The 110,895-nt window shown below is 64.7% G+C and carries 110 protein-coding genes and 1 riboswitch (2 of these 111 only partly in view); of the genes, 71 read left to right on the forward strand and 39 right to left on the reverse strand.

Annotated elements, in window-relative coordinates:
- The 4 genes from ACVWWJ_RS04725 to ACVWWJ_RS04740 form a co-directional block, all read left to right on the forward strand.
- Window positions 1-857, forward strand: partial view of a M1 family metallopeptidase gene (locus ACVWWJ_RS04725; protein WP_456966950.1) — the final stretch only. 1,831 nt of this gene lie to the left of the window's left edge; the window shows 857 of its 2,688 coding nt (coding positions 1,832-2,688); its start codon lies beyond the left edge, outside the window; the stop codon is at window positions 855-857.
- Window positions 858-1,023: 166 nt separating this feature from the next.
- Window positions 1,024-1,617: a hypothetical protein gene (locus ACVWWJ_RS04730; protein ID WP_456966951.1), complete on the forward strand. Its 594-nt coding sequence runs from the start codon at window positions 1,024-1,026 to the stop codon at window positions 1,615-1,617.
- Window positions 1,618-1,752: 135 nt separating this feature from the next.
- On the forward strand, window positions 1,753-2,160 hold the full coding sequence (locus ACVWWJ_RS04735) for a hypothetical protein (protein WP_456966952.1): 408 nt from the start codon (window positions 1,753-1,755) through the stop codon (window positions 2,158-2,160).
- A gap of 17 nt (window positions 2,161-2,177) precedes the next feature.
- Window positions 2,178-3,200 carry a LacI family DNA-binding transcriptional regulator gene (locus ACVWWJ_RS04740; protein ID WP_456966953.1) on the forward strand — a complete coding sequence of 341 codons (1,023 nt, stop codon included), beginning with the start codon at window positions 2,178-2,180 and terminating at the stop codon, window positions 3,198-3,200.
- Window positions 3,201-3,263: 63 nt separating this feature from the next.
- On the opposite strand, the gene ACVWWJ_RS04745 is transcribed toward ACVWWJ_RS04740, so the two are convergent.
- Window positions 3,264-4,382 carry a Gfo/Idh/MocA family protein gene (locus ACVWWJ_RS04745; protein WP_456966954.1) on the reverse strand — a complete coding sequence of 373 codons (1,119 nt, stop codon included), beginning with the start codon at window positions 4,380-4,382 and terminating at the stop codon, window positions 3,264-3,266.
- A gap of 154 nt (window positions 4,383-4,536) precedes the next feature.
- On the opposite strand from ACVWWJ_RS04745, the gene ACVWWJ_RS04750 reads away from it, so the two are divergent.
- Window positions 4,537-5,439, forward strand: coding sequence for a phytanoyl-CoA dioxygenase family protein (locus ACVWWJ_RS04750; RefSeq protein ID WP_456966955.1), 903 nt, complete (start codon window positions 4,537-4,539; stop codon window positions 5,437-5,439).
- 102 nt (window positions 5,440-5,541) lie between these two features.
- Here the strand turns inward: ACVWWJ_RS04750 and ACVWWJ_RS04755 are convergent, their stop codons facing one another.
- Both ACVWWJ_RS04755 and ACVWWJ_RS04760 read right to left on the reverse strand, forming a co-directional pair.
- Entirely contained in the window at window positions 5,542-6,399 is an 858-nt protein-coding gene (locus ACVWWJ_RS04755; protein WP_456966956.1) for an alpha/beta hydrolase, read from the reverse strand.
- 50 nt (window positions 6,400-6,449) lie between these two features.
- Window positions 6,450-7,313 carry an alpha/beta hydrolase gene (locus ACVWWJ_RS04760; RefSeq protein WP_456966957.1) on the reverse strand — a complete coding sequence of 288 codons (864 nt, stop codon included), beginning with the start codon at window positions 7,311-7,313 and terminating at the stop codon, window positions 6,450-6,452.
- Between the two features lie 49 nt (window positions 7,314-7,362).
- On the opposite strand from ACVWWJ_RS04760, the gene prmC reads away from it, so the two are divergent.
- Window positions 7,363-8,184 carry a peptide chain release factor N(5)-glutamine methyltransferase gene (gene prmC / locus ACVWWJ_RS04765; protein WP_456966958.1) on the forward strand — a complete coding sequence of 274 codons (822 nt, stop codon included), beginning with the start codon at window positions 7,363-7,365 and terminating at the stop codon, window positions 8,182-8,184.
- 25 nt (window positions 8,185-8,209) lie between these two features.
- On the opposite strand, the gene dxs is transcribed toward prmC, so the two are convergent.
- Both dxs and ACVWWJ_RS04775 read right to left on the reverse strand, forming a co-directional pair.
- Complete coding sequence (dxs, locus tag ACVWWJ_RS04770) at window positions 8,210-10,105, reverse strand: 1-deoxy-D-xylulose-5-phosphate synthase (protein ID WP_456966959.1); 1,896 nt, start codon at window positions 10,103-10,105, stop codon at window positions 8,210-8,212.
- A 76-nt stretch (window positions 10,106-10,181) separates the two neighbouring features.
- A complete protein-coding gene (locus tag ACVWWJ_RS04775) occupies window positions 10,182-10,784 on the reverse strand; it encodes an HNH endonuclease (protein ID WP_125903167.1) in 603 nt (200 codons plus the stop codon).
- A 270-nt stretch (window positions 10,785-11,054) separates the two neighbouring features.
- Here ACVWWJ_RS04775 and ACVWWJ_RS04780 point away from each other — a divergent pair, with 270 nt between their 5' ends.
- The gene (locus ACVWWJ_RS04780) at window positions 11,055-11,810 is read left to right on the forward strand and encodes a SapC family protein (protein WP_159893591.1); all 756 of its coding nucleotides are present in this window, start codon (window positions 11,055-11,057) and stop codon (window positions 11,808-11,810) included.
- A gap of 119 nt (window positions 11,811-11,929) precedes the next feature.
- Here ACVWWJ_RS04780 and ACVWWJ_RS04785 read toward each other — a convergent pair whose 3' ends face one another.
- From ACVWWJ_RS04785 to ACVWWJ_RS04795, 3 genes are all read right to left on the reverse strand, one after another.
- Complete coding sequence (locus ACVWWJ_RS04785; protein WP_159893589.1) at window positions 11,930-12,406, reverse strand: GNAT family N-acetyltransferase; 477 nt, start codon at window positions 12,404-12,406, stop codon at window positions 11,930-11,932.
- 228 nt (window positions 12,407-12,634) lie between these two features.
- A complete protein-coding gene (locus ACVWWJ_RS04790; protein WP_456966960.1) occupies window positions 12,635-14,410 on the reverse strand; it encodes an acyl-CoA dehydrogenase C-terminal domain-containing protein in 1,776 nt (591 codons plus the stop codon).
- A gap of 41 nt (window positions 14,411-14,451) precedes the next feature.
- Window positions 14,452-14,952 (reverse strand): hypothetical protein, encoded by a 501-nt coding sequence (locus tag ACVWWJ_RS04795; RefSeq protein ID WP_159893585.1) that lies wholly within the window; start codon window positions 14,950-14,952, stop codon window positions 14,452-14,454.
- Window positions 14,953-15,098: 146 nt separating this feature from the next.
- Between ACVWWJ_RS04795 and ACVWWJ_RS04800 the strand changes: the two genes are divergently transcribed.
- Window positions 15,099-15,578: an SET domain-containing protein-lysine N-methyltransferase gene (locus ACVWWJ_RS04800; RefSeq protein WP_159893583.1), complete on the forward strand. Its 480-nt coding sequence runs from the start codon at window positions 15,099-15,101 to the stop codon at window positions 15,576-15,578.
- Window positions 15,579-15,735: 157 nt separating this feature from the next.
- A complete protein-coding gene (locus ACVWWJ_RS04805) occupies window positions 15,736-16,281 on the forward strand; it encodes a type 1 glutamine amidotransferase domain-containing protein (protein WP_456966961.1) in 546 nt (181 codons plus the stop codon).
- Window positions 16,282-16,321: 40 nt separating this feature from the next.
- Here ACVWWJ_RS04805 and fusA read toward each other — a convergent pair whose 3' ends face one another.
- Window positions 16,322-18,361: an elongation factor G gene (gene fusA / locus ACVWWJ_RS04810; RefSeq protein ID WP_456969658.1), complete on the reverse strand. Its 2,040-nt coding sequence runs from the start codon at window positions 18,359-18,361 to the stop codon at window positions 16,322-16,324.
- A 204-nt stretch (window positions 18,362-18,565) separates the two neighbouring features.
- Here fusA and ACVWWJ_RS04815 point away from each other — a divergent pair, with 204 nt between their 5' ends.
- Together ACVWWJ_RS04815 and ACVWWJ_RS04820 are read left to right on the forward strand one after the other, a co-directional pair.
- Entirely contained in the window at window positions 18,566-19,588 is a 1,023-nt protein-coding gene (locus tag ACVWWJ_RS04815) for a hypothetical protein (protein ID WP_456966962.1), read from the forward strand.
- Window positions 19,589-19,646: 58 nt separating this feature from the next.
- Window positions 19,647-21,665: a hypothetical protein gene (locus ACVWWJ_RS04820; protein WP_456966963.1), complete on the forward strand. Its 2,019-nt coding sequence runs from the start codon at window positions 19,647-19,649 to the stop codon at window positions 21,663-21,665.
- On the opposite strand, the gene ACVWWJ_RS04825 is transcribed toward ACVWWJ_RS04820, so the two are convergent.
- On the reverse strand, window positions 21,658-22,146 hold the full coding sequence (locus tag ACVWWJ_RS04825; protein WP_456966964.1) for an RDD family protein: 489 nt from the start codon (window positions 22,144-22,146) through the stop codon (window positions 21,658-21,660). The genes ACVWWJ_RS04820 and ACVWWJ_RS04825 overlap by 8 nt on opposite strands.
- A gap of 82 nt (window positions 22,147-22,228) precedes the next feature.
- On the opposite strand from ACVWWJ_RS04825, the gene xerD reads away from it, so the two are divergent.
- The 5 genes from xerD (at window position 22,229) to ACVWWJ_RS04850 (ending at window position 29,835) form a co-directional block, all read left to right on the forward strand.
- Window positions 22,229-23,158, forward strand: coding sequence for a site-specific tyrosine recombinase XerD (gene xerD / locus ACVWWJ_RS04830; RefSeq protein WP_456966965.1), 930 nt, complete (start codon window positions 22,229-22,231; stop codon window positions 23,156-23,158).
- A gap of 89 nt (window positions 23,159-23,247) precedes the next feature.
- Complete coding sequence (locus ACVWWJ_RS04835) at window positions 23,248-23,997, forward strand: DsbC family protein (protein ID WP_159895050.1); 750 nt, start codon at window positions 23,248-23,250, stop codon at window positions 23,995-23,997.
- A 224-nt stretch (window positions 23,998-24,221) separates the two neighbouring features.
- Window positions 24,222-28,085: a phosphoribosylformylglycinamidine synthase gene (gene purL / locus ACVWWJ_RS04840; protein WP_456966966.1), complete on the forward strand. Its 3,864-nt coding sequence runs from the start codon at window positions 24,222-24,224 to the stop codon at window positions 28,083-28,085.
- Window positions 28,082-28,933: a glycosyltransferase family 2 protein gene (locus tag ACVWWJ_RS04845; protein ID WP_456966967.1), complete on the forward strand. Its 852-nt coding sequence runs from the start codon at window positions 28,082-28,084 to the stop codon at window positions 28,931-28,933. Before purL ends, ACVWWJ_RS04845 begins: the two co-directional genes overlap by 4 nt.
- Complete coding sequence (locus ACVWWJ_RS04850; protein ID WP_456966968.1) at window positions 28,930-29,835, forward strand: DMT family transporter; 906 nt, start codon at window positions 28,930-28,932, stop codon at window positions 29,833-29,835. The genes ACVWWJ_RS04845 and ACVWWJ_RS04850 overlap by 4 nt, the downstream gene beginning before the upstream one ends.
- 10 nt (window positions 29,836-29,845) lie before the next feature.
- On the opposite strand, the gene ACVWWJ_RS04855 is transcribed toward ACVWWJ_RS04850, so the two are convergent.
- Window positions 29,846-30,988 (reverse strand): aldose epimerase family protein, encoded by a 1,143-nt coding sequence (locus tag ACVWWJ_RS04855; RefSeq protein WP_456966969.1) that lies wholly within the window; start codon window positions 30,986-30,988, stop codon window positions 29,846-29,848.
- A gap of 134 nt (window positions 30,989-31,122) precedes the next feature.
- Between ACVWWJ_RS04855 and ACVWWJ_RS04860 the strand changes: the two genes are divergently transcribed.
- Window positions 31,123-31,833 (forward strand): FadR/GntR family transcriptional regulator, encoded by a 711-nt coding sequence (locus tag ACVWWJ_RS04860; RefSeq protein ID WP_159895029.1) that lies wholly within the window; start codon window positions 31,123-31,125, stop codon window positions 31,831-31,833.
- Window positions 31,834-31,852: 19 nt separating this feature from the next.
- Here ACVWWJ_RS04860 and ACVWWJ_RS04865 read toward each other — a convergent pair whose 3' ends face one another.
- Both ACVWWJ_RS04865 and ACVWWJ_RS04870 read right to left on the reverse strand, forming a co-directional pair.
- A complete protein-coding gene (locus ACVWWJ_RS04865; RefSeq protein WP_159895031.1) occupies window positions 31,853-32,041 on the reverse strand; it encodes a YbdD/YjiX family protein in 189 nt (62 codons plus the stop codon).
- Entirely contained in the window at window positions 32,038-34,113 is a 2,076-nt protein-coding gene (locus ACVWWJ_RS04870; protein WP_159895033.1) for a carbon starvation CstA family protein, read from the reverse strand. Before ACVWWJ_RS04870 ends, ACVWWJ_RS04865 begins: the two co-directional genes overlap by 4 nt.
- Window positions 34,114-34,252: 139 nt before the next feature.
- Here ACVWWJ_RS04870 and def point away from each other — a divergent pair, with 139 nt between their 5' ends.
- Complete coding sequence (def, locus tag ACVWWJ_RS04875; RefSeq protein ID WP_159895035.1) at window positions 34,253-34,789, forward strand: peptide deformylase; 537 nt, start codon at window positions 34,253-34,255, stop codon at window positions 34,787-34,789.
- Window positions 34,790-34,834: 45 nt separating this feature from the next.
- Here def and ACVWWJ_RS04880 read toward each other — a convergent pair whose 3' ends face one another.
- The 3 genes from ACVWWJ_RS04880 to ettA form a co-directional block, all read right to left on the reverse strand.
- A complete protein-coding gene (locus ACVWWJ_RS04880; RefSeq protein WP_159895037.1) occupies window positions 34,835-35,218 on the reverse strand; it encodes a DNA-binding protein in 384 nt (127 codons plus the stop codon).
- A gap of 126 nt (window positions 35,219-35,344) precedes the next feature.
- Window positions 35,345-36,154 carry an orotidine-5'-phosphate decarboxylase gene (gene pyrF / locus ACVWWJ_RS04885; RefSeq protein ID WP_456966970.1) on the reverse strand — a complete coding sequence of 270 codons (810 nt, stop codon included), beginning with the start codon at window positions 36,152-36,154 and terminating at the stop codon, window positions 35,345-35,347.
- Between the two features lie 73 nt (window positions 36,155-36,227).
- On the reverse strand, window positions 36,228-37,886 hold the full coding sequence (gene ettA / locus ACVWWJ_RS04890; RefSeq protein WP_107915994.1) for an energy-dependent translational throttle protein EttA: 1,659 nt from the start codon (window positions 37,884-37,886) through the stop codon (window positions 36,228-36,230).
- A gap of 204 nt (window positions 37,887-38,090) precedes the next feature.
- Between ettA and ACVWWJ_RS04895 the strand changes: the two genes are divergently transcribed.
- Entirely contained in the window at window positions 38,091-39,131 is a 1,041-nt protein-coding gene (locus tag ACVWWJ_RS04895) for a reprolysin-like metallopeptidase (RefSeq protein WP_456966971.1), read from the forward strand.
- A 57-nt stretch (window positions 39,132-39,188) separates the two neighbouring features.
- Here ACVWWJ_RS04895 and ACVWWJ_RS04900 read toward each other — a convergent pair whose 3' ends face one another.
- The 3 genes from ACVWWJ_RS04900 to ACVWWJ_RS04910 all read right to left on the reverse strand — a co-directional run bounded on the left by ACVWWJ_RS04900 (window position 39,189) and on the right by ACVWWJ_RS04910 (window position 42,752).
- Window positions 39,189-40,262 carry a hypothetical protein gene (locus tag ACVWWJ_RS04900; protein ID WP_456966972.1) on the reverse strand — a complete coding sequence of 358 codons (1,074 nt, stop codon included), beginning with the start codon at window positions 40,260-40,262 and terminating at the stop codon, window positions 39,189-39,191.
- A gap of 8 nt (window positions 40,263-40,270) precedes the next feature.
- Window positions 40,271-41,605 (reverse strand): hypothetical protein, encoded by a 1,335-nt coding sequence (locus ACVWWJ_RS04905; protein ID WP_456966973.1) that lies wholly within the window; start codon window positions 41,603-41,605, stop codon window positions 40,271-40,273.
- A gap of 127 nt (window positions 41,606-41,732) precedes the next feature.
- On the reverse strand, window positions 41,733-42,752 hold the full coding sequence (locus ACVWWJ_RS04910; protein ID WP_456966975.1) for a hypothetical protein: 1,020 nt from the start codon (window positions 42,750-42,752) through the stop codon (window positions 41,733-41,735).
- A gap of 281 nt (window positions 42,753-43,033) precedes the next feature.
- Here ACVWWJ_RS04910 and ACVWWJ_RS04915 point away from each other — a divergent pair, with 281 nt between their 5' ends.
- The 13 genes from ACVWWJ_RS04915 to ACVWWJ_RS04975 all read left to right on the forward strand — a co-directional run bounded on the left by ACVWWJ_RS04915 (window position 43,034) and on the right by ACVWWJ_RS04975 (window position 54,495).
- Complete coding sequence (locus ACVWWJ_RS04915; RefSeq protein WP_456966977.1) at window positions 43,034-43,927, forward strand: DUF817 domain-containing protein; 894 nt, start codon at window positions 43,034-43,036, stop codon at window positions 43,925-43,927.
- A 77-nt stretch (window positions 43,928-44,004) separates the two neighbouring features.
- Entirely contained in the window at window positions 44,005-45,261 is a 1,257-nt protein-coding gene (gene glyA, locus ACVWWJ_RS04920; RefSeq protein WP_159889328.1) for a serine hydroxymethyltransferase, read from the forward strand.
- 3 nt (window positions 45,262-45,264) lie between these two features.
- Window positions 45,265-45,780 (forward strand): transcriptional regulator NrdR, encoded by a 516-nt coding sequence (nrdR, locus tag ACVWWJ_RS04925; protein ID WP_063571237.1) that lies wholly within the window; start codon window positions 45,265-45,267, stop codon window positions 45,778-45,780.
- A gap of 41 nt (window positions 45,781-45,821) precedes the next feature.
- Complete coding sequence (gene ribD, locus ACVWWJ_RS04930; RefSeq protein ID WP_456969659.1) at window positions 45,822-46,886, forward strand: bifunctional diaminohydroxyphosphoribosylaminopyrimidine deaminase/5-amino-6-(5-phosphoribosylamino)uracil reductase RibD; 1,065 nt, start codon at window positions 45,822-45,824, stop codon at window positions 46,884-46,886.
- The gene (locus tag ACVWWJ_RS04935; protein WP_456966978.1) at window positions 46,883-47,899 is read left to right on the forward strand and encodes a Gfo/Idh/MocA family protein; all 1,017 of its coding nucleotides are present in this window, start codon (window positions 46,883-46,885) and stop codon (window positions 47,897-47,899) included. Before ribD ends, ACVWWJ_RS04935 begins: the two co-directional genes overlap by 4 nt.
- Before the next feature lie 210 nt (window positions 47,900-48,109).
- Window positions 48,110-48,260, forward strand: a riboswitch (FMN riboswitch).
- A 125-nt stretch (window positions 48,261-48,385) separates the two neighbouring features.
- Entirely contained in the window at window positions 48,386-49,027 is a 642-nt protein-coding gene (locus ACVWWJ_RS04940) for a riboflavin synthase (RefSeq protein ID WP_159889324.1), read from the forward strand.
- Between the two features lie 12 nt (window positions 49,028-49,039).
- Window positions 49,040-50,131 (forward strand): 3,4-dihydroxy-2-butanone-4-phosphate synthase, encoded by a 1,092-nt coding sequence (gene ribB / locus ACVWWJ_RS04945; protein ID WP_456966979.1) that lies wholly within the window; start codon window positions 49,040-49,042, stop codon window positions 50,129-50,131.
- Entirely contained in the window at window positions 50,131-51,063 is a 933-nt protein-coding gene (gene ldcA / locus ACVWWJ_RS04950) for a muramoyltetrapeptide carboxypeptidase (protein WP_159889320.1), read from the forward strand. The genes ribB and ldcA overlap by 1 nt, the downstream gene beginning before the upstream one ends.
- A 42-nt stretch (window positions 51,064-51,105) precedes the next feature.
- Window positions 51,106-51,573 carry a 6,7-dimethyl-8-ribityllumazine synthase gene (ribH, locus tag ACVWWJ_RS04955; protein ID WP_159889318.1) on the forward strand — a complete coding sequence of 156 codons (468 nt, stop codon included), beginning with the start codon at window positions 51,106-51,108 and terminating at the stop codon, window positions 51,571-51,573.
- Window positions 51,570-52,019 carry a transcription antitermination factor NusB gene (gene nusB, locus ACVWWJ_RS04960; protein WP_159889316.1) on the forward strand — a complete coding sequence of 150 codons (450 nt, stop codon included), beginning with the start codon at window positions 51,570-51,572 and terminating at the stop codon, window positions 52,017-52,019. Before ribH ends, nusB begins: the two co-directional genes overlap by 4 nt.
- Window positions 52,020-52,054: 35 nt before the next feature.
- Entirely contained in the window at window positions 52,055-53,008 is a 954-nt protein-coding gene (gene thiL, locus ACVWWJ_RS04965; protein WP_456966980.1) for a thiamine-phosphate kinase, read from the forward strand.
- Window positions 53,005-53,505, forward strand: coding sequence for a phosphatidylglycerophosphatase A family protein (locus ACVWWJ_RS04970; protein ID WP_456966981.1), 501 nt, complete (start codon window positions 53,005-53,007; stop codon window positions 53,503-53,505). The genes thiL and ACVWWJ_RS04970 overlap by 4 nt, the downstream gene beginning before the upstream one ends.
- A gap of 9 nt (window positions 53,506-53,514) precedes the next feature.
- Window positions 53,515-54,495 carry a potassium channel beta subunit family protein gene (locus ACVWWJ_RS04975; RefSeq protein ID WP_456966982.1) on the forward strand — a complete coding sequence of 327 codons (981 nt, stop codon included), beginning with the start codon at window positions 53,515-53,517 and terminating at the stop codon, window positions 54,493-54,495.
- 116 nt (window positions 54,496-54,611) lie between these two features.
- On the opposite strand, the gene ACVWWJ_RS04980 is transcribed toward ACVWWJ_RS04975, so the two are convergent.
- Entirely contained in the window at window positions 54,612-55,346 is a 735-nt protein-coding gene (locus ACVWWJ_RS04980) for a 16S rRNA (uracil(1498)-N(3))-methyltransferase (RefSeq protein WP_456966983.1), read from the reverse strand.
- Window positions 55,347-55,429: 83 nt separating this feature from the next.
- Here ACVWWJ_RS04980 and ACVWWJ_RS04985 point away from each other — a divergent pair, with 83 nt between their 5' ends.
- Window positions 55,430-56,056 carry a DsbA family protein gene (locus ACVWWJ_RS04985; RefSeq protein WP_456966984.1) on the forward strand — a complete coding sequence of 209 codons (627 nt, stop codon included), beginning with the start codon at window positions 55,430-55,432 and terminating at the stop codon, window positions 56,054-56,056.
- Here ACVWWJ_RS04985 and ACVWWJ_RS04990 read toward each other — a convergent pair.
- Complete coding sequence (locus tag ACVWWJ_RS04990) at window positions 56,053-57,423, reverse strand: adenosylmethionine--8-amino-7-oxononanoate transaminase (RefSeq protein WP_456966985.1); 1,371 nt, start codon at window positions 57,421-57,423, stop codon at window positions 56,053-56,055. The two genes, ACVWWJ_RS04985 and ACVWWJ_RS04990, sit on opposite strands and share 4 nt — an antisense overlap.
- Before the next feature lie 55 nt (window positions 57,424-57,478).
- Between ACVWWJ_RS04990 and gspN the strand changes: the two genes are divergently transcribed.
- From gspN to mazG, 5 genes are read left to right on the forward strand one after another with little or no spacing between them, the layout of a single operon-like run.
- Window positions 57,479-58,255, forward strand: a complete 777-nt coding sequence (gspN, locus tag ACVWWJ_RS04995; RefSeq protein ID WP_456966986.1) for a type II secretion system protein N — start codon at window positions 57,479-57,481, stop codon at window positions 58,253-58,255.
- Entirely contained in the window at window positions 58,252-59,040 is a 789-nt protein-coding gene (locus ACVWWJ_RS05000; RefSeq protein WP_456966987.1) for an inositol monophosphatase family protein, read from the forward strand. The genes gspN and ACVWWJ_RS05000 overlap by 4 nt, the downstream gene beginning before the upstream one ends.
- On the forward strand, window positions 59,037-59,594 hold the full coding sequence (nudE, locus tag ACVWWJ_RS05005; RefSeq protein ID WP_159889298.1) for an ADP compounds hydrolase NudE: 558 nt from the start codon (window positions 59,037-59,039) through the stop codon (window positions 59,592-59,594). The genes ACVWWJ_RS05000 and nudE overlap by 4 nt, the downstream gene beginning before the upstream one ends.
- Window positions 59,591-60,412 carry a 3'(2'),5'-bisphosphate nucleotidase CysQ gene (cysQ, locus tag ACVWWJ_RS05010; RefSeq protein WP_456966988.1) on the forward strand — a complete coding sequence of 274 codons (822 nt, stop codon included), beginning with the start codon at window positions 59,591-59,593 and terminating at the stop codon, window positions 60,410-60,412. The genes nudE and cysQ overlap by 4 nt, the downstream gene beginning before the upstream one ends.
- Window positions 60,409-61,200, forward strand: coding sequence for a nucleoside triphosphate pyrophosphohydrolase (gene mazG / locus ACVWWJ_RS05015; RefSeq protein WP_159889294.1), 792 nt, complete (start codon window positions 60,409-60,411; stop codon window positions 61,198-61,200). The genes cysQ and mazG overlap by 4 nt, the downstream gene beginning before the upstream one ends.
- A 191-nt stretch (window positions 61,201-61,391) precedes the next feature.
- On the opposite strand, the gene ACVWWJ_RS05020 is transcribed toward mazG, so the two are convergent.
- Window positions 61,392-61,931, reverse strand: a complete 540-nt coding sequence (locus ACVWWJ_RS05020) for a hypothetical protein (protein WP_456966989.1) — start codon at window positions 61,929-61,931, stop codon at window positions 61,392-61,394.
- A gap of 170 nt (window positions 61,932-62,101) precedes the next feature.
- On the opposite strand from ACVWWJ_RS05020, the gene ACVWWJ_RS05025 reads away from it, so the two are divergent.
- Window positions 62,102-62,872 carry a GIN domain-containing protein gene (locus ACVWWJ_RS05025; RefSeq protein ID WP_456966990.1) on the forward strand — a complete coding sequence of 257 codons (771 nt, stop codon included), beginning with the start codon at window positions 62,102-62,104 and terminating at the stop codon, window positions 62,870-62,872.
- A gap of 83 nt (window positions 62,873-62,955) precedes the next feature.
- Window positions 62,956-64,059 carry an SLC13 family permease gene (locus ACVWWJ_RS05030; RefSeq protein WP_456966991.1) on the forward strand — a complete coding sequence of 368 codons (1,104 nt, stop codon included), beginning with the start codon at window positions 62,956-62,958 and terminating at the stop codon, window positions 64,057-64,059.
- Between the two features lie 37 nt (window positions 64,060-64,096).
- Here ACVWWJ_RS05030 and ACVWWJ_RS05035 read toward each other — a convergent pair whose 3' ends face one another.
- From ACVWWJ_RS05035 to ACVWWJ_RS05055, 5 genes are all read right to left on the reverse strand, one after another.
- Window positions 64,097-65,380 carry a polyhydroxyalkanoate depolymerase gene (locus ACVWWJ_RS05035; protein ID WP_159889288.1) on the reverse strand — a complete coding sequence of 428 codons (1,284 nt, stop codon included), beginning with the start codon at window positions 65,378-65,380 and terminating at the stop codon, window positions 64,097-64,099.
- 80 nt (window positions 65,381-65,460) lie between these two features.
- Window positions 65,461-66,225: a class I SAM-dependent methyltransferase gene (locus ACVWWJ_RS05040; protein WP_159889286.1), complete on the reverse strand. Its 765-nt coding sequence runs from the start codon at window positions 66,223-66,225 to the stop codon at window positions 65,461-65,463.
- Window positions 66,226-66,255: 30 nt separating this feature from the next.
- A complete protein-coding gene (locus tag ACVWWJ_RS05045) occupies window positions 66,256-68,532 on the reverse strand; it encodes a molybdopterin cofactor-binding domain-containing protein (protein ID WP_159889284.1) in 2,277 nt (758 codons plus the stop codon).
- Entirely contained in the window at window positions 68,529-69,020 is a 492-nt protein-coding gene (locus ACVWWJ_RS05050; protein ID WP_456966992.1) for a (2Fe-2S)-binding protein, read from the reverse strand. The genes ACVWWJ_RS05045 and ACVWWJ_RS05050 overlap by 4 nt, the downstream gene beginning before the upstream one ends.
- A gap of 104 nt (window positions 69,021-69,124) precedes the next feature.
- The gene (locus ACVWWJ_RS05055) at window positions 69,125-70,438 is read right to left on the reverse strand and encodes an APC family permease (RefSeq protein ID WP_456966993.1); all 1,314 of its coding nucleotides are present in this window, start codon (window positions 70,436-70,438) and stop codon (window positions 69,125-69,127) included.
- 278 nt (window positions 70,439-70,716) lie between these two features.
- Between ACVWWJ_RS05055 and ACVWWJ_RS05060 the strand changes: the two genes are divergently transcribed.
- From ACVWWJ_RS05060 to ACVWWJ_RS05075, 4 genes are all read left to right on the forward strand, one after another.
- Window positions 70,717-73,329, forward strand: a complete 2,613-nt coding sequence (locus ACVWWJ_RS05060) for a bifunctional aspartate kinase/diaminopimelate decarboxylase (RefSeq protein ID WP_456966994.1) — start codon at window positions 70,717-70,719, stop codon at window positions 73,327-73,329.
- A 12-nt stretch (window positions 73,330-73,341) separates the two neighbouring features.
- Window positions 73,342-74,691: a UDP-N-acetyl-alpha-D-muramoyl-L-alanyl-L-glutamate epimerase gene (murL, locus tag ACVWWJ_RS05065; protein WP_456969660.1), complete on the forward strand. Its 1,350-nt coding sequence runs from the start codon at window positions 73,342-73,344 to the stop codon at window positions 74,689-74,691.
- Window positions 74,678-76,030 (forward strand): UDP-N-acetylmuramoyl-L-alanine--D-glutamate ligase, encoded by a 1,353-nt coding sequence (murD, locus tag ACVWWJ_RS05070; RefSeq protein WP_159889278.1) that lies wholly within the window; start codon window positions 74,678-74,680, stop codon window positions 76,028-76,030. Before murL ends, murD begins: the two co-directional genes overlap by 14 nt.
- Before the next feature lie 77 nt (window positions 76,031-76,107).
- On the forward strand, window positions 76,108-76,527 hold the full coding sequence (locus ACVWWJ_RS05075; protein WP_456966995.1) for a hypothetical protein: 420 nt from the start codon (window positions 76,108-76,110) through the stop codon (window positions 76,525-76,527).
- 77 nt (window positions 76,528-76,604) lie between these two features.
- Here the strand turns inward: ACVWWJ_RS05075 and ACVWWJ_RS05080 are convergent, their stop codons facing one another.
- Both ACVWWJ_RS05080 and fliK read right to left on the reverse strand, forming a co-directional pair.
- Window positions 76,605-76,868 (reverse strand): flagellar type III secretion system protein FlhB, encoded by a 264-nt coding sequence (locus ACVWWJ_RS05080; RefSeq protein WP_159889274.1) that lies wholly within the window; start codon window positions 76,866-76,868, stop codon window positions 76,605-76,607.
- A complete protein-coding gene (fliK, locus tag ACVWWJ_RS05085) occupies window positions 76,865-78,046 on the reverse strand; it encodes a flagellar hook-length control protein FliK (protein WP_159889272.1) in 1,182 nt (393 codons plus the stop codon). Before fliK ends, ACVWWJ_RS05080 begins: the two co-directional genes overlap by 4 nt.
- Window positions 78,047-78,239: 193 nt before the next feature.
- Between fliK and tgt the strand changes: the two genes are divergently transcribed.
- From tgt to secF, 4 genes are all read left to right on the forward strand, one after another.
- Complete coding sequence (gene tgt / locus ACVWWJ_RS05090; RefSeq protein ID WP_456966996.1) at window positions 78,240-79,370, forward strand: tRNA guanosine(34) transglycosylase Tgt; 1,131 nt, start codon at window positions 78,240-78,242, stop codon at window positions 79,368-79,370.
- A 146-nt stretch (window positions 79,371-79,516) separates the two neighbouring features.
- On the forward strand, window positions 79,517-79,861 hold the full coding sequence (yajC, locus tag ACVWWJ_RS05095; RefSeq protein WP_159889268.1) for a preprotein translocase subunit YajC: 345 nt from the start codon (window positions 79,517-79,519) through the stop codon (window positions 79,859-79,861).
- 61 nt (window positions 79,862-79,922) lie between these two features.
- Window positions 79,923-81,797, forward strand: coding sequence for a protein translocase subunit SecD (gene secD, locus ACVWWJ_RS05100; protein ID WP_159889266.1), 1,875 nt, complete (start codon window positions 79,923-79,925; stop codon window positions 81,795-81,797).
- Between the two features lie 10 nt (window positions 81,798-81,807).
- Window positions 81,808-82,770, forward strand: a complete 963-nt coding sequence (secF, locus tag ACVWWJ_RS05105; RefSeq protein WP_159889264.1) for a protein translocase subunit SecF — start codon at window positions 81,808-81,810, stop codon at window positions 82,768-82,770.
- Window positions 82,771-82,870: 100 nt separating this feature from the next.
- Here secF and ACVWWJ_RS05110 read toward each other — a convergent pair whose 3' ends face one another.
- Window positions 82,871-83,110, reverse strand: a complete 240-nt coding sequence (locus ACVWWJ_RS05110) for a hypothetical protein (protein WP_159889262.1) — start codon at window positions 83,108-83,110, stop codon at window positions 82,871-82,873.
- Between the two features lie 202 nt (window positions 83,111-83,312).
- Here ACVWWJ_RS05110 and ACVWWJ_RS05115 point away from each other — a divergent pair, with 202 nt between their 5' ends.
- A complete protein-coding gene (locus ACVWWJ_RS05115) occupies window positions 83,313-83,654 on the forward strand; it encodes a hypothetical protein (RefSeq protein WP_456966998.1) in 342 nt (113 codons plus the stop codon).
- 21 nt (window positions 83,655-83,675) lie between these two features.
- On the opposite strand, the gene ACVWWJ_RS05120 is transcribed toward ACVWWJ_RS05115, so the two are convergent.
- On the reverse strand, window positions 83,676-84,041 hold the full coding sequence (locus ACVWWJ_RS05120) for a response regulator (protein WP_456966999.1): 366 nt from the start codon (window positions 84,039-84,041) through the stop codon (window positions 83,676-83,678).
- A 134-nt stretch (window positions 84,042-84,175) separates the two neighbouring features.
- Here ACVWWJ_RS05120 and ACVWWJ_RS05125 point away from each other — a divergent pair, with 134 nt between their 5' ends.
- The 4 genes from ACVWWJ_RS05125 (at window position 84,176) to ACVWWJ_RS05140 (ending at window position 87,749) form a co-directional block, all read left to right on the forward strand.
- Window positions 84,176-85,489, forward strand: a complete 1,314-nt coding sequence (locus ACVWWJ_RS05125; protein WP_456967000.1) for a two-component system sensor histidine kinase NtrB — start codon at window positions 84,176-84,178, stop codon at window positions 85,487-85,489.
- Window positions 85,490-85,569: 80 nt separating this feature from the next.
- Window positions 85,570-86,424, forward strand: a complete 855-nt coding sequence (gene motA, locus ACVWWJ_RS05130) for a flagellar motor stator protein MotA (protein WP_159889254.1) — start codon at window positions 85,570-85,572, stop codon at window positions 86,422-86,424.
- 6 nt (window positions 86,425-86,430) lie between these two features.
- A complete protein-coding gene (gene motB, locus ACVWWJ_RS05135) occupies window positions 86,431-87,456 on the forward strand; it encodes a flagellar motor protein MotB (protein ID WP_159889252.1) in 1,026 nt (341 codons plus the stop codon).
- Window positions 87,457-87,521: 65 nt separating this feature from the next.
- Complete coding sequence (locus ACVWWJ_RS05140; protein ID WP_159889250.1) at window positions 87,522-87,749, forward strand: hypothetical protein; 228 nt, start codon at window positions 87,522-87,524, stop codon at window positions 87,747-87,749.
- 5 nt (window positions 87,750-87,754) lie between these two features.
- Here the strand turns inward: ACVWWJ_RS05140 and murU are convergent, their stop codons facing one another.
- A complete protein-coding gene (gene murU, locus ACVWWJ_RS05145) occupies window positions 87,755-88,441 on the reverse strand; it encodes an N-acetylmuramate alpha-1-phosphate uridylyltransferase MurU (protein WP_456967001.1) in 687 nt (228 codons plus the stop codon).
- Window positions 88,438-89,451 carry an aminoglycoside phosphotransferase family protein gene (locus ACVWWJ_RS05150; RefSeq protein WP_456967002.1) on the reverse strand — a complete coding sequence of 338 codons (1,014 nt, stop codon included), beginning with the start codon at window positions 89,449-89,451 and terminating at the stop codon, window positions 88,438-88,440. The genes murU and ACVWWJ_RS05150 overlap by 4 nt, the downstream gene beginning before the upstream one ends.
- A gap of 178 nt (window positions 89,452-89,629) precedes the next feature.
- On the opposite strand from ACVWWJ_RS05150, the gene ACVWWJ_RS05155 reads away from it, so the two are divergent.
- The 5 genes from ACVWWJ_RS05155 (at window position 89,630) to ACVWWJ_RS05175 (ending at window position 93,921) form a co-directional block, all read left to right on the forward strand.
- Window positions 89,630-91,204, forward strand: coding sequence for a flavin monoamine oxidase family protein (locus tag ACVWWJ_RS05155; RefSeq protein WP_159889356.1), 1,575 nt, complete (start codon window positions 89,630-89,632; stop codon window positions 91,202-91,204).
- Window positions 91,201-91,611 (forward strand): c-type cytochrome, encoded by a 411-nt coding sequence (locus ACVWWJ_RS05160; RefSeq protein WP_159889244.1) that lies wholly within the window; start codon window positions 91,201-91,203, stop codon window positions 91,609-91,611. Before ACVWWJ_RS05155 ends, ACVWWJ_RS05160 begins: the two co-directional genes overlap by 4 nt.
- A 1-nt stretch (window position 91,612) precedes the next feature.
- Window positions 91,613-92,104 (forward strand): RidA family protein, encoded by a 492-nt coding sequence (locus tag ACVWWJ_RS05165; protein WP_200851465.1) that lies wholly within the window; start codon window positions 91,613-91,615, stop codon window positions 92,102-92,104.
- Window positions 92,105-92,181: 77 nt separating this feature from the next.
- The gene (locus tag ACVWWJ_RS05170; RefSeq protein ID WP_159889242.1) at window positions 92,182-93,459 is read left to right on the forward strand and encodes a nucleotide sugar dehydrogenase; all 1,278 of its coding nucleotides are present in this window, start codon (window positions 92,182-92,184) and stop codon (window positions 93,457-93,459) included.
- 249 nt (window positions 93,460-93,708) lie between these two features.
- The gene (locus ACVWWJ_RS05175) at window positions 93,709-93,921 is read left to right on the forward strand and encodes a hypothetical protein (protein ID WP_063572993.1); all 213 of its coding nucleotides are present in this window, start codon (window positions 93,709-93,711) and stop codon (window positions 93,919-93,921) included.
- A 124-nt stretch (window positions 93,922-94,045) separates the two neighbouring features.
- On the opposite strand, the gene ACVWWJ_RS05180 is transcribed toward ACVWWJ_RS05175, so the two are convergent.
- From ACVWWJ_RS05180 to ACVWWJ_RS05195, 4 genes are all read right to left on the reverse strand, one after another.
- A complete protein-coding gene (locus ACVWWJ_RS05180; protein ID WP_456967003.1) occupies window positions 94,046-95,380 on the reverse strand; it encodes an ammonium transporter in 1,335 nt (444 codons plus the stop codon).
- Entirely contained in the window at window positions 95,370-95,708 is a 339-nt protein-coding gene (locus ACVWWJ_RS05185) for a P-II family nitrogen regulator (protein WP_046965993.1), read from the reverse strand. The genes ACVWWJ_RS05180 and ACVWWJ_RS05185 overlap by 11 nt, the downstream gene beginning before the upstream one ends.
- A gap of 285 nt (window positions 95,709-95,993) precedes the next feature.
- Window positions 95,994-97,337, reverse strand: coding sequence for a HAMP domain-containing sensor histidine kinase (locus ACVWWJ_RS05190; protein ID WP_456967004.1), 1,344 nt, complete (start codon window positions 97,335-97,337; stop codon window positions 95,994-95,996).
- Window positions 97,334-98,047, reverse strand: a complete 714-nt coding sequence (locus ACVWWJ_RS05195; protein ID WP_159889236.1) for a response regulator — start codon at window positions 98,045-98,047, stop codon at window positions 97,334-97,336. Before ACVWWJ_RS05195 ends, ACVWWJ_RS05190 begins: the two co-directional genes overlap by 4 nt.
- 168 nt (window positions 98,048-98,215) lie before the next feature.
- On the opposite strand from ACVWWJ_RS05195, the gene ACVWWJ_RS05200 reads away from it, so the two are divergent.
- The 11 genes from ACVWWJ_RS05200 to ACVWWJ_RS05250 all read left to right on the forward strand — a co-directional run bounded on the left by ACVWWJ_RS05200 (window position 98,216) and on the right by ACVWWJ_RS05250 (window position 106,971).
- Window positions 98,216-98,992 carry an MlaA family lipoprotein gene (locus ACVWWJ_RS05200; protein ID WP_456967005.1) on the forward strand — a complete coding sequence of 259 codons (777 nt, stop codon included), beginning with the start codon at window positions 98,216-98,218 and terminating at the stop codon, window positions 98,990-98,992.
- A gap of 10 nt (window positions 98,993-99,002) precedes the next feature.
- Window positions 99,003-99,212, forward strand: coding sequence for a hypothetical protein (locus tag ACVWWJ_RS05205; RefSeq protein ID WP_456967006.1), 210 nt, complete (start codon window positions 99,003-99,005; stop codon window positions 99,210-99,212).
- Between the two features lie 95 nt (window positions 99,213-99,307).
- Window positions 99,308-99,760 (forward strand): SUF system Fe-S cluster assembly regulator, encoded by a 453-nt coding sequence (locus ACVWWJ_RS05210; RefSeq protein ID WP_046965989.1) that lies wholly within the window; start codon window positions 99,308-99,310, stop codon window positions 99,758-99,760.
- 14 nt (window positions 99,761-99,774) lie between these two features.
- Complete coding sequence (sufB, locus tag ACVWWJ_RS05215; RefSeq protein WP_456967007.1) at window positions 99,775-101,235, forward strand: Fe-S cluster assembly protein SufB; 1,461 nt, start codon at window positions 99,775-99,777, stop codon at window positions 101,233-101,235.
- Window positions 101,236-101,237: 2 nt separating this feature from the next.
- Window positions 101,238-101,645 carry an ACT domain-containing protein gene (locus ACVWWJ_RS05220; protein WP_456967008.1) on the forward strand — a complete coding sequence of 136 codons (408 nt, stop codon included), beginning with the start codon at window positions 101,238-101,240 and terminating at the stop codon, window positions 101,643-101,645.
- Window positions 101,646-101,662: 17 nt separating this feature from the next.
- The gene (sufC, locus tag ACVWWJ_RS05225; RefSeq protein ID WP_159889350.1) at window positions 101,663-102,448 is read left to right on the forward strand and encodes a Fe-S cluster assembly ATPase SufC; all 786 of its coding nucleotides are present in this window, start codon (window positions 101,663-101,665) and stop codon (window positions 102,446-102,448) included.
- Window positions 102,445-103,770 carry a Fe-S cluster assembly protein SufD gene (gene sufD, locus ACVWWJ_RS05230; RefSeq protein ID WP_456967009.1) on the forward strand — a complete coding sequence of 442 codons (1,326 nt, stop codon included), beginning with the start codon at window positions 102,445-102,447 and terminating at the stop codon, window positions 103,768-103,770. The genes sufC and sufD overlap by 4 nt, the downstream gene beginning before the upstream one ends.
- A 32-nt stretch (window positions 103,771-103,802) precedes the next feature.
- A complete protein-coding gene (locus ACVWWJ_RS05235) occupies window positions 103,803-105,050 on the forward strand; it encodes an aminotransferase class V-fold PLP-dependent enzyme (RefSeq protein ID WP_456967010.1) in 1,248 nt (415 codons plus the stop codon).
- Window positions 105,051-105,242: 192 nt separating this feature from the next.
- Window positions 105,243-105,791 carry a GNAT family N-acetyltransferase gene (locus tag ACVWWJ_RS05240; RefSeq protein ID WP_456967011.1) on the forward strand — a complete coding sequence of 183 codons (549 nt, stop codon included), beginning with the start codon at window positions 105,243-105,245 and terminating at the stop codon, window positions 105,789-105,791.
- Complete coding sequence (locus ACVWWJ_RS05245; protein WP_456967012.1) at window positions 105,788-106,102, forward strand: non-heme iron oxygenase ferredoxin subunit; 315 nt, start codon at window positions 105,788-105,790, stop codon at window positions 106,100-106,102. The genes ACVWWJ_RS05240 and ACVWWJ_RS05245 overlap by 4 nt, the downstream gene beginning before the upstream one ends.
- An 89-nt stretch (window positions 106,103-106,191) precedes the next feature.
- The gene (locus ACVWWJ_RS05250) at window positions 106,192-106,971 is read left to right on the forward strand and encodes a CPBP family intramembrane glutamic endopeptidase (RefSeq protein WP_159889222.1); all 780 of its coding nucleotides are present in this window, start codon (window positions 106,192-106,194) and stop codon (window positions 106,969-106,971) included.
- A gap of 9 nt (window positions 106,972-106,980) precedes the next feature.
- Here ACVWWJ_RS05250 and ACVWWJ_RS05255 read toward each other — a convergent pair whose 3' ends face one another.
- Window positions 106,981-107,745, reverse strand: coding sequence for a MipA/OmpV family protein (locus ACVWWJ_RS05255; protein ID WP_456967013.1), 765 nt, complete (start codon window positions 107,743-107,745; stop codon window positions 106,981-106,983).
- 134 nt (window positions 107,746-107,879) lie between these two features.
- Here ACVWWJ_RS05255 and ACVWWJ_RS05260 point away from each other — a divergent pair, with 134 nt between their 5' ends.
- Complete coding sequence (locus tag ACVWWJ_RS05260; protein WP_456969661.1) at window positions 107,880-108,593, forward strand: HAD-IB family phosphatase; 714 nt, start codon at window positions 107,880-107,882, stop codon at window positions 108,591-108,593.
- On the forward strand, window positions 108,590-109,993 hold the full coding sequence (locus tag ACVWWJ_RS05265) for an aspartate aminotransferase family protein (protein WP_456967014.1): 1,404 nt from the start codon (window positions 108,590-108,592) through the stop codon (window positions 109,991-109,993). The genes ACVWWJ_RS05260 and ACVWWJ_RS05265 overlap by 4 nt, the downstream gene beginning before the upstream one ends.
- 174 nt (window positions 109,994-110,167) lie before the next feature.
- Here ACVWWJ_RS05265 and ACVWWJ_RS05270 read toward each other — a convergent pair whose 3' ends face one another.
- Window positions 110,168-110,895: the 3' portion of a YeiH family protein gene (locus ACVWWJ_RS05270; RefSeq protein ID WP_159889215.1), read on the reverse strand. 286 nt of this gene lie beyond the right edge of the window; only the last 728 of its 1,014 coding nucleotides appear in the window; the start codon falls outside the window, past its right edge; the stop codon is at window positions 110,168-110,170.

Here is a 110,895-nt window from a genome sequence, read left to right on the forward strand (position 1 = left end):
CCGGCAACGTGCTCGCCGCGCTCAAGCCGATCACGGCGTCGAAGACCCGCGAAGTCTTCACCGCACCGATGGCGACGTTCAACTGGATCTTCAACAACGAAGCGGTCACCGACGCGCAGCGTGATCACCTCCGCCAGTGGGCAGTTGACGCCTACCTGCCGAAGCTGAAGGAGCTGGGTTATCGCAAGAAGGCCGGCGAAGCCGACAACGACACCATCACGCGTACCACTCTCGCCGGCTTCCTCGGCGACGACGACATCGCTTCGAAGGAAGTTCGCGCCGAGCTGCTGAAGCAGGGCGATGCCGCATTGCAGGTGAAGGACGGTCATCTCGATCTCGATGCGGCCGATCCCGATCTGCTCGCCGACTCGCTTGGCGTGGCGGTGCAGGAGCGTGGTGCTCCGGCTGTCGATGCCTTGATCGCAGAGATCCCGAAAACCTCCGACCCGGCCAAGCGCAATGCGATGCTCTCGGCGCTTGCAAGCACCAAGGACGTGACGCAGTCGAACAAGGTGCGCGACTTCTCGTTGAGCAAGGACGTGAAGGTGGGCGAGATGGCTGCGCTGCTGCGCGGCGATCGCGACTCCGAAGCTGGCCGCAACGAGCTGTGGAAGTGGTACACCACGAACTACGACAAGATCGTCGCGCGTACCGGCAGCTTCGCGGGCGGCAAGCTCGTCACGATGGCCGCCGGCGGTAGCTGCTCCAAGTCCGAAACCGATCGCATGAACGAGTACTTCAAGCCGAAGCTCGCACAGGTGAGCGGCGCGGAACGTGATCTGGCCCAGACCAGCGAGTCGACGCTGCTGTGCGCGGCGCTGAAGGCGAAGCAGGACCCGAAGGCGATCACGCGCTGATCTTCTTCGTGGTGTGAAAGCGAAGGCCGGGCGAGTGATCGCCCGGCCTTTTTGTTTCCGATCAGCGAATCTGCAGCGTTGCGCGCTTCGCGCCGCCGGAGCCGCTAGGAAGAACCACTACCTCGAAGTTGCCGCCCTCGCGACCACTTGCATCCCAGGTGCTGCGATGGCCGATGATCGTTGCGCCATTCGGGCATGGCCCAAGTCGGCCACGAACGTTGCCGCGATCGTAGGTGTAGGCGTGCGCCGCTGCATCGTGACGTCCTTTGTCGTGAGCGAACATATGCGCCTTTCGCGGGCCGCCGTTCTCTGTTCTCTTGATCTGCACCGATCAGGAGTCATTCCTATGCAAGTTGCCACCTCAGGAGCAGCGGCCGGTCCGCGCCTCGTATCCATCGCGAGGGCACAAATGTGTAGTGCCGAGCCTGCCGCCGCACAAGCGTTCGGTATTGGTTCAAAGGACATCAACTTCGCGAGCATCACGCCCAAGGCACTTCATGCGTATATCGACGAGAAGGTCATGAGTGGAGACATAGGTGAGACGGAGATGCTCCAATGCTCGTCGCTCTTCTGCTCGATACCCGACGAATGGTATAGCGACTCTCCTGACGTTGCCGTCGACGTCGCCTCTCGCGTCGAAAGTATGGCTGACTTCGCTCGTGCTCACGAATCCACCTCGCAGACGAAGTTCTACGAAGAGATGCTTGACTGGATGAGAATGTCGGAAGCGAAGTCCGTACATATTTCAGCGGTCGCCTGATAAAGGGACTTCTGGTCGATTTTGTAGGAGCGCGTCGCTCGGTGGCGTCAGATCTGACTGCGATCGCGCTAAAACGCCTACCGCACCGACATGTTCTCTGGTCTCTTTGACACAACTCATCAAGAGGACTGTCTCATGCAGAACATTCGTCCGGTACTTGGGCCAGGTGTGTACACGGTAAGCAAGACAACGATGCAGCGGCCCGCCGACGTACATCCCTCCGTTCGCACACCAGGATCCATGCCGGTGGGCGCCATCGACTTCTCGCGTGTGACGCCCAGGCAGCTCCAGGCCTACATCAATGCCATGATCAAGAACAACCACATGACGGCAAGAGAAGGCTCCGCGCTGAATACATCGATTCCGCGCGAGTGGTACACACACCGGCCCGATGTTCCGGTGGACATAACATCGAACATCAAGGGAATCATGAGGGCCGCTCACGGCGATGGCTCTAAGCCACTCGCCGCGTTTTACGCGAGCCTGATGGGTCGCATGAAGCTCATGGAAGCCCAGAGCCTTCCCATCTCGGTCGTCGCCTGATGCGCTAATCTTGACGCATGCCGCCACGATCACCCTTGCCGACGCGACCCTCTCCCGCCACCGCACGCGATGTGGCGGAGGCTGCAGGGGTATCCATATCAGCGGTCTCGCGCACGTTCACTCCGGGTGCCAGCGTGTCTGCGAAGACCCGAGAGCTTGTCACCGAGACGGCGGAACGGCTCGGTTACAAGCCGAACCGGCTTGCGCGCAGTCTGATGACGGGGCGTACCGAGTTGATCGGCCTGGTCTCCAACCATTTCGCCAACCCGACCTTCATGGAGGTCTTCGATCTCTTCACCCGTGAACTCCAGGCGCGTGGCTTGCGTCCATTGCTGGCGAATCTGGGCGAGGACGAAGACGGCAAAGCCGCACTGGACATGCTGCAGCAGTACAACGTCGATGCCGTGCTGATCGCTACCTCGGCGCCGCCGGCGGGATTCGCGGCTTCGTGCCGTGCGGCGGGGCTTCCGGTACTGCATGTGTTCGGTCGGGCAGGGCGGTCGTCGCCCGCGCCCGTAGCTACGGTGGACAACGTCGAAGGCGGCCGGATGGTGGCCGAAGCGATGCGATCGCATGGGTTGCGTCGTCTCGCTTTTCTCGGCGGTTCCCAGCACGACGCCTCGACGATCGATCGCTGCAAAGGCTTCGCTGAAGCAGCGGGATCGTCGCTACGACAGACCCTGCATGCGGGAAACTACACACACGAGCACGGCCGTGTGGCGATGCATGCGCTGCTTGATCGTGGTGACCGACTCGACGGCGTCTTCTGTGGGGACGATGTGCTGGCGCTCGGGGCTATCGATGCCTGTCGGGAGCGCGGTGTCGATGTGCCGGGCGAGGTGAGCATCGTGGGCTTCGACGACATGCCGCTGGCGGCGTGGGCGTCGTATTCGTTGACCACCGTGAAGCAGCCGATTCGCGAGATGGTTTTGCATGCCATCGAACGCATTGTTGCGTGGATGGAGAATCCGGAGGCGGTGCCGCGGAGCAAGCTGTTTGCTTGTGAGCTGGTGGTTCGGGGGAGTTTGCGGCGGAGGTGAGTGGCTTCGGCGCCCCGAATCGCCGACATGGTCGGCTCCCACAAAGAGCGGTGGGGCTATGGGTTAGTCGATGGTGACCCAGCGACGTTCGCGATTCGACAGAAGCGCTGCCTCGATGATGCGGTCGACTTCGTAGCCGTCGCGGAAGGTGGGCCAGACGGATTCGCCGGTTGCTATAGCCTGCAGGAAATCCCTCGCCTCGATCACGATCTGGTCGTTGTAGCCGGTGCCATGACCGACGCCCTGGTTGAAGGCGAGGTAGTCCGGATGGGCCGGGCCCATCAAAAGTTTCTGGAAGCCGCGCCGGGATGCATCGCGTGCGGCGTCGTAAAGCCACAAAGCATTCTGGTCTTCCTGGTCGAAGGCGATGGCGCCGCGGGTCCCGGTAATACGATAGGTGTAGCCCATCTTTCTCCCGGCGGCCATGCGGCTGAAGCTGATGCTACCCGTGGCGCCATTGGCGAAACGCACCAGCATCTGGCCCTGGTCGTCGTTCTCCACAGCTTCCCACCCATCCGGCCCGTCGCGGCGGGCGTGCACGATGTTCGTGTCGGCGACCAGACTGGCGATCGGGCCGACCAGGCGCAGGCAAGCGTTCACTATGTGCGGTGCGACGTCGCCCAGGGCACCGGCTTCCGTGCCGGTGGCGATACGCGTGCGCCAGGACGCGGGAAGGGCGGGATCGTGAAGGTAATCCTCCACGTGTTCCGCGGTGACCTGGATGACGTCGCCGATTTCTCCCGAGGCGATGATCTGCCGTGCGAGCCGGCTTGCCGGCGTCCGGATGTAGTTGAACCCGATCATGTTCGGCAGTCCGGCACGTTCAATCGCCTCAGTCATGCGCAGGGATTCGGCAGCGCTGGCACCGAGTGGCTTCTCGCAGAACACCGGTTTCCCGGCGGCGATGCAGGCCATGACCATGTCCAGATGGGTGCGAGGCGGCGTGGCGATCACCACGGCGTCGACGTGAGGATCGGCGACCAGGTCGCGCCAGTCGCCCGTGGATCGGTGCCAGCCCCAGCGCAGCGCGTGCTCGGCGGCCCCGTCGGCGGTCGACGTGGCGATCATCTCGCAGACCGGGCGCAGCGATGTCTCGAAAACGGCGCCGACGCCCTTGAAGCCCACTGTATGCGCCTTGCCCATGTAGCCGGCGCCGATCAGGCCGATTCTTAGCTCGCTCATGGTCTGGCTTTTCCTGGCGGTTGATGAGGCCGACTCTAGGGATGTTGCAGTGCAGTTTGCAAGCGCTTGCAAAACGGCCTAGCGTAGTCACCGAACCGGCAATCAGCCCGTCCTGACCACGCAACCGTCGCCGCCTTCGCGGCAGGAGCCAGCCATGCATGCCTCCGCGCATTCCTTCCCTCGCTCGCCCACCCGTATCCGCGTGTTCACCGAGGATGCGCTCGACACCGACGCGATCGTTAACGAGCTGCTGGATGGTGTCGGTGCCATCACGCTGCGGGGGCTGTTCACGGCAGCGGAGATTGCCGAAGCCCGTCACATCGTCATGCGCGAATCCGACGCGGACGAGCGCGGCCGCAAGGTCACGCATTTTCAGGGAGACGCCGAAAAGGTGGGACGAATCAACCTCCAGCGTCGCGTCTGGAACCTCCTGGCCAAGGGCGAGATTTTCTCTCGCATGGCAGCGCATCCGGCGATCATGAAAGTGATGCGCGCCTTCATCGGCAGCGAGTTCATCATGGGCTCGATTGCGGCCAACCGCATTCTTCCCGGCGGACCGGGGCAGGAGCCACATATCGATTACCCGTACTGGGATTTCCACTCGCCGGAAACGCATCCGGCGCGTATCAACGCCACGTTCCCGCTGAATGCCCAGGCGACGATCATGCTCGATCCCTTTACCGAAGAAACGGGGGCGACCGCTTTCGTGCCCGGTACGCAACGCGAATTGCACTACCCCGATGAAAGCGATCGCTTCTTCGAGCGGTGTGAACGCATGCTTGGCGAACCGGGCGATACGGTGATTTTCTTCGGTGCCGTCTGGCACTGTGCCATGCCTAATCGCAGCCAGATCGATCGTTCGGCGATCATCACGCAATACCTGCCCAAATTCGTCAAGCCGATGGAGGACATGCCTGCGGCGTTGCCGGTGGAGTTCGTGAAGAACGCCAGCCCGGATATCCGCCAGCTGCTGGGGCTTAACTATCCGTATCCGGAAGTGCTCGACTCGGCGCGTGGCGGCAATGCCGAAGGGCGTGATGCGATGAAGACGCGCTAGGAAGTGGGTGGCCAGCGTTCTGTGGGAGCCGATTTATCGGCGATGGGTGCTCGCGGTGACTTGGTTATCGCCGATGAATCGGCTCCCACAACGGCAGCAGGGTCATCTCGTTTCGGATTGCTTCCGTACGAAGGTCACCACGTCCCGCAGCACAGGCGCCTTGTGCTTTCCCGTACCTAGACCAAACAACACGCCCATGTGCCCCGTATCCGGATAGAGCTTCACCTCGACGTGTTCACCTCGCGCCTCGTAGTGCCGCTGCAACGAAAGCGCATTGGAGGGTTTGACGGTGTTATCCGTCTCGCCCTGCAGCAATAAGGCCGGTGGTTCATCTCCCTCGACGAAGTTGACCGGTTGCGACCGGGCCTGTTGTTCCGCTGTTTGACCGAACATGTCGATGAAATCGTCGTTGGTCAGTGGCAGGAAGTCGTAAGGACCCGCTAGCCCGATAAAGCCGGCGAGATCGCGGGGCTTCATTCCCACGGCGCCGAGCCAGCGGGCGTCGGTAGCCAGCAGCGCGGCGATGTGTCCGCCCGCCGAATGCCCCATCACGAAGAGGTGGGTGGTGTCGCCGCCGAAGTCGCCGGCATGATCGTGCGCCCAGCGAACGGGTTCGGCGCCGTCGTGCATGAAGCCGTCGAGCCGTACCTTCGGCCATTGGCGATAGTCGGGCACGACCGTGACGACGCCCTGCGCGGCCAGCGCCTCGCCCACCCAGCGGTACCATTGGCGCTTGCCGCTCTTCCAGCTGCCTCCGTAGAAGAACACCACGACAGGGGCGTTGCGTGCGTTCGGGGGCGCATACACGTCCAGCGAGAGGCCGTCGGTCACGTCGAAGACGATGTTCTGGTGAGCCATGGTGCCGGCCGACGGCTGGCGCGCGTTGACGACGCTGAACAGGGCGGACTGGCAGCCACTGAGAAGCAGGGTGCCGAGGGTAACGAGAAAGAGTCGGGTCATGCCGATAACTTACGGAACCGACGTGAAGGCGGATGCACGCCAGGTCGAACTCAGTGTGAAGCGGCACCGGAATAGCGGCGGATGAAGGCCATCGTGTCGGCCAGCACCGGGGCCCTGTCCTTCAGCGGGCCAAAAGCCAGCAGCAGCTTCTCGTGGCCCAGCGTCGGATAGAGCTTCAGTTCCACTGGCTCGCCTTGAGCCACGTAGCGACCCTCCAGGGAGATCGCTTCCGACGGGTAGACGATCGTGTCTTTCTCGCCCTGCAGGAGGAGGGCGGGCGGCTCGTCGCCATCGACGAAGTTGATGGGTTGGGATCGTCCCTGCTCGTCGGGTGTGCGCCCGAACATGTCGTAGAACTCGGGTTCGTCGAAGGGAATGAAATCGTAGGTGCCCGCAACACCGATGAAGCCGGCCAGGTCCCTCGGCTTCATCCCGACGGCTGCCAGCCACTGTTTGTCCATGGCCAGCATGGCGGCAATCTGCCCGCCCGAGGAATGTCCCATCACGAACAAGTGCGACGGATCGCCGCCGAACTCGCTCGCATGGTCCCGTGCCCAGCGAACCGCCTCCGCGCCATCGTGAAGGAAGCCATCCCCTCGCGTTCGAGGCCACAGGCGAACGTCGGCCACGATCGTTACCACGCCTTGCGCCGCCAATGCCTCGCCCATCCAGCGGAACCACTGCCGTTTGCCGCTCTTCCAGCTGCCGCCGTAGAAGTAGACGACGACGGGCGCGTTTTCGGCGCGAGCTCGCGCGTAGACATCGAGCGCCAAGGTGGACGACGTGTCGTAGGTGATGTTCCGGTGCGAGACGACATCGTTCGCAGGCTGGCGAAGGTTCACCGTCCCGAAGAAGGCGGCCTGGCACCCGGCGAGAAGCGCGAGAAGGAAGATAAGGGTGGCACGAACGATCATCCGCCTAGTCTAGGCGAGGAGGCCATGCCATCGACGTTAGAATGCGCGCATGACCGACATTCGCACGATCCTGCGCCAGGCGACGGAAGCCCTTGGCGACCGCCTCGAAGCCGAGCTGCTGCTGGCACACGCGTTGGGCGTCAATCGCGCGTGGTTTTTCGCTCACGCGGACGACCCGTCGGACGACGTCACATGGGAAGGGTTCCAGTCGCTCGTGCGTCGCCGTGTCGCCGGTGAACCCATCGCGTACATCACCGGCACGCGTGACTTCTGGTCGCTGACGCTCGAAGTGTCACCGGCCACGCTGATCCCGCGGGCAGATACCGAGCTGCTGGTCGAGCTTGCGCTCGAGAGGCTGCCCCAGGCGGGACGCGTTGTGGATCTCGGCACCGGCAGCGGGGCGATCGCACTGGCGATCGCGAAGGAACGTCCGGACGCCACCGTTTTCGCCGTCGATGCCAGTGCCGACGCACTCGCTGTCGCTCGTCGGAATGCGCAACGCCTGGGGCTGGAGCGCGTTACGTTCGCACACGGTGACTGGCTGGCACCCCTCGGCAACGAGTGCTTCGACCTGATCGTGAGCAACCCGCCGTATATCGAATCAGACGACCATCACCTTGGCGAAGGCGACCTTCGTTTCGAGCCGCTCGGCGCGTTAGCCTCGGGGCCGGACGGCCTTGATGACATTCGCCGCATCGCCGCAGCGTCGGTGCCCCGGCTCGCGCCGGGAGGCTGGCTGTTGCTTGAGCATGGATGGAACCAGGGAAAAGCCGCGCGCACGATACTGGCGGGGGCGGGCTTCCTGGATACGTTCACCGCCCAGGATCTCGAACAGCGTGACCGCGTGAGCGGCGGCCGCAAAAAACCCTGAGCGAATCGAGCCCTGGAGCGCGAGATCAGCCCGCGCTGGCCACGGCGCTCGCAATGAACTGCGGGAACCGCGTCACGATGGCATGGCGGATCTGCGGCAGATCAAGCCCGGCCATGGTCAGCACTTCCTCGCGGCTGCCGTGTTCCAGATAAACATCCGGCAGGCCGAGATGGAAGATCGGCAGGGTCACGCCATTGGCGGCCAGCAACTCGGCAACGCCGGCACCGGCACCGCCTGCGATGGCGTTGTCCTCGATGGTGACAAAGGCCTTATGCGTACGCGCCATCTCGAGGATCAGTTCCTCGTCCAGCGGCTTGACGAAGCGCATGTTGACCAGCGTGGCATCCACTTCGGCGGCGATCACCGCAGCGGGCGCGAGCATGGTGCCGAAGGAAAGGATCGCGAGCCCGTGATGACCACGGCGACGAACTTCAGCCTTGCCGATCGGGAAGGTTTCCAGCGCTTCGACCATCTTCGCGCCCGGGCCGGTACCTCGCGGGTAACGAATCGCGGCAGGCCCGTTGTAGTGGAAGCCGGTGCTGAGCATGCTCCGGCACTCGTGCTCGTCCGCCGGCGCCATGATCACCATGTTCGGCAGGCAACGCATGAAGGAGAGATCGAAGCTGCCCGAGTGCGTGGCGCCATCCGGTCCGACCACGCCCGCGCGATCGATCGCGAAGGTCACGTCGAGGTTCTGCAGGGCGACGTCGTGGATGGCCTGGTCGTAGGCGCGCTGGAGGAAGGTGGAGTAGATGGCCACCACCGGCTTCGCACCTTCCACGGCCATGCCCGCTGCCAGCGTCACCGCATGCTGCTCGGCGATCGCGACGTCGAAATAGCGTTGCGGATATTCCTTAGAAAAACGGACCAGGCCGGAGCCTTCGCGCATGGCCGGCGTGATGCCGAGCAGGCGCTCGTCCGACGCGGCCATGTCGCACAGCCAGTCGCTGAAGATGTCGGTATAGGTCGGCTTGGCCGGGGCGCCCTTCTTCACGAGACCGGCGATGGGGTCGAACGGGCCGACGGCGTGGTATTCGATCGGGCCTTTTTCGGCTGGCTCGTAGCCCTTGCCCTTGGTTGTCATCACGTGGATGAGTTGGGGGCCGGGGAGGTCCTTGACCGTTTCCAGTGCCTGGACCAGCTGGATCATGTTGTGCCCGTCGATCGGGCCGGTGTAATGGAAGCCGAGCTCCTCGAAAAGGGTCGACGGTACGAACATGCCCTTGGCGTGTTCTTCCCAGCGCTTGAAGAAGCGGCCGAAGAAAGATTCGCGCGGCATGGCTTTCTTGGCGCGTTCACGCCACGCATTGAGCGTGCGGCTGGACATGGCGCGGGCCATCATCTTGGTCATCGCGCCGACGTTTTCGCTGATCGACATGCCGTTGTCGTTGAGGATCACCAGCATGTTCGGCTCGACGTCACCGCCGTGGTTCAGCGCCTCGAATGCCATGCCGGCGGTCATCGCGCCGTCGCCGATCACGGCGACGACCTTGCGGTTGTCACCGCGCCGCTGCAGCGCGATGGCCATGCCCAGCGCGGCCGAGATCGAGGTCGAGGAGTGGCCGACACCGAAGGTGTCGTACTCGCTCTCTTCGCGGCGTGGAAAAGGGGCGAGGCCGTCCTTTTTCTTGATCGTCGTGATCCGGTCGCGGCGACCGGTGAGGATCTTGTGCGGATAGCACTGGTGACCGACGTCCCAGACCAGGCGGTCGCGTGGGGTGTCGAACACGTGGTGCAGGGCGACCGTCAGCTCGACCACACCCAGGCCCGCGCCGAAATGGCCGCCCGACGAGGCGACGGCCTCGATCAGGTAGCGGCGCAGTTCGTCGGCGATTGCCGGCAACTCGTCATCCGGAAAGCGTCGGAGGTCCTCCGGCGATTCGATCTGCGCCAGATAAGGGTAGCGGGAGAGGTCGTTCATGCCCCTATTGTTCGCTTACGGACGGGCCGGGGCAAGGGACGGGGTGTGAATCTTTGCGGGCAAACTGCGGCCGGGCTCAGGCCGGGCGGCGGTCGCGCGGCAGGTGACCGACCAGAAATTCCATCTGGTCCGCCAGGATATTGCGGTTGGAGAGGATCAGGTGCTCGACCCAGCTTGGGCGGTAGGGCACGGCCAGCAGCGGCATATTCGCTTGCTGCGGCGTGCGGTTGCTCTTGCGCAGGTTGCAGGCCAGGCAGGCGCTCACCACGTTCTCCCATTCGTCCGCACCCTTCTTTGAGAGGGGCAGGACATGGTCGCGGGTGAGCTCGTGGCGGGTGTAGTGGTGGCCGCAATACAGGCAGATATGGCGGTCTCGGGCGAAGAGGGCGGTGTTGGTGAGGGCCGGCGCCGGGTCGATGGCGTGTTCGCGGCAGTGGCCTGTGCTGGCAACGATAGGATGGAGCTCGAGACTGCTCTGGAGTCCACTGGCACGGCTGAGGCCGCCGTGGACGGTCAGACAGGGGTCGCCGAGTGTCCAGGCGACCACGCCACGGACATACAGGCAGACGGCGTCCTGCCAGCTGATCCAGTCCAGGATACGGCCTGCCGCATCAAGGGAGAGCACGCGCGTGGTATTCAGCGCGGTCACCCTGGGCAGGTCATCCTGAAGCACTTCCATCGTCATCGTGTCTCGTCCTTCACGTAAGCGAAAGAGCGTTCCAGCCAGTCGAACTCCGTGCGGATCGAGGATCCGATCCGACCCCACAAGGGGCGTTGACCCGAGCATAGCCCATTATTGCTACAGAAAAGCACCGCCGCGGCCCGCTTCTTGCGGGGCTGTCCGGGCCGCGAAGCGCTGATATAGTGGGGGTTCGATAGAGTCCCGACGGGTTTGGAAGGGGGGCCGGGGTGGCTTCCCAGGTCCGGCGGGTATTGAGAGGGTTTCACTGTGGCAGAAGTGCTTTTCTACGAGCGTCCGGTTCCGCTGAACCGCACCGCACACCGCGACCTCCGCATCAAGGCGGTCAACAACATCCGTTTCGCCGCCACCGCGCACTCCGTCCCGTTGACGGGCGTCGAGTTCGCGCCCGCCGCGCGTGACTTCCCGATCCTCTTCGCCGGCAACACGATCGAGGAAGCGGGCCCGATGGCCCTCCTCGGCCTCCGTCAGGGTGAAAACCTGCTGGTCGGCGAGAACGGCTTCTGGGAATCGGGCCTGTACATCCCGGCCTTCGTCCGCCGCTACCCGTTCGTGCTGGCTGAAAAGCCGGTCGGCGCCGAGGGTGACGACTTCACCGTGTTCCTCGACGAAGCCTACGAAGGCTTCAACGAGACCGAAGGCGAGCGCCTCTTCAATGAAGACGGCACCGACGCACCGGCCCTGACCAACGCCGTGAAGTTCCTCGGCGAGTTCCAGGACCACGTCGCCCGCACGCAGTGGTTCATGGGCAAGCTTCGCGAGCACAACCTGCTTGAAGAGCGCACCATCACCCTGCAGAAGGAAGGCAAGGGCATCAACCTCAACGGCCTCTTCGTGATCAACGAAGAAAAGCTGCGCACGCTCGACGAGAAGGTGGCCCACGAGTTCCTTCGCGAAGGCGCGTTCGGCTGGATCTACTCGCACCTCGTCTCGCTGGCCAACATCGACCGCATGGCCGCGCGTCTGGATGCACGTGAATCCAAGGACGAGCCGGCCAAGGTCTGATCGACCCCGGTTCGTGCGAACGAAAAGGCCACCCTCGGGTGGCCTTTTTTGTGGTTCATCGCTGATGACCGGGGGAGGCTCGCACGAATGTGGGAGCCGCTTCAGCGGCGATGCTCTCCTCAGCGCACCGGCTTCGCCAACCGCATCAGGTCGGTATCGAAGCCATGTGAAACATAGAGGTCCCGCGCCTTCTCATTGCCCGGCAGCACGGCCAGCGTCACGAACTGGCAGTGATGTTCCTTCGCCCAGCTATCGGCGTACTCGAGCATGAATTTGCCCGCGCCCACGCCTTCGTATTTCTCCGCCACCGCAATATTGGCGACGTGGCAGTTATCGCGATGGGTGAAGAAATCCTTGGTCTTCTGCAGCTGCAGGAAGCCTACCTTCTCGCCGTCCTCGTTCTCGACGACGAAGATGTAGCTGTTCGGCGGCTGGTCGTCGAGGTGATGGACCAGATCGGCCTCGATGCCCTTCAGGCAATCGGTGCGCGTTCGGCCATTGGGCAGCGGGAAGCTGATAAAACGGGGCACCAGGTCCAGGATGAAATCGTCGTCGTCGCTTTCGGCGAGACGGATCAGGAACGGGGAGTCGCTCATCGTATCGGGCACCGTCGCAGCTGAAGGATTCCGGAAAGAGTCTGTTTTCTACACCTTCGCGCTGGCCGACGGAAGCCCCGGTGGCCCGGACGGCGGCGAACAAGGGAATGTGGGAGCCGCTTCAGCGGCGAAAAGCCAACGCAGCGGTTTAGCCGCGAGGCCTATCGCCGATGAATCGGCTCCCACATGGGGCATCGCCGCGAAAGCGGCTCCCACAACAGCCGGGGCTTAGAGCAGTTCGGGCAGGGTCGCCACGCCGGCTTCGATCGCGGCCTTGTGCACGTGGATACGCGGCAGGATGCGGGTGAAATAGAACGTCGCGGTGTCGCGCTTGGCCTGCTTGTCGTTCGCGGAGAGCGAGGAGGTGCTGGCCGCGAGCACGCTGCGCGCCCAGAAATAAGCCAAGGTCACGTAGCCGGAGAAGTAGAGGTAATCGACGGCGGCGGCACCGAGCTCTTCGGGATTTGCCTGGACCCGCTGCGCGATGGCTTGGGTCACGTCGCCCCAGGTCTTCGTCGCCACGGCGAGTGGTCCGATGAAGGCCTTCACCGCGTCGGTTTCCGCGTTGGCCTGGCAGAAGGCGGATATCTCGCCGAGGAAGTGCTTCAGACCGGCGCCCTGCAGCTGCATGATCTTGCGACCGAGCAGGTCGAGCGCCTGGATGCCGGTGGTGCCTTCGTACAGGGTAATGATGCGGGCATCGCGGACAAACTGTTCCATGCCGTGCTCGGCGATAAAACCGTGGCCGCCGAAGATCTGCAGGGCTTCCTTGGTGCACTCCTGCGCCGCTTCGGTGAGCAGGCCCTTCGCGATCGGAATGAGGAAGGAGAGTAGTTCGCCGGCGGTCTTCCGTGCCTGCGGATCGGCGTCGCGGGATTCGATATCGCTCTGCAGGGCGGCGTATGCAGCCAGTACGCGGCCGCCTTCGACGAAGGCCCGCTGGGTCAGCAGCATGCGGCGGACGTCAGGGTGTACGGTGAGCGGGTCGGCTGCCTTATCGGGGAATGCCGGGCCTGACAAAGCGCGCATCTGCAGGCGCTCGCGGGCGTAATTGAGGCTGTTCTGCAGCGCGCGTTCGGAGACGGCCAGGCCCTGGATGCCGACGGCAAGACGCGCCGCATTCATCATGGTGAACATGGCCATCAGGCCCTTGTGCGCCGGCCCGATCAGCCAGCCCTCGGCACCGTCGAAGTTCATGACGCAGGTGGCGGAGCCCTTGATACCCATCTTGTGTTCGATGGCGCCGGCGGCGACGGCGTTACGTTCGCCAAGCGAGCCGTCCGCCTTCATTTTGAACTTGGGCACGACGATCATCGAGATCCCGCGGCTGCCGGCCGGGGCATCCGGCAGTCGAGCCAGAACGAGATGGATGATGTTCTCGGAGAAATCGTGCTCGCCGGCGCTGATGAAGATCTTCGTGCCGGTGACACGGTAGCTGCCGTCAGCCTGCGGCTCGGCGCGGGTCTTGAGCAGGCCAAGGTCCGAGCCGGCCTGGGGCTCGGTCAGGCACATCGTGCCCGTCCAGCGACCCTCGACCAGCGGCTTGAGAAAGGTTTCCTGCTGCCACTCGGTACCGTGATGCTCCAGGGCGTCGGTAGCGCCGTGCGAGAGCAGGGGATAGATGCCCCAGGCCAGGTTGGCCGAATCGATCATTTCCTTGGTCATGGCGCCGAGCACGGCGGGCAGGCCCTGGCCGCCGAACTTCTCGCGCGCCGTGAGGCCGGCCCAACCGCCTTCGGCGTACTGGCGATAGGCTTCCTTGAAGCCCTTCGGTGTGGTTACCGACGCGGTGGCCTTGTCGTAATGGCAGCCTTCCTGGTCACCCGAGGCGTTCAGCGGTGCAAGTACCTGCTCGTTGAAACGCGCGGCCTCTTCGAGCACGGCGTCGAGCAGGTCGCGCGAATGGGCCTCACCGCCCTCGAGCTTGCCGAGCACGGTATCGGCACTGAGCACGTCGTAGAGGGCGAAGCGCATGTCGTTGAGGGGGGCTTTGTAGATCGTCATCGTGAATCCTGGCAGGCGCGGCAAGCGCGGCTATGGAGTAATCAGGGAGAGCGGTAGGTATCGGGAATGCCGGGTACCGGCGAGAGCCAGTTCTTGCCGTGCACGTCGAACGTGCGCGACTTGTCCTCTTTTTCCGGGGTGGCCGAGATGCGGCCGTCGATGGCATAAGGCAGGGAGCCGTTGCTGCCCTTGGCGGCGAGTTCGGCCAGCGCCTTGGACATCTCGGCCGTGGGCAGGATGTCGATGACGGTCACGTCTGCAGCGAAGGAGGGGATGTCCTGGTCGATTTTCGCGTCCATCAGCACGCCGCCCAGATCGCCGACGCGCAGCGTTCCCTGGAAGCGGTCGAAGGACATGCCGCCGTAGCTGTTGTTACGCAGGCGCAGCGTCACATGCCAGGTATCGCCCGGTTTGGCGCGTACGTCCTGCAAGGTAACCGCTGGTGGATAGACGCTTTTTTTCTCGGGGCCACAGGCCGCCAGTAGCGCTGTCACGGCCAGCAGCGCCGCGCGGAAAAGCGTGATGCGAGCGATCGGGGTCATTCCCTGGATTTCCGGCAGTGGGTGTCGAACAGTCGTTCGATGGTAGCGCCGGCCGGGCCCCGCGCGCGAGACGTGCGTTTCAAACGCGGTTCCCAAGGGCCGGTCGAGCAGGCATCATCCGTACTGACCTTTCTGCGTGCTCTCCCATGACCCGACGTATCGCTGCCCGACGCTCTCCCATCCACGGAAATGGCGTTTTCGCCACCGCCCCGATCAAGTCCGGTGACGAAGTCGTCGAGTACAAGGGCGATCGCATCACCCACGCCCAGGCGGACAAGAAGTACGGCGACGGGGGCGAAACCGGCCATACCTTCCTGTTCACCCTCAACGAGCGCTTCATCGTCGACGGCAACAGCAACGGCAACACGGCGCGCTGGATCAACCACAGCTGCGATCCGAACTGCCAGGCCGTGATCGAGGAAGCGGTCGAGGGGAAGCCGTCGAAGAACGACCGCGTGCTCATCGAAGCCATCCGCGATATCGCACCGGGTGAGGAGCTGACGTACGACTACGGCATCACGCTGGACATGCCGCACACGGCGCGGCTGAAGAAGGTCTGGGCCTGCCTGTGCGGCTCGCCCGACTGCATCGGCACGATGCTCAAGCCGAAGCGCAAAGCCGCCTGAGCCCTCCTCCGGCACGGATGCTCCCGCAACGTGCCTGGTAGGAACCGTTCATCGGTTAGAAGCTCCTTCACGTTTGCCCACGAAGCGCCAACACGGGCGCGACGCCGCCCTCATGCCACGGTTTCCATCCTCGGCTTACTTTCCGAGGAGAACCCGCATGACAGACAAACAGCTCAACGGCCGCCGCATCGCGGTCGTGGCCACCGATGGCTTCGAACAGTCCGAATTGACCGAACCCAAGCGCCTGCTCGAGGCGGCCGGCGCGACCGTTGACGTGATCTCGCCCGGCGACGCCAACGAGATCAAGGGCTGGGACAAAAAGGACTGGGGCAAGTCCGTAAAGGTCGATGTGCACCTGGACAAGGCCGATGCCGGGAAGTACGACGCGGTCGTCCTGCCGGGCGGCGTCATCAATCCCGACAAGCTGCGCACCGACGAAAAGGTCCTCGATCTCGTCAAGGCGATTTCTGCCGCGGGCAAACCGGTCGCGGCCATATGCCATGGCCCCTGGACCCTGATCAACGCTGGCCTGGTAAAGGGCAAGAGAATCACCTCCTGGCCCTCGCTCAAACAGGACCTGGGCAATGCCGGCGCGACGTGGGAAGACAGCCAGGTCGTCCAGGACGGCAACCTCATTACCAGCCGTAAGCCTGATGATATCCCTGCGTTCACGGATGCCTTGATCAAGCTGCTGGCTGCCTGACAGCTCCGGGTGGGAGCCGCTTCAGCGGCGACGCCCTGCGTCAATCGTCCTCGATATGCGGCTTCCACTGCTCCGCCAGCTTCCGTTGCACCCCGGCAGGCACCGCGTCGTAATGGCTGAACGCCATCGCATAACGCCCCTGTCCGCCGGTCATGGCCTTCAGCTGCGTCGAGTAGTCCGTGAGTTCCGCGAGCGGCACGCGAGCCTTGATCAGCGTCTCGCCGCCACGTAACGAATCGGTGCCCATGATGTGCGCGCGCTTCGATGCCAGTCCGCCCGTCACGTCGCCGACGTAGCGTTCGGGAATCGATACCTCGAGGTCCACGACAGGTTCCAGCACCTGAGGATGCGCACGCGATACAGCGTCGAGGAACGCCTTGCGACCCGCGCTGATGAAGGCGACTTCCTTCGAGTCGACGGGATGATGCTTTCCGTCGTACACGATGACGCGAACATCCTGGATCGGATAGCCCGCGATCGCGCCGCCATCCAATGCCTGGCGCACGCCTTTCTCGATAGCCGGCATGAACTGGCCGGGAATCACGCCGCCCTTGGTCTCGTCGTCGAACACGAAGCCCCTGCCACGTTCGAGTGGCTCGACGCGCAGGAAGACTTCGCCGAACTGCCCGGCGCCGCCCGTCTGCTTCTTGTGCCGGTGGTGGCCTTCGGCACCGGCGGCAATCGTTTCCCGGTAGGCGATGCGCGGTGGATGGGTGATCACATCGACGTCGTAGCGCGCCTTCATCCGTTCCAGCATGAGTTTCAGATGCAGGTCGGACAGCCCGCGAATCACGGTCTCGTTGAGTTCCTTGTGATGTTCGACCCGAAAACAAGGGTCTTCCTCGGCGAGTTTCGAGAGTGCCTGGGAGAGTTTCTGTTCCTGCCCTTTGTGCGCTGGCTCGACCGCGAGGCCGAACATCGGTGCCGGAAATGCGGAAGGTTCGAGGTGGATTCGCGACTCGTCGGCAGCGTCGTGAAGCACGGCATCGAAATGGATGTCTTCGATCTTGGCAACCGCGGCAAGGTCGCCGGGCAATGCTTCGTCCACCTCGATATGCTCGCGCCCCTGCAGACGGAACAGATGGGCGACCTTGAACGGCTTGCGACCGTCGTCGACGAAAAGCTGGGCATCCTTGCGCACCGTGCCCTGCCAGACGCGAAACACGCCCAGCTTGCCGACGAAGGGATCGTTGACGATCTTGAACACGTCGGCGACCACATGGCGCGAGGCGTCGGCAGCGACGTCGAACGGCGCGCCGGCATCGTCGCGGAACGGCGGCGGGTTGGTCTCGGTCGGGCAGGGCAGGATACGTTCAACCAGCTCCAGTAACTCGGTGACGCCGATTCCATCGCGAGCACTCGTGAAGACGATCGGTACGAGATGTCCGTCTCGCAGGCAGTGTTCGAGGGCGCCGCGTATTTCGGTGGCGGACAGCGCGGACTCGCCGGCTTCGAGGTAATGCTCCATCACCTCGTCGTCGATCTCGACGACCTGGTCGATGATGCGCTGGTGGGCCTCCCCGGGTGATGAGAAGTCGGTGTCGCCCGCGGTCTGGAAAAAAGCGTCGCGTACCGAATGTCCTTTCGACGCGGGCAGGTTGAGGGGCAGGCATTCGTTGCCGAATTCCTCGCGGATCGTATCGACCAGCCCGGCCAGATCGAGACCTTCTGCGTCGATCCGGTTGATCACGACGATGCGCGCCATGCCGCGTTCCTTTGCGTGGGCCATCATCGTGCGTGTGCCGTGCTCGATGCCGTTCGCACCGTTGACCACGATCGCCACGGTGTCGACGGCAGCCAGGGCGGCGAGCGCGGGTCCGCGGAAGTCGGCGTATCCGGGGGTGTCGACGAGGTGGATGCGGTAACCGTTGCGTTCGATCGAGACGATCGAGGTATCGATGGAGTGGCCCCGTGCCTTTTCCATGGGATCGGTGTCTGAGACCGTACTGCCGCGTTCGACGTTGCCCGGGGTGGTCAGTGCGCCGCCGGCGTGGAGCAGGGCTTCGAACAAGGTGGTCTTGCCTGCGCCGGCGTGGCCGGCAAGGGCGAGGCTGCGGATGCGTTCCGTGGATGGCGACACGATGCGACCCTCCTTCTCAAGGTCGTCCGGGCAATCCGGACGCTCATGGCGGTGGTGGTTCAGGCGCGCCAACGCCACTTCCAAGGGTTCTCCGAACCCGGGCCGGACGCAAGGGGAATCTTCGCCCATCCACGCGGTCTCTAAGCCGGGGCTTACGCTGTGCTCAGCGGCGCGCCACTATCCTGTCCCACTTCCGAAGGCCCCATGGGGACTCCCGCTCGCGTGCAATATCCCGGTAAGGCGCCACCGCCCTTCGTCGAACCCCACCGGCTCGCGCCGGAGGCGTCGTCGCGCGGGTTGGTTCCGATCGACGCGGCGACCCTCGTGGCGCTCCACGCCATCGGCCGCCGTCCGCCGCCTCGTGACCGGGTTCGCTTCACGCTGGCGCTTGCCGCCGCCCTGATCCTGCATATCGTGCTGATTTTCCTCGTGCGCTACGAGATGCAGCCGCGGGTACTGGTCAGCTTCGCCAAGCCTGACGACCGTCCCGACGTGCTGGAAGTGCGCTTCATCGAACCGACGCGCCCCGCGCCACCGGTCGCCGACGTACCTCCTCCGCCTCCCGTTTCGGAGCCTCCCCCGAAGGTGCGCTCGCCCGAGGCGACGCGGCCCGAGCCGCCGCGTCCGAAAAAAAAGCCGGAGGACGAGGTGCCGGTCGACACGAATACGCCGGCGCCGGCAGCCGCCCCGGCCTCGCAACCCAACCTGTTCGGTGCCGACGGGTCCGTGGCCATGCCGACCTCGGGCGCGGGATCGAAGCCGGACTTCGTGCCGCGCAAGCCCACCGACGACACCGGGATCATGTCGCACAAGACCACGGTGACCTACACGCAGACTCGCTTCGAGAAGGACTGGGCGCCGCGTGACGAAAACGCCCTGAGCAAAGGCGTTCGCCAGGTGATCGAGAAGACCACGGTGAAGCAGACCGTCGACCTCGGCCACGGCACCCGCATCAATTGCGCGACGGTTTTGTTCGTCCTCCCTGCCGGATGCAGCGGGGAAGACCCCTCCAAGGCCTCGAAGAAGGACGGCGACGTCCGCCTCAACATGGCACCGGCGAACCTGTTGGCGAAAGACCTTCCCGACCAGCCGACGCCGCCGACCGAAGCACAGTGCATCGCCGCGTTCCGCGCCGACAAGCCACTTCCGCAAGGCTGCGCCTCGGACATTCCGTTGAAGGCGATGGATCAGGAGAACGCCGAGCGGGAACGTCGCGCCGGGAAGTAGCGTCGCGGGTCGACGTGGCGATTGTCTGCGGCGCCCGCAGCATGGACACTAGTCGTCCATGCATACCCCTGGCCCGCCGGACAGCGATCGATCGATCGCCGCGAATTCGCTGCCCGTCTCGCCCCGCGAGGCGGCGATGCGCGCGCTCGTCTACCGGCGCCTGCTTCGCGAGAAGCCGCGGGAAAGCCTGCGGCGTATCACCGGCTGGGTGGGCACGATCCTTATCCACCTGGTGTTCCTGTTCGGGATGATTCTCGGCCCGGCATACGACATGTTGCCGCCACCACCCGAGCCTGAAAATCCCGATGCACTGCAGGTGCGCCTGCTCGACAAACCGCCGCCGCCCGTGCCGCCCGTGCGCGGCACGCCGTCGACAGCGCCCGTTGCGAAGGTGAAGCACACGACGACCTGGGACACCAAGGCCAGTCGCGCCGCGCGCGGGTCCCACGCGGCGGCGGTGGCCTCGGCAAAAACGCAGACGCCTCCCGCAGTCGCCGTACCCGCGGCACAGCCGCCGAAGGTCAAGGCAGCCCCGAAACCCGTCGCACCGCCGCCGAGTGTCGCGGCCGTGGTTGATCATCCTGTCGTCCAGCCGAAGGCCCCGCCGCCGCAGCGCGACCTCGAGAAAGTCCCGCTGCCGACGCCCGCGCCGCCCGATCTCGCGGTCGACACGCCGAAGCCCCAGGTTGTGCCGCCGGCTTTCCAGCCTGAGCCGGTGCGTCCGCCAAGGGACGAAGGCTCCCAGGCCATGCCGCCGCCGGCCTCGCTGTCGATTCCGCCGACACCGGCGGCGCAGATGACCGTGACGCCGACGCCGCCCACGATCACGGCGGAGCGCACGACGCCCGTGCCGACCCAGGCGATGACCCTGGCCACCGTGCCGCGCCCGGAAGTCGAGGAGAGTTCTGCGCCGCCGACGCCGCAGGAAGCACCGTTGCCCCAGGTTGCACCGGAGCCGGCTACGCCAACGCCGGACCTGACGGTCGACACGCGTCCCGTGCCGCCGAAGGTAGCGGTGCAGCCTATACAGGCGCCGCCAGTCGAGGCGCAGGCAGAACTCGAGGCCGTTCCCCTGCCTGACGCGACGACGAAGCCTTCGGTATCGGCGCCGGTCGCCACGGTGGACCGTCCCACTGTCCAGGCGCCCGCCGTATCTCCCGGTGAAATGCAACGCCCGGTAGTGGGCGTCGACACGGCGCCCTCCGCGCCAGGTCAGGCGCCGGGTGACACGGCGGCCGGCGAATCCACGGCCCAGGCCGCGGCGACCCAGGGCAAGCAGGGAGAGAATCAGGCGGCCGAGCCGGTCAAGGGTCAGCCCGCCGGAAAGGTCTCGCCCGGCAATGCCGATGTCGCTGGCTCGAATACACCGGGTGCCGCACAGGAATCCGGTAAGCCAGGCGCCGCCAAGGGTGCGGACCAGGGCGAACGGCTGACCGGCGCGAACGGTACGTCCAACCGCGACGACGGCGTCGTTGGTGGGCAGGGTGACAAAACCGGCCAGGTCGGCGCCTACACGGAGCTCAAGCCGCGCGGGAACCTCACCGTGCAGAACGGCCCCCATTTCCACGTCGACTACAAGCCGACACGGTTCGACGGTGCGTGGACACCCAAGGGCGAATCCAGCGTGGACACCGCGCTTCGTCACGGCGTTGAAGCGTCGACGGCGCACTTTGCCGTGCCACTCCCGCGCGGCATTCGCCTCAACTGCACGGTCGGTCCCGGCACGGCCGGTTCACAGGGTGCGGGCGGCGCGAAGGCCGGCGCGGCGATGAACGCGATTTCGATCTTCACCCTGGGCTGCGGCGGCGACGGTCCGCCGAAGGCGATGAACGCGGACGCCACGGCAAAGAACCAGACCATGGCACCGGCAAAGCCGCTGGCCGAGAACCTGCCGCCGGCGAATTCGGCCACGGTCGCTGCCGCGCCGGTGGCCCTCGACAACACGGCGTACTGCACGGCGGCGCGCGTTGCCGGCGGTCCGCTACCGCCAGGCTGCGAGGCTTCAATCAAGATCAACGTGCCCGCGCCGAATGCGGCGAGCGGCTCGTGGGTTCCCGCCAGCGATCAGTTCAAGTAGGCAGGCGCCGGATCTCGGTGCCGGCGATCATGTCGTGGATGGCACGGCGGCGCCGGTCGAACCATGCGGGTGCCAGCAGCACGAGCCAGCCGATGATCGGAGCCCAGAGGGCGGCCTTCAGGGAGGTCACCGGTGCAATCAGGACCAGTGCGAGGGGCAGGGCGGCGACGATCAGCCGGACGAGGGCCTTTTGCCAAGGAACCGGACGCCCCTCGGCGTCGGTCACCCGGATCCGCCACGGTCGCATGCCCAGTGTCTGCCCTCCGCGCACCCACGACATCAGATAGTAGGCGCCCACGACGAGACCCTGTAACGGCTGGTACCACCAGGTGAGCATCCGCCCGTGCTCGTCGAAGAGCCTGCCACCGGTGGCCATCTGCGCAAGCAAGCCGACGACCATCACGATCGCTATCACCGCGAGCACGTCGTAGACGATGGCCGCGAAGCGGCGCCAGGCAGGAGCGGACGAGGTCGGGGTCATGCGATTCCGTGGCGGTGGCGACGCGGCATTGTAGACGGGCAACGACGCGCAGGTTCCGACCCACTCATGCGACCATCCCTGCATGCCAGTCGAACCCGAATCATCGTCCGTCGCCGAACTCGCCGCCGAAGACGCGCGTCTCATCGAACGCTTCATCGAGCGCATCTGGGCAGAGGACGGCCTTGCCGACCGCACGCTCGAAGCTTACCGGCAGGACCTGCAGGGCCTGGCGCGTTGGCTCGGTACGCGCGGACGCTCCCTGGCTGCGGCCGGACGTGAGGATATTTCCGCCTATCACGGCAGCCAGCCCGTGGCTGTGCGCAGCATGGCGCGGCGTCAGTCGGCATTCCGTCGCTTCTTCGCGCAGCTCGCCCGGGACGATGGTGCCCGTGAGGATCCGACGCTGCTCATGCAGCGACCACGTATGCCGCGCAGCCTGCCCAAGGCGCTCGCCGAGCGCGAGATCGAAGCCCTGATCGTCGCGCCTGACCTTGGCAACCCGCTGGGTCAGCGTGACCGCGCCATGCTCGAACTGATGTACTCATCCGGTTTGCGGGTATCCGAACTGGTGGAGTTGCCGCTGGCGGGCCTGAATACGCGACAGGGGGTGCTTCGGGTCACCGGTAAGGGCGGCAAGGACCGCCTTGTCCCCGTCGGTGAGGAAGCCCTGAATCACGTGGAGACGTATCTGCGTGAGGCGCGTCCGCAACTGGCCAAGGGCCACGGCCAGCCTGCGGCATTGTTTCTCTCCCGTCGCGGCGACGGAATGACCCGGCAGATGTTCTGGACTCTCGTGAAGCGCTACGCCATGCAGGTAGGCATCCCGGGCAAGCGCGTCTCACCGCACGTGCTCCGTCATTCGTTCGCTACCCATCTGTTGAACCACGGCGCCGACCTGCGTGCGCTGCAGATGCTGCTCGGCCACAGCTCGCTGAGCACCACCCAGATCTACACGCTGGTGGCCAAGGAAGGGCTGAAGCGACTGCACGCCCAGCATCACCCGCGCGGCTGAGCGACCGTGGCACAATCGGGGGAACCGATGGCGTGGCGTGTGTTCCAACACCTGCCCGCTTTCCCCCCGGTAGCAGATTGGAGTCCGCTATGTTGAAGAAGATCCTCCCGGCGCTACTGGCTGGCGCTTTCGCCATGACGGCCAGCGCCGCCGACGACCAGGCCGCCGTGCGCGCCGCCGTCGAAGGTATTGGCCCTGGCATCGAAGTGCAGAGCATCGCGCCCGCCCCGATGCCCGGTTACTACCAGGTGATCGCCTCCGGCCGCATGGTCTACGTCAGCGCAGACGGGCATTACCTGCTTACCGGCAATCTCGTCGATCTCAAGACCAAGAACGATCTCAGCGCGGCGGCCTGGTCCGGCCTGCGCAAGACCGAGCTGGCGAAGGTGCCCGAGTCCCAGCGGCTCGTGTACTCGCCGGCCAACCCGAAGCACACGATCACCGTGTTTACCGACGTGGACTGCGGTTTCTGCCGGCAGTTGCACTCGCAGATCAAGGAGTTCAACAAGCAGGGCATCGCCGTCGAGTACGTGTTCTGGCCGCGCGAAGGCGTGAAGACCACCGCTGGCAACGACACCCCGTCGTATACCAAGGCCGTTTCGGTCTGGTGCGCCGCGGACCGCAAGAGCGCTTTCGACGCCGCGATGTCCGGCGGCGCCGTCAAGGCCGCCAGCTGTGCCAATCCGGTCAAGGACGAGTTCGAGCTGGGCGAGCGCCTGGGCGTCAACGGCACCCCGACCATCGTCAACGAGAACGGTGACGTGATCGGGGGCTACCTGACCCCTGAGCAGATGCTGAAGGCGCTGACTGCCCCGGCGGGGTCTGCCCGTAACGGCTGAGGCGGGGCATCGCCGCTGAAGCGGCTCCCACATGAGGCGGCTTGACTGGCAGGGCTGGCAGCTTTGACTGGCAGGGCTGGCGGCTTTGACTGGGTGGGCTGGCGGCTGTGACTGGATAGGCGGGCCCTGTGTGGGAGCCGCTTCAGCGGCGATTCCTTACGCCCGATGCTGCCGCGCAACATCATGTAGAATAGGCGTTTTCCTGCAGCGCCTTTTCCCCCCGCATGATCGCACTCGACGGGCAGAGCGCCCTTTCTCCGTTTCGCCTCGAACGACTGAATGCCCACCTGGATGCCCTGCATCACGGGACGCGCGTCCAGGCCGCCTGGTTCACTTATTTCGTCGACGTCGCCGTCGCACCGGAAGGCGAGGCGCGTGCGCGCCTGCTGTCCGTGCTCGAAGCGAAGCCGGGTACCCCGGACGAGGCCACCTTCTGGGTCGTGCCGCGTCTGGGCACGATCTCGCCCTGGTCCAGCAAGGCCACCGACATCCTCCATGGCGCCGGATTCGACGTGCGCCGGGTGGAACGCGGTACCGCGTGGCGGGTCACCGGCATGCCGGATCCCACCGACACCAGCTACGCCGCCATCATGGGTGCGTTCTGCGATCCGATGGTGCAGTCGCCGCTGGCCTCGCTGGCGGATGCTTCCGGCCTGTTCCTGGCCGGTGAAGCGGGCCCGCTTGGCCACATCGACCTCGGTCTGGATCCGCGTGCTGCGCTTTCCGCTGCAAACCAGCAGCTGGGCCTGGCCCTGGCCGACGACGAAATCGACTATCTCGCCGAGCGCTACGCCGAAATGGGCCGTGCGCCCACCGATGCCGAGCTGATGATGTTCGCGCAGGCGAACTCCGAGCACTGCCGCCACAAGGTGTTCAATGCGACCTGGACGCTTGATGGCCAGACGCAGGAAAACTCCCTGTTCGGCATGATCAAGAACACGCATCAGAAGTCGCCTGCGCACACCTTGTCCGCGTATCACGACAACGCCGCAGTCATTGAAGGTTACGAAGGCAATCGCCTCTTCGTCGATCCGAAAGATGGCGTCTTCCGCACCGTCGCCGAATCCGCGCCGTTCGCGATCAAGGTCGAGACGCACAACCACCCGACGGCCATCGCGCCGTGGCCGGGCGCCGCGACCGGCGCCGGTGGCGAGATCCGTGACGAAGGTGCGACCGGTCGCGGCGGCAAGCCGAAGGCTGGCCTCACCGGTTTCTCCGTGTCGCACCTGCGCATCCCGGGCCTGCCGCGCCCGTGGGAGAAAGATCGCCCGCTGCCGCCGCGCATGGCGTCGGCGTTTGAAATCATGCGTGACGGCCCGCTGGGCGCCGCTGCTTTCAACAACGAATTCGGTCGTCCCGCACTGGGCGGTTACTTCCGCACGTTCGAACAGGAAACTGGCGACAAGGGCGTCCGCCGTGGTTACGACAAGCCGATCATGATCGCCGGCGGTCTCGCCGCGATCCGTCCGGACCACGTACAGAAGCGGAAGGTTCGTCCGGGTGACAAGGTCATCGTGCTTGGTGGTCCGGCCATGTTGATCGGCCTGGGTGGCGGTGCCGCTTCATCGGTCTCGTCCGGCACGTCCAGTGCCGAACTCGACTTCGCTTCGGTGCAGCGCGATAACGCCGAGATGGAGCGCCGCTGTCAGCAGGTCATCGACAGCTGCTGGGCGCGCGGCGACGAAAATCCCATCGTCAGCATCCACGATGTCGGCGCGGGCGGCGTCTCCAACGCGATTCCCGAGATCCTCAACGACGCCGGCGTCGGCGGCATCATCGACCTGTCGGCGCTGCCATGCGATGACCCGACCCTCTCGCCGATGCAGGTCTGGAGTAATGAATCGCAGGAGCGTTATGTCCTGGCGATCGGTGCGGAAGACCTCCCGCTGTTCGAAGGCTTCTGTGCCCGCGAGCGCTGCCCGTATGCAGTGGTAGGCGATGCGACGGCGGAAGCACGTCTGATCGTCAAGGACCCGCGCCGCGACCTCACCGTGATCGATCTCGGCATGGACGTCTTGTTCGGCAAACCGCCGCGCATGCATCGTGACGCCGTGCGCGTTAAGCCGCGCGTCGATCTCGTCGCCGACCTCACCGGTATCGGCATGGACGAAGCGCTCATGCGCGTCCTGCGTCTGCCGGCCGTCGGCAGCAAGAACTTCCTGATCACCATCGGTGACCGCACCGTCGGCGGCCTCAACGCACGTGACCCGATGGTCGGTCCGTGGCAGGTGCCGGTTGCCGATGTCGCCGTGACCATGACCGATTTCGACGGTTATACCGGCGAAGCCATGGCCATGGCCGAGCGCGCGCCGATCGCCCTGCTCAACAGTGCCGATGCCGCGCGCATGGCCGTGGGTGAAGCGATCACCAACATGGCAGCCGCGTCGCTGAAGCTCGACGAGGTGCGCCTGTCCGCCAACTGGATGGCCGCCGTGAACCATCCGGGCGAAGACGCCGCTTTGTTCGACGCGGTGAAGGCCGTCGGCATGGAGCTGTGCCCCACGCTCGATATCTCGATCCCGGTCGGCAAGGACTCCCTGTCCATGCAAACCGTGTGGACGGATGAGACCGGCAAGGCGCAGAAGACCGTCTCCCCGGTCTCGCTGGTCATCACCGGTTTTGCGCGCGTGGACGACGTCCGTCGCACGCTCACGCCGCAGATCAAGCTCGATCGCGGCGACAGCGAACTGTGGCTGATCGATCTCGGTGCGGGTCGCGATCGCCTTGGCGGTTCCTCACTCACCCAGGTGTTCAATCGTGCTGGTGGCGTGCCGCCGGACCTCGATGACCCGAAGCGCCTGCGCGCGATGTTCGAGCTGATCCAGGAAGCCAATGCGGCTGGCCTGCTGCTCGCCTATCACGACCGCTCCGACGGCGGCGCCATCGTCACCTTGCTGGAAATGGCCTTCGCCGGTCGTTGCGGACTCGAGCTGCGCCTTGATGGCTGGGCCGAGGCGACACTGCGCGCCCTCTTCAACGAAGAGCTCGGCGCCGTGGTGCAGATCGCGGCCGCCAACCGGGAAGCCTTCGAGCAGTTGCTGGTCAAGTACAACCTCGCCGGCATGAGCCACCACGTGGGCCGCCCGAAGGAGAAGCTCGGCATCAAGCTTCACCTCAACGGCGAGACGGCGTTCAAGTGGAACTTCACCGAGCTGTTCCGCGCCTGGAACGAAACCAGCTACGCAATGCAGGGTTTGCGTGACAACCCGCAGAGTGCGGACCAGGAAAACCACTGGCGCCTCGACGATGCCGACCCGGGTATTTCGCCGAAGCTCACCTTCGATCCCGCGGAAGACATCGCTGCGCCGTACATCAACACCGGCGTGCGCCCGCGTGTGGCGATCCTGCGCGAGCAGGGCGTCAATGGCCAGGTCGAGATGGCGGCGGCTTTCAGCCGTGCCGGTTTCGACGCTGTCGATGTCCACATGTCCGACCTCGCCAGTGGCCGCCACCACCTGAAGGATTTCCGCGGCTTCGCAGCCTGCGGTGGTTTCTCCTACGGTGACGTCCTCGGTGCAGGGCGTGGCTGGGCCACGTCCATCCTCTACAACGACGCGTTGCGAGAGCAGTTCGCACGCTTCTTCGAAGACGGTACCAAGTTCGCCCTCGGCGTGTGCAACGGCTGCCAGATGATGTCGCAGCTGAAGGACATCATCCCCGACGCAAAGCATTGGCCGCAGTTCCTGCGCAACCAGTCCGAACAGTACGAAGCGCGGGTTGCCACGCTGGAGATTCTCGATTCCTCCAGCGTGTTCTTCCGTGGCATGACCGGTTCGCGTATTCCGGTGGCCGTTGCGCATGGCGAGGGCAGGGTCTACTTCCCGAACGTGTGCAGCCCGTCGAAGAGCCATGGCTCGGCACGCTTCGTCGACAACCGCGGCAAGCCGACGGAGAGCTACCCGCTCAATCCGAACGGTTCGCCGGGCGGCCTCGCTGCCTTCACGGCGGCCGACGGTCGCGTCACGATCATGATGCCGCACCCGGAGCGTGTGTTCCGTACGGCCCAGCTGAGCTGGCACCCGGAGAACTGGGGCGAGGACTCCCCGTGGATGCGTATGTTCCGCAACGCGCGCGTCTGGGTGGGATGAACGCTCTCACCAGCATCGTCATCGTGCTTGCCGATAGCGGGCCGTTTACGCGCGAGTGCGTGGATCACGCGCTCGCCAGTGAGGTTCCCGTCGAGATCATCGTCGTCGACAACGGTTCAACCGACGGTATCCCCGAAGCACTCGATCGTGCCTACGCGGACGACGATCGGGTTCGCCTGGTCTACAACCGGGCGAACCTCGGTTTCGGGCCAGCGGTGAATCGTGGCGCCGCGCAAGCGCGTGGCGATCGGCTCCTCGTACTCAATCCGGATTGCCTCGTCGAGCCGGACACCATCGCTCGCATGGCGGCGCACATCGACGTCCACACGGGCATCGTCGGTGCCGTGGTCTGCGACAGTGCCGGTCATCCCGACGCAGCGTCGCGGCGGCGCGATCCCTTGTTTCGTCGTTCGTTGACTACCCTGCTCGGCAGGAAGGGTGACGACGGCATCGACATCACGGGGCCCATTCCGGACGGCGCCGAAGACGTCGAAATCGTTTCCGGTGCGATCCTGCTGGTGCCGCGCGCCGTGTTCGATCGGCTCGGCGGCTTCGACGAAACCTTCTTCCTGCACTGCGAAGACATGGACCTCTGCCGGCGCACTCGCGACGCCGGCTATCGCGTGGTGCTGGCGGGCGACGTTCGCGTGCTGCACGGCAAGGGCGGCTCGAGCCGGCACCGGCCGGTCTTCGTCAGCCGGCACAAGCATCGCAGCATGTTCCTCTGGTTCCGTCGCCACGACCCCGCCGCACGAAATCCGCTGTTGCGTGCGGTCGTATGGGCGGGCATCTGGGCGCACTTCGTGCTGAAGATTCCGGGCCAGCTTGCGCGGCGTCGCCGTCGGTGAGCCACGCGTCATCGCGTGACAGCGGACTCGCCACGCTCGGTCTTCTCGCAGTCACGGCTATCTGGGGATCCACCTTCGTCCTGATCAAGGACGTCGTCGGGCGCATGTCGGTGACCGACTTCCTCGCTGTTCGCTTCCTGATCGCCGCCGTGACGATGCTGATGCTGTTCGCACGGCCGGTCTGGCGCCTCAGTCGTGCGCAGATGCTGCGCGGACTGGCTCTGGGCGTGCTCTACGGTTTCGCGCAGTGGCTGCAGACCGAGGGGCTGGCGCTTACCTCGCCCAGTGTCAGTGGTTTCGTCACCGGCATGTACGTCGTGATCACACCCATCCTCGCGCTGCTGATCTTCCGCCAACGCATGCCAGCCACGACTTGGGTTGCCGTCGGGCTGGCGATGGTGGGGTTGGGGGTGCTCGCGTTGAACGGCTTCGAGGTGGATCTCGGCGTCCTGCTGACTCTCGCCTCGGCCGCGCTCTATGCCCTGCACATCGTGGGGCTGGGCCACTGGTCGAAGTCCGGCGAAGCCTTCGGCATGTCGGCGGTGCAGATGGTCGGCATCGCCTTCGTCTGCGTCATGGCAACGCTCCCGCATCACGGTCCCGCCTTGCCGCCGGACACGAACGCCTGGATTGCGGTGCTCTATATGGCGCTGATCGCCGGCGCCTTCGCCATGCTGGTGCAGACCTGGGCGCAGGCCCATATGCCTGCGACGCGCGCCGCCATCGTCATGACCACCGAACCGGTGTTCGCGGCAGGCTTTGCCGTACTGCTGGGCGTGGATGTACTGACGACGCGGATGATCGGCGGCGGCGCGCTGGTGCTGGCCGCGATGTACATGGTGGAGCTGGCGCCGCGCTTGCGCCGGAAGAAACCGGCGGAAGCGCTGCACCACGAGGTGTAAGCCGGGCGCGTTACTTCGCGCCCTTGTCCACCGAGAACTTGTACGTCATGACATTGCGGTACGTCTTGCCGGGTTCCAGTCGTGCCGAGCCGAAGTCCGGATGGTTGGGCGTATCCGGGAAAATCTGCGGCTCCAGGGCGAAGGCGTCGCCCTGACGATAGACGCCACCGGCCTTGCCCGACGTGGTGCCGTCGAGGAAGTTGCCCGAATAGAACTGCAAGCCCGGCTGGGCGGACCACAGCGACAACACGCGTCCGGATTTCGGGTCGCTCACCCGTGCTACCTCACGCGGCTGCGCTGCTTCTTTCCTGGAAATCACCCAGTTGTGATCGTAGCCGCGGCCGAAGACGATCTGCTCTTCCTTCGCATCGCGGACGTCCTTGCCGATGGGTTTGGCCTTGCGGAAGTCGAAATCCGTGCCGGCGACGTTGCGTACCTCGCCCGTGGGAATGGCCGTCGCATCCGTGGGCAGGTAGGCATCGCCCGCGATCATCAGTCGCTGGTCCATGACGCTGCCGGAGCCTTCACCGGCGAGATTCCAGTACGTGTGGTTGGTGATGTTGACGATCGTGGGCGCGTCGGTGGTTGCGGTGTACTCGATGGTGAGTTCGTTCTTGTCATCGAGCGAGTACTTCGCCGTGGCCGTGAGCTTGCCGGGGTAACCCTGGTCGCCATCCGGGCTCACATACGTGAGGGTGACGCTGGGCGCTGCGCCCGATTCGACCTTGTCGACGCTCCAGATCACCTTGTCGAAGCCGACCTTGCCGCCGTGCAGCGAATTGGGTCCGTTGTTCACCGGCACGTTGTATTGCTTGCCATCGAGCGTGAACTTGCCCTTCGCAATGCGATTGGCATACCGGCCCACGGTGTCGCCGAAGTACTGGGGCATGGCGAACGTGCCTTTCAGATCCGGGTAGCCAAGCACGATGTCCCCCGGTTTGCCGCTTCTGTCTGGGACGTCGAGCGCGTACAGAGCGGCGCCCAGCGAAAGCACCTTGGCGGTAATGCCGTGGCCATTGGTCAGCGTAATAAGGGTGACGTCCTTGCCATCCGGCGTACTACCGAACGACGCCTTCGACGCTTCACCGGCCGAGGCGGCCGTCGCACTGGCCAGCAGGATCGCCGTGGCCAAACCCGTTCCGAACTTTCTCATGATCCACTCCGGTTGCCAGCAATCTCCCGACAAGATCATATTTGTCAGACAAATAACAAGTTGCGGTGCGTCATCGCCCCGCAGTCCAAGTCGGCTACGATTGACGTCCCGTTTGGTCCGGTGTTGGAACATCCATGGCTCTGAAGGCAGGGGGAACGCGCAACCTTCACGCGCGTGTGATCGAAGAGATCGGCGAGTCCATCGTCAGCGGCGTACTAACGCCCGGCGAGCCTCTGCCGGGCGAATCGCAGCTGGCCGAGCAGATGTCGGTAAGCCGGACCGTCCTTCGCGAAGCGCTGAAGGTGCTGGCCGCCAAGGGCCTGATCGAGACCCGACAGAAGACCGGCATGCGCGTGCGCGCTCCGGCGTTCTGGAATCATCTCGACGCCGACGTGCTGTCCTGGCGTTGCGCGGCGATGCCGACCGAGGATTTCGTCGAGAAGCTGGTCGAGATGCGCGAGATCATCGAGCCGGCCGCGGTCATGGCGGCGGCGCGTCGTCGCTCGCCGGAACAACTGCTGGTGATCGCCGCGGCGCTGGACGAGATGGAAGAGGCCGTGGATCTCGATACCTGGGCCGCCGCCGATCTGCGGTTCCACGATGCCGTGCTGATGGCCACCAACAACGAACTCCTGAGCTCGCTGTTCTCGGTCATCGAAACGGCCCTGGCCACGTTTTTCCTCATGTCGGCGCGCACCGCGAAGAACTTCAAGTACTCGCTTCCGCATCATCGTGCGGTCTACGAAGCCATCCGCCGCCGCCGGCCCAACGAAGCCGAAGTTGCCATGCGCACGATGATCGCGGATTCGCGCGCGAATATGCGCAAAGGCAAACGCCGCGCCTAGGCGCTCCTGTCTGCTTGAATCAGCAGCAGCGCCCGCCGGTCCCGCGATACCTCGCCTCCTGCCGTTCCCGGAAAAACTCCCCATAGCTGGGAATCTTTTTCTCGGGATGATGCTCGCGCAGATGTCTTACATAGACGTCGTAATCGGGGACGCCGCAGCAGAGGCGGGCGGTTTGCACCGCCCACTTCCAGAACGCCGGCGTCTTCATGGCGCAACACTCGACAGCGCCACATACGGCTCTTCGTGCGCGGTCGGATGATTCGCGCGCCAGGCGCGGGCGATGGCGCGAAGCGAGAAGAACAGCATGGTCAGCACCAGCAGCATGAACAGGCCGGTGAGGGCCATGTCGACGCGGTTGTTGGTGACGATGCGCTGCATCTCCTCAGCGGTCTTTGCGGGTGCGAGCATCTTGCCCGAGGCCATCGCGTCGGCATACTTCTGCGCGGCGGCGGTGAAGCTGATCTTGCTGTCGAAGAGTTTCTGCCAGGCGGCGGTGAGCGTGCAGATGACCAGCCATGCGGCGGGCACGCCGGGCACGAGCACATAGCGCTCCCGCTTGAGTTTCACGGTGACCAGGGTGGCGAGCATCAGTGCAATCGCGGCAAGCATCTGGTTGGCGATGCCGAACAGTGGCCACAAGGTGTTGATCCCGCCCAGCGGATCCACGGCGCCCTGATAGAGAAAGTAACCCCACAAGCCCACGCAGATCACGGTGGCGATGATGTTGCTGACCCAGGACTTGGTTTCCTTCAGGGGCGCATAGGCCATTCCCGACAGTTCCTGGATCATGAAGCGGCCAACACGCGTGCCGGCGTCCACGGTGGTGAGGATGAACAGCGCTTCGAAGAGGATCGCGTAGTGGTACCACATGGCCATCATGCCCTCGCCGGGCAGGATCCCGTGGAGCAGCTGCGCCATGCCGACCGCCAGTGTCGGCGCGCCACCGGCGCGACCGAGGATGGTGCCTTCGCCGATGTTCTTCGCGGTTTCGGTCAGCTCCTGCGGGGTGACCAGGAAGCCCCAGGTGCTGATGGTCTGCGCGGCCTGCTCGACCGTGGTGCCGACGAGGGCACCGGGCGAGTTCATGGCGAAGTACACGCCGGGGTGCAGGGACGATGCGGCGATCAACGCCATGATGGCGACGAAGGCCTCCATGAGCATGCCGCCATAGCCGACCATGCGCGCTTCGCCTTCGTTGGCGAGGAGCTTGGGCGTCGTGCCCGAGGCGATGATCGAATGCCAGCCGGACACCGCTCCACAGGCAATGGTGATGAACAGGAAGGGGAACAGGTTGCCGGAGAAGACCGGGCCGGTGCCGTCGATGAACTTGGTGACCGCAGGCATCTGCAGGGTCGGCGCGGCCAGGAAGATGGCCAGGGCGAGCAGGGCGATCGTACCGATCTTGAGGAAGGTGGACAGGTAATCGCGTGGTGCGAGGAGCAGCCACACGGGTAGCACCGAGGCGAAGAAGCCGTAGCCGATCAGCAACCACGCCAGCGACTTCGCGTCGAAGTCGAACAGGGCGGCCATGGCGGGAGTGTCGTTAACCGTCTTGCCGTACCAGATCGACGCGAGCAGCAGCACCAGGCCGATGATCGAGATCTCGAGGATGCGGCCCGGCCGGATGTAACGGAGGTACACGCCCATCAACAGTGCGATGGGGATCGTGGCGGCAACGGTGAACGTGCCCCACGGGCTATGCGTGAGTGCCTTGACCACGACCAGCGCCAGTACGGCCAGCACGATCATCATCAGCACCAGCACGCCCACCATGGCGATGACGCCCGGTACCTCGCCGAGCTCCTCGCGCAGCATGTGGCCGAGTGAGCGACCGTCGCGACGAAGCGAGAGGCCGAGGATCATGAAATCCTGCACCGCGCCCGCGAAGACCACGCCAACCAGGATCCACAGCGTGCCGGGCAGGTAGCCCATCTGGGCGGCGAGGACCGGACCGACGAGTGGGCCGGCGCCGGCAATGGCGGCGAAGTGGTGGCCGAAGACCACCCAGCGGTCGGTGGGAACGTAGTCCAGGCCGTCGTTGCGCAGGACGGCGGGTGTGGCGCGGGATGGATCGAGCTGGAGGACGCCGGTGGCTATCAGTCGGCTGTAGAAGCGGTAGCCGATGAGGAACACCGCGATGGACGCGGTGACCAGCCAGATGGCATTGATCGGTTCGTCTCGCCGAAGGGCGACGACGCCAAGGCACCAGGCGCCGACGATGGCGATGGCGGCCCACAGGATCTTCCCTGCGGGACTGGGTTTCGGGATGGCGCTGTGCATGGTCTGGAGCTCCCCTCGCGGATGGCACAAGGGTCGTCCCCCCGGTCCCGGGGGTCAATGCATGGGGCGGTCATGACGTATTAGCCATTGGTCGAATAGTCGTATGCTCAACCCATCCTCCATCCCCATGGCGACAGCGATGATTCACGAGATCCTGAAAATGGGCGACGAGCGCCTGCTCCGCATCGCACCCCCTGTTCCGGACGCAATGGTCGGCAGCGCCGAGCTGGATGCCCTGATCACCGACATGTTCGACACGATGCACCATGCCGGCGGCGTAGGCCTGGCCGCGCCGCAGATTGGCGTGGACCTCCAGCTGGTCATCTTCGGGTTCGATAGCAGCGAGCGCTATCCGGATGCACCTCCGGTACCGCAAACCATCCTCCTCAATCCGGTAATCACCCCGCTGTCGCAGGACATGGAAGAGGGCTGGGAGGGCTGCCTGTCCGTTCCGGGGCTTCGTGGCGCCGTGAACCGCTACTCGCTCATCCGCTACCAGGGCATTGGCCCGAAGGGCGAAGTCATCGACCGGACCGCCGAGGGCTTTCATGCGCGGGTGGTCCAGCACGAGTGCGACCACCTGATCGGGCGGCTCTATCCCTCGCGCATCACGGATTTCGCAAAGTTCGGGTACACCGACGTGCTCTTTCCGGGCATGGATATCGGGGACGATTGAGAATGGCCGCAAAAACCGCTGTGCGCGAGACGCACAGCGGATCCGTTACTCGGCCTCGGCAAGGGCCTCGATGATCACCAGGAGCGCCTTACGGCGTTCCTTGGGTAGCCGGCTGACCAGCCCGACAAGGCGCAGCTGTTCCCGCGAATCGGCGCGATAAAGGGCGGGGCTTTCACGCACCCCGGTGGCGCCATTCGGTGCCCCGCGGCCTGTGGCCAACCACTCGAAATTCACCCCGAAGCGGGTCGCCATGTCGATCTGGCGCTCCAGTTCGGGCAGGCCGAGATCACTTAACCACTTTCGGGCGGTTTCCCGGCTGACGTCGAACAGGTCAGCCAGCTGGGTGATACGGCCGCGGCCTTTCTTCACGCCGGCCATGTCCAGCGCGACATGCAGACGTTGGGAAAAACCTCGGTTGATAGGTGGCATGACAACTCCGGTTGAACGCTTTGGCGCTTCAAGACCCGGTATTGTTGGATAGCCCGGACTAGCAGCGTAAGCCTTTTGCAGTTGCCAAGTCGTGCAATTTGCGACTGTTTTTTGTTTTGGCTGTCACTAACGGAACGAGTTGACCGATTTTCTCATTTCATCGGCCGCTCGATGTGCTACTTCCGCGAAGTCCGAACCGGCACTTGCGTAAAGGATGGCGCGCGAGGATGAAATCATCAGGCCGGTGCCATCGGCGGTCCGTCCATGGGCCATGACCGCCCCGATGTCGCCCCCTTGCGCCCCGATGCCGGGGACCAGCAGGGGCATGTCGCCGACGACCGCACGAACCTGCCCAAGCTCTTCCGGCCAGGTTGCACCGGTCACCAGCGCACAGTTGCCGTTTTCGTTCCATTCCCGGGCAATCGTCTCCGCCACGCGGATGTAGAGCGGCTGGCCGCCGCAGTCGAGCGCCTGGAAGTCCGCGCCACCCGGGTTGGAGGTACGGCAGAGCAGGACCACACCCTTGTCCGCGCGCTCCAGGAAGGGCTGGATAGAGTCCCGGCCCAGATACGGGTTCAGCGTTACCGCGTCGGCGTCGTAGCGTTCGAACGCCTCGGCGGCGTAGTGCTTTGCCGTGGAGCCGATGTCGCCGCGTTTGGCATCGAGGATCACCGGGATGCCCGGGTGCTTGTCGTGAATATGGGCGATCAGCCGTTCCAGGACGCCTTCCGCACGCTGTGCCGCGAAGTGGGCTATCTGGGGCTTGTACGCGCAGACCAGACCGGCCGTGGCATCGACGATGTCCCGGCAGAAGCTGAAGATGCCTTCGTCGCCTGAAAGTCCGGCGGGAAGGCGACCCGGTTCGGGATCGAGTCCGACGCAGACCAGTGAGTCATTGCGACGCCAGGCGTCCTTCAGGGCGGTCATGAAGTTCATCGTCGGCTCGCTTTGTCGGTGTTCTGAAAATGTAGGAGCCGATGAATCGGCTCCTACAGGGTTGCGGGTCTTGTCAGACCAGCTTCTTGTATTTCACGCGCTTGGGGCCGGCATCGTCGCCGAAGCGGCGCTTCTTGTCGGCTTCGTACTCGTTGTAGTTGCCCGGGAAGAACTCGACGTGCGAGTCGCCTTCGAACGCGATGATGTGCGTGGCGATGCGATCGAGGAACCAGCGGTCATGGGAGATGACCACGGCGCAGCCGGGGAACTCGAGCAACGCGTCTTCCAGGGCGCGCAGCGTTTCGACGTCCAGATCGTTGGACGGCTCATCGAGGAGCAGCACGTTGCCACCCTGCAGGAGGGTCTTGGCCATGTGCAGGCGGCCACGCTCACCACCGGACAGGCTGCCGACGATCTTCTGCTGGTCGGTGCCCTTGAAGTTGAAGCGGCCGATGTAGGCGCGCGACTGGATCTCGAAGTTGCCGATCTGCAGGATGTCCGAGCCGCCCGACACTTCCTGCCAGACGTTGTTCTTCGGGTCGAGCGCGTCGCGTGACTGGTCCACGTAGGCAAGCTTGACCGTATGGCCGTGCTTGACCTCGCCGGTGTCCGGCTTCTCCAGGTTCATGATCATCTTCATGAGCGTGGATTTACCGGCACCGTTCGGGCCGATGATGCCGACGATGGCGCCGGGCGGAATCTTGAACGAGAGGTCTTCGATGAGGACGCGGTCGCCGAACGACTTGGTGACGTTCTTGAACTCGATCACTTCCTGGCCCAGGCGCTCGCCCGGCGGAATGAAGATCTCGTTGGTCTCGTTGCGGCGCTGGTACTCGACCGAGTTCAGTTCCTCGAACCGGTTGATACGGGCCTTGCCCTTGGACTGGCGACCCTTGGCAGCCGTGCGGATCCACTCCAGTTCCTTCGCCAGCGCCTTCTGGCGCGACTTCTCCTGGTTGGCTTCCTGCTGCAGGCGCTCGCCCTTCTGCTCGAGCCACTCGGTGTAGTTGCCCTTCCAGGGAATACCGCGGCCGCGATCGAGTTCGAGGATCCACTCGGCGGCGTTGTCCAGGAAGTAGCGATCATGGGTGACCGCCACGACGGTACCGGGGTAGTCGTGCAGGAAGGTTTCCAGCCAGTCGACCGACTCGGCGTCCAGATGGTTGGTCGGCTCGTCGAGCAGGAGCATGTCGGGCTTGGACAGCAGCAGGCGGCACAGCGCCACGCGGCGCTTCTCGCCACCGGAAAGGGGGCCGACCACGGCGTCCCAGGGCGGCAGTCGCAAGGCGTCGGCGGCGACTTCGAGCTGGCGCTCCAGTGCATGCGCGTCATTGGCAGCCAGGATACCTTCGAGGGCTTCCTGCTCCTTGGCGAGCTTGTCGAAGTCGGCGCCTTCTTCCGCATAGGCGGCATAGACTTCTTCCAGGCGCTTCTGGGCGTCGAGGATCTCGGCTACGCCTTCCTCGACCACTTCGCGCACGGTCTTGGTCGGATCGAGGTCGGGCTCCTGCGCGAGGTAGCCGATCTTGGTGCCCGGATTGGCGCGTGCCTCACCCTGGAAGTCGGTGTCGACGCCGGCCATGATCCGCAGCACCGTCGACTTGCCCGAGCCATTGATGCCCAACAGACCGATCTTTGCGCCGGGGAAGAAGGACAGGGAGATGTCCTTGATGATCTGGCGCTTCGGGGGGACGATCTTGCTCACCCCGTTCATGGTGTAGATGTACTGCATGGATGCTCCGTAGGCCAAGGCCGCGCCCCCGGGGTTGATGCACGCCGGGTGGGCAAACCCCGATTATAGCGAACCCCTACGCTGTGCGCGGGGCTTTCGGGCGGCGTTTGGGGTGACGTTTACGCGGCAGGCAGGCCCTCTACCCACAGACCCCGGCCGGGGTGGGCTCGCAGACTGGGCGGCCCCGTTCTGGAGCGTCTTCTCATGGCTTTGGGCCCCCGTTTTGTCGCCGTTCTTCTTGTCCTCACGCCCCTGGGCGCACACGCCAGAGCCACTTCCGGCATGGTCGAGCAGTTCGACGCCGCCGTAGCAGGGCTGTCGCTTCGCGACTCGTCGCCTGATGAGGCACGTACCCGTGTCACCCGTTCAGCCGCCGATCTCGAGGTCGGGCGGCGGCTGAACATAGCCGTGGATTTTCCGGGCGATGTCCCGGCCACGATGTACAGCGGCCTGCTGCACGGCGAGGCGGCGGTATTTACCCGGTCCGGCCAGCACCTAGACGCCACCGTGATGCGTAAGGGAAATATCGAAGTCGTTTCGTTCGATGCCTCGACGGCCCCGGCCGCCGGCCTTTCCCCTACCACTCCCGCGCGCACGTCCCCGCGAGTCCGTCGCTCGGTCGGACCGGGTCATTTCGAGGATCCGGCGGCCTATAACCTCCACTTTTTCTTCCTCAAGCATGACGACCTGGCCGATCGCACGCTTCGCGAGTTGCACGCCAACTACGTGGCCTGGTGGCTCGCCGACTTTTCCCTCCGCGTCCTTCCCGTCGAACCCATACGCATCACCTACGCGGAGCGGGCGTTGTGGCTCACTTCCATGCCTTACGGTCGCATCGACTCGCTTGATAATTTCGAGCGCATGCTGAAGTTTCTCGACCACGAGCACAATTTCGACATGGACCGCACGTACAAGCGGAAGTACGTACTCCTCACCGCCGAACGCCCCATGCCGGGTACGGCCGGCGTCGCCTTCGAAGGTGGTAACGAGGCCATCGCATCCGTTGCAGGACTTTCCAGAATCGTGGCCCATGAGATCGGGCATATGCTCGGAGCGACTCACGAGCAGGCAGAAATCCGCGGCTGGTGGGGATGCGATACCAATATGGTTCCCAACGTCAGCACGTTGCGCGGCGACTGCCTGGAGTACAGTTCGGCCAACCGGCGTGCCATCCGGTCTTACATGAGGCACGGCCCGAACCTCACCTTGCCGCGAAGAATGGCCGATGCCCCCGCCCCCGAATGATCGCTTCCGGGCCGCCCGATAGCGGGGCGGCCCTTCCAGTGGCCCAGTGACGGCTCGCTACGGAGTGAGGTATCCCTTGAGGTCGACGTACCGCTGGATCCTGGCGATATTGGCCGCCGAATACTGGTAGCAGTTCGCAAGCAAGGGTGCGTCGTTCAGATACATGTTGGTCCGGCAGGGCCACCATCGATGCCATCCACGCCATTCGGCGTCGATGTGTTCGGCACCGAACAAGTGGCCTAGCTCGTGTGCGACGACGCTGTAGGGGCCGGACAACGAGGCGACGGCTATGCCCCTGGTCGGAATAGCCTGCCCCAGAAGACGCTCGGACGGGCGATTCGCTGTGACCAGCACATATTTATTCTTCCATGTGTTCCTGATTTCCCGGCTGGCCACGAATCGGTCGACCGCCTTCACCCAGGTGTTGAGGAACGACGGTGTGCCATAGGGCTGGTCGCTGACCCCGGGGATTCCCTGGGAGTAGGTGACCTCGATCGCGACATCCTCCGGAAGAACATTCGATTCCATGTCGCGCAACCACCAGGCGACATAGCCGGCATGGATCTCCCGTGTGCGGCTTGAACGTAGCTCATCGTGGAGAAAGATCCGGACCCTGATCGGCGCGAGTGGATCCGACCAGGGCATCGGCACGGGCGGGGTGCCTAGATATTCCACGTCGCCCTCGTAGCCATAGCTGGGCTCGCGTCGTTGTCGTCGGCTTCCCATGCCGGGGCCCGCCGGCACGTAGGCATGTTCGACCGCCAGCGCGTTCATGCCCAGGGTGGTGACGTGCACACCACTTCCTGTGACCACGCTGATATCCATGCCCTCTGCGGACCGGGTAATCGTGGCCGCGCGACCATCGAGGGTGCCAGCAAACATCGTTGCCGGGGAGTCATCCGGGAACACCACTGCGCTACGCAAACGCGATGTCAGGATCAGCGTTGCCAGGTGTCCTGGACCGCTGTCTCCCTCGGACGGGGGGAGTTCGATGCTGACGGGGAAGGGGCCGAAGGCCAGCGAATCGAAGCGCGTGATGAAATCGATGACCGGCGTTTCCACAAGGGCCGCTTGCGCAAACGCCGATGCATGAGCGACGAGCGCCAGCATCACCCATGGGCCCCGGCGCACGCCCACGTTTATCGGTCCTCCGACCAGCGTTGACCAGCAACGAACCCATCGCCCGTCTTGATGTAGTCGTTCATCAGACGCTTGTTTGCGCTCGAATACCCGTAGCAGTTCGAGCGAAGAAGCAGGCTGGGCGCGTACATGTTGGTTTCGCACCACCATCCACTGAACCGAACCTCCGCGTTGCTGTGATTCGCACCCAGCAGGTGCCCCAGCTGATGCGCGACCTCGGGGTATCGCCCGCTTATCGATGCGATGCCGTCGGATCCTTTCTGCCAGGAGCGGCCGTAGCGGCCGGGATCGGTGAGACCTTTCACCAGGAGAACGAACTTATGCTTGTATGTGCGCGGGATGCGCTGTTCGGTCGCATAGGCTTCGATTACGTCCGACCAGTCGTGAAGTGAATCGGCTAACTGGTATCGCGTATCGGCGACACCTGGAATGCGCTTGCTGTAGAGGACGTCGACCTTCTTGCCGTGAACGATGTTGCGCTGGAGATCGGCCAGCCACCACGCGATGTAGCCGGCATGGATGTGTTGTGAGGAGTCGCTCACATCGTCGTGGAGCATCAGGTGGAAGGTGAGCCGATTCGGTGCGAGTTCGTCGTCCGTGCTTCGGCGCGAACGCGACTGGGGCGCTGGCGCCGTGTCGACGACCGCAGGCGGGCTGCCATGGGAATCTCCCCCGCGAAGGATCTCGTGCTCGACAACGTCGCTACCCAGGGTGAAGCCGGTGATGTCGATACCGTCCGCGGAGCCCGACGTAATGTCGAGGTGGTTGCCCGACCGCGTAGCGACAACCGGCAGCCCGTGCCACGACGCGTCGTACATCCTGCCGTGGCTGCCGTCGGCAAACGTGATGTCACCACCGAACTCGCCAGAGACGACGAGATCGTCGCTGTCGTTTGCGACATGGGTCGCGGGGGCAAAGGATTCGCTGAGATGGACGTGAGCCGGGAAGGCGGTCGTGATGGCGGTGTCGAACCTGGCAACCGCGTGGGAAGGCACGGCGTCATCCACAGCGGCATCGACATCCAGAAGGAGTTGGCCATCGCCATGCGAAATCGTGGCGGATGTGCCGTCCCACGAACCGACGTAGGTGTTCATGGCACTGCCATTCGGGAGTTCCACGGTGGCGTCGAGCTTCGATTCAACGACGAGGCGGCCGTTCGATGTCACGCCTTCTTCGTTGGTTGCGTCGACCGGGAAGGCCGGTTGCGGCAAGCCCCGCGCAACGACTTTGTTGAACCGGGCGAGCGAAGCGGAAGCGTCCCATGTCGACGCATGCGTGGCGGTGGCCGACAACAGCGCCGCAATGCTGAGAGAGAGGGTAGTACGGATTTTCATCTGGATTCTGCCTGTCGAACGTTGGGGAGGTCGGTAACGCTAACGTCACCGACCTCCCCTTTTTCGCAGGCCTACAAGGGTCGCGGCGCAACTGCAGGCAAGACAGGAATTACCCTGGTCCAGTTGCCTACTCGCCGAACTCGACCTGCAGCGCTTCCTTCGTGTGCAGCCGAATCAGTTCGTCGTTCAATCCGGAATAGATCCGGCAGCTGAAGAGTCCGGGCGTGTAATCGCTCATGTTGGTCACGCATGGAAAGCGCGTCTGCGCGTACTCGTGTCGGGCGTCCAGGGTGTGTCCGAATTCGTGCGCGACGATGTGTCGTGGGCCGGTACCACTGGCTATCGCGACGGTATTTTTTGTTATCGCGACGCCATACGAGCCGCCCCAGTTCGCGGATCGCTCATCGACGAAGAGCATGGTCTTGGTCAGTCGCCATGGTGTGGCCCCGATGCTCCAGAGATAGTCGGTGGCGACGCGCCGGAATCCGACGAGCGCGTCGGCGGATGTGCCCTGGTGGTAATCGAAATCGGTCACGCCAGGGATGCGGTCCTTGATGATCACTTTCACCGGAATGCCGGGCTTGATCGTGCGCTCCATGTCACGCACCCACCAGGCGATATACCAATTATGGAACTTCGCGTAATTGGACTCGCCGGACTGATCATGCAGGAAGATCCAGAACTGCAGCTCGCGCGGCGGTGCGGCGGAGGTCAGGCGAGCGGAGGTAGCACCGGGGGATGCCGGTGGCACGTCGATGGCATCGTCCACTTCCATCCGGACGGCGCGACGGACCCGTCGCGCCGTCGTCGGGAGGGTGGCCGCGTCGTCGAACACAGACACGCTCACGGTATCCCCGATACGGGTGAAAGTGGCTTCCCGTCCGTTTGCCGTTCCGACGTAAGTCGTCGCGTGGCTGCCGTCGGGGTAGACAACGTCCGTCTCCAGTTTTTCTTCGACCACGACGTTGTCGACGCCTACCCCGCGCTCATCGTCGGTGGGGCGGGGCAGGGCGAACTCCTGGGGTAATCCGGCGGCTACGCGTTGGTCGAAAAGCTCGGCCGGCGGCGAATGGGCGAGGGCGGCGGTCTGCCATGAGGCGAGGGCTAATCCAACGGCCAGGCCGAGAATTCCGAGTGTGGGCTTCATAGGTGCTTCCAATGCGGGTGGGAGGGAGGGGCGAGGTGGCGCCCCGCTAGGAACCTACGCAAACCACAGGGCGCGGGCTGTAAGCCTTGGCTGAGGCGGGAGTCGGCGAGTGCCTTGGTGTTTGAAACCTATGCGCACTTGCGAGTCTCAGCTGTAGACGAAGGCCGGGCCTGTAGGCGTCCGAGAAGGTTGGGTGCCCGCGGTTCGCCCGCTTGGCGCAAGGGCCGCGCCCGCTGGGCGACGTATCGTCAGCGCATCGCATCGCACGGTGGAACGGCACGATGGACAGGACGATCAGGCATTCCGTCGCGAGGCGGATGGCACGGGGTTTCGTGCGGCTGGACATGGCGCTCGCAGTCATGGCGAAAACGCGTGGAAGGCTCGCTTCCATCGCCTACGAGTTCCTTTGCTTTGGCCTCAAGCAGGCTTGGGCCTGCCTGTTTGGCGGGTGCATGGTGGCCTTGCTGCTGGCGTCGGCCCTGTACTGGCCTAAGGGCGCCCCGATCGCGCGGTACGATGCGCTGACGCTCGCGGCCATCGCGATCCAGGTCGTCCTCATCGCGTGCCGGATGGAGACCCGCCGTGAGGCCCTGGTCATCTTCGTCTTCCATCTCGTCGGCACGGCCATGGAGGTCTTCAAGACCGCCAGGGGCTCGTGGGTGTATCCGGAGGCGTCGTTGCTCCACATCGGGGGCGTGCCCCTGTTCACCGGCTTCATGTACGCGGCGATCGGCAGCTACATCGCGCGGGCGTGGCGGCTGTTCGACTTCCGGTTTACCGACCACCCCCCGTTGTGGGCCGGCATGGTCCTGGCCGCGGGCATCTATATCAACTTCTTCACCCATCACTATGTCGTGGACGCGCGGCCGGTCCTGTTCCTGGCCATGGTCCTTCTGTTCGGGCGCACATGCATCCACTTCCGGATACGGCGGGTACACCGGCGGATGCCCCTGCTGGCCGGGCTGTGCCTGGTCTCAGTGTTCATCTGGCTGGCCGAGAACGTCGGTACTTTCGCCAGGGCCTGGGTTTATCCCGCCCAGAAACACGGTTGGCAGCCCGTGGCACCAGCGAAGATGGGCGCCTGGCTCCTGCTGATGACGATCAGCTATGTGCTGGTCTGGGCGGTGCAGCCATGCGTGCGGGTGCGGCAACCCGACGGGTCGCAGGAGGTCTGAGACACGGAGCAGTGGTTGCAAACTCCCGCGAGCGCTACACTTTCGGTCTTGTTCCCACCTGTCCCCATGAGGTCGAGATGTTCCCGAAGGATGCAACGATCGCCGGATACGACGACGAACTGGCCAAGGCCATCGCTGACGAGTCCCGTCGCCAGGAAGATCACGTCGAGCTGATCGCCTCCGAGAACTACGCCAGCCCGCGCGTGATGGAAGCCCAGGGCTCGAAGCTGACCAACAAGTACGCCGAGGGTTACCCGGGCAAGCGCTACTACGGTGGCTGCGAGTACGTGGACGTGGCCGAAAGGCTCGCCATCGACCGCCTGAAACAGCTCTTCGGGGCTGATTACGCCAACGTGCAGCCGCATTCGGGTTCGCAGGCCAACCAGGCCGTGTACTTCGCCCTGCTCCAGCCGGGCGACACCATCCTGGGCATGAGTCTCGCCCACGGCGGTCACCTGACCCACGGCGCCAAGGTCAACCTCTCCGGCAAAATCTTCAACGCCGTGCAGTACGGTATCGATCCGGTCTCCGGCCTCGTCGACTACAACGAAGTCGAGCGCCTCGCGGTCGAGCACAAGCCGAAAATGATCGTCGCCGGTTTCTCGGCCTACTCGCAGATCCTCGACTGGGGCCGCTTCCGCGCCATCGCGGACAAGGTCGGCGCCTACCTGTTCGTCGACATGGCGCACATCGCCGGCCTGGTTGCCGCGGGCGAGTACCCGAGCCCGATCGAACACGCGCACGTGGTCACCTCGACGACGCACAAGACCCTGCGCGGTCCGCGTGGCGGCATCATCGTCGCCAAGGGCCTCGGCGAGGAGCTCGAGAAGAAGCTTCAGTCCATCGTCTTCCCGGGCATCCAGGGCGGTCCGCTGATGCACGTGATCGCCGCCAAGGCAGTCGCGTTCAAGGAGGCGCTCGAGCCCTCGTTCAAGACCTACCAGGCCCAGGTGGTGAAGAACGCCAAGGCCATGGCGAAGACGTTCATCGAGCGCGGCTACAAGATCGTTTCCGGCGGCACCGAAAACCACCTGATGCTGATCGACCTGATCGGTCGCGACGCGACCGGCAAGGACGCGGAAGCGGCGCTGGGTAAGGCGCATATCACGGTGAACAAGAACGCCGTGCCGAACGATCCCCGTTCGCCGTTCGTCACCTCGGGCCTGCGCGTCGGTACGCCGGCGATCACCACCCGTGGCTACGACGAAGCGGCAACGGTCGAGCTCACCCAGTGGATCTGCGATGTCCTCGACGCCCCGGGCGACGACGCCGTCATCAAGGCCGTGCGTGAGAAGGTCACTGCCCAGTGCGCCAAGTACCCGGTTTACGGCTGATCGATGCATTGTCCGTTCTGCCAGCATGAAGACACCCGTGTCATCGATTCCCGTCTTACGGAGGACGGTGGCACGGTGCGGCGTCGCCGTGAGTGTCCGCAATGCAGCGAGCGTTTCAATACGTTCGAAACGGCCGAACTGAAGCTTCCGGCGATCGTCAAATCCGGCGATCGTCGCGAGCCTTTCGACGAACACAAGCTGCGCGTGAGTTTCGAGCGCGCACTGCAGAAACGCCCGGTCTCCAGCGACGCCGTCGACGGTGCCGTGCGTGCGGTCGTCAACGACCTGCGTCGTTGTGGCGAACGTGAAGTCCCGTCGCGCCAGGTGGGTGAGCTGGTGATGCGCGAACTCAAGGCGCTCGACCAGGTCGCCTATGTGCGCTTCGCTTCCGTCTATCGCCGGTTTGAAGACGTCCACGCCTTCCGCGAGGAGATCGAGAAGCTCGAACGCGACCTGCCGTCGCTCGAAGGCCTGCAACTGCCGCTGCTGGACGCAGCCAGGCGCGGGCGCAAGAGCTGAGCATGTCGCGGCCGTTCTTCCCCGCCATGGATCACGTACATATGGCGCATGCCCTGCGCCTGGCCGAGCTTGGCCTGCACACCACCCAACCGAATCCGCGCGTGGGCTGCGTCATCGCGCGCGGCGAGACCGTGCTCGGAACCGGCTGGCATCCGCGCGCTGGCCAGCCACATGCGGAAGTCTTTGCGTTGCGCGAAGCGGGCGAGGCTGCACGAGGCGCCACCGCTTACGTCACGCTGGAACCCTGCGCGCATCATGGCCGGACCCCACCCTGTGCCGACGCGTTGATCGCGTTTGGCGTGGGGCGCGTCGTCATTGCTCATGAAGACCCCTTCGACAAGGTCGACGGCGCCGGTATTGCGAAGCTGCGTGACGCCGGTATCGGCGTCCAGGTGGGTTTGATGCGCGACGCCGCGCGCGAACTCAACATCGGTTTCTTCAGCCGGATCGAGCGGCAGCGTCCCTGGGTTCGCGTAAAGCTGGCGATGAGCCTCGACGGACGCACCGCGCTCGCGGACGGTTCCTCCAAGTGGATCACCGGCGAGGCTGCGCGCGCCGATGTCCAGCGCTGGCGCGCGCGTTCGTCGGCGATTCTTTCAGCTAGCGGCACCGTGCTCGCCGATGACCCGCATCTCACCGCCCGGTTGCCTGACGGCGAGGCGTTCGTTCCGCCCTTGCGCGCGATCGTCGATACGCAGTTGCGTACGCCGGCGGGTGCACATGTGCTGGATGGCATCGCGCCTACCGTGCTGTTCCACGCCGACGATGCCGTGGTGCCAACGCACCTGTCCGACGTTCGCCGCGCCACCATTCGCCGGGAAGACGGCGGTGGCCTGGACCTTCGCGCCGTTCTGCACTGGCTGGCACGCCACGACGTGAACGAAGTGCATGTCGAGGCGGGCCCGGTGCTCTGTGGCGCACTTCTGGCCGCGGGGCTGGCGGACGAACTGCTTGTCTACATCGCGCCCATCCTGCTTGGCCACACCGGCCGGCCGATGCTCAACCTGCCGCCGCTGGACGATATGGCGTCGCGCTGGAAGCTGCACACGGTGGACCGCCGCCAGGTGGGCGACGACATGCGCCTGCAACTTCGCCCGGCGACATGACCGTGTTGTCCCACGTCCGGTGGGGCATCGTTGGCTGCGGCGCGGTGACCGAGGTCAAGAGCGGCCCGGCCTTCTCTAAAGTTCCTGCTTCCTCGCTGGTCGCCGTCATGCGTCGCGACCGCGACAAAGCGCGTGACTACGCCGAACGTCACGGCGTGCCTCGCTGGTATGACGATGCGGCTGCGCTCATAGCCGATCCGGACGTCGATGCGGTCTACATCGCCACGCCGCCGTCCAGTCACCGCGAGTACGCGCTGATGGCCATCGCTGCGGGAAAGCCCGTCTACGTCGAAAAGCCCATGGCGATCGACCATGCGGAATGCCTGGCGATCGTCGAGGCGGGCAGGGCGGCCGGCGTTCCGGTCTTTGTCGCCTATTACCGTCGCATGCTTCCGCGCTTCCGCCGCATCGCCGCGATGCTGGCCGAAGGGGCCGTCGGCACGCCTCGCTTGGTTAACGTGCTCCTGCATCACCCCTTCGAGACGCGGTACCACGACCCCGATAACCTGCCTTGGACTGTGCGGCCCGAGCTTTCCGGCGGTGGCATCTTCGTCGACATCGGCTGCCACACGCTCGACATTCTTGATTTTCTGCTCGGTCCGATCGTCGACGCGCGGGGCATGGTCTCGAACCAGATGGCCGCCTATCCGGCCGAGGACACGGTGGCCATGGCGTTCGCCTTCGGCTCCGGCGTACTTGGCACCGGCCTGTGGAATTTCTGCGCGGACCGACGCGAGGATCGTGTCGAGATCGTCGGCGACCGTGGCCGGCTGGTCTTCGCTACCTTTGGCGATGGGCCGATCCGTCTTGAAGCCGACGGGAGGGTGGAGGACATCCTTATCGCCAACCCGGAGCACATACAGCAGCCGCTGATCGAATCCATCGTGGCCGAGCTCACCGGAAAAGGCGTCTGCCCCTCGACGGCCGAAAGCGGTGCAAGAACCAGCTGGGTCATGGACCAGGTGAAATCAAGCAATGCAGGAGCCGATTCATCGGCGAATCAAGCAATGTAGGAGCCGATTCATCGGCGAATAGTAAATAAACCCGCTGCGCAGCAGCGCTCCCAAGGGTCCTGGCCTCAGTTCCCACCAGAGCAAGAGCTCGCCGATGCATCGGCTCCCCACAGAAAGCCCGCAGGGTGAAGTGGCCCGGCGGTTGCAATTCGGGCACCGGACCCCATGGTATTCTCCGCCGGCCGGAACCCCTCGGGGAACCGGCCTCCACAGCGTCTTCAGGGCGGGGTGCAACTCCCCACCGGCGGTAGGTTTCCGCAAGGAAACGAGCCCGCGAGCGCTCCCGGTTTCGGTCGGGAGGTCAGCAGATCCGGTTCGATGCCGGAGCCGACGGTTACAGTCCGGATGAAAGAAGACGGCGATCGTGCGTTCCTCCGGGGACGTGTGACGCCATGCGCCTTGGGGCGTTTTTCGCTCATTACCGCGGGAAACGTTTCATGAAAAACCAGCTCTCCGTCACCGTCTCCCCGCCGGGAGGCCACTGACATGTTCACCGGCATCATCCAGGCCGTTGGCCGCATTGCGCGGCTGGAACCCCGTGGCGGCGATGTCCGCCTTGTCGTCGACACCGCGGCGCTCGATATGGCCGACGTTGCCCTGGGCGACAGCATTTCGGTCTCCGGCGTCTGCCTGACCGTGATCGACTTCGATGCGAAGAGCTTCGCCGCCGACGTCTCCAACGAAACCCTCGCCCACACTACCCTCGGCAAGCACAAGGCCGGCGATACCGTGAACCTCGAGAAGGCCCTGCGCCTGGCTGATCGCCTGGGTGGCCACCTTGTGTCCGGTCACGTGGATGGAGCAGGCAAGGTCGTATCCGTGGTCCCCGACGGGCGCTCGCTGCGCTGGACGTTCGAAGTGCCGAGCGACATCGCGCGTTACATCGCCCACAAAGGTTCGGTCTGCATCGACGGCACCAGCCTCACGGTGAACGAAGTGAACGGAAATCGCTTCGGAGTGAACCTTATCCCCCATACGGTGGAACATACGACGTTCGCCGCGCGTCGCCCCGGCGACGGCGTGAACATCGAAGTGGACGTCGTCGCCCGCTACATCGAACGCCTGCTTTCCAGTGGTGACACCCCGCGCCTCGACGAGGCCTTTCTGAAGCAACACGGTTTCGTCTGACCCGGACCCCTCATGCCATTCAATACGATTCCTGAAATCCTCGAAGATTTTCGCCAGGGCCGCATGGCCGTCATCCTCGATGACGAAGACCGCGAAAACGAAGGCGATATCGTCATGGCCGCCGAAAAGGTGCGCCCGGAAGACGTCAACTTCATGGTTCGCGAGGCGCGGGGCCTGCTGTGCCTGACGCTCACCGAGAAGCACACGCGCCAACTCGGCCTGAAGCCGATGGTCAGCGACAACAACTCCCCGTATCACACAAACTTCACCGTCTCGATCGAGGCGGCGGAAGGCGTGACCACGGGCATCTCGGCCCATGATCGTGCGCGCACCATCCAGGTAGCGGCGGCAGCGGACGCCAAGCCGGCAGACATCACCATGCCCGGCCACATCTTCCCTCTCACGGCGCAGGCGGGTGGCGTGCTCAGTCGCGCCGGCCACACGGAAGCAGGCTGCGACCTGGCGACCCTGGCCGGCATGCAGCCCTCGTCGGTGCTGATCGAGATCCTGCACGACGATGGATCGATGGCCCGCCGTCCCGAGCTGGAGATATTTGCCGCGAAGCACGGCTTGAAGATCGGCACGATTGCCGACCTGATCCGCTACCGTCTCGAAACCGAGAAGACGATCGAGCGAGTGCACGAGGAAGACGTCGACACCGAGTTCGGTCCGTTCCGCCTGGTGGCGTACCGCGATGGCATCCGCAGCGGGCTGCATTTCGCCCTGGTCCGCGGCGATGTGGCCGACGGCGAGCCCGTGCTGACACGCGTCCACGTGCGTAACACGCTGTCGGATGTGCTTCACCTCAAGCGCGACGATCTCGGCCAGACGGTCACCGAAGCCCTGCGCAAGATCGACGCAGAGCAGCGCGGCGTGCTGGTAGTGCTATCGGGTGAAGACACCCCGGACGCCCTGCTCGCGCGCCTGCGGCGGGATGTGGTGCCGGCGCCGGCAAAGAAGGACGACCAGGAATGGCGCCAGACCGGTCTCGGTGCGCAGATTCTCGCCGACCTGGGCGTCAAGCGTCTCCGCGTCATCGGCACTCCGCGTAAGCTGGTCGGCATCGCAGGCTTCGGCCTGGAAGTGGTGGAGCAAGCTGGCTGATGACCCCAACCTACGATATCCGTCTGATCGCCCCCTCCGGATACCCGCACAACCCCGAGGCCATGGCTCGCGGTATCGCCCGGCTGGAAGAAGCCGGGCACACAGTGCAAGGCAAAGACGTGCTCGAGCGGCGCGAACTACGCTTCGCCGGCAGCGATGCCGAGCGGGCCGCGGACATCAATGCCCTGGCCGATGTCTCCAGGCCGTTGCCCGATGTGGCGCTCGCCATCCGCGGCGGCTACGGCGCGCATCCGCTGTTGCCCCTGCTCGACTATGACGGCCTGCGTGACCGCCTCGGCGACGCGCCGCTGGCCCTGGTCGGGCACAGCGACTTCACCGCCCTGCAGTGCGCCCTGTTTGCCCGAAGCGGCCTGGTGACGCTCGGCGGTCCGATGCTCGGCGCCGACTTCGGTGCTCCGGAACTCGATACCCAGACCTGGGACCACTTCTGGACCACCCTGGCGGCTGAGGAAGGCCGTGCCAGCTGGAGCACGCAGGATGCGCAGGCGCTGGATGTCGAAGGCACGCTGTGGGGTGGCAATCTGGCCATGCTCACCAGCCTGATCGGCTCGCCGTTCTTCCCCCACATCGACGGCGGCATCCTGTTTGTCGAGGACATCGCCGAGCCGGCCTACCGGGTCGAGCGGATGCTGTACCACCTGTTCCACGCCGGGGTGCTCGGGCGGCAGAAGGCGCTGGTCATCGGCGACTTCACCAGCTACCGGACCACCGAATACGACAACGGCTACGACCTGGACGCCACCTTCGAGCGGATCGCCGCCGTGGCCGGCATTCCGATCGTCCGCGGGCTGCCGTTCGGGCACGACGCGGCCAAGTTCACCCTGCCTTTTGGTGCGCCGGGGCGGCTCGTGGTCGCTGCCGGAACCGCCACACTTACCTTTAACGGCCACCCCAGGCCGAAAACCTCGTAAAATAACCGGCCGCCAGCGGCCCGCCCCGCCACAGGACACCCCATGAAGATCATCGAAGGCGATTTCGCCACCCCCAAGGGCCGCTTCGCCATCGTTGCAGGCCGTTTCAATGCATTCGTCGTCGAGCCGCTGGTCGAGGGTGCGCGTGATGCGCTGGTTCGCCACGGCGTGAAGGACGACGCGATCGACCTGATCCGCGTCCCCGGCGCGTTCGAAATCCCGCAGGCCGCCTACAAGATCGCCGGTTCGGGCGAGTACGCCGCCGTGTTGGGCCTTGGCGCGGTCATTCGCGGCTCCACCCCTCACTTCGACTATGTCGCCGGTGAAGCTGCCAAGGGCCTTGGCCAGGCGGCCTACGCCTCTGGCGTGCCGGTGTCGTTCGGCGTCCTCACGACCGACAGCATCGAGCAGGCCATCGAGCGCGCTGGCACCAAGGCGGGCAACAAGGGCGTCGACGCCGCCATGGTCGCGATCGAGATGGTCAACCTCTACGCGAAGCTCGGTAAATGAACAAAACACCTCCGCACGGCATCGACCTCGCCGCACGCTCGCGCGCCCGCCGTCGTGCCCTCCAGGCGCTGTATGCCTGGCAGGTTGGCGGCAGCAAGATGGGCAACGTGATCGAGCAGTTCCGTCACGAGCAGGACATGGTCGTGGCGGATCTCGAATACTTCGAGGACATCCTGCGCGGCGTGGAAAAGCACGTGCAGGAACTCGACGACGGCATCAAGCCTTTCGTCGACCGCGAAGTCCTGCAGATCGATCCCATCGAACTGTCGGCGCTGCGCATGGGTGCTTACGAGTTGAAATATCGCCCGGACGTGCCCTACCGCGTGGTGATCAACGAGGCTGTCGAAGCGACCAAGCGCTTCGGCGCCGATCACGGCCACAGCTATGTGAACGGTGTTCTCGACAAACTCGCGACGCACTGGCGTACGGCCGAGAAGCGATCCTGATCGTGCCCCGAATCCCCGCGGGCTAAGGAAGCTGCATGGAATTCGACCTGATCGAGCGCATCCGCCGGCATACCGACGTCCATCGTGACGACGTGCTCACCGGTATCGGCGACGACGCTGCCGTCGTCGCCGTTCCCGCCGGCCGCGAACTGGCGATTGCCGTGGATACCCTCGTGGAGGGTGTCCATTTTCCCGTAGGCACCGCCGCCGCCGATATCGGCTGGAAGGCGCTTGCCGTGAACCTTTCCGACCTCGCCGCCATGGGCGCCACGCCTGCCTGGGCCTTGCTCGCGTTGACGCTGCCCGACAGTGACGAAGCCTTCGTCGACGAACTCGCGCGCGGCTTCGCTGAACTGGCCACGCCACTGCGCCTTGCGCTGATCGGCGGTGACACCACGCGTGGCCCGCTGACCGTCACCGTTGCGGTGCACGGTTTCACGGCACCGGGTGAAGCGTTGCTTCGCTCCGGCGCACGCGTAGGCGATGTCGTGATGGTCACCGGTACCCTCGGCGATGCTGCGGCCGGCCTTCGTTGCCTCGCGGAAGCCGACGCCTCGCCGTATGCGGCCCTGGTCGATCGCCTCAACCGACCGACGCCACGCTTAGCGGCCGGTAACGGTCTGCGTGGTATTGCCACGGCGTGCATCGATGTTTCCGATGGCCTCGTGGCCGATCTCGCCCACATCTGCAAGGCCAGTGGTGTCGGTGCGGAAATCGATGCGGCCATGTTGCCGCGTTCGTCCGCACTGCTCACGCACTTCGACGACGCCGATACGATCGACTTCGCGCTGTCCGGTGGCGACGACTATGAGCTGTGCTTCACTGTCCCCGCGGATCGCGCTGGCGAAGTGTCAGCGAACATGGCCCGCCTCGGCGGCGGTGCGACGCGTATCGGCCGTATCGTCGAAGGAAGCGGCGTGCGCGTGCTCGATCTCGACGGCGCGGAAATGCCGCTGTCGCGCACGGGCTGGAATCACTTCGTCGCATGAGCACGAAATACGTCCTCGATCCTGCCGACCGGCGACGACTGCTGGCGTCACCGGCGGGATGGATCGCGTGCGGCTTCGGCTCCGGCCTCACGCCGAAGGCGCAGGGCACGTTCGGCTCGTTCGCGGCGATCCTGCCGTGGCTGCTGTCGCGCGGTCTGTCCGTGCCAGCGTGGCTTGCTGTCATCGTCGTCGCGTTCGCCATCGGTGTCTGGGCGTGCGATGTGGCGGGGCGCGTCATCGGTGTGGACGATCACCGTAGTCTGGTCTGGGATGAATTCGTCGGCCTGTGGATCACGTTGCTACCCGCGCTGCTGGCGCCGTGGTGGGCGGTAGTCGCCGGCTTCGCGCTGTTTCGTCTTTTCGATGTCTGGAAGCCCTGGCCGATCGCGTGGTTCGATCGTCGCGTGAAGGGTGGCTTCGGCGTCATGCTCGATGATGCGATTGCCGGCATCTTCGCTGGCATCGTTCTCTATCTGGTCCTGCTTCTCGCTCGCTGAGGAATCCCCATGGAATACCGTCGTCTCGGTTCGACCGGTCTGCATCTTTCCGCGTTGTCGTATGGTGCGTGGGTCACGTTCGGGCGGCAGGTGGGCCGTTCCGAAGCGCGCGAGCTGATCGCGCTGGCTTACGACCATGGCGTAAACTTCTTCGACAACGCCGAGACCTATAACGCGGGTGATGCCGAGCGACTGATGGGCGATGTGATCGCCGATCTGCGCCTGCCGCGGGATGCCTGGTGTGTGTCGAGCAAGGTCTACTTCGGCGCAGTGAAAGATTCGAAGCCGACCCAGCGCGGTCTTTCCCGCAAGCATGTTTTCGACGCTTGCCACCAGGCGCTCGAGCGCCTTCGCGTCGACTACCTGGACATGTACTTCTGTCATCGCCCCGATCCGGATACGCCGGTGCTGGAGACCGTGTGGGCCATGGACACGCTGGTACGCCAGGGCAAGGTGCTCTACTGGGGCACCAGCGAATGGCCGGCCGAGCTTATCGACGAAGCACATCGTGTCGCGCGCGAGAACCACCTCATTGCGCCTTCGATGGAACAGCCGCAGTACAACCTGCTGCATCGTGATCGCGTCGAGGAGGAATACGCCTCGCTCTACGAGAAGTACGGCATGGGTACGACGATCTGGTCGCCGCTGGCCTCGGGTCTGCTCACCGGCAAGTACAACGAAGGTGTGCCGGGCGATTCGCGCCTGGGGCAAGCCGGTAACGCCTGGCTGCGCGACGCGCTTCTCGAAGACGACGGTGCGAAGCTGAAGATCGTTCGTGCGCTCGCGCCGATCGCCGCTGAACTTGGACTGCCGCTGGCGCGCTTCTCGCTGGCGTGGTGCCTGAAAAATCCGCACGTCTCGACGGTGATTCTGGGTGCCAGCAAGAAGGCCCAACTCGAGGAGAACCTCAAGGCGCTCGACGCCGTGAAGCTGCTCGACGATGCCGTGATGGGCAAGATCGACCAGGCCTTGCGCCCAGCTTCGCCCTGATCGTGCGATAACCCGGCCGAGCCGTTGTGGGAGCCGATTCATCGGCGATCCCGCGGCAGCGGGCCAGACTAGGGTAAGCACCCATCGCCGCTGAAGCGGCTCCCACATTGTTTTGCTCAGATATCGCCGTAGAGGGCCTGTAACGCGGCGATGGCGGCTAAGCCGGCTGTTTCGGTGCGCAGGATGCGGGGGCCGAGCTTCAGCCCGGTGAAGCCGGCAGCGGCCAGCGCCGTGCGATCGCGCTCACCGAAGCCGCCTTCCGGACCGATCGCGAGCATCGCAGCGTCGATGAGGTGCAGTTCGCCCGGGCGCTTCGATCCTTCGGGCAACAAGGCAAGGCGCATCGGCCCGCCGTCGATTAACGAAGCCAGCCAGCTGGCGAGCGGTTGGGCAGCCTCGATAACCGGCACGCGTGCTCGCCCCGACTGTTCGCACGCACTCGACGCCACGGCGCGCCAGTGCGCAAGCCTCTTTTCGCTGCGTGCGGCATCCAGCTTCACTTCGGAGCGCTCGGTCAGGATCGGCACGATGCGGGCGATACCCAACTCGGTCGCCTTCTGCACGATCAGGTCCATCTTCTCGCCGCGCGCCACGCCCTGGGCCAGGGTGAGCGAGAGGGGAGATTCGTTGGCGACCACGCGACCTTCGCCCACCGCAGCGACCACCTCACGCTTGCCAACCGAGACCAGGGTGGCGTCGAACTCCATGCCGTCGTCGCCGGCGAAGAGGACTACCGGGGCGCCGACCTCCATGCGCAGGACGCGGGCCACATGCTCGCCGGCCTGGGCGGGCAGGATGACCTCACGGCCGCCGGCGAGCGGTGTATCGACATGGATGCGGATGGTGCGCATGAATGAGCCTTGTGTCACGGAACGTCCATTGTAGCGAGCAGCGGGGATCGCTATCGTCGGCTGAATCACGACGGAGCCCGTGCATGCCCATCGCCTGGTATTTCGATTTCGTCTCCATGTTCAGCTGGCTGCAGTGGCCAGCCGTGCGCGAGTTGTGCAAGACGCACGACGTGTCCCTGCGGCCCATGCTTTTCGGGGCGCTGCTGAAGCAGATGGAGCAGCGCGGCCCCGCGGAAATCGAGGGCAAGCGCGAGTTCTCCTACCGCTACGCCCTGTGGCGCGCCCGGCAGGCCAACGTGCCGTTGAAGTTTCCGCCGACCCACCCCTTCAATCCGCTGCCGGCACTGCGCCTGTGCATCGCCGCGGGCGGCACCGTGGAGGCCGTGGGCGCGATCTTCGAATGGATTTGGGCCCATGGTCGCGCGGCGGATACGCCAGAGGCGCTGGCGCCGCTGGCTGCCTCGCTCGGCATCACCGATCTGCGTGCGGCGCTATCGGCGCCCGAGGTGAAGGCCGCCCTGCAGGCCAACTTCGAACTGGCCATGCAGCAGCGCGTCTTCGGCGTGCCGACGTTGGCGATCGGGACTGAGCTGTTCTGGGGTGCGGACGCCCATGACTTCGCCATGGACTTCCTGGCCCACCCGGACCTTTTCGACGACGAGGAAATGGCCCGCCTGGGCGATCTTCCCGTCGGCCTGTCGCGGATCTAGGCGACGGCCTTTTCGATGCCGGCGATGGCGGTGTCGACCATGAAGTCGATCTCGCTTTCGGTGATGACGTACGGCGGCATGAAGTACACGATGTTGCCGAGAGGCCGCAGTAGTGCGCCGTGTTCGAGGCCATGGCGGTAGACACGAAGGCCACGGCGGTCGGCAGCGGGGAAGGGTGTGCGCGTCGCCTTGTCCGCCACCAGTTCGATGGCGGCGATCATGCCCGTCTGGCGCACGTCGGCCACGTGCGGATGATCGACCAGCGGTGCGATCCGCCTGGCCATGTGTGCGGCGAGCACGCGGTTGCGTTCGAGTACGGGATCGTCGCGGAAGATCTTCAACGTGGCGGTGGCGGCACGGCACGCCAGCGGATTGCCCGTGTAGCTATGTGAGTGGAGGAAGGCTTTCCCGGCCGCGTATTCGGCGTAAAACGCCTGGTAGACGTCGTTCGTAGTGACCACGGCCGAGAGTGCCATGAATCCGCCCGTCAGGCCCTTGGACAGGCACATGAAGTCGGGCGAGACACCCGCCTGCTCACAGGCGAACAAGGTGCCTGTGCGGCCAAAGCCGACGGCAATCTCGTCGGCGATAAAGTGCACCTGGAATTCATCACACAGCGCGCGCAGGCCTGTGAGATACGACGCGTCGTACATGCGCATGCCTCCAGCACACTGAACCAGCGGCTCGACGATCACCGCACAGGTTTCGTGTGCGTGGCGCTCGAGCAGGCTGCGCATATCGCCAAGGCGTCGCGCGGCGATTTCCTTCGGTGTTTCGCCCGGCTCGCCTTCGTAGCTATCGGGGGAGGGCGCCAGTTCGGGGGTCAACAGCAACGGTGCGTAGGTTTTGCGATAAAGCGCGACATCGCTGACGGAGAGCGCGCCCAGCGTTTCGCCGTGGTAGCTGCCGGTGAGGGCGATGAACCGGGTCTTCTCCCCGTGCCCCTGGTTGAGCCAGTAGTGGAAGCTCATCTTCAGGGCCACTTCGATCGCGGCCGAGCCATTGTCGGCAAGGAAGACGCGATCGAGGCCCTTCGGGGTGATGCGCACCAGTTCCTCAGCCAGTTCCACCGCGGGCTCATGGGTGAAGCCGGCGAAGATGACGTGTTCGAGGCGATCGAGCTGGTCTTTCAGGGCACCGGCGATGCGCGGCTCCGCATGGCCGAAGATATTGGTCCACCAGGAGCTGACGGCATCCAGGTAGCGTTTGCCATCCGCGCCCACCAGCCATGCCCCTTCGCCACGCACCACGGGTACCATGGGCAGGGTTTCGTGGTCGTGCATCTGGGTGCACGGGTGCCAGAGGACGGAAAGGTCGCGCGCGACGAGCGTGTCGGCTGCCGGAGGAACGAGAAGGGCATCGGTCATCCGCCCATGATCGCCCTCCGCTGTCCGGTCCTCAAGTCGCAGGTGAGGTGATCGTTTGAAGTGGTTTCGTCGGATCGGCCTGGTTGTCGTCCTGCTGGCGTTCGCCGCCGGTCTGTTCTACTGGTTCATGCCCGCCGGCGTGGCCACGTCCCTGCTCGCCCGTCGCGCGCACGGCTTCGTGCTCGATGACGTCTCGGGGACCGTCTGGAACGGCCGGGCCGGTAAGGTCACGACGATCGACGGCCGCGAACTGGGCGCCTTGCGCTGGCGCCTCGGTCGCGACGCGATCCTCGGTCGCACCCATCTCGACCTGCATCTCGACGGCCGTGCCGGCCGCTTCCAGGGGCACCTGGAGAAGCCCGATGCGGACCACATGATCTGGACGGGCATCGACTTCCGCCTCGACGCCGCAGCCCTGGCCGGCCCGGCGCTTCCGCCTGAACTGGTTCCGGTCGGGGTCATCGAAGGCAAGGTGCCGCGGGCGGAGCTGCAGGGGAACTGGCCGGTGGCACTCGACGCCGATGTGCTCTGGCGGGCCGCTGCGGTGAAAACGCCTGAAGGCCATATCACCCTGGGTGGCGTTGCGCTGAAGGCCGGTAGCCAGGCGGGAATCCTGCGCGCAACGCTTTCAGACGACGGGCAGGGCTCATTGCTGGTTCACGCAGCGCTTGCCGCGTCACCACTAGGCTGGCGACTCGATGGACAGCTGGTGCCGCGTATCAAGGACACTGCGCTTTCTCATCTCATCGCACGCTTCGGCCCCCCGGGGCGCGACGGTGCCGTCAACCTCCAACGCAAGGCGGGGCTTGCGCCCTCGATCACCACGCCATGACCGACACCCTCGATAAGGCCCTTGCAGCCGCTCGCGACGCCGCCGGCGCAGCGGCGGAAATCATCCTGCATTACTGGCGTACCGGTGTGGACGTCATCGTCAAAGGCGACGACACGCCCGTGACCATTGCCGACCGCGAAGCCGAAATGGCCATTCGCGGCATCCTGGCCAAAGCACTGCCCGAGGCAGGCATCTATGGCGAGGAATACGGCGCGGACGATACCTCGCGCGACTACCTCTGGCTGGTCGATCCGCTCGACGGCACCAAGAGCTTCGTCCGCCGCACGCCTTTTTTCTCGACGCAGATCGCGCTCATGCATCGCGGCGAACTCGTCCTTGGTGTTTCCTCGGCCCCTGTGTACGGCGAGCGCATGTGGGCGGTGCGCGGACGCGGCGCCTGGCTCGACGGCGAGCCGGTGCACGTCGCCACCACGGCATCGATGGCCGACGCCTCGATCTCCACGGGCAACGTCAAGACGCTTACCGCCGACGCCCGGTGGAACACGCTCGGCGCGATGATTCGCGAGAGCAACCGCATTCGTGGCTACGGCGACTTCTGCCACTACCATTTGCTCGCGCGCGGCAGCCTCGACCTCGTGATCGAGTCTGATGTGAACATCCTCGACATTGCCGCGCTCGCGGTGATCGTCCGCGAGGCAGGCGGTGTATTTACCGATCTCGACGGCGCTGCGCTCGGCCTGGAGACACGGGGAGTGCTCGCAGGTACGCCGGCCATCCATGCCGCGGCACTCGCGAGACTGACCGGGGATACAATCGACCGATGAACAAGCCTCCGAAGATCCTGGCGACGCGCGACGCGCCCGACAGCCACTTCCGCCGCGTGGAAGACGTGGACCTCGAATTTTCCAACGGCGAACGCCGCACTTACCAGCGTCTCAAGGGCGGCGGATTCGGTGCCGTGCTGATTGTCGCCATGCGCGATCCGGAAACCGTGCTGCTCGTGCGCGAATACGGCGTCGGCGTGGACCGCTACGAACTCGGCGTGCCGAAAGGCCGCCTCGATCGCGACGAGACCGCCGAACAGGGCGCGAATCGCGAGCTGAAGGAGGAGGTCGGTTTCGGTGCGCGCAAGCTGAAGATCCTTGGCACGCTGTCTCTGTCGCCGTCGTACATGACGCACCTGGGTCATGTCGTGCTGGCGGAAGACCTGTACCCGGAACGCTTGCAGGGCGACGAGCCCGAGGAGCTGGAAGTGGTGCCCTGGCGCATGGACGAGCTGCATCACCTGCTCGCCCGCGACGATGTCACCGAGGGCCGTTCCATTGCCGCCCTCTTCATGGCCCGCGAGTACCTCGCCGGCCGCTACAAACCCGCATGACCGCGGCACCCTGCGCTCGCTGGCTCGATCCCGTCTGCGCCATTGCGCAGCGCGCAGCCGAGGCGATCCTGACCGTCTATTCGCAGGATTTCGAGGTCATCTGCAAAGATGACAATTCCCCGGTCACTGCGGCCGATCTCGCCGCCCAGCACGTGATCGAGGAGGGCTTGCGAGAACTCGCCCCCGGCGTCCCGGTGATATCCGAAGAGGCGCTGGCTGCCCCCTGGTCCGAACGTCGCACCTGGCGTCGCTACTGGCTGGTGGACCCCCTCGACGGCACGCGTGAGTTCGTCAAGCGCAACGGCGAGTTCAGCGTGAACATCGCGCTGATCGAGGATCATCGCCCCGTGCTGGGCGTCGTCCTGGCGCCGGTTACCGGTGACCTTTACGCGGCGGCACGTGACTGCGGCGCGTGGCGTCAGAGCGCGCCCGGTGCAGAGCGGGTTGCCATACGTACACGCCCGGCGGGTGGCCTGCTTCGTGTCACCGGCAGTCGCTCACATGCTGGCGTGCGCGCTGCAACCCTGCTGGATCGCCTCGGTGAGCACGAGACCTTTGCACTGGGTTCGTCGCTGAAGTTCTGCGTCATCGCGCGCGGGGACGCGGACATCTACCTGCGCCTGGGTGCGACATCCGAGTGGGATACGGCTGCCGCGCAGTGCGTGCTGGAGGAAGCCGGCGGTGCCGTACTCGATCTCGCCGGCCGTCCGTTCCGATACAACACGCGCGACTCGCTGATCAATCCCGAATTTATCGCTTGTGGCGATACATTGATCGACTGGGCGGCACGTTTGATGGATCCGGAGGACATCGCATGACGCGTCCTGTCGATGAGCTCATCGCCATCATGGCGCGTCTGCGCGATCCGGAAAACGGCTGCCCGTGGGACGTGAAGCAATCCTTCGCGACCATCGCACCGTACACGATCGAGGAAGCCTACGAAGTCGCCGACGCGATCGACCGCAACGACATGGTCGACCTTCGCGACGAGCTGGGCGATCTGTTGTTGCAGGTGGTGTTTCATTCGCGCATGGCGGAAGAAGCGGGGCACTTCGCCTTCGGTGATGTGGTGGCGGGTATATGCGACAAGATGGTTCGTCGGCACCCGCACGTCTTCGAAGATGTAAAGCACGAAAACCTCACGGCGCAATCGCGCGACTGGGATCGGCTGAAGGCTGAAGAGCGTGCGGCGAAGGGCGGTGAAGACACGAGCGCGCTCGCCGGTATCTCGCATGGACTGCCCGAATGGCAGCGTGCGGTGAAACTGCAGAAGCGTGCCGCGAACGTCGGCTTCGACTGGCCCGATCATCGGCCGGTGCTCGACAAGATCGTCGAGGAAATCGAAGAGGTGCGGCACGAGTTCGAAAATGGCGCCGATGAAGAGCGGCTCGCCGACGAGATCGGTGACGTGCTGTTCGTCGCGGCCAATCTTGCCCGGCATGCGAAGGTCGATGTTTCGCGTGCGTTGCGTGGGGCGAACGCGAAGTTCGAGCGCCGGTTTCGTGCCATGGAGGCGATCGCGGCATCCGAGGGACGGACGCTGGCGTCGTACCCGCTGGCGGAGCAGGAAGCGTTGTGGGTTCGGGTGAAGCGCGAGGGAGTTTGACCTCCTGGCGCTTGCGCGCCATCGCCGCTGAAGCGGCTCCCACACCATCGCCGCTGAAGCGGCTCCCACAGGATCGCCGCTGAAGCGGCTCCTGCAGGGTCGCCGGACCGGGTTGTGTGGGAGCCGCTTCAGCGGCGATGGGTGCTCGCGGTAACGCACACAAAAAACGGGGCCCGAAGGCCCCGTTTCTCTTACTTGCTGCTCGAACCCGGCGCCGCAGCCGCACGCTGCTGCATCCGAGCCTTGAACGCTTCCATCTCCTGGTGACGCTTCTGGTCCTGCGCGAGGTTCTCGTCCAGGCTCTTGCGCAGGGTGGAAATCGCGGCGTCGACATTGGTCGGCTGCATCTGCGCACGGGCAAGGTGGCGATAGGCGTAATCGCGTACGCGCGGATTCTGCGACTTGGCGAGCACGTCGTTGTACAGCGCCGGCAGTTCCTTGCTACGGCCGGTCAGCACGTAGAGGCGCTCGAGGCTGTGCAGGTCGCCGATGGCGCCGCCTTGCTCCTTGCCACGGCCGTGCCCGGCCCACTCGCCACGGCCATGCTCACCGCCGCGACCGTCGTGGTCACCATGGCCCCACTTCGGGCCACCGGCTGGTCCGCCGGCCTGGGCGGAACGTGCGGCCGGAGCCGAGGGGGACTGCGGGGCGGCATCCTGCGCGAACGCGAAGGCGGTGGAGCCGGCGAGGAGCAGGGAAGCGGCACTGGCGATCAGGGTCTTGCGTTGCATAGGTTGTCTCCCGGTTAGGTGTTGCACGGGGAAAAACGTGCCGCCTCGCCACCGGTTGACCGGCTTGTTGCCGCCCGGTCAGCTTCGTGTGAAGAAATGAGAAGGTTGCAACCTTTTTCGGCTGGCCGGCATCCATCACCGGTACACCGAATCACTACAGGAGCAAAAACATGCGCCAACTGATCCTCGCCGCCCTCCTGCTGGCGCCGGCTGCCGCCATGGCACACAGCGGTGAATGCGCGTTCCACGCGGACCGCAACCTCGACCTCAACCTTTCCGGCGTGCGTAACGTCACCTTCGTCGTCAATGCTTACGAGCTTCACGTGGAAGGCAGCGCACCCGCCGGCAAGGGCACCGTTCGCGGCAAGGCCTGCGCCTCCAGCCAGGACGTCCTGGATCGCCTCGAGGTTACCCAGCACCGTGAAGGCGACACCCTGATGGTCGAGTTGAAGGATGACCGCCGCGGGGGCTGGAGCTTTGGCTCCAACTACAGCGACCTGAAAGTCGATGCCGCCGTACCCGCGAACATTCCTGTAACGGTCAACGTGGGATCGGGCGAAGCCAAGGCGCGTGGTCTCGCCTCCCTCGACAGTTCGGTCGGTTCTGGCGAACTCGAGGCGCATGACATCAAGGGCGCTTTCAACTCGACGGTGGGCTCGGGCGAGCTGAAGATCGACAACACCGGCCCGGTCAATGTCAGCACGGTCGGTTCGGGTTCGCTCACCGCCTCCGGCATCAACGGCGGAGTTCACATTGCCACCGTGGGTTCCGGCGAAGCCAAGCTTCGCGATATCACGGGCGACGTTTCCGTGGGAACGGTCGGCTCCGGCGAGATCGATGTCGATGGCGTCAAGGGCAACCTCACCGTCAACACGAAGGGTAGTGGTGACGTGTCGCAGCATGGCGTCACCGGTAAGGTCGACGTGCCGCGCGACCGCTAACCCATCGCCCGGGTGCCGGGTATGCACACCCCGGCGACGTGCGCACCCGATATGATCCCGTCCTTACCGGCGGGATCCTATCGATGAAGTGGTTGCCCGAATCGTTGCGCGCCCTGCGTCGCGACGCATTCTTTCTTGTGCTACTGGCGGTACTCGTGATCCTCGGGATCGCCAAGCCATCGCGCGTCCCGGAATGGCCGTCCCTGGTGGATTGGCCGACGATCGCTGCGCTGGCCGGTCTGCTGCTGCTGACCAAGGCCGTGGAATCCAGCGGTGCGCTGAACGTGGCGGGCCATTGGCTGATCGAGCGCACGTCGACCCGTCGCATTGCAGCGCTTGGGCTGGTCGGCGCGACCGCACTGCTGTCGATGCTGCTTACCAACGACGTTTCGCTGTTCGTGATGGTGCCGCTCACCCTGAGCATGTGTCGCATCGCGCGCATGCCAGCGACGCGCCTCGTGGTGTTCGAAGCCCTCGCGGTGAATGCGGGATCGATGCTTACCCCGATTGGCAATCCGCAGAACCTGTTCCTCTGGCAGCAGTGGAACAATGGTTTCGGTGGGTTCGTCTGGGCTATGTTGCCGCTGGTCGCGATCACCCTGGCACTCCTGCTGGTGGTCACTGCGCTGGCGTTCCCTGGCAAGGCACTGCAGGTGCACGAGGAGAGCGAGCACCGCGTCGACCGGCAGATGCTGATCGTGGCGGCCGTGCTCTACGTGCCCTTCCTGATCCTGGCCGATCTGCACCACGCAGCGTGGGGCTTGCTCGGCGTGTTGGTGGTCTTCCTGGCGTTCCGTCGGCGCATCGTCGCGAGTATCGACTGGGGCCTGCTGCTGACCTTCGTCCTGATGTTCATCGACCTGCGCATGCTGGCAGGGCTCGACGGCGTGAAGCATTTTCTGGGAGGGCTCGCGCTCGATCAGCCGTCGCATCTTTATGCAACCGGCGCGCTCGCGTCGCAGGTGGTCAGTAATGTGCCGGCGGCGATCCTGCTCGCGGAATATTCAAAGGACTGGCGCACGATCGCCTGGGGCGTCAACGCGGGCGGCTTCGGTTTCGTGCTGGGCTCGCTGGCGAACCTGATCGCCTTGCGGCTACTCGGCGAGCGCAAGGCGTGGGCGACGTTTCACCTGTGGTCGCTACCGTTCTTCGTCGTGATCGGCCTGATCGGCTGGGCGTTGCTGTAAGAGCCGATTCATCGGCTCCCTCACAAAGCGAGAGACATCAGGTCTTGCGGTTGCCCTTGGCGCCGGTATTGCTGTTGCCCTTGTCGAACTTCGCGATGAAGTCGCGCACGTCCGGGTAGACCACGTCGCGCCAGCGGCGGCCGCTGAAGATGCCGTAGTGACCAGCGCCCTCCACGGTGATGTGCTTCTTGAGCTTCTTCGGGATGCCCTTGCACAGGCCGTGAGCGGCTTCGGTCTGGCCGAGGCCCGAGATATCGTCGAGCTCGCCTTCGATCGTCAGCAGGGCGGTGTTCTTGATCTTCGCGGGCAACACGCGCTCGCCATGGACGTCCCAGGTGCCCATCGGCAGGCGGTGTTCCTGGAACACGGTTTCGATGGTGTCCAGGTAATACTCGGCCGGCATGTCGAGCACGGCGTTGTACTCGTCGTAGAACTTGCGATGCTGCTCCGCGTCGTCGAGATCGCCCTTGCGCAGGTTCTCGTAAAAGTCCCAGTGCGACATGACGTGACGGCTCGGGTTCATCGCCAGGAAGCCGGCATGCTGCAGGAAGCCCGGATAGACCTCGCGGCCGGCACCCGGATACTGGTACGGCACCTTATGGATCAACTGGTTGCGGAACCACGACAGCGGTCGGGTCGTCGCAAGGTTGTCCACACTGGTCGGGCTCTTGCGCGTGTCGATCGGGCCACCCATGAGGGTGAGCGTCAGCGGCGTGTCTTCACCGCGGGCAGCCATCAGCGAGACGGCAGCGAGCACCGGCACGGTGGGCTGGCACACCGACACCACGTGCGCGCGATGCACGCCGACGTGGCGGATGAATTCTTCGACATACGAGACGTAATCGGCCAGCGAGAACGAGCCCTCGTCGGTCGGAATCATTCGCGCGTCCACCCAGTCGGTGATGTACACCTTGTGGTCGCGCAGCAGCGTGCGCACGGTATCGCGCAGCAGGGTGGAGTGATGGCCGGAAAGCGGCGCGACCACGAGCACGGCCGGGTCGTTCTTCATGCGGTCGACCGTGGCCTGGTCGTCGGAGAAGCGCTTGAAGCGCTTCAGCGTGCAGAACGGCTTGGCCATGGCGACCTGTTCCACGATGGCGACATCGTGACCGTGCGCCTGAACCGTGTGGATGCCGAACTCGGGCTTTTCGTAGGCTTTGCCCAGCCGGAACATGAGCTCATAGCCCGCGGCGGCGCGGTCGGCGCCAGGCATGCGGGCAAACGGGCTGGCGATGTCGCCAAACATCTTCGCGCTCGCTTCAGCCCAGTAGGTGAGGGGGCTGAGCATCGAGCGTTGGAATTCGTGCATGAGATAGAGCATGCAGGGTCCGGGGGGCGGGGAGGTGGCGCATCATAACCACTTGCGCCGCGTCATGTGTAAAGCCCCTGTTTTTGCTCGATTTAAGCGCCGGCCTTGCGGCAGACCAGCAGGACTTCGTCCACCCCGGGGGCCGGCGCGAAGCCCGGCGTGAAGGCCAGCGGCTTCTGGAAACGGACGCCGAGCGGCATGAAAACCTTGTTGTACCACCACATGGCGCGTGCCCGCTGGTTGGTCAGGTACCACTGGCCGAGGTCGAGCAGCTTCGACGACTTGGGCTGCATGCCGTAGACGGCGCTGCGTTCGATGGTGAAGCCGTGGCGGCCAAGCAGGCTGCGGATCGCTTCCGGCTCATAGCGACGGAAGTGGCCGACGAAGTCGTCGAACGCTGTCCAGGCCTCGGGATGCAGCGGTACCGATAGCAGCAGGCGGGCACCCGGCTCGGCCACGCGCGCGAGTTCGCCCAGGGCGCCCTCGTCATCGACCACGTGCTCGAGGATATCGAAGGCGCAGACGAAGTCGAAACTGGCATCGCGAAAGGGCAGCGCGCCAATCATGGCGTTGGCGACCCGGGCGCCGTGGCGCGAAAGCTCGGCCAGGGCCGGCCGGCTGAGGTCGACGAATTGGGTATCCGCCAGCGGCAGCCGGGGGCGAAGGCCTGGTGCCACTTCCAGCCGGCGCGAGGTCTGTGCTGCCAGTTCGGAGACCAGCGGCCAGGTGTTGAAGCGATCCGGCGAAAACAGCTTCGCTTCCGCCCAGAGCGCGTCGTAGAAGCGCTTGTTGCTGCCGATCAGGTCGGCGTCGGTACGCGGGGCGGGAGGGCCCGAGGTAAAGGATGCAACAGTCATGCGGTACCTCGGGCGGTGAAAAACGGCGGATCAGCGCAGGCGTGCAAACTCGCGAAGCAGGGGCAGGCGACGTACGCGCACGGCCGTGGCACGGAACACCGCGTTAGCCAGCGCTGGTGCCGCCGACGGTACGCCGATGACGCTGGCGCCGGTCGGCTCGGCGGTCGACGGCACGATGACCGTTTCGATCTCGTAGGGCAACGGCTGCGTGGTGGCAATCGGATAGTCGCGGAACCCGGTCTGCTGCACTTTGCCATCCTTGATCGTGATGGCGAGGTTCAGGGCAGTGGAAAGGGCGTCCATGGTCGCGCCCTGCAACTGGGCTTCGAGACCCAGCGGGTTGATCGCGCGACCGACGTCGGCCACGCAGACCACGCGGTGGATATCGATGCCGTCCGCTGTGGGAGCCACTTCGATGGCGTGGGCAACGTAGGCGCCAAACACATACGCGCAGGCAATGCCCAGGCCATTTTCGCTGCGCAGCCAGCGACTCCAGTCGATCTTCTCGGCAGCCAGCTTGAGCACATTGGCCAGGCGCGCGGTATCGATCGGGCCACCGCGGCCGCTGTACGGCAACTGGCGCGCGTCACCGAGCATGGCGAGGCGGAAATCCAGGGGATTGGCCTTCACGGCATGCGCGAGTTCGTCGATGAAACTTTCCGAGGCGAAGGTGGGCGTCACGTGGGGCGAGCCGCGCCACTCGCCACGGGCAAGCTTCGAATCGAGCGGATACCAGTCGGTGCGGAAGTTCGGGACCAGGCCGGCGGGCAGGGCGTCCGCGACCAGCTCGGACTGCCAGAGGCGATTGTCTGGCGTGGCCCGGCCAACGAGGGCCGACGGACTGGCCATGCGCTGGTGCCAGCCGACGATTTTCTTGCCCTTGTCCAGCGAGGCGTTCAGACGATGCACCGCCATCGGTCGGTAGTAATCGCGGGCAAGGTCGTCGTCGCGTGTCCAGAGCACCTTCAGCGGGCGACTGCGGATCGCGTCGTCTTTCTTGGCCAGCGCAATGGCCATCGCCTCGGCGATGTAATCCTGCTCGAGCCTCCGACCGAAGCCGCCACCGCCTCGCGGCACCTGGATGTCGATCTGGTCCGGGCGGAAGCCAGTCATTCGCTGGACCACGGTGTAGGCCTGGCGCGGCGACTGCGTGGCCGCGATCACGGTCACGCTCGTATCCGGGTCCAGTCGCACGACGCAGTTGGGCGTTTCCGCGGTGGCGTGTGCCACCCACGGCTGGAAATAGGTGGCCTCGAGCGCACGCGCCGCCTTCTTGCGTGCCAGGGCGATGTCGCCGTCTTCGCGCACGATGGTGGGCGTGGCGCTGTCGTCGCCAAAAAGCTCGAGGGCTTTCTGCTCGAGTACCGAAACGGAAGGTTCGGGGTTGTCGCCGGGTTTCCAGGTGGCTTTCAGGGCCTCGCGGCCGGCCAGGGCCGACCAGGTGTCCTGGGCGAGAACCGCAAGGGCTGGCGCCTGTGCCGCCATCCCGGACACCTGCCCCTGCTCGGGCGTGATGTCGATGACGTCGTAGACGCCGTTGATCTTTTTCGCCGCGTCGCGGTCCGCCGTGTCCAGCGTGCCGCCCGGGTAGGGGCAGCGAGCGATCACGGCGATCACCGGGTTGCCGAGGCTGTCGTCGAGCGCGTAGCGCAGGTTTCCGGTTACCACGGCCAGGGCGTCGACATCTCCGGCGGGCTGGCCGATCAGCGTGTAGCGCTCGGGCTGTTTCAGGGGCGGCATGGTGGTCGGCGCGTCGATGCCCGCGGCGGCGGCAGCGAGATCAGCGTAGGAAATCTTCCGCCCGTCCGCGGCGACGGCCATGCCGTTTTCACCACGGAGCTGGTCGGCGGGCACGCCAAGGCGGCGCGCAGCGGCCTGAAGGATCAGCCAGCGGGCCAGTGCGCCAGCCTGGCGCAGGTCAGCCCAGGCCGCGGGAATGCTGGTGGCGTCGCCGCTACGCTGGCGCCCGTAGGTGAAGCGGGGCTCGCCGTTGCCTTGCTGGACGCCAAGGCCGAGCGGCTCGACGACCACGCGACTCCAGTCGGCACTCATTTCTTCGGCGATGATTCGCGCCAGCGAGGTGGACGTGCCTTCACCGTTGTCCGGATCGCGCACGCCGATGAAGATGCGACCGTCCGCGGCGACACGCAGGTAGGGGCCGACCTGGCTCCAGGCATCGCCGAGGAGCGCGACCGGCGTGGGGCGCTCGAGCGCTTCGGCCGTGCCGATGCCAATGACAAGGGCTCCGGCAGTACCGGCGGCGTACCTCAGGAACCGGCGGCGGGACAGACGGATTTCGCCGCTCATGCCTTGGGATCCTTCATCGTGCCGGCGGCACGCTTGATCGCCTTGCGGATGCGGCCGTAACTGCCGCACCGACAAAGGTTGCCAATCTTGTCGATGTCGGCGTCGGAGGGATTCTTCTGGCGCGAAAGCAGGTCCACCGCGGCCATGATCTGGCCGGGTTGGCAGAAGCCGCACATGATGGCGTCCTCGTCGATCCATGCCTGCTGCACGGGATGCAGCTTGCCGTCCGCGCCGGCCAGGCCTTCGACCGTGGTGACGCGCTTGCCGCTCATCTTTTCCATTTTCGTCTGGCAGGCGGCGACCGCCTTGCCGTCGACGATCACCGTGCAGAAGCCGCAGTCGCCCTGGTCGCAGCCGTACTTGGCACCGGTGAGACGGAGCACGTCACGCAGGTACCAGAGCAACGGCATGCCAGCCTCGCCGGTATGGCGATAGCGTTTGTCGTTGACGATAAGGTCGATGCCTTCACGTACGGGTTTGGGCGCCACTTGACCGGCATCCTTGTTGGGGACGGGTACGGGAGACGTCGGGCCTTGCTGTGCCATCTGCTTTCCTCAGCTGAACCGAGCCATTGTGGCATCGGTGCCTTTGTTCAGCGAGCCACTTTACTGAACAGACGTCGCCAAACCGCATACACGGGCAGGCCAGCGAGGACGACAAGGCAGACCACGCCTGCGCTGAGCGGCTTGTCCAGGCTGTAGGCGACGACCACGCCGATCACCACCACGAGGAAGATCAGCGGCAATAGCGGGTAGGCCGGCGTGGCGAACGCCGGGCGCTCCTTGCTGTGGCGGCGGTACCAGAACAGGGTGGCGATGGTGACCGCGTAGGCCGCCCAGTCGCCGAAGGCGGCGAAGTCCAGCAGCTGGCCGTAATTGGCCAGCAGCACCAGCACGATGGCCCAGGCGGACAACATCATCAGGGCGATGTTCGGCGTGCGGTAGCGCGGGTGCAGGCGGGCCACACTGCTGAAAAACAGGTCATCCTGCCCCATCACCTGCAGCACGCGCGCGCCGGCGACGAGGGTGATGTTGCAGAAGCCAAGCGTGGAAATCGCGATACCGATGGCGATCAGCTTTGCGCCCGCCGCACCGAACACGCGGCTCATGACATCCGCCGCCGGTGCGTTGCTGCTGGCCAGCCCGTCGTGGCCGAGCACGGCCAGATACGCGTAGTTGACCAGCACATAGGCGGCAATCACCACCAGCATGCCGACGACCAGGGCGCGCGGCAGCGTCCGCTGCGGATCGCGCACTTCACCGGCCAGGTTGTTGAGGTAGCTGAAGCCGGAGAAGGCGAAGAGTACCGGCAGGAGGGCGCCGGCCAGGGAGCCGGTCACCGCGGTCGGGCTGGTGGCGAGTGCCTGCGTGGCGCCGGTGCCCGCGAAGGCCAGCCCGGTGACGACGAGAACGGTGATGGCAGCCAGCTTGAGGATCGCAAAGACGTTCTGCACCTGGGCACCGAAGCGGATGCCGAACAGGTTCAGGCCGGTCACGAAGACCAGGGCGCCAACCGCGAGCGGCTTGACCAGGTTGGGCGAAAGGCCGAAGACCGAGGTCGCATAGCTTCCGAAGATGGTCGCCACGGCGGCGCTGCTGCCGCTGTAGATCACCAGCAGCATGGTCCAGCCGAAAAGGAACCCGGCCAGCCTGCCGAAGGCCTCGCGCAGGTAGACGTAGCTCCCACCGGCCTCCGGGCGACGCGCCCCGAGCTCGGCGTAGCAAAGGCAACCGATGAGCGTGAGCAGGCCGCCCGCGACCCACAGTCCCAGCAGCACCCAGCCGGAGGCGGTGCGCTGCGCGACGATACCCGGATTGAGGAAGATGCCGCCGCCGATGATGCCGCCGACGACGATGAGCGCGGCATCCATAAGCGTGAGGCGACGGGCGTATCCGGGATTTTCCATAGGGTATCGGTGGCCTTCTCAGAAGAAATGAATCATGCCATGTGAGAGCCGCTCCAGCGGCGAAAAAAGGCAATGTGGGAGCCGCTTCAGCGGCGAAAAGCCAACGGAGCGGCTTAGCGGGAAAGTCCATCGCCGGCACAGCCGGCTCCCACACAGAGCGGACTCCCGCACCGGGCCGGCTCCCACACCGAGCCGCATCCCTCAGGCTCCGGCTCCGTACATTGCCTTTTTCTCGTTGCAGCGCAACACTTCGGGGGTTTTTCACTGCAAAGAATCCCGTGAGCGAAATCGTGAACGCGCCGTTGCCTGACAACGCGCCCTGGATCGTCATGAAGTTCGGCGGCACCTCGGTGGCTACCGCCGCACGCTGGCGAAATATCCTCGAGCTGGCCGCCAGCCGCCGCGCCGAAGGCGCACGCGTGCTGATCGTGGTCTCGGCCCTGTCCGGTATCACCGACGGGCTGAAACAGCTGTGCACGCACGCGGAATCCAAACGTCGCTCGGATGCGGCCGCCGCCCTGGCCGATCGCCACCACGCCCTGCTCGCCGAGATGTCGCTTGGCCTGCCGGAAACGCTGGGCGCCCGCCTTGCCGATCTGGCCGGACTCGCTGAATCGGGTGCGGCCGAGCTGGGCGAACTGGCCTGGCAGGCACGCGTGCAGGCGCATGGCGAGCTGATGTCCAGCGCACTGGGTGCGGCTTTTCTCAGTGCCAACGGCTTGCCGACCACGTGGCTGGATGCGCGCGACTGCCTGCATTCGGTAGCGCTGCCCAACCAGAATGAGCGCACGAAGTTGCTCTCGGCGATGGTCGAGCCGCATCACGACGCGGCCTTGTCAGCGGCGTTGGCAGCGCGCGGCGAGGTCTTCATCACACAGGGCTTCATCGCCCGGGATGACGCTGGCCGCACGGTGCTGCTCGGTCGCGGCGGCTCGGACACCTCGGCAGCGTACTTCGGTGCATTGCTGGCGGCCCTGCGCGTGGAGATCTGGACCGACGTGGCTGGCATGTTCAGTGCCAACCCTCGCCAGGTTGCCGGTGCGCGCCTGCTCCAGCGCCTCGATTACGAAGAGGCCCAGGAAATCGCCTCCACCGGCGCCAAGGTGCTGCATCCGCGTTGCCTGTCGCCGTTGCGCGAACCGCGTGTGCCATTGCTGATCAAGGACACCAACCGTCCGGAACTGGAAGGGACGTCGATCGGTCCCGAGGTGCGCGAGCATGCGCCGAGCATCAAGGCGATCAGCGCGCGCAAGGGCATCACCCTGGTATCGATGGAGTCGGTGGGCATGTGGCAGCAGGTCGGCTTCCTTGCCGACGTGTTCGATGCCTTCAAGCGCCACGGCCTCTCGGTGGACCTGATCGGTTCGGCCGAAACCAACGTCACCGTGTCGCTGGACCCCACCGAGAACCTGCTCGATTCCGACGCGATCGCCGCGTTGGCGGCGGACCTGGCGCGCGTGTGCCGGGTGAAGGTCATCGCGCCCTGTGCAGCGATCACCCTGGTCGGTCGTGGCATGCGTTCCATGCTGCACAAGCTGTCCGGTGTTCTGGCCGAGTTCGGCCAGCTGCGCGTCCACCTGATTTCGCAGTCCTCGAACAACCTCAACATCACCTTCGTCGTCGACGAGGACGTGGTCGACGACATGCTGCCCCGATTGCATGAATTGCTGATCGGTGCGGGTGCCCTGCGCACGGACGACAGCATGGTGTTCGGACCTTCCTGGCAGACGCTTTACGGCGCCGGCGAGCCTGTGCTGCCGGCGGCGGCATGGTGGCAGGGCGAGCGCGCGAAGCTCGTCCAGCTGGCCGACGAACGCACGCCGCGTTACGTCTATCACCTGCCCACCGTCCGCGCGCAGGCACGGCGCGTGAAATCGCTGCGTGCCGTGGATCGCGCGCACTACGCGGTGAAGGCGAATACGCATCCTGGCATCCTCAAGGTGCTGGCTGAGGAAGGCTTCGCGTTCGAATGCGTCTCGCCCGGTGAGCTCGCCGCCGTTTCCGCGGCGGTGCCGGACGATGTGCCCCTGTTGTTCACGCCGAACTTCGCCGCGCGCCGCGACTTCGAAGCGGCCCTGAAGACGCGCGCGACCATCACGATCGATGCCCTGCATCCGATCGAACACTGGGGCGAGATGTTCGCCGGCCGCGACATCATCCTGCGCGTGGATCTCGGCCGCGGTCTCGGGCACCACGACAAGGTGAAGACCGGAGGTACCGGCAGCAAGTTCGGGGTGCCCATCGAGCATCTCGACCGTTTCCTCCGCTTGGCCGACGAAGCCGGTGCACGGGTGATCGGGCTGCATGCGCACCTGGGTTCGGGCATCCTCGATGCCGCTCATTGGGGAGAGGTGTACTCGCAGCTCGCCTCGCTGGCCGAGCGCATCGGCACCATCCGTGTGCTCAACATCGGTGGCGGCCTCGGCGTGCCGTCGCATCCCGGCGAAACGGCGCTCGACATGGCGGCTCTGGACCGGGTGCTCACGTCGGTGCGCCAGGCTTATCCGCAGTTTGAACTGTGGATGGAGCCCGGCCGTTACCTCGTGGCCGACGCCGGCGTGCTGCTGGCCAAGGTCACCCAGGAAAAAGAGAAGGGCGCAGGCATGCGCTACCTAGGCCTCGACACCGGCATGAACAGCCTCATTCGCCCGGCGCTCTACGACGCCTGGCATGAAATCACCAACCTCAGCCGCTACGGCGAGCCAGCCACCACGATGTACCAGGTGGTCGGTCCGATCTGCGAGTCAGGCGATATCCTCGGTTCGGACAGACGCCTGCCCGAGTCGAAGGAGGATGATGTGATCCTCGTGGCACAGGGTGGCGCTTACGGCGCCGCCATGGCCTCCCGCTACAACCTTCGTGACGAAGCCGACGAGGTGCTCCTGCCGTGACCGATGTGATCAATAAGGACATGCCCATTCGATCCGCGCGCGAGCCAGCGCTTCCGCTTCGTTCGGCATGGTTTTGCCGATGGCGTCGCCGAGCTCGTCTACGCGTTCGACGACGGTCCGGAGCTGACCGAGCGCGTGACCTTCCCGGGTGCGCCCGCCGTGCCTGTGGCGCGTAAGGCGGCATTCGCCGCGGCGCTGCGCCTGTTGCATCTCGTGGCCGGTGTCAGCTACTACAAGGCGGGTATCCCCGAGACGATCGTCGTCGAAGGCGAGTCGCTCGACGAAGACAGCGCGTCGATGCTCAATGCGCTGTACCTGCATGGCCTGGCCGAGTTCGCTTATCGCAACCGGCTCGACCTGCGCTCGCGCATCGCGTTTCCGTTCGAGCGCAAGGCCGCTTCGCATGCACCGGCGATCGGCCTGCCGAAGCGTTCGCTGCTGCCGATCGGCGGCGGCAAGGATTCGGTGGTCGCCGTTGAAGCGGTGAAGTCGATCGGCGCCGACGCCACGGCGACCTGGGTGGGCAATTCGCCACTGATCGCCGAGTGCGCGGAGCGCACGGGCCTGTCGACGCTGAACATCTCGCGCGAACTCGCGCCGGGCCTGTTCGAGCTCAATCGCCTCGGTGCGTGGAACGGGCACATCCCGGTCACTGCGATCAACTCAGTGATCCTCACCGTGGCGGCCGTGCTTTACGGCTACGACTCGGTAGTGTTCGCCAACGAACGCTCTGCCTCGGTCGCAACCCTCGAATACGAGGGGCAGGAAGTGAACCACCAGTGGAGCAAGGGCTTTGGTTTCGAGAAGACCCTGCACGACTACATCCACACGCATGTCGCCGCCGACCTCGACTATTGCTCGCTGTTGCGGCCGTGGTCCGAGCTCGCTGTCACCAGCGCGTTCGCCCGGCTTGGCGGCGCGTACTTCGACGTGTTCTCCAGCTGCAACCGCAACTTCCGCATTCTTGGTCCGAAACCGGCGGATCGCTGGTGCGGACAGTGCCCGAAGTGCCACTTCGTTTTCCTCGCGCTCGCGCCGTTCATGGCCAAGCCGCGACTGGTCTCGATCTTCGGGCGTAACCTGCTCGACGACGATGCGCTCGCCGGCGCATTCGACGCGCTGCTGGAATACAAAGACCACAAACCCTTCGAGTGCGTGGGCGAGGGGGCGGAAGCCCGCGCTGCGCTGGCCTCCCTGGCCGAGCGCCCGGAATGGCGTGAGGATGCGCTGGTTGCGCGTTTCCGCCGCGAAATCCTGCCGCAGCTGGATCGCGACGAACTCGCGCTTGAGCCATGGCTGAAGCCGGGTGCTTCGCATCTGGTTCCGCAGCGGCTGGCGGGAGCGCTGGATGCGTTGGGCTGATCTCGCCGGGCGACGCGTCGCCGTCTGGGGTTTCGGTCGCGAAGGGCGCGCCGCGCTGAATGCGCTGGCGCGGCACGCGCCGGGGCAGGTTGTCGACCTGTACTGCGCGGCCGATGAAGCGGATTCGGCGCGTGCTGCGTTTCCGGCTGTGCGCGTGCACGACGCCGCGCCCGATGGCGATGCGCTGGCCGGTTACGACGTTGTCATCAAGTCGCCCGGTATTTCCGCGTACAAGCCGGAACTGCTCGAGGCGCAGGCCCGCGGCACCCGGTTCACTTCCGGTACCGCGCTGTGGTTCGCGGCGCACCCGACAGCGAACACCATCGCGGTGACGGGGACCAAGGGCAAGAGCACCACCTCGGCATTGATCGCGCACCTCGCCCGGTCGATAGGCGTGCGTACGGCGCTCGTTGGAAACATCGGGCTGCCCCTGCTCGAGCTGGATGATGAGACCGCCGACCTATGGGTCATCGAGCTGTCGAGCTTCCAGACGAGCGAAGCATCGGGCGTGAGCCTCGGCGTCGTGACCAGCCTGTACGAAGAACACCTGGACTGGCATGGGTCGCGAGAGCGCTACGTCGACGACAAGCTGAAGCTGTTGGCTTTGTCGGCGAAGGTGCTGGTCAATGCGATGCAACTCGCGTTACTGGCGCGCGCCGCCGAGCATCCCGCGTTGCATACCTTCGGCGACACCTCGCACTGGCATGTTGCGGATGGCTGGATTCGCCGCGCTGCCGAAGATGTCATTCCGGCCGATCGCGTTTCCGCTCCCGGCCTGCACAATGCGATCAACGCATGCGCTGCGCTGGCCGCGCTGGAGATCATGGGGCTCGATGCGCGCGCGGCTGCACCCGCGTTGTCGAGTTTTGTACCGTTGCCGCATCGCTTGCAGCCGCTGGGCAAGCGCGATGGTCTCGACTGGATCAACGACTCCATCAGCACGACGCCGCTGGCGAGCCTCGCCGCGTTGGAAACCGTCGGCAACGCGCGCGCCGCGTTGATCGTCGGCGGCCACGACCGGGGACTCGACTGGACGCCGTTCGTCGAAGCGATGCGCGTGCATTCGCCCGAGGCGATCGTTTGTCAGGGGCGCAACGGGCCGCGTATCGCCGATGCTCTGGAAGCGGCCGGCGTGCGCAATGTCTATCGCGCCATCGATCTCGCTGCCGCGATCGGCGCGGCTCGCGACGCCCTTAGGGGTGACGGTGTTGTCGTGCTGTCCCCCGGCGCGCCGAGCTTCGATCAGTTTCGTGATTATGCCGAGCGCGGTAAGCGCTTTGCGGAGTTGGCTGGCTTCGAGTCAGACGCGGCTCACATTCAGGGTCTCGGCGTTTCCTGATCCTTGTTGAGCGCACCCTGAGCAATGCGGGCGCGTAGCTACGCGCTTGGAATGACTTCGCCTGCATAAGCCGATAGATGCCCTTCCTTAGTCTGGATGCCTCATTCAGGAGGAAGGCTTATGAAGCGAGAACTCAGGTCATCCGTCTGCGCATTGCTGGCCCTGTCGTCATTCACAGCGCCGACCACGGGTGTCGCGATGCCAGTGGCGCAATCGTTGAAAGGACCGGATTCACGGACGATTCCGAACGACACATCGACTACGCCGGGCTCTCGGAGTCAGTTGATGATTCGGTGAAGCTCATCTCGCTCCTTCGTGATGTCGAGACCACCAGTCTCCGCGCCGGAATGAGAGAGGATCATCGATACCGCATGGGCGGTATCCTGGTGCAGAACTACATCGAAGGAGAACTTACTCAGTACGTCAAGGAAGCTGACGGCGTCGGTGAGTGGCGATCGATCCGCGGATCCATACTTCGGTGGGACATCTGGGCGTGATTGCGTAAATATCTACGGACAACCCAATGTCGCGGTCTACGACGGAGGCGCACGTGATCACTGACGCACTGACCGGATCAGTCGTGCGTGGCGCTCAACAACGTCCCGACGACAGCCGCCAACGCCGCATACAACTCCGGCGGAACGTCGTCGCGCAGGCGTACGGCAGCCAGCAACGTTGCAATCTGCGGGTCCAGTTGCGGCGCCAGGCCAAGTGCCTGTGCACGCTCGAGCATGGACTTCACGCCCGCTGCGTCGATGCGCTGGTTGCTGCCATTGCTGGTGGGCGAGGCGAGGCGGAGCGTCACGCTGCGGCGGGGTGAGGGAAGGGACTGGTTCATGCGCGTGCTTCGAGGAGAACCGCGCTGTACGCGCTGGTCGGGACGGGGAGGCCGTGCATGCAGGCGAAGTGGTCGAGCTGCAGGCCGCTCTTTTCGAGTTGCCGACGCAGCGACATGAATTCGGTTTCCAGGCGCGACACGGTCTCGCCATGCTGGGCCCACAGTCGTACCGAGACACGCGGTACGCGGAGCTGGATTTCTCCCTGCACGGCGCCGAGTGTCGGCGGGTCGATCGCAAAGCCGACAGTCCACATTCCTTCCGGATCGGACGTGCTCGGCTTGCCTTCTTCGATCCGCAACTGCAGCACGTCGTAGCCGCGCACGCCCGCCAGCGGAATCTCGATCATCCACAGCCCGGACTGGGGTTGCGACTCCAACTGGCCGATCTCGACGCGGGACAACGCCGCGCGTACATCGCCGCGTAGCTGGCCGACCAGTTCGTCGACGTTGTCTTCGGTGACCGCTGTCTCGGCGAGAACGCCGGCGCGTGGCTGGGCCACGAGGGCGCGTTGCGCGAGGGGCGGCGGTGTGTCGTTGAGGGGGCGAGCAGGCGGGGTGTCGGCACCGGGACGAGGCGCGGGTCGGGACGCCGGCAGATCGGCGAGCGCGCGACGAAGCGACATCAATGCCGCCTTGAAGTCGTCGGCGGCAGGCGTCTCTTCCTTTGGATCGGTGAGATGGGCTTCCAGGAAGGCACCGCTCTTCGCGATGGCTTCCTTCATGCCCAGTGGCGAGCTCACCTCGTCCGGTTTGCTGATCGCGGCTTCCAGGGTGGCCAGGGCGGCGCGCAACGGCGCAGGCAAGGTGCGGGCGATCGGCCGGCTGGCCAGCGCCGAGAGCACACCCAGTAACTGGGCATAACCGTTCTGCAGGGGCAACCGCTCACGCAGGCCCTGCATGGCGACCTGTTCGTCGACCTTGCCGGGCATCACCTCGAGCTGGGGCTGGGTGCCCTGAGTCAGGACACGAACCTGGAACTGCTGGGGCAGCGAAGTACCCGCTGCATCCGCCTCGACGGTCAGGCCGCCGATGTCGAGGAGCAGCTTGCCGATATCGGTCTGCCCCAGGATCCGAGCCGTCAGCAGGGTACCCACGCGCCATGTATCCGCCGCCGCGGTCGTACCGGAGACCGCGCCAGCCCAAAGCTGGGCAGCGATACTGGTCGGCTGGATGATCAAGGGCAGGTCCTCCCGAGGGCCTGGGCGAATCCGGCTGGACGCGCTCCTGTGGCTTAGGAGATCGGCGGAATCTTGCGAAACTTTAGGGCGGGGGCTGGGCCGGCTGCCGCCGGACCGCCGATGAATCGGCTCCCCCAGAGTTACGCTCTGGCTGCCGGGAGCTCCGGCGACGGGTCCACGCTAGAATAGGCGGATGACCCAGCTTCCTTTCGACCTCCTCGCCACCGATGGCGCGGCCCGGCGTGGCCGTCTCCGATTCGGCCGTGGCACCGTGGAAACCCCGGCCTTCATGCCGGTGGGCACCTATGGTTCCGTCAAGGCCATGACCCCCCGCGACGTGCTCGACACGGGCGCGGAGATCATCCTCGGCAACACCTTTCACCTGTTCCTGCGCCCCGGTCTGGAGATCGTCGGTGAATTCGGCGGCCTGCATAAGTTCATCGGCTGGGACAAGCCGATCCTTACCGATTCCGGCGGTTTCCAGGTGTTCTCGCTGGCGCACAAGCGGAAGATCACCGAGGAAGGCGTGACCTTCGCCTCGCCGGTGGACGGCTCGAAGGTGTTCCTCTCGCCCGAGGAGTCCATGCGGATTCAGAAGGTCCTGGATTCCGACGTAGCGATGATTTTCGACGAGTGCACGCCGTACCCGGCGACGGAGAAGGTCGCCTCGGACTCCATGGAGCTCAGCCTGCGCTGGGCCGAGCGCTCGCGCCAGGCCTTCGACGACCTCAAGAACCCGAATGCCCTATTCGGCATCGTCCAGGGCAGCACCTACGAAAACCTGCGCCATCGTTCGGCCGAGCGGCTGATCGAGATCGGCTTCGATGGCTACGCCGTGGGCGGTCTCGCGGTCGGTGAGCCGGAAGCCGAGCGCAACCATACGCTCGATCTGACGCTGCATATGCTGCCCAAGGACCGCCCGCGTTACCTGATGGGTGTGGGCCGGCCGGAGGACATCGTGGAGGCCGTGCGTCGCGGTGTCGACATGTTCGACTGCGTCATGCCGACCCGCAACGCCCGCAACGGTTTCCTCTTTACCCGCGAGGGCACTTTGCGCATCCGTAACGCGAAGTTATCGATGGATACCCGCGTTATCGAAGAAGATTGCGACTGCTACGCCTGCGCCAACGGCTTCAGTCGGGCCTACCTGCGCCACCTGGACCGCTGCAACGAGATCCTCGGCAGCCAGCTGGCCACCATGCACAACCTGCGTCACTACCAGCGGCTCATGGCCGGGCTGCGCAGCGCGATCGAGACCGGGACGCTGGACGATTTCGTCGCCGACTTCTATGCGGCACGGCGCAAGGCCGAGGTCGACGGCTGACCCAGCGGGCTTGCGGCCGCTACACGGCGCCCCCAAGCCTTGGCGGGGCGCGGTACATAAGCGCCGGGGTGCGTGGCATAATCCACGATCTTTTTACGTGAGCAGCCGCTTTTCCGTGGCTGTTCCATGACTTGCGAGAATTGACGATGAGCCTTCCGACCTTCGCCGCCATTGCACAGGCCGCTGCTCCCGCCGCCTCCCCCCAGGGTGGGGCACTGGGCCTCTCGCCGCTGATCATGATGGCGGTGCTGTTCGGCATCTTCTATTTCATGATGATCCGCCCGCAGATGAAGCGTCAGAAGGAGCACCGCAACCTTCTGTCCGCGCTCGCCAAGGGCGACGAAGTGGTGATGGGTGGCGGTCTCGCCGGCCGCATCGAGGACGTGGGTGAGTCTTTCGTCCGCGTGGAGATCGCCCCGGGTACCGTTGTCCAGGTCCAGAAGGGCTCGATCACCCAGGTCCTGCCGAAGGGCAGCCTCAAGAAGTCCTGAGCTTTGTCTCAATGGCGTCAGCCGCGGCCGCTTGTGGCCGCTTTTCATGGAATGGCAAGGCATGAGTGATTTTCCACGCTGGAAGTACGCGCTGGTTGTGATCGTGTTGCTGCTCGGCATCGTTTACGCGTTGCCGAACGTCTTCCCGCCGCAGCCGGCGGTGCAGATCTCGGGCAACCGCGGCGCGACGGTCGACGCAGCACTGAAGACCAAGGTCGAGGGCATCCTCGCCACGGCGAAGACGCCGGCCTCGGCGATCGATGTCGATACGAAGACCAGCCGCCTGCTGGCGCGCTTCGCCACGGCGGACGCACAGAGCAAGGCGTCTGACGCACTGCGTACGACCCTGGGCGAAACCTATACCGTCGCGCTCAACCAGGCCTCGACCGTGCCGTCGTGGCTGCAGTCGATCAACGCCTTCTCGATGCCGCTCGGCCTCGACCTTCAGGGTGGTGTGCACTTCCTGATGGAAGTGGATCAGGGCGCGGTCATCGATGCGCAGGAAACGCGCTACGCCGATGACATCCGCGCGTTGCTGCGCGAGAAGAAGGTGTCCTACGACGCCGTCAATCGCAATGCGCGTGGCCAGGGCGTCAGCGTCGTGCTGCGCACGGATGCGGACCGCCAGTCGGCGGCTTCGCTCATCGCTACCGACTATCCGGAACTCACGGCTACCGACGGTGCGGCCACGGGCAATCGTTTCATCCTCAACACGGTGATCAAGCCGGCCAAGCTGCGCGAGCTCTCGCAGAGCATGATCACGCAGAACCTGACCACGCTGCGCCAGCGCGTGAATGCGCTGGGTGTATCCGAGCCGCTGATCCAGCAGCAGGGCGCCAACCAGATCGTGGTGGAACTCGCCGGCGTGCAGGACACCGCCGAGGCGAAGAAGATCATCGGTGCCGTGGCCACGCTGCAGTACCGCGCTGGCCTCTACACGCCGCAGCAGGCGGTGGATGCGGCCCGCTCGGGCAGCGTACCGCCGGATGCCAAGCTCTATTACGGCCGTGACGGTCGTCCGTACCTGCTCAGCAAGACCATCATCGCCACCGGTGACGAACTCACCTCGGCCGTTTCCGGTCGCGACCAGCAGAACGGTTCGCCCAACGTCAGCGTTTCGCTGAACAGCGCGGGCGCGCGCAAGATGCAGGACTTCACCAACGGCAATGTCGGCAAGCCGATGGCCGTGCTCTATATCACTCGTACGACCGATACAAAGACGATCGACGGTAAGGAAGTGAAGACGCCGAAGATCACCGAAGAGGTGATCAACTACGCGAACATCAGTTCCCCGTTCGGCAAACAGTTCTCGACCAACGGCCTGCCGAGTGATTCGGAAGCCTCGGAACTGGCGCTGCTGTTGCGCGGCGGTTCGCTTGCGGTGCCCATCGACATCGTCGGTGAAAGCGTGATCGGTCCCAGCCTTGGTGCGGACAACATCGACAAGGGCTTCAAGGCGGTCATGCTCGGCCTCGGCCTCGTGCTGGTGGCCGCGGCGATCTACTACAAGCTCTTTGGCCTGGTTGCCGACGTCGCGCTGTTCTTCAACCTGGTGCTGCTCATCGCCGTCATGTCGATGATCCACGTCACCCTGACGATGCCGGGCATCGCGGGTATCGTGCTGACCCTCGGTATGGCGATCGACGCGAACGTGCTCATCTGCGAACGCATCCGTGAGGAACTGCGCAACGGCTCATCGCCGCTGGCGTCGATCCGTACCGGTTACGACAAGGCCTGGGCGACGATTCTCGACGCCAACGTGACCCACCTGCTCGCCGCGCTCGGCCTGATGACCATGGGCTCGGGTCCGATCAAGGGCTTCGGTGTCACGCTGTTCATCGGTATCCTCACGTCGATGTTCACGTCGGTGACGGTCACACACGCCATCACCGCGCTGATCCATGGCGGCCGCAAGCTCAAGACCCTGTCGGTCTGAGGAGGAAGCCATGGAAATCTTCAACCACAATTCGAACTTCAACTTCCTCGGCCTGCGTCGTTTCAGCATCGGTCTCGGCATCCTTCTGATGCTCGGCTCGATCGGCCTGATTCTTACCAAGGGTTTCAATTACGGCCAGGACTTCGTCGGCGGCGTTGCCGTCGAGGTGGAGTACCAGAGCCCGATCGATCCGGCCGACGTTCGCTCGGCCCTGGAGAAATCCGGCCTCGAGAACCCGCTGGTTCAGGCCGTTGGCGGCACGCGCGACTTCACCATCCGCATGCAGCCCAAGGACGACAAGAACTCGGTCTCGCTGACCGGCGACGAAGCCGCAGCCAAGGTGGCGGGCGATGTCATCGCCGCGCTCAAGGTCACTCGTCCGGACGTGATCCAGAAGAGCCGCTCCTTCGTCGGCCCGCAGGTCGGTGAAGAGCTGCGCAGCGACGGCGTGGTCGCCGTGGCCTTCGTCATCATCGGCATCATGGGTTACCTGTGGATCCGCTTCGAGTGGCGCTTCGCGCTCGCCGCGCTGGCCACCGAAATCCACGATGTGCTGGTCACCCTTGGCATCTTCGCGATCACCCAGCGTGACTTCGACCTGACCGTGCTTGCCTCGGTGCTCGCGGTGGTCGGTTACTCGATCAACGACAAGGTGGTCGTGTTCGACCGCGTCCGCGAACTGTTCCGTGCCAGCCGCAACGCCACGCCGGAAGAAGTGCTGAACCGTTCGATCAACAGTACGCTGTCGCGAACGATCATCACCTCGCTGTTCACCGGCATCACCATGGCGGCGCTGTTCTTCATCGGTGGCCCGGTCGTCCACGGCTTCGCGATCACCATGCTCATCGGCATCCTGGTCGGCACGCTGTCCTCGATCTTCATCGCCAGCCCGATCCTGCTGTGGCTGGGCGTGTCGAAGAAGGACCTCATGCCGCGTACCAAGGAAGATCCGGAGCTGGAGCGTCGCCCGTAAGGATGTCGCTGGCCGCTGAAGCGGCTCCCACAGTGGTGTGACAAAAAGAAGGCCGCCGGTTTCCCGGCGGCCTTCTTTTTGTGACACCCCGTCCCTGAGTTCAGAAGTCGTCCCTGTCCTCGATGGCGCCTTCAGCGTCGTTGGCCAGCGTGAGCACGACATAGGCGGAGCCTACGAGCGACGCGCAAAGCCAGGCGTAGACCATCTGTATCGCTGTCCGGGGGATCGCGGCGGCAACCCTGGGCGCGAGCGCCAGCCCGATGATGCCGGCGATCGCCAGTACGGCGGATACGGTCCACGCCAGACGCCGGGAAGGCGACGTGGTGGTGATGAGATTCATGCTGATACTGCCCCTGTTCCCCTGTTTCGCGGCCGTCGTGAATTCTGTGTGAGGCCGCTTGTTGTAGGAAATACCCTACAAGAACTTGAGGGGCAAGTGCCGCTTGGCTGAACAGTGCCCGTGACGTGTATCCCACTTTTTGAGGTAGGGCCTGCAAGGCCCCGGCTGGGCTAGAATTTGCAACCCCGACGAGGCCCCACCCATGGCAGAACGCGCATTTCCCGGCTTTACCTTACGCAGCAGCACGACCAAGGACGGCGCGCGCTTCAAGGCGCTGCTGTCATCGCATCCGTCCGGCCGGGGCTTCCCCAGCTACTTCACGGTCTACGACAACCGCAGCTTCCGCGACGAGGAGAGCGCCAGGGTCGCCGCCGAGAAGGCGCTAGGTCTGGTCCTGGAGGTCGATGAAGAAGGGGCGCCGATTTTTGCCGAGGACGAGACGGGTTTCGACGACGACAAACTCGGTGAGCCCGTGGCGGAGGATGAGCAGGACGACGACGAGGAAGACGAGGACGACGAACGGATTCACCCCCGGGACGAATGACGTCCGCCCGATGCGGCAGGTTCAGTGCGGCATGGCGTCGCCAACGGCCTTGAGCAGGCTCCGGCGGTCGTAGGGTTTCGCCAGGAAGGGCACCAGCTTGCCCAGCCGGTCGCTGGCGTGCAGGGCGTCCCCTGAGACGACGACGCAACTGACCGGGCTTCCCCGCCGCTGCAATTCGCGGACAAGGTCGATCCCGTCCATGACGCCGGGCATGTTCACGTCGGTCAGCATGAGCTCCACTTCGGGATGGATCGCGAGCTGGGCCAGCGCCTCGTTAGCGTTCATGGCCGTAAGTACCTGGTAGCCCTCCAGCTCCAGCATGTAGCTGGTGATGTCGAGCACGCTGGGGTCGTCTTCCACGACGAGTACATGTCCAGTGGCGGTCATGGGTAATCCGTGAGGGCGATGACAGGCACTCTCCACCAGAGATCGTCGGGGCGGCGTGACAGATTTGCCTTGACATGAAGCCATGCCGCGGCGCGTCATATCGAAGCAGAGGACAAGGGGATGACGGGCGCGCCATGAGTAATGGGGATGGGCGATACAGGCAGTTCGTCGAGGCCTCCGCCGATTGCATGAAGGAGCTCGACCGCGACGGGGTTATCCGGTTCGTGGCCGGACTTGGCTGCGCGGCGCTGGCGCCCGATGGCATTGAACATCTGCTGGGCACGCGCTGGCTCGAGTTGTGGCCCGTGGAGGCACGCGACATGGTCGCGCGGGCGCTGGACCGGGCCGCGACCGGCGAGCGCGTGGACTTCGTCAGCGCACGGCAAACCTCCGCGGGCACGTCCCGCTGGTGGGAGGTGACGGTTTCCCCGGTCGTGTGTAACGACGTGCTCGACCACTTCATCGTGATCAGCCGCGACGTCACCGAGCGCGTCGCCCTGCAGGCGGCGCTCGAGGCAATCAACGAACTCCTGCAGGATCGCCTCAACGAGTCGGTCGCGCGGTCGGCGAGTGCGACGACACAATACGGCACCCTCATGGAACGGCTGGAGTCCGAGCATGGGGCGCGGCGCGAGGCCGAGAGCACGCTGGCCGGTGTGAGTGAGCAACTGGCAATGGCCAACCGCGGGCGTGACCTCGCCGAAGCCAGCGCGCGCCAGGCCCAGAAGCAGCAGGCGATCGGTCAGCTGGTCAGCGGTATTGCCCACGACTTCAACAACATGCTGCAGACCGTCATCGTCAGCCTGTCCGGACTTCAGGACGACGTGGACGAGCTCGCGCCCCGCCACCGGCGGATGCTCACCTACGCGGTGGAGGGTGCCCGGCACGCGACCGCTCTCACGCGACGGCTCCTTGCCTTCGCCCGGAACCAGCAAGCGCGCCCCGAGCCCTTCGACCTGGGCGACGTCGTGGAGGGATTCACGGACTTCGCGCGTCACGGGATGAGCGGGCGCATCGCCATCGAGGTGTTCCGGCAACCCGGGCCCCTGCCAGTCTGGCTCGACCGTCACGGGCTTGAGCAAGCGCTCATGAACGTATGCCTCAACGCACGCGATGCCATGGAGGGCATGGGCAAGATCGTGATCGAGGTAGGAGAACGGATGGGGGGTGGGTCCACGGGCGATGTACTGCGTGAACGCGCGGACACCCGTCAGATTTTCGTCAGCGTGACGGATACCGGCGGTGGCATGGGCGAGGACGTTCGCCAGCGCCTGTTCGAACCGTACTTTACGACGAAGGAGGGTGGCTCCGGACTGGGGCTGGCCCAGGTGTACGGCACCGTGGCGCAGGCAGGCGGCGGCATCGAAATCGAAAGCGAGGCCGGTGTCGGCACGCGCATCCGGCTGGTCTTTCCGCGTTATCCCGAACCGCTCGAGCCCACGGAGTGAATCGTGCAGAAACCGTGACGAAGTTCCTTCATTTTTAACGACACCGGCCGATAAGAAAAACGACTGGGAGGAAGTACGTCATGTTGGTCATCTTCGGTTTTATCGTTGTCCTGGTCTCGGTGCTGGGCGGCTATGTGCTCTCGCACGGTTCGATCGCTGCCCTGTGGCAGCCTTACGAGCTGCTGATCATCTTCGGCGCCGCCGTGGGTGCGTTCGTCAGCGCCAACTCGATCGACATCGTGAAGGGCGCGGGCCGCGATGCCCTGGGCCTGTTCAAGGGTCCCCGCTACCGCAAGCAGGACTACATCGACCTCCTCTCCCTGCTTTACGACATCTTCACCAAGATGCGTAAGGAAGGGCAGCTGGGCATGGAGTCCCACATCGAGGATCCAGCGAACAGCAGCCTCTTCGCGGCCTATCCGCGCCTGATCGCGGAGCACCACCTCATCGATTTCATCACCGACTGCCTGCGCCTCATCGTCGGCGGCAGCATGGATCCCCACGAACTCGAGCAACTGCTCGATGTGGAGCTGGAGACGCACCACCACCAGGCGCTGGCACCGGCCCTCGCCGTGCAGAAGATGGCCGACGCCCTGCCGGGCTTCGGTATCGTCGCCGCGGTGCTCGGTATCGTCATCACCATGAAGTCGATCGACGGCGATGCCGCCGTGATCGGCGAGCACATCGCTGGCGCACTCGTGGGCACGTTCCTTGGCATCCTTCTCTCCTACGGGTTCATTGGCCCGCTATCGGCGGCGATGGAAGCCCGTGTGGGCACGGACGGCCGCGCATTCGAGTGCGTAAAGGTCGGGCTGCTGGCCAACCTGCGCGGCTATAACCCGATGGTCTCGGTCGAGTTCGCGCGTAAGTCGCTGCAGACCACGTCGCGGCCGACCTTCCAGGACCTCGAAGCGCATCTGAAGAGCGCGCGGTAAGTCCCGATGAGCGACCTCAAGCAAGTCATCATCGTCCGCAAGAAAAAGGCGGGTGGCCATGGCCACCACGGCGGCGCGTGGAAGGTGGCCTACGCCGACTTCGTCACGGCCATGATGGCCTTCTTCCTGGTCATGTGGCTGGTTGGCGCCGGCACCAAGCAACAGCGCGCGGCAATCTCCGAATACTTCAAGAATCCGAGCATGACCCAGGGCCAGTCCACCATGGCGCCCTCGGGCAAGATGGGGCCGGGCGGGGCGAGCACCAGCATGATCAAGCTGGGCGGTGCCATGGACCTGCCCAAGGGGCCGGGGGACAACCAGGCCTTTGCCAAGCCCAGCGGATCGGATATCGACAAGCTGGCCAAGGAGAAGGAAAAGCGCCGGCTCGAGCAGTTGATGAAGGACCTGACCGAGGCGATCGCCAAGAGCCAGGCCATGGCCCCTTACAAAGACCAGCTGCTCATCGACATCACCTCCGAAGGCCTGCGCATCCAGATCGTCGACAAACAGAACCGTCCGATGTTCGACACGGGCAGCGGTGCGCTGAAGTCCTATACCGTGCAGATTCTTCACGAGTTGGCCGGCTTCGTGAACCAGGTGCCGAACAAGATCAGCATCTCCGGCCATACGGACAACGCACCGTATATTCGTGCGGACAGCGCCTACGGCAACTGGGAACTTTCGGCAGATCGCGCGAACGCCGCGCGCCGTACGCTCACCGAGGGCGGCATGCAGCCTGACAAGGTGGCGCGTGTCGTCGGCCTGGCGGCATCGGTGCCATTCGACAAAGCCGATCCGTCATCGGCGATCAATCGTCGTATCAGTATCGTCGTGATGACGAACGAGGCGGCGCGTGCCGCGTTGTCGACGGAAGTGGCGACGGAAGATACGACGCTGCCTGCCGTGCCCACGCTGCATTCGGCGGAAGCCGATCATGTGAAGGGAGGTGTTTCCGGCGCGCCCTCTGCGACGCCGTCTTCGGCGGTCGGCAGCGCCATGCCCGTGGCCGTGGAAGGCACGCCGGGCGGCTGATCCGGGCCACTTGCAACCGTCACCTTCCCCGGTCAGTATCGGGGTACAGGGGAAGGAAAAGCGCAATGGAAAATCACAGTAAGTTCAGAGTGGTGGCCAAGGCGGTGAAGTATCACGACGACGGCGGTGGGCAGGTTTACCGGTCGAGTTACCGGATCCTGGATCACGTTGGCGAAGAGATCGAAACCAGCACCGGCACCAACGATTTCGACGACATCACCAGTGCCTTCAATGAAGCGTTCGCCATGGGTCATGAGCGCTTGCGTGCACTGAGCACCGAAACGATCCAGTGAGCTGATTACGCGCGTCGGGAATCCAGGGTTTCGCGCAACTCGTTCAGTTGTGCTGGCGTCCCGACGTTGCGCCAGAAGCCACCGTATTTTTCACCGGAAAGCCGGCCCGCCGCGATGGCCCGCTGGTACATCGGCAGCAGCTTGAAGCGCCCCGCGACCTCGTCCTCGACGATCTCGCGCCGGTAAACGCCAACGTTGCCGAAGGTCAGGCGCTCCGCGCCGGCCGGCCCGTCGCCTTCATATAGCCGTCCATCCATGAGAGCGAAATCGCCCCTCGGGTGGAAGTCGGGATTATCGACCATCACCAGGTGCGCGACGCCCGACGGTTCGCGCGGCAAGGCGGCATAGTCGATCTCGCTCCAGATATCCGCACTCACCACGATGAACGGTTCGGGCCCGAGCAGGGGCAGGGCCTTATGCATGCCGCCGCCGGTCTCGAGCGGTGCGGGGCCCTCGTACGAGTAGCGGATACGCACGCCCCAGCGCGAGCCATCGCCCAGCGCCTCGGGAAACTGTTCCGCAAGGTGCGAGGTGTTTATGACGATGTAACGCACGTCCGCCGCGACGAGCTTCTCGATGTGATGGACGATCAGCGGTTTCCCACGGACGTCCAGCAGGGGCTTGGGGGTGTGCGTCGTCAGCGGACGCATGCGCTCGCCGATGCCGGCGGCGAGGATGAGCGCATGCCTCATGCGTTCACCGCGACGCGGATGTCGCGCTGGCCGATCTTCGCCTCGATCAGATCGGCCAGCGGGGCAATGTCGGCATGGCGGCGCGCGGTGTTCAGCACGTAGCTCAGGACACGTGGAAGGTCGTTGAGGTAGCCGGGCTTGCCGTCGCGATAACACAGGCGGCAGAAGAGTCCGAGGATCTTGATGTGCCGTTGCAGGCCGGTGAGATCGAACCAGCGACGGAATCGATCCGTGTCCACCTTCTCCTCGAGCAGACGCGCGTCGAGCAGGCGCAGGCGATACGCCTCCACCCATCCCTCCACCCGCTCGTTCTCCCACACGACATACGCGTCGCGCAGCAGAGAGGCGAGGTCGTACGTGACAGGCCCCGACATGGCGCCCTGGAAATCGATTACCCCAGGGGAGCGTTCCGTCGTGACCAGCAGGTTGCGGCTGTGAAAGTCGCGATGCATGAAGGCGCGCGGCTGTTCGGCGATGGCGTGCATGATGGCGGTGAACGCATTCTCGACGACGTCCCATTCGCCGCACTCCAGCGTGATGCCGAGGTGTCGTTCCAGCAACCACGCCGGCATGATCTCCATCTCCATGGTCTGCCACGCGTGATCGAAGGCAGGCAGGCCCTCCGTGCTGACATGCATCTGCATGCGAAGGAGGGCGTCGAGAGCATCGCCATACAAGGCATCGACCGTGGTGTCGTCGAGTTCCGGCAGGTAGGTTCGCGTGCCCAGGTCTTCGATGAGCAGGAAGCCCTGCTCGAGGTCGGCGACCATCACCGTGGGCACGTGCAAACCGGCGTCAGCGAGTCGCTTGCCGATGGCCACCCACGGCGAGGGATCTTCCTTCTCCGGTGGTGAGTCCATGACGATCACCGGCTGCCCGTCCACGTAGCCGCGCCAGTAACTGCGGAAGCTGGCATCAGCTGAGGCGCTCTCCAGCGTGAGTTCGTGCTGGCCGGTAGCGTGGCGTGCCCAGGCAAGGCGGGCTGCGGCGCGGTCTTCGATGTCGATCATGGGGGCTCTTTGGAACGGGTCTGCGGACGAGCTTAGAGCCTTTGCGCAAGCCTGTCATAGCACCGGGTTGGTGCACGACGAACGGCAGGTTGTTGTGCAGTGCAACGTGTGGTTATCTTGGACCGACGGGGCTGCTATCGGGGATGGGTGGATGGAAGACGACTGTAAATCCGCGTCCATGACGCGTCGTGATCTGTTGCGCATGATTGGCGTCGCTGGCGGCGGCGCGCTGATGTACCAGGCGATGAATAACCTCGGATTCGCCGCGGAATCGCCGTATCGACGAGTGCCGGGTCTGCAGGGAACAGGCAAGGGCACGGTGCTTATCCTCGGCGCGGGCCTGGCTGGCCTGGTCGCCGCCTATGAGTTGGGTAAGGCCGGCTACAAGGTCCAGGTCCTCGAATACAACGCACGCGCCGGCGGTCGCAACTGGACGCTGCGAGGTGGCGACGAGTACACAGAGCTTGGCGGAAACAAGCAGGTCTGCACCTTCGACAAGGGGCTGTACTTCAACCCGGGACCCTGGCGCATTCCCTACCATCATCACGGCGTGCTCGATTACTGCCGCCAGTTCGGCATTCCGCTCGAGCCCTTCGTGCAGGTCAATCACAACGCCTACCTGCACAGTCCCGACGCCTACGGCGGAAAGCCGCAGCGGCTGCGCGAAGTGCAGGCCGACCTCAATGGCGGCGTGGCCGAATTGCTTGCCAAGGCGAGCGACAAGGGCCGTCTCGACGACATGGTGAGCAAGGAGGACCGCGAGATCCTTCTTGAAGCCTTGCGCGAGATCGGTGGGTTGGACAAAGAGTTTCGCTACGCCGAAGGCCGTGCGAGCAGTGAGCGCCGCGGCTTCGCCAAACATGCTGGTGGTGGCCCGGATGGCAAGCCGGCGTTTTCGAAGCCGAACGATCTGTCCAGCGTGTTGCAGGCGAAGCTATGGTCGGCGTTGAGCACCAACGAACAGCACGAATACCAGACGACCCTGATGCAACCGATCGGCGGCATGGACGCGATCTCCAGGGCCTTCGTCGAGCGTATCGGCAAGGTCGTGACCTACGATGCGAAGGTCACCGCAATCGCACAGGACGAACACGGCGTCACTGTGACGTACGAAGACGCCCGCTCCGCCGGCCAGCCGCGGCAGGCGAAGGCGGACTGGTGCGTGTGCACCATACCGCTGTCCATCCTCAGCCAGATTCCCATCCAGGTCTCGCCGGCCAAGGTCGAGGCGATCTCGGCGGTGCCGTACTGGGCCTCGTCGAAGATTGGATTGCAGTTCAATCGCCGCTTCTGGGAGGAGGACGAAGCCATCTACGGCGGCATCACCAGTACTGCGCTGCCGATCGGCATGATCTCGTACCCGAGTCATGGGTTCGGCACGAAGAAGGGTGTGCTGCTGGGTTCGTACACCTTCTCGACCGAGGCCTTCGAGTTCACGGCGCTCACGCCGTCCGAGCGCGTGCGCCAGACCGTTGCACAAGGCGCGATCATCCACCCGCAATACACGACCTCGTTCGAGAACGGCATGGCCGTGGCGTGGCATCGCTCGCCGTTTACCCTCGGCTGCTTTGGCGGCTGGAACGATGCGAGCCGCGCGAAACACTATGCGGACATCTGTTCGATGGACGGGCGAATCGTCCTCGCCGGTGAGCACGCGTCTTACCTGCCGGCCTGGCAGGAGGGGGCGATCCTGTCTTCGCTTTCAGCGATCGACGCACTGCATGCACGCGCCGTCGCGGGAGGTCGCTCATGAAACGGTTGCTACCGACTCTCGCACTGCTTGTCGTGGGTGCGGCACATGCTCAGACCAACGACGCAGCCTTCATTGCCGACAAGGACATTCCCCACGCCACGGGTGAGCAGCTGTTCACGCACATCTGCCAGGGCTGCCACATGCCCGACGGCAAGGGTGCCGTGGGCGCCGGCCATTACCCGGCACTGGCGAACAATCCCAAGCTGGCCTCCGCGGCGTATCCCGTGGTCATGGTGGTCAACGGGCGCGGTGCCATGCCGTCGTTCGGTAGTGGCTTGTCCGATGCCCAGATCGCCGACGTCGTGAATTACGTGCGCACGCACTTCGGCAATGCCTATACCGATACGTTGAAGCCCGAGGACATCACACCCTTCCATCCCGCCAAGCCGCCCGAGGAGGGCATGTGACATGCTGAAGAGAATCGCTTTCGCTCCCCTCATGCTCATGGCCGCGATGCCTGCCTTTGCCGCCGACGTCGTGCGCCATAAGATTCCCAACAGCACATTCCCGATTTCGGCTGCCGTGGAAGTGCCGGCCGGGAAAACGCTGGTCTTCCTCAGTGGAGCGGTGCCGCCGGTCGCGGATACGAACGCCCCGAAGGACACGCCGGCTGCCTACGGCGACACCCGGACCCAGACGGTCGGTGTGCTGACCTCCATCGACAAGCAGCTCAAGGGGATGGGGCTCTCACTGGGCGACGTGGTGAAGATGCAGGTGTTCCTGGTCGGCGACCCGGCCAAGGGTGGCAAGATGGACTTCGCGGGCTTCATGGCGGGCTACACGCAGTTCTTCGGTACCCCGGCCCAGCCGAATCTTCCGTCGCGCTCGGCGATGCAGGTAGCAGGGCTGGCCAGCCCCAATTTCCTGGTCGAGATCGAGGTCACCGCGGTCCGCCCCTGACGCCGATGCCGGGGCGGTGGTACTAAGCCGCCGCTCCGGCGTGTACGCTTCGTTTCTTTTGGACGCCCGGGCGCCCCATGGCTCTTACTCCTGATCCACGGATCGGCATCATCGGTCTCGGTTACGTCGGCCTGCCTCTCGCCGTCGAATTCGGCCGGCACTTCGATACGCTTGGCTTCGATATCGACCCGGCCCGGCTCGACCAGTTGCGTTCCGGTCGCGACCACACCATGGAAGTCACCGCTGACGCGCTCTCGGCTTCCGCCCGTCTGCGCTATAGCGGCGACGTGGCCGACCTGGCTGATCGCAACGTCTACATCGTCACCGTGCCCACGCCGATCGACGAAGCGCAGCGTCCGGACCTCGAGCCGCTGGAGAAAGCCTGCCGCATGCTCGGCGGTGTCATTCGTCACGGCGACCTGGTGATCTTCGAGTCCACCGTGTACCCCGGGACGACCGAGGAGATCTGCGTACCGATCCTGGAAGCCGGCTCCGGCCTGGCCTTTAACGTGGACTTCCACTGCGGCTACAGCCCGGAGCGCATTAACCCGGGCGATCACGCGCGCCGGGTTGTCGATATTCGCAAACTGACTTCGGGCTCCACGCCCGAGGCCGCCGACCGCGTGGACGCGCTGTACCGGACGATCATCCTTGCCGGTACGCATAAGACCTCCTCGATACGCATTGCCGAATCGGCCAAGGTGATCGAGAACGTCCAGCGCGACGTCAATATCGCCCTGGTCAACGAACTCGCTTTGATCTTCAATCGGTTGGGCATCGACACGGGTGAAGTGCTCGAGGCGGCGGGCACGAAGTGGAACTTCCTCCCGTTCCGTCCGGGGCTCGTCGGTGGTCACTGCATCGGCGTCGATCCCTACTACCTCACGCACAAGGCGGAAGTCACCGGCTACCACCCGGAACTGATCCTCGCTGCGCGCCGGATCAACAGCCGCATGGGTACATATGTGGCCGATCGCGTCATCCGCCTGATGAGTGAGCGTCGCCTGCACATCGTCGATGCGCGCGTGTTGGTGCTTGGTTTTGCTTTCAAGGAAAACTGCCCGGACCTGCGCAACACGCGCGTGATCGATATCGTGCGCGACCTGAAGAAGTCGATGGCGAACGTCGATGTCTACGACCCGTGGGTGGACAACGAAGAGTGCGCACGCGAGTACGACGTACGCACGATCGAGGCGATCGAAGAGGGTGTCTACGACGCGGTGATCATTGCCGTCGCGCACGATGAATTCCGCAGCTTCGGCCCCGAAAAAATCCGTGCCTTCGGCAAACCCGGCGCCGTCGTCTACGACGTAAAATCCGTGCTCCCCCAGGAAAGCGTAGACGGAAGGCTCTGATCTCAGATTGAACCTGCAGGAGCACAGATTGCATCTGTGGGAGCCGCTTCAGCGGCGATAACTGGCTTGCCGCAAATCCCATCGTCGGCATAGCCGGCTCCCACATTCTCCGCTGTCGACGGAGCGCAATAACTTGCGCCTCCTTCGCCTTTCATCCACCTTTCTGAATGCCGTCATGGCGCGATTTCCGTAAGTATTGACTCGCCTCTCCGGAACAGCGACGTTGTGTTCCCCACAGAGGAGACCAGCATGACAATCAAAGCCGGAAGCAACACCCAGAATCGCTCACGAGTCCTTGCACTGCTCGTGATGGGCGCCGCCTTCATGGCACCGCTGGCCGCTAACGCCGACGACCATCATCCGCCGGTGCATCATCGTCACCAGGTCTGTCATAACGCTCGCGTGTCCGACCATCACGGTCATTACCACACCACCCGCCAGTGCCACTGGGTAAATCGCTGATCGTCTGATCGGTGAAAAAAAGAGCCGGCATATTGCCGGCTTTTTTTTGCGCTATCTATTTCTGTGGGAGCATTTCTGTGGGAGCCGATTCATCGGCGATCCCGCGGCAGCGGGCCAGCATCCCTCAGGACAGGTTGTACCCCCGCTCCTCGTGCAACGCGAGATCCAGGCCGATCTGCTCCTGCTCTTCATCAACCCGCAGGCCCATCGTGACCGCAATGCCCTTGAAGATGACGTAGCTGAGCACGGCGCTGTAAACCACGGTGAACGACACGCCCTTGAATTGAATCCACAGCTGCAGGCCGAGGTCCGTGACGGTGCCAAAGCCACCCAGCACCGGTGCCGCCAATGGGCCGGTGAGTAGCGCGCCGATGATGCCCGCAATGGCATGGACACCAAAGACGTCGAGCGAGTCGTCGTAACCGAACTTTCGCTTGAGGCTCGTTGCACTGAAGAAGCAGACGACGCCGGCAACGAGGCCGAGCACGAGTGCGCCGCCCGGTCCGCAGGTTCCTGCGGCAGGTGTGATGGCGACAAGGCCGGCGACGGCACCCGAGGCGATGCCGAGCACGCTTGCCCTGCGGTGGATGATCCATTCGATGGCGGTCCAGCCGATCGCCGCCGCAGCGGTAGCGACCTGCGTGACCAGCATGGCCATGCCCGCACTGCCGTTCGCAGCGACCGCGGAGCCAGCGTTGAAGCCGAACCAGCCGAGCCACAGCATGCTGGCGCCGACGAGGGTGTAACCAAGATTGTGCGGAGGCATCGCCGTGGTCGGATAGCCCCGACGCTTGCCGATCACCAGGCAACCAATCAGGCCCGCGATGCCCGCGTTGATGTGCACGACGGTACCGCCAGCGAAGTCGAGCACGCCGAGATCGCCCAGGAACGAGCCCGGACCTCCCCAGACCATGTGCGCAACAGGCAGGTAAACGAGGGTGAACCAGAGCGCCGTAAAGACGAGCAGGGCGGAGAACTTCATCCGCTCGGCGATGGCACCGACGATCAGGGCAGGCGTGATGATCGCGAAGGTCATCTGGAACATCACGAAGACGGCTTCGGGAACGGTCTGGTAGAGGCTGCCCGGCGTGAGGCCGGCGAGCATGCCGTGGCCGAGGCCTCCGATGAAGGAGTGCAGGTTGGTGGTGCCGGCCGTCATGCCGGTCGTGTCGAAGGCGAGCGAGTAGCCGTAGACCACCCACAGGACGGTGACCAGGGCGGTAATGGCGAAGCACTGCATGAGGACTGAGAGCAGGTTCTTCGCCCGCACCATGCCGCCGTAGAACAGGGCCAGGCCAGGGATGGTCATCAGAAGCACGAGCATGGTCGCCGTGAGCATCCAGGCGGTGTCGCCGGAGTCGAGTTTCGCTGGCGCGGTGGCCTGGGCGAAGGCGCTACAGGGAAGGGCGGTCAAGGCCGTCGCGGCGGCGAGCTTGCGCAAGAAGGTGTCAGAGCGCATCGGCGTCGACCTCCTGCGTGCGGATACGGATGGCCTGCTCCAGGTCGATGACGAAGATCTTGCCGTCGCCGATCTTGCCGGTCTTCGCTGCGTTCATGATTGCCTCGACGGCGCGCTCGAGCTGCTCGTCCGTTACGGCGATCTCGATCTTCAGCTTGGGCAGGAAGTCCACGACGTACTCGGCGCCGCGATAGAGCTCCGTGTGCCCATGCTGCCGGCCGAAACCTTTGACCTCGGTCACCGTCATGCCCTGCACCCCCGCCTCGGCGAGGGCTTCCCGAACGTCGTCCAGCGTGAACGGCTTGATGATCGCGTTGATCCACTTCACTACCGTTGCTCCCCATGGTTGGACTGGAGCTTAGGGAGCAGGATGCGTGCCAGAGGGCGGTGAGACGCTACAGGCCTTGTGCGGTGCGACATCGTGTGAGGCGGCTGCGGCGCAACTCGTACCGATTGCACCGTAAGAGGGATATGAAATCCCAATAACGGTGCAACGGCCTGCTTGTGTGGGAGCCGATTCATCGGCGATCCCGCGGCAGCGGGCCACTCCGCCGCAAGCACCCATTCGCCGATGAATCGGCTCCCACAGGGCGCTTCGCCGATGACTCGGCTCCTACGACGAGAGGATCGGAAGGCGGACGCGGACTCTGAGACCGCCGGAGGCGCGAGCCTCCAGCGAGATGTCACCCCCGTGTCCACGTACTGCGGAGCGTGCCGCCGCGAGGCCCAACCCAACGCCACCGGTCAGTCGATTGCGCGAACTCTCGACCCGGAAGAACGGGCGGAAGACCTCCTCGCGGAGGTTCTCCGAGATGCCGTTGCCGTCGTCGTCGATGAGGATTTCAACCCGTTCGTTGTCCGAGGTCAGATGCACGTCGGCGCGCGTGCCGTACTTGATCGCGTTGTCGACAAGGTTCGCGATCGCACGACGCAGCGTGAGTGGACGACCCACGTAGGCAACGGTCTCGCCGGCGTGGAAGCTGACGTCACCACCCGCGTCACGGAAATCGTCCAGAACGGTATCGATCAGTTCGGACAGGTTGAAGCGCGTTGCAGCTTCCTGCTCGCTGTCGTCGCGGAAGAAATTGAGGGACGCATTCACCATGGCTTGCATTTCGTCCACATCGCGAAACAGCTTTCGTTGCTGCTCTTCGTCGTCGATGAACTCGCCACGCAGGCGCATGCGTGTGAGTGGCGCACGCAGGTCGTGCGAGATCGCAGCGAGCATGTGCGTGCGGTCGGCGACGTAGCGCTGCACCCGCGCCTGCATCTCGTTGAATGCCTGGCCGGCGAGCCGTATCTCAAGCGGGCCGGTGGCTTGCACCGGTGGCGCGTTGACGTCGGTGCCGAAGCGTTGCGCCTGCCTCGCGAACCGTTCCATGGGCCGGGCCAGGCGTCGGCTGGCCAGCGCTGCGACGACCAGGCTGCAAGCCACGATGAAGGCGCCGGTCAGGACACTGCGCGTCCCACCGCCTAGTCCCCAGCTACGCTGCGGCGTCACGAACAGAACCCATGAATCATCCGACAGGCTGATCGCGAGTCCGTAATGATCTTCCGGGCGTCCATGAAGGTCGGGGTCGCCGGGTTGGTACGCCAGCACACGTGCTTCAGGGCGTTGAAGCAGGGTCCTGACCTTTTCCCGGCCGACGCGAAACGTGGAGGTAGCGATAGGTATCGGTAGTGCCGCGTCGTCAGGTAGCCACGTCGCCCGATAGGTCGGATTGTCGGCCGATGCGGCGAGTCGTGGTCGCAAGGCGGCTGGCATGCCATCCAGTACGCGGGTGATGGCAACGGCCTGGTCGATGATGCCGGTTTCGTCGATGCCTGGTTTTGCCCATACCCCCGCCACGGCGACAAACGCGGCATTCATCCCCGCCGCGATGATCACGGCGATGACGATATTGATGGCGAACCACCGTCCGATGGTGTCGTACGCCCAGCGCCGGGAGCGGGTCATTGTCGTTCCACGCTGGAGGCGAACAGATAGCCCACGTTGCGCACGGTGCGGATGATTTCGGGATCCCCGGGATCTTCCTCGATCTTGCGGCGCAGCCGGCTCACCTGCACATCGATACTGCGATCGAAGGCTTCATGGGTCGGTCCGCGCGACATGTCGATCAGTTGCTCGCGCGTCAGCACGCGTTGCGGATGCTGCGCAAACGCGACAAGCAACTCGAACTCACCACCTGAGAGCGGCGTCAGCGTGAAGTCGGACGAACGCAACTCGCGCCGCACGATATCCAGTCGCCAGCCGCTGAAACTCAGCATGGGCGAATGACTGGCAAGCGATGCCTGGGCGGCAGGCAAGTCGCTTCGACGTAGCACGGCGCGCACGCGAGCCAGCAGTTCACGCGCATCGAAGGGTTTGGTCACGTAGTCGTCAGCGCCCAGTTCGAGACCGACGATGCGGTCGGTCGCCTCCACCACGCCGGTTACCATGATGATTGCCATCCGCCCGGCGGCGCGGAGACGCTTGCACAGGCTGAATCCATCTTCGTCGGGAAGCATGACGTCGAGCAGGACGAGGTCGTAGGAAGCCCTGGCGAGGCGGGCATCCATCTCTTTGCCAGACGCCGCCATGTCGGTTTCGAATCCGTTCCTCTGGAAGAACCGCTGCAGCAGGGAGCGGATTTCCTCGTCGTCGTCCACGATGAGAAGGCGTTGCATGGGTGGGCCGGTTCCGTTGTACGTGGCGCTATATATATCGGTTCGGGGTGCCGCGATGTCATTTATTTCCAGCCGGAAACACTATGTCCGGCCAGACGCGAAGTGGAAAAACGCGATACGCAAAGGGTCGTCACTCTCTGGCGAAGTCCGCCCACCCGAGAGATTCCGATGCCTGTTTCGACGCGTTCCACCCCGACGTTCCTGGCCGTGTTCTCGGCGCTGGCGTTGTCGGCCTGTTCCCACGGTGTCAGGAAGAATGAGACGGTCACTGTCGACCCGCCGCGCGGCGAGCCGGTCAACCGCAGGGTATTCGCGTTCAACAAGGCCGTGGACCACGCGGTTCTTCGTCCGGTGGCGCGCGGCTATTCCCATCTGGGCCAGCCGGTGCGCAGCGGTGTGCGTAACTTCGCGCAGAACCTGCAAGAGCCCGTCGTCTTCGCCAACGACGTCCTCCAGGCCAACTTCCTGCGGTCGCTCAATACCGCAGGCCGCTTCATCGTGAACAGCACCGTGGGTGTGGTCGGCATCTTCGATGTCGCCGAGCGCTGGGGCATGCCTCATCACAATGCCGATCTCGGCCAGACCTTCGGTGTCTGGGGCATCGGCCCGGGTCATACGGTGGAGCTTCCCGTCTTTGGTTCGTCCAATGTGCGCGACTCGGTCGGGCTCATCCTGACCTTCAGTTTCAACCATCTCGGTGAGAACTCCGACACTGTCTCCACTCTCGAGGACATCAAGACCATGGGTGGCATCGTCGACGGGCGCTCGCGTGCCCTGCCGATGACGGACAAGCTGGAGCAGTCGCCTGACTATTACGCCGCGCTGCGTGATGCCGCGGCGGCGCGCCGGGTCGCCCTGGTCGAGGACGGCCGCGAAGGGCGGGTGCAGGACGCCCTGCCAAAACGCGACGGACGGGCGGCGACTGGCCTGCCGGTCAACCCCTGAGGCCACCGCCATGTCCGTTCGCCTGTTATGCGACACCGCGCGGGTAATGGCCGCTGCCCGCCATGTCGAGCCGAACCGGGCGCGGCGCCGCGCCTGGTACGTCGAAGATCCGATCGCCGCGCTGGGATTCCGGACGGCGGAGGACCTGGTGGAGGCGGGGGAAACCTCGCGGCTCATCGCCCTCATTGAAGCGATCCGGGCCCATGAGCGTAGCGGCTGAGCGCGTTGCACCCGTGGGGCTCCCTGCCGCCACATTGCATCGTGGGCTGGAAAACAGTACCATTTTGGTCCGGTATTGACTGTGCCCCTTCCCCGATGCTCCGTGTCAGCCGATTGACCGATTACGCCACCGTGGTGATGACTTGCATCGCCGCGCACCCTGCCGACGTTCTGAGTACCGCCCAGATCGCCGATGAGGCGCGCCTGGAGCTTCCCACGGTGTCCAAGCTGCTCAAGCTGCTCGGCCATGCAGGACTGGTGGAATCGTTTCGTGGGGTCAACGGCGGTTATCGCCTGGCGCGTCCGGCGGAGGCCATCAGCCTCGCGGACATCGTCGAGGCGATGGAAGGTCCGATCGGGATGACGGAATGCAGCGTGGCCCAGGGCCAGTGCGATCGTCAGTCCCAGTGTGGTGTCAGCGACAGCTGGCGCTCGGTTTCCGGGGCTATCGGCGGCGTACTACGCGCCATGACCCTGGCTCAGATGCTGGCCGGGCGCCCCACGGCGCCGGCAAAGGACGCGACCCAGGTCGCGCAGGCGAACGCATGAACGAGAGTGAGAACATGACACGTGACGTGGCAGCCCCGGTGCGTGACAACGCCGAAGTCGTCGAGGCGCTCAATCGCCGCTACGAGGCCGGTTTTGTCACGGACATCGAATCCGACAGCCTTCCGCCCGGCCTGAGTGAGGACATCGTCCGCCAGCTCTCCGCGATCAAGGGTGAGCCGGAATGGATGCTCGAATGGCGTCTGGCCGCCTACCGGCACTGGCTGACCATGCCGGAGCCGGATTGGGCAAAACTCGACATCGCGCCGATCGACTACCAGTCGGTCAGCTATTACTCGGCGCCGAAAGCCGGCCCCAAGTCGTTGGCTGAGGTGGACCCGAAGCTCCTCGAGACTTACGAGAAGCTCGGCGTGCCGCTGCATGAGCGCGCGCGTCTGGCCGGTGTGGCCGTCGACGCGGTGTTCGACTCGGTCTCGGTCGGCACGACCTTCCGCAAGGAACTGGCCGAAGCCGGGGTGATCTTCTGCTCGATGTCGGAAGCGATCCGCGAACACGGTGACCTCGTTCGCCAGTACCTCGGCAGCGTGGTGCCCACGGGAGATAACTACTTCGCCGCGCTCAACTCGGCGGTGTTCTCCGATGGCAGCTTCGTCTTCATCCCCAAGGGCGTGCGTTGCCCCATGGAACTGTCGACCTACTTCCGCATCAACGCGATCAATACCGGGCAGTTCGAGCGCACGCTGATCATTGTCGAGGACGACGCCTACGTGTCCTACCTCGAAGGTTGCACGGCGCCGATGCGCGACGAGAACCAGCTGCACGCGGCGGTGGTCGAGCTGATCGCCCTCGAGCGCTCGCAGATCAAGTATTCCACCGTGCAGAACTGGTATCCGGGTGACGAGAACGGCGTCGGCGGTATCTATAACTTCGTGACGAAGCGTGGCGACTGCCGCGGTGCGGATTCGAAGATCTCGTGGACGCAGGTCGAGACCGGTTCGGCGATCACCTGGAAATACCCCAGCTGCGTGTTGCGTGGCGACCGCTCGGTGGGCGAGTTCTACTCGGTGGCACTGACGCATCATCGCCAGCAGGCCGATACCGGCACCAAGATGATCCACATCGGCAAGGGCACGAAGTCGAAGATCGTCGCCAAGGGCATCAGCGCAGGCCGCAGCTCGAACAGCTATCGCGGCCTGGTGAAGATCGAGAAGGGCGCCGATGGTGCGCGCAACTACACGCAGTGCGACTCCCTGCTCATCGGCAAGAAGTGCGGCGCACACACCTTCCCGTACATGGAAGTAAAGAATCCCAGTGCCATCGTCGAGCACGAGGCGACCACGTCGAAGATTTCCGACGACCAGCTGTTTTATTGCCTGTCGCGCGGTATCGGCGAGGAAGATGCGGTCTCCATGATCGTCGACGGCTTCTGCAAGCAAGTGTTCCGCGAACTGCCGATGGAGTTCGCCGTCGAGGCCAAGAAGCTGCTCGAAGTCTCGCTCGAAGGCGCGGTGGGCTGAGCATGGGTATCGCTGGCTCCGCACCGGGCCTGACCGATCTGCGCGCGCTGCTGGCCGCGCTGGATCCCGAAGTCGACCCGGTGCCCAAGCGTTTCCTGCACGCCTCCCATGAGAAGGCGCGCGAGCGCATGGCCGACGCCCTGATGATGTTCCGCGAAGCCGAAGGCACCACGCTCATCGTCGACGTGGACGAAGACAACCTCGGCAACGAGCGCATGCTCTGGGCGCGCATCACCCTGCGCGTGCAGTCGAGTCTTACCGCGGTCGGCATGATGGCCGCCGTTTCCGCCGCGCTAGCCAGGCGCGGCATTCCCTGCAACCCCGTATCCGCGTTCCTGCACGATCACATCTTCGTGCCCTGGGAACGCCGCGACGACGCGCTCGACGCGCTGTCGCACCTCACGCCATGACGGACAGCACCATGCACATGCTTACGATCGACAACCTCCACGCCCGCGTCGAAGGCAAGGAGATCCTCAAAGGCCTCTCGCTCGCCGTGAAACCCGGTGAAGTGCACGCGATCATGGGGCCGAACGGCGCGGGTAAATCCACGCTGGCCAACGTGCTCTCAGGTCGCGATGGTTACGAGGTCACCGACGGCTCGGTGAACTTCGATGGCCGCGACCTGCTGTCGCTGGAACCGGAAGAACGCGCCGCCGTCGGCATGTTCCTCGCCTTCCAGTATCCGGTGGAAATCCCCGGCGTGAACAACACCTACTTCCTGCGTGCCGCGCTCAATGCGCAGCGGAAGTTCCGTGGGGAGGAAGAGCTGGATTCCATGCGCTTCCTCAAGCTGGTTCGCGAAAAGCTCAAGGTGATGCAGATTTCGGACGATCTGCTTCATCGCGCGGTGAATGAGGGCTTCTCCGGTGGCGAGAAGAAGCGCAACGAGATCTTCCAGATGGCCGTGCTCGAGCCGAAGCTGGCGATCCTCGACGAGACCGATTCCGGCCTCGATATCGACGCGCTGAAGCAGGTGGCCGAAGGCGTGAACGCACTGCGCTCGCCGGATCGCTCGTTCCTCATCGTCACGCACTACCAGCGCCTGCTCGATTACATCGAACCGGACTTCGTGCACGTGCTTGCCGGTGGCCGTATCGTCGAGAGCGGCGACAAGAGCCTGGCCCTGAAACTCGAAGAGCAGGGCTATGCCTGGCTGGCCGACACCCATCCGGAACTGCGTAAGGCCGACCTCGCCGGAGCACCGGCATGACCCAGGCGCCGTCCCCGTTCGTGCGGGCGGCGCTGGATGCCGCTCTGGCCGTGCCGTCCAGCGGTATCGCCTGGCTCGATGCCGCGCGCCGCGAAAATCTCGAAACGCTGGCTGAGACCGGCCTGCCCGAATCCCGTAACGAGTCCTGGAAATACACGCCGCTCCGCGCGCTGGCTCAGCGCGCGTTCTCGCTCGCCGATACCGGCATCGCCGGTGGTTTGGTTGTGGATCCCGCGCTGTACACGCTGCCTGGCGTCGACGGAGCGCGCATTGTCTTCGTCGACGGCGTGTTCCGCAGCGATCTTTCCGCGCTCGATGCGGGGGAAGGCATCTCGCTGGCGCCGTTGGCCGTGGCCCTCGCCGCGCAGCCGGAGCCGCTTCGCTTTGCCCTGGCCAATCGCTATCGCCGTGGCGCTGCCGATGCGTTTGCCCATCTGAATGCAGCGCTGGCCGTCGACGGTGTGGTGCTGCATGTCGCTGACGGTACGGATGTCACCAGGCCCGTGCATGTCGTGCACGTGTCCAGTGGTGCGCAGGCCGATACGGCGTGGCATGTACGCGTGCTGATCGACCTCGGGCAGGGTGCCCGTGCCGACGTGGTCGAGCATTTTGTTTCTCTCGGCGATGCAACGCAGCTGGGTACCGTCGTCACCGACGTCGTCGTGCGCGAGAGCGCCACGTTGGGGCTCGTCATGCTGCAGGATGCTTCCGCGTCGACCACCCTGGTCCGTCGTAGCCATGTCCGAGTCGAGACGAACGCTGCGGCGACCGTGCATGCGCTGGAGCTCGGCGGTTCGCTCGTTCGTCATGAGCTGACCACCGAACTGGTTGGTGATGGGGCGCGCTTCGATTCCCGCGGCGTGTTCGCACTGAGCGGTCGCCAGCACGTGGACACGCAGCTCGAGGTGCGCCACAACGCGCGCGACACCGCATCGGATGCCCTCTGGCGCGGTATTGCCGATGGTCGTTCGCGCGGCGTGTTTCGCGGCGCCATCGTCGTGGCCGAGGGTGCCGACGGCAGCGATGCTTCGCTGAGTAACAAGAACCTGCTGCTCTCCGCCCAGGCCGAGATCGACACCAAGCCGGAACTCGAGATCTACGCCGACGAGGTCAAGGCCGCGCATGGCGCGACCATCGGTCAGTTGGACGAACGGTCGCTGTTCTACCTGCGCTCGCGCGGTATCCCGCTGGCCCAGGCACGCAGCCTGCTCACGCTGGCCTTCTGCCGCGCCGCCCTTGAGTCCTTGCCGAACGAGGCCCTGCGTGAGCACCTGGGTGACCTGCTGGTCGCGCACCTGCCCACCGGTCCGTCCGCCGAATAGCACCGAATAACATCGAATACCGGAGCCAAGCCATGAACGCCAAGCCCGAGCCAGCGGTGTTGCCGCTCGATGTCGAGCGCATCCGCGCCGATTTCCCGCTGCTGTCGCGCACCGTCCACGGTAAGCCGCTGATCTATTTCGACAACGCCAACACGAGCCAGAAACCCGTGTCGGTGATCGAAGCGGTGGACCGTCACTACCGCGAGCACAACGCCAACGTGGCGCGCGCCGTGCACACGCTTGGGGAGGAAGCTACCGCTTCCTACGAGGGCGCGCGTGATGCCATCGCGCGTTTCGTCAATGCCAATTCGCGCGACGAAGTCATCCTGACGTCCGGCACCACGCAGGCGATCAATCTCGTCGCGTACAGCTACGCGATGCCACGCATGAAGCCGGGCGATGCGATCCTCACCACGGTGATGGAACATCACGCCAACATCGTGCCCTGGCAGCTCGTCGCGGAGCGCACGGGCGCGACCGTGAAGGCCGCACCGATCGACGCGAACGGCGAGCTTATCCTCGAGAAGTTCTTCGAGATGCTGACGCCCGAGGTCAAGCTGGCCTGCGTCGGTCACGTCTCTAACGTGCTGGGCACGGTCAATCCGATTCGCGAGATCGCCCGTGAGTGCCGCAAGCGTGGCATCCCCCTGTTGGTCGATGGCTCACAGGCGGCTCCGCATCGTCGCATCGACGTGCAGGCGCTGGGTTGCGATTTCTACGCGATCACCGGCCATAAGATGCTCGCGCCGACCGGCACGGGTGCGTTGTGGGCGAAGCGCGAACACCTCATGGCGATGCCGCCCTTCTTCGGCGGTGGCGAGATGATCCGCGAGGTTCGCTTCGAAGGAACCGTGTTCGCCGATCCGCCGCATCGTTTCGAAGCCGGCACGCCGAACATCGCGGGTTTCGCGGGCATGGCGGCGGCGATCCGCTACATCGAAGACATCGGTTTCGATCGGCTCGCGGCGTACGAGCAGGACCTTCTGGCGTACGCCACGCAGGCCGTGGAGAGCCTTCCCGGCGTACGGATCTTCGGTCGGGCGAAAGAGAAGGAACCGGTCATTTCGTTCCTTATCGAAGGCGCGCACGCGAACGACATGGCGACCCTGCTCGACCTGCAGGGAGTTGCCGTGCGTTCGGGCCATCATTGCGCGCATCCGCTCATGCATTTCTTCGGTGTCCCCGCGACGCTGCGCGCCTCGTTGGCCTTCTACAACACCAGGGCCGAGGTCGACGGTTTCATCGAAGCCATCGGCAAGGTGCGCAAACTGCTGCTGTAATAAGCAGCGGCTCGCGCTGGGCCGGCCTTCTGTAGGAGCCGATTCATCGGCGAGCTCTTGCTTTGTCTCGCCCCTGTAGGAGCCGATTCATCGGCGAGCTCTTGCTTTGTTGGGGGGTGCGGCAAGCAACCTGGGAGGAGCCGCTGCGGAGCAGCGGGTTTAGTTATTATTCGCCGATGAATCGGCTCCTACATGTACCTATTAACCATGACACCGACGCATACCTTTCGTAGCGCTACCCCCGCCGACGCTCCGGTGATCACTGCCCTGGTCGAGTCCGCTTACCGCGGTGACGCCAGCCGGGTCGGTTGGACAACCGAGGCTGACTTCCTGCACGGTCGGCGCACCGATGTCGTCGAGATCGAGGACCTGCTCAGCAGCGAAAACGGTCGTTTCGTTCTCTTCGAGCGCGAAGGCGCAATCGGTGCCTCCTGCTATATCGAACGTCAGGGCGCGGTCTGTTACTTCGGCATGTTCTCCGTGCACCCGCCATTGCAGGGTTCGGGTATTGGCCGCCTCGTCATCGAGGAGGTCGAACGGATCGCACGGCACGAGTGGGGCAGCGAGCGCATCGAAATGACCGTGATCGATATCCGCGCGGAGCTGATCGCCTGGTACGAGCGTCGCGGCTACGTCCGTACCGGGCGTACCAAGGCGTTCCCGTACGGCGACGAACGCTTCGGCCTGCCGCAGCGCGACGATCTCCGGTTCGAGTATCTGGTCAAGGACCTTGCACCGTGACCGACTGGACCCGCGTCGGTACGCGTAGCGAACTCCTGCCCGGGGAGTTCCGGGTGGTGTGGGATGGCGATACGGCCATTGCCGTCTACAACGTCGATGGCGCGCTCTACGCCATCGAGGATGTCTGTACCCATGACGGCGGCGAACTGGCGGGAGGACCCGTGACAGGCTTCGAGGTGGAGTGCGTGCGCCATGGCGCGCGATTCGACCTGCGTACCGGAGAGGTCACCTGCCCGCCGGCCTATGAGCCGGTCACGGTGTTTCCCGTCGAAGAACGTGACGGCGCCATCTGGACCCGTGACGACCGCTGATCCCGGTCACAGTCATAGCCTGAAGGCTATGGCGCCCAAGGCCTTCACGCCCTAAGCTTTACCACGGCAACACTCGTACCGGGGAATCCATGTTTTCGAACGACCGTCGGCGCATGGCGCTCGCGTTCGCGCTCCTGTTCGTCCTGTACCAGGCGGCCGAAGGCATCGGCGCTCGCCTGCTTCACAGCGTGTCCGTCCAGGCAGGCTTCCTGCTAGCGATGCTCGCCGCCGCGTGGCCGCTCGCCCGCTGGCTCGGTTTCCGGGGCTACGAGGCTTATGCGCTCGAGTGGCGTCGCGCCGCGCCTCTCATGCTGGCCGGTGGTCTCGCGCTTGCCTTGCTGATGAAGTACGTCGCGGTCTGCGTAGGCATGGCCCTGAACGTCTACGCGGCGCGGGCACCCGCGTCGACACCCTCCGCGGCGGTGTCCTTCCTGTCATCGATACCCTGGGCGCTCCTGGTGACCCTCGTACCGTCGCTGGCCGAAGACCTGCTCACGCGCGGGTTTCCCTATCGCGCTGCGCGCCTTCGCTGGCAGCCGTGGATGTTCGTTCTCGCATCCAGCGTGCTCTACGTCCTGGACCACATCTACCGGCTAGGGCATGGGCCGACCGAGTGGGCGACGCTGTTCTGTTTCGGCCTGGCCTATGGCACGGCCGTGGTTCGCACCGGCTCGCTGTGGATGGCCGTCGGCATGCACTGGGGCTGGAACCTGGCCAATGTGCTGATCGGCGACATCCTCCCGCACGACGTGCTCTCGACAGCCTGGGCGCCATGCCTCTCGGCGGCGGCGCACCTGGTCATGCTGGGCGTGTTGTTCGCGATTCCAACGCAGCTCGAACGCGATGCACTGGATGCCGACCTGGCCTGAAGGATCGCCTCAGAAGTGGTAGACGAAGGCCAGGGTTTCGGTGACCTGGCGGGTCGCTCCGAAGCGGCTTACCAGCGGACTCGAGCCGGCATCGCCGTAGAGTTTCGCGTACTTCACGGCCAGCGCGAAGCCGGTCTGCTTCGAGGTGGGAATGAAGGCGTCGTACTCGATGTCCGCCGATTCGCCGCCGGCGCCGGGACGCCATGCCCGCGTGCCGAGACTTTCTGCCTCGGTGGGCGTGATGCCGAAAAACCGACGCATGGCCGGGCCGTTCATGCTCTCCACCTGCACTTCCAGCGAATGCTGGATGTACCAGACGTCAGGGAGCTGGTAGTCGACGTAGAACGCCGCATAGGCACCTGCGCCATCGGTGTCGTGCGCGACGTGGCTTCCTATGCTGAATTTCTTCGTGAATGCGTATTCGAGGTAGCCACCGCTCTGGAAGCGCGGCGATAGCGAGGCGACCTTGCCGCCGAGTGGGCCCAGGTCGTCACGTGTGCGGCCCCACAGCCAATTGGCGTAGAGGCCACCATGCCAGTGCTCGCCGTGGATGAGGTCTACGAGGAGGCCATCCGCCGTGGACAGTTCGCCGAGCCCGGGAATTTCCACGTCGACATACGGGATGCCCTGGTTGCGGTGGTCTTTCGAGCCCAACCAGGCCGGCATCCGCTGCACGCCCGCGCCAAAGGCGTACGTGGGTGCTTCATCGTCTTCGGCATGGACGGCCGCGGAGGCCACGAGCAGGGACAGGGCGACGAGACACGAACGACGCATGCGAAAAGCCGGGACGGGGAAGCGTAAAGCATGCCACACGTAGCTTAATTTACGCTTTCATCACGGGGAAAGGAGTTGGAAAGGCAGTCCACGTAGCCTGCGCATCATCCTGAAAAACGGCTGCTTACGTTGTGCTGAGCTCACCTGCCTGGAACATTCTCTGCGACTTTGACGGCACGATCGCCGTCGAGGACGTCATCGACTCATTACTGGACCGCTACGGCCGTCCGGGTTGGGAAATCCTCGAGCGCGACTGGCGCGCCGGCGTGATCGGTTCGGCCGTCTGCATGGCTGGCCAGGTCGCCCTGCTCGACATGAGTCGCCCGGAACTGGATCGTCATCTGGCCGGCCTGCATATCGACCATGGTTTCGCAGGTTTCGTGAAAGCCACGATCGATCTCGGTATTCCGATGGAGATCGTCAGCGACGGTCTGGACCAGGCGATCCACGCCATTCTTGCCAACCACGGTATCGACAGCCTGCCGACCGTGGCCAACCATCTCGACCAGGCTGGCCCGCGTGCATGGCAACTCACCTCGCCATACAGCGTGGCGGGGTGCCGCAGCGGCACCTGTAAGTGTGCCCGTGCCGAGGTGGCAAAGGCGCGCGGCGGCAAGACCCTGCTCATCGGCGACGGCGCTTCCGACTTCTGCGCGGCCGATCGCGTTGACTTCGTCTTCGCCAAGAACCGCCTCATCGAGCACTGCCGCGCCGCCGGTATCCCCTACGTGCCGATCGCCAGCTTCGACGAAGCGATCGAACTGCTCCCCGCTCTGATCGACGGCACCTTGCTGCCGCAGACCGCTATGCCCATTACCGCGACGAACGTCCAGGAAATCCCCGCATGACCATCTTCTCCAAGAACCCGCAGGTCGTCATCGACGACGCGACCCTGCTCGCCGACGAGGCGAAGTACTGCTCCTTCGGCGACACCGTGCACTACGTCGATCCGCCGAAGATTTTCCGTCACGCTGAAGGCAGCTACATCTACGACAGCGAGAACATCCCGTTCCTCGACCTGCAGATGTGGTACTCGGCCGTGAACTTCGGCTACGGCAACAAGCGTCTCAACGACACCCTGAAGGCGCAGATCGACCTGCTGCCGCAGGTGGCCAGCCAGTACCTGCACCAGGGCAAGATCGAGCTCGCCAAGACCATCGCGGTCGACGCCAAGCAGAAATTCGGTCTGGACGGCCGCTGCCACTTCAACGTCGGCGGCGCGCAGGCAGTGGAAGACTCGCTGAAGATCGTGCGCAATGCGCGCGGCGGCAAGAGCCTCATGTTCGCCTTCGAAGGCGGCTATCACGGCCGTACGCTTGGCGCTTCCTCGATCACCTCCAGCTACCGCTACCGTCGTCGCTTCGGCCACTTCGGCGAGCGCGCGCAGTTCATCCCGTTCCCGTATCCGTTCCGTCGCCCGAAGGGCATGACGCCGGAAGAGTATTCCGATGCCTGCGTGGCCCAGTTCGCCCGCCTGTTCGAAACCGAATACAACGGCGTGTGGGATCCGAAAGTGGGCGAGGCCGAATACGCCGCGTTCTACGTCGAGCCGATCCAGGGCACCGGTGGCTACGTCATCCCGCCGAAGAACTTCTTCATCGACCTGAAGAAGGTGCTCGACAAGTACGGCATCCTGATGGTCGTCGACGAAATCCAGATGGGCTTCTGGCGTACCGGCAAGCTGTGGTCCATCGAGCATTTCGGTGTGAGCCCTGACGTCCTGGTGTTTGGCAAGGCGCTGACCAACGGCCTCAATCCGCTGTCCGGCATCTGGGCGCGCGAAGAACTGATCAACCCGGAGATCTTCCCGCCGGGCTCCACGCACTCCACGTTCAATTCCAACCCGCTGGGTACGGCGCTGGGCCTGGAAGTGATCAAGATGGGTTACGAGCTCGACTACGGCACCCGCGTGGCCGAGAAGGGCAAGCACTTCCTCGACGGCCTCCGTGACCTGCAGAAGCGCCACAAGGAAATCGGTGACGTGGACGGCCTCGGCCTTGCACTGCGCGCCGAGATCTGCACGGATGATGGTTTCACGCCGAACAAGGCGCTGCTCGACCGCATGGTCGACATCGGTCTTGCCGGTGGCCTCACGCACAACGGCAAGAAGATCGGTCTCGTGCTCGACGTCGGCGGCTGGTACAAGAACGTGATCACGTTCGCCCCGTCGCTCGATATCTCGCACGACGAAATCGACCTGGCTATCGCGTTGCTCGACCAGCTGCTGACGCTGGCCAAGCGCGGCTGATAACCCTCAGCCGATTGCTATGTGTGGGAGCCGCTTCAGCGGCGATTGGAGTCGCGGCATCTCCGCTTCGTTGGCTTTTCGCCGCTGAAGCGGCTCCCACATGGTTTTCGGCTCCTGCCAGGCAGGGTGCTTGCTCCTGTGGGAGCCGATTCATCGGCGATGCTCTTGCCGCCCTCACCACCGCCCGATCAGATGCTGCACCAGCAAACTGGTCAACGCGACGGCAGCCCAAACCCCCAGCCCCAGCAGGATTGGGCGCGGCCCCGTAGAGGCCATCCGACGCAGGTCTGCCGACAGGCCGATCGCCGTCAGCGCGACGATGATCAGGCACTCCGCGATGAAATGAATCACCGGCAGGGCGACCTCGGGAACGAGGCCGGCCGTGCGAATGCCTGACGCCACCAGAAACCAGACGATGAACCAGGGGAAGATTTTCGCCAGGCTGAAATCGCTCGCGCCGCTGCGCTTCTCGCGCCAGGCGACGATAAGGGCAAGACCCAGGCTGATCGGAATGATCAGCGTGGCGCGCGTGAGCTTCACGATGGTCGCGAAGTCACCAGCCGCGTGGCTGTAGCTGTAGCCGGCGGCAACGACAGACGATGTATCGTTGATCGCGGTCCCGGCCCATAGACCGAAACCAAGGTCCGACAGGCCCATCCAGTGACCCAGCGCAGGAAACAGCAGGACCGCGACCAGGTTGAACAGGAAGATCGTCGAGATGGCGAAGGCCGTGTCGTGTTCGTCGGGCTTGATGATCGGAACGACCGCAGCGATGGCCGAGCCGCCGCAGATGGCGGTGCCCACGCCGATGAGGAGCTTCAGCTTGTCGTGCACGCCTAGCACGCGGCCAAGGATCCACGCGGCGAGGCCGGCGGCAGCGACGGTAGCCAGTGTCACCGAGA

This window comes from Luteibacter sp. HA06 (genome assembly GCF_054061215.1).

Coding starts and splice junctions, on each gene's coding strand:
- ACVWWJ_RS04730 (WP_456966951.1), top strand. CDS start 1,024: ATGGCCGATGATCGTTGCGCCATTCGGGCATGGCCCAAGTCGGCCACG.
- ACVWWJ_RS04735 (WP_456966952.1), top strand. CDS start 1,753: ATGCAGAACATTCGTCCGGTACTTGGGCCAGGTGTGTACACGGTAAGC.
- ACVWWJ_RS04740 (WP_456966953.1), top strand. CDS start 2,178: ATGCCGCCACGATCACCCTTGCCGACGCGACCCTCTCCCGCCACCGCA.
- ACVWWJ_RS04745 (WP_456966954.1), bottom strand. CDS start 4,382: ATGAGCGAGCTAAGAATCGGCCTGATCGGCGCCGGCTACATGGGCAAG.
- ACVWWJ_RS04750 (WP_456966955.1), top strand. CDS start 4,537: ATGCATGCCTCCGCGCATTCCTTCCCTCGCTCGCCCACCCGTATCCGC.
- ACVWWJ_RS04755 (WP_456966956.1), bottom strand. CDS start 6,399: ATGACCCGACTCTTTCTCGTTACCCTCGGCACCCTGCTTCTCAGTGGC.
- ACVWWJ_RS04760 (WP_456966957.1), bottom strand. CDS start 7,313: ATGATCGTTCGTGCCACCCTTATCTTCCTTCTCGCGCTTCTCGCCGGG.
- prmC (WP_456966958.1), top strand. CDS start 7,363: ATGACCGACATTCGCACGATCCTGCGCCAGGCGACGGAAGCCCTTGGC.
- dxs (WP_456966959.1), bottom strand. CDS start 10,105: ATGAACGACCTCTCCCGCTACCCTTATCTGGCGCAGATCGAATCGCCG.
- ACVWWJ_RS04775 (WP_125903167.1), bottom strand. CDS start 10,784: ATGGAAGTGCTTCAGGATGACCTGCCCAGGGTGACCGCGCTGAATACC.
- ACVWWJ_RS04785 (WP_159893589.1), bottom strand. CDS start 12,406: ATGAGCGACTCCCCGTTCCTGATCCGTCTCGCCGAAAGCGACGACGAC.
- ACVWWJ_RS04790 (WP_456966960.1), bottom strand. CDS start 14,410: ATGACGATCTACAAAGCCCCCCTCAACGACATGCGCTTCGCCCTCTAC.
- ACVWWJ_RS04795 (WP_159893585.1), bottom strand. CDS start 14,952: ATGACCCCGATCGCTCGCATCACGCTTTTCCGCGCGGCGCTGCTGGCC.
- ACVWWJ_RS04800 (WP_159893583.1), top strand. CDS start 15,099: ATGACCCGACGTATCGCTGCCCGACGCTCTCCCATCCACGGAAATGGC.
- ACVWWJ_RS04805 (WP_456966961.1), top strand. CDS start 15,736: ATGACAGACAAACAGCTCAACGGCCGCCGCATCGCGGTCGTGGCCACC.
- ACVWWJ_RS04815 (WP_456966962.1), top strand. CDS start 18,566: ATGGGGACTCCCGCTCGCGTGCAATATCCCGGTAAGGCGCCACCGCCC.
- ACVWWJ_RS04820 (WP_456966963.1), top strand. CDS start 19,647: ATGCATACCCCTGGCCCGCCGGACAGCGATCGATCGATCGCCGCGAAT.
- ACVWWJ_RS04825 (WP_456966964.1), bottom strand. CDS start 22,146: ATGACCCCGACCTCGTCCGCTCCTGCCTGGCGCCGCTTCGCGGCCATC.
- xerD (WP_456966965.1), top strand. CDS start 22,229: ATGCCAGTCGAACCCGAATCATCGTCCGTCGCCGAACTCGCCGCCGAA.
- ACVWWJ_RS04835 (WP_159895050.1), top strand. CDS start 23,248: ATGTTGAAGAAGATCCTCCCGGCGCTACTGGCTGGCGCTTTCGCCATG.
- purL (WP_456966966.1), top strand. CDS start 24,222: ATGATCGCACTCGACGGGCAGAGCGCCCTTTCTCCGTTTCGCCTCGAA.
- ACVWWJ_RS04845 (WP_456966967.1), top strand. CDS start 28,082: ATGAACGCTCTCACCAGCATCGTCATCGTGCTTGCCGATAGCGGGCCG.
- ACVWWJ_RS04855 (WP_456966969.1), bottom strand. CDS start 30,988: ATGAGAAAGTTCGGAACGGGTTTGGCCACGGCGATCCTGCTGGCCAGT.
- ACVWWJ_RS04860 (WP_159895029.1), top strand. CDS start 31,123: ATGGCTCTGAAGGCAGGGGGAACGCGCAACCTTCACGCGCGTGTGATC.
- ACVWWJ_RS04865 (WP_159895031.1), bottom strand. CDS start 32,041: ATGAAGACGCCGGCGTTCTGGAAGTGGGCGGTGCAAACCGCCCGCCTC.
- ACVWWJ_RS04870 (WP_159895033.1), bottom strand. CDS start 34,113: ATGCACAGCGCCATCCCGAAACCCAGTCCCGCAGGGAAGATCCTGTGG.
- def (WP_159895035.1), top strand. CDS start 34,253: ATGATTCACGAGATCCTGAAAATGGGCGACGAGCGCCTGCTCCGCATC.
- ACVWWJ_RS04880 (WP_159895037.1), bottom strand. CDS start 35,218: ATGCCACCTATCAACCGAGGTTTTTCCCAACGTCTGCATGTCGCGCTG.
- pyrF (WP_456966970.1), bottom strand. CDS start 36,154: ATGAACTTCATGACCGCCCTGAAGGACGCCTGGCGTCGCAATGACTCA.
- ettA (WP_107915994.1), bottom strand. CDS start 37,886: ATGCAGTACATCTACACCATGAACGGGGTGAGCAAGATCGTCCCCCCG.
- ACVWWJ_RS04895 (WP_456966971.1), top strand. CDS start 38,091: ATGGCTTTGGGCCCCCGTTTTGTCGCCGTTCTTCTTGTCCTCACGCCC.
- ACVWWJ_RS04905 (WP_456966973.1), bottom strand. CDS start 41,605: ATGAAAATCCGTACTACCCTCTCTCTCAGCATTGCGGCGCTGTTGTCG.
- ACVWWJ_RS04910 (WP_456966975.1), bottom strand. CDS start 42,752: ATGAAGCCCACACTCGGAATTCTCGGCCTGGCCGTTGGATTAGCCCTC.
- ACVWWJ_RS04915 (WP_456966977.1), top strand. CDS start 43,034: ATGGACAGGACGATCAGGCATTCCGTCGCGAGGCGGATGGCACGGGGT.
- glyA (WP_159889328.1), top strand. CDS start 44,005: ATGTTCCCGAAGGATGCAACGATCGCCGGATACGACGACGAACTGGCC.
- nrdR (WP_063571237.1), top strand. CDS start 45,265: ATGCATTGTCCGTTCTGCCAGCATGAAGACACCCGTGTCATCGATTCC.
- ribD (WP_456969659.1), top strand. CDS start 45,822: ATGGCGCATGCCCTGCGCCTGGCCGAGCTTGGCCTGCACACCACCCAA.
- ACVWWJ_RS04935 (WP_456966978.1), top strand. CDS start 46,883: ATGACCGTGTTGTCCCACGTCCGGTGGGGCATCGTTGGCTGCGGCGCG.
- ACVWWJ_RS04940 (WP_159889324.1), top strand. CDS start 48,386: ATGTTCACCGGCATCATCCAGGCCGTTGGCCGCATTGCGCGGCTGGAA.
- ribB (WP_456966979.1), top strand. CDS start 49,040: ATGCCATTCAATACGATTCCTGAAATCCTCGAAGATTTTCGCCAGGGC.
- ldcA (WP_159889320.1), top strand. CDS start 50,131: ATGACCCCAACCTACGATATCCGTCTGATCGCCCCCTCCGGATACCCG.
- ribH (WP_159889318.1), top strand. CDS start 51,106: ATGAAGATCATCGAAGGCGATTTCGCCACCCCCAAGGGCCGCTTCGCC.
- nusB (WP_159889316.1), top strand. CDS start 51,570: ATGAACAAAACACCTCCGCACGGCATCGACCTCGCCGCACGCTCGCGC.
- thiL (WP_456966980.1), top strand. CDS start 52,055: ATGGAATTCGACCTGATCGAGCGCATCCGCCGGCATACCGACGTCCAT.
- ACVWWJ_RS04970 (WP_456966981.1), top strand. CDS start 53,005: ATGAGCACGAAATACGTCCTCGATCCTGCCGACCGGCGACGACTGCTG.
- ACVWWJ_RS04975 (WP_456966982.1), top strand. CDS start 53,515: ATGGAATACCGTCGTCTCGGTTCGACCGGTCTGCATCTTTCCGCGTTG.
- ACVWWJ_RS04980 (WP_456966983.1), bottom strand. CDS start 55,346: ATGCGCACCATCCGCATCCATGTCGATACACCGCTCGCCGGCGGCCGT.
- ACVWWJ_RS04985 (WP_456966984.1), top strand. CDS start 55,430: ATGCCCATCGCCTGGTATTTCGATTTCGTCTCCATGTTCAGCTGGCTG.
- ACVWWJ_RS04990 (WP_456966985.1), bottom strand. CDS start 57,423: ATGACCGATGCCCTTCTCGTTCCTCCGGCAGCCGACACGCTCGTCGCG.
- ACVWWJ_RS05000 (WP_456966987.1), top strand. CDS start 58,252: ATGACCGACACCCTCGATAAGGCCCTTGCAGCCGCTCGCGACGCCGCC.
- nudE (WP_159889298.1), top strand. CDS start 59,037: ATGAACAAGCCTCCGAAGATCCTGGCGACGCGCGACGCGCCCGACAGC.
- cysQ (WP_456966988.1), top strand. CDS start 59,591: ATGACCGCGGCACCCTGCGCTCGCTGGCTCGATCCCGTCTGCGCCATT.
- mazG (WP_159889294.1), top strand. CDS start 60,409: ATGACGCGTCCTGTCGATGAGCTCATCGCCATCATGGCGCGTCTGCGC.
- ACVWWJ_RS05020 (WP_456966989.1), bottom strand. CDS start 61,931: ATGCAACGCAAGACCCTGATCGCCAGTGCCGCTTCCCTGCTCCTCGCC.
- ACVWWJ_RS05025 (WP_456966990.1), top strand. CDS start 62,102: ATGCGCCAACTGATCCTCGCCGCCCTCCTGCTGGCGCCGGCTGCCGCC.
- ACVWWJ_RS05030 (WP_456966991.1), top strand. CDS start 62,956: ATGAAGTGGTTGCCCGAATCGTTGCGCGCCCTGCGTCGCGACGCATTC.
- ACVWWJ_RS05035 (WP_159889288.1), bottom strand. CDS start 65,380: ATGCTCTATCTCATGCACGAATTCCAACGCTCGATGCTCAGCCCCCTC.
- ACVWWJ_RS05040 (WP_159889286.1), bottom strand. CDS start 66,225: ATGACTGTTGCATCCTTTACCTCGGGCCCTCCCGCCCCGCGTACCGAC.
- ACVWWJ_RS05045 (WP_159889284.1), bottom strand. CDS start 68,532: ATGAGCGGCGAAATCCGTCTGTCCCGCCGCCGGTTCCTGAGGTACGCC.
- ACVWWJ_RS05055 (WP_456966993.1), bottom strand. CDS start 70,438: ATGGAAAATCCCGGATACGCCCGTCGCCTCACGCTTATGGATGCCGCG.
- murD (WP_159889278.1), top strand. CDS start 74,678: ATGCGTTGGGCTGATCTCGCCGGGCGACGCGTCGCCGTCTGGGGTTTC.
- ACVWWJ_RS05075 (WP_456966995.1), top strand. CDS start 76,108: ATGCCCTTCCTTAGTCTGGATGCCTCATTCAGGAGGAAGGCTTATGAA.
- ACVWWJ_RS05080 (WP_159889274.1), bottom strand. CDS start 76,868: ATGAACCAGTCCCTTCCCTCACCCCGCCGCAGCGTGACGCTCCGCCTC.
- tgt (WP_456966996.1), top strand. CDS start 78,240: ATGACCCAGCTTCCTTTCGACCTCCTCGCCACCGATGGCGCGGCCCGG.
- yajC (WP_159889268.1), top strand. CDS start 79,517: ATGAGCCTTCCGACCTTCGCCGCCATTGCACAGGCCGCTGCTCCCGCC.
- secD (WP_159889266.1), top strand. CDS start 79,923: ATGAGTGATTTTCCACGCTGGAAGTACGCGCTGGTTGTGATCGTGTTG.
- secF (WP_159889264.1), top strand. CDS start 81,808: ATGGAAATCTTCAACCACAATTCGAACTTCAACTTCCTCGGCCTGCGT.
- ACVWWJ_RS05110 (WP_159889262.1), bottom strand. CDS start 83,110: ATGAATCTCATCACCACCACGTCGCCTTCCCGGCGTCTGGCGTGGACC.
- ACVWWJ_RS05115 (WP_456966998.1), top strand. CDS start 83,313: ATGGCAGAACGCGCATTTCCCGGCTTTACCTTACGCAGCAGCACGACC.
- ACVWWJ_RS05120 (WP_456966999.1), bottom strand. CDS start 84,041: ATGACCGCCACTGGACATGTACTCGTCGTGGAAGACGACCCCAGCGTG.
- ACVWWJ_RS05125 (WP_456967000.1), top strand. CDS start 84,176: ATGAGTAATGGGGATGGGCGATACAGGCAGTTCGTCGAGGCCTCCGCC.
- motA (WP_159889254.1), top strand. CDS start 85,570: ATGTTGGTCATCTTCGGTTTTATCGTTGTCCTGGTCTCGGTGCTGGGC.
- motB (WP_159889252.1), top strand. CDS start 86,431: ATGAGCGACCTCAAGCAAGTCATCATCGTCCGCAAGAAAAAGGCGGGT.
- ACVWWJ_RS05140 (WP_159889250.1), top strand. CDS start 87,522: ATGGAAAATCACAGTAAGTTCAGAGTGGTGGCCAAGGCGGTGAAGTAT.
- murU (WP_456967001.1), bottom strand. CDS start 88,441: ATGAGGCATGCGCTCATCCTCGCCGCCGGCATCGGCGAGCGCATGCGT.
- ACVWWJ_RS05150 (WP_456967002.1), bottom strand. CDS start 89,451: ATGATCGACATCGAAGACCGCGCCGCAGCCCGCCTTGCCTGGGCACGC.
- ACVWWJ_RS05155 (WP_159889356.1), top strand. CDS start 89,630: ATGACGCGTCGTGATCTGTTGCGCATGATTGGCGTCGCTGGCGGCGGC.
- ACVWWJ_RS05160 (WP_159889244.1), top strand. CDS start 91,201: ATGAAACGGTTGCTACCGACTCTCGCACTGCTTGTCGTGGGTGCGGCA.
- ACVWWJ_RS05165 (WP_200851465.1), top strand. CDS start 91,613: ATGCTGAAGAGAATCGCTTTCGCTCCCCTCATGCTCATGGCCGCGATG.
- ACVWWJ_RS05170 (WP_159889242.1), top strand. CDS start 92,182: ATGGCTCTTACTCCTGATCCACGGATCGGCATCATCGGTCTCGGTTAC.
- ACVWWJ_RS05175 (WP_063572993.1), top strand. CDS start 93,709: ATGACAATCAAAGCCGGAAGCAACACCCAGAATCGCTCACGAGTCCTT.
- ACVWWJ_RS05180 (WP_456967003.1), bottom strand. CDS start 95,380: ATGCGCTCTGACACCTTCTTGCGCAAGCTCGCCGCCGCGACGGCCTTG.
- ACVWWJ_RS05190 (WP_456967004.1), bottom strand. CDS start 97,337: ATGACCCGCTCCCGGCGCTGGGCGTACGACACCATCGGACGGTGGTTC.
- ACVWWJ_RS05195 (WP_159889236.1), bottom strand. CDS start 98,047: ATGCAACGCCTTCTCATCGTGGACGACGACGAGGAAATCCGCTCCCTG.
- ACVWWJ_RS05200 (WP_456967005.1), top strand. CDS start 98,216: ATGCCTGTTTCGACGCGTTCCACCCCGACGTTCCTGGCCGTGTTCTCG.
- ACVWWJ_RS05205 (WP_456967006.1), top strand. CDS start 99,003: ATGTCCGTTCGCCTGTTATGCGACACCGCGCGGGTAATGGCCGCTGCC.
- ACVWWJ_RS05210 (WP_046965989.1), top strand. CDS start 99,308: ATGCTCCGTGTCAGCCGATTGACCGATTACGCCACCGTGGTGATGACT.
- sufB (WP_456967007.1), top strand. CDS start 99,775: ATGACACGTGACGTGGCAGCCCCGGTGCGTGACAACGCCGAAGTCGTC.
- ACVWWJ_RS05220 (WP_456967008.1), top strand. CDS start 101,238: ATGGGTATCGCTGGCTCCGCACCGGGCCTGACCGATCTGCGCGCGCTG.
- sufC (WP_159889350.1), top strand. CDS start 101,663: ATGCTTACGATCGACAACCTCCACGCCCGCGTCGAAGGCAAGGAGATC.
- sufD (WP_456967009.1), top strand. CDS start 102,445: ATGACCCAGGCGCCGTCCCCGTTCGTGCGGGCGGCGCTGGATGCCGCT.
- ACVWWJ_RS05235 (WP_456967010.1), top strand. CDS start 103,803: ATGAACGCCAAGCCCGAGCCAGCGGTGTTGCCGCTCGATGTCGAGCGC.
- ACVWWJ_RS05240 (WP_456967011.1), top strand. CDS start 105,243: ATGTACCTATTAACCATGACACCGACGCATACCTTTCGTAGCGCTACC.
- ACVWWJ_RS05250 (WP_159889222.1), top strand. CDS start 106,192: ATGTTTTCGAACGACCGTCGGCGCATGGCGCTCGCGTTCGCGCTCCTG.
- ACVWWJ_RS05255 (WP_456967013.1), bottom strand. CDS start 107,745: ATGCGTCGTTCGTGTCTCGTCGCCCTGTCCCTGCTCGTGGCCTCCGCG.
- ACVWWJ_RS05265 (WP_456967014.1), top strand. CDS start 108,590: ATGACCATCTTCTCCAAGAACCCGCAGGTCGTCATCGACGACGCGACC.